The 110,208-nt window shown below is 71.9% G+C and carries 108 protein-coding genes and 5 pseudogenes (2 of these 113 running past the window's edge); 50 read left to right on the top strand and 63 right to left on the bottom strand.

Annotated features, from left to right (window positions below; genetic code table 11):
* Both FB563_RS39240 and FB563_RS39235 read right to left on the bottom strand, forming a co-directional pair.
* Window positions 1-274, bottom strand: partial view of a sugar ABC transporter substrate-binding protein gene (locus FB563_RS39240; protein WP_055710175.1) — the 5' end (the start) only. Its footprint begins 971 nt before the window's first position; only the first 274 of its 1,245 coding nucleotides appear in the window; the start codon lies at window positions 272-274; its stop codon lies beyond the left edge, outside the window.
* 45 nt (window positions 275-319) lie between these two features.
* Window positions 320-2,236: a glycoside hydrolase family 127 protein gene (locus FB563_RS39235; RefSeq protein WP_055710174.1), complete on the bottom strand. Its 1,917-nt coding sequence runs from the start codon at window positions 2,234-2,236 to the stop codon at window positions 320-322.
* Between the two features lie 244 nt (window positions 2,237-2,480).
* On the opposite strand from FB563_RS39235, the gene FB563_RS39230 reads away from it, so the two are divergent.
* Entirely contained in the window at window positions 2,481-3,509 is a 1,029-nt protein-coding gene (locus FB563_RS39230; protein WP_055710189.1) for a LacI family DNA-binding transcriptional regulator, read from the top strand.
* Window positions 3,510-3,564: 55 nt separating this feature from the next.
* Here FB563_RS39230 and FB563_RS39225 read toward each other — a convergent pair whose 3' ends face one another.
* The 4 genes from FB563_RS39225 to FB563_RS39215 all read right to left on the bottom strand — a co-directional run bounded on the left by FB563_RS39225 (window position 3,565) and on the right by FB563_RS39215 (window position 7,413).
* Window positions 3,565-5,682: a SpoIIE family protein phosphatase gene (locus tag FB563_RS39225; protein ID WP_142219228.1), complete on the bottom strand. Its 2,118-nt coding sequence runs from the start codon at window positions 5,680-5,682 to the stop codon at window positions 3,565-3,567.
* A 190-nt stretch (window positions 5,683-5,872) separates the two neighbouring features.
* Window positions 5,873-6,259: a hypothetical protein gene (locus FB563_RS43635; protein ID WP_199832997.1), complete on the bottom strand. Its 387-nt coding sequence runs from the start codon at window positions 6,257-6,259 to the stop codon at window positions 5,873-5,875.
* Between the two features lie 268 nt (window positions 6,260-6,527).
* On the bottom strand, window positions 6,528-6,782 hold the full coding sequence (locus FB563_RS43630) for a hypothetical protein (protein ID WP_055709632.1): 255 nt from the start codon (window positions 6,780-6,782) through the stop codon (window positions 6,528-6,530).
* A 40-nt stretch (window positions 6,783-6,822) separates the two neighbouring features.
* Window positions 6,823-7,413, bottom strand: coding sequence for a helix-turn-helix domain-containing protein (locus tag FB563_RS39215; RefSeq protein ID WP_055709633.1), 591 nt, complete (start codon window positions 7,411-7,413; stop codon window positions 6,823-6,825).
* Here FB563_RS39215 and FB563_RS39210 point away from each other — a divergent pair.
* The 5 genes from FB563_RS39210 (at window position 7,412) to FB563_RS39190 (ending at window position 10,550) form a co-directional block, all read left to right on the top strand.
* Window positions 7,412-7,942 carry a GNAT family N-acetyltransferase gene (locus FB563_RS39210; protein WP_055709634.1) on the top strand — a complete coding sequence of 177 codons (531 nt, stop codon included), beginning with the start codon at window positions 7,412-7,414 and terminating at the stop codon, window positions 7,940-7,942. The genes FB563_RS39215 and FB563_RS39210 overlap by 2 nt on opposite strands.
* Window positions 7,943-7,975: 33 nt before the next feature.
* Window positions 7,976-8,476 carry a winged helix-turn-helix transcriptional regulator gene (locus FB563_RS39205; protein ID WP_055709635.1) on the top strand — a complete coding sequence of 167 codons (501 nt, stop codon included), beginning with the start codon at window positions 7,976-7,978 and terminating at the stop codon, window positions 8,474-8,476.
* Between the two features lie 89 nt (window positions 8,477-8,565).
* Entirely contained in the window at window positions 8,566-9,072 is a 507-nt protein-coding gene (locus tag FB563_RS39200; protein WP_055709636.1) for an SRPBCC family protein, read from the top strand.
* Window positions 9,072-10,130 carry an LLM class flavin-dependent oxidoreductase gene (locus tag FB563_RS39195; RefSeq protein WP_055709637.1) on the top strand — a complete coding sequence of 353 codons (1,059 nt, stop codon included), beginning with the start codon at window positions 9,072-9,074 and terminating at the stop codon, window positions 10,128-10,130. The genes FB563_RS39200 and FB563_RS39195 overlap by 1 nt, the downstream gene beginning before the upstream one ends.
* 99 nt (window positions 10,131-10,229) lie before the next feature.
* The gene (locus FB563_RS39190; protein ID WP_055709638.1) at window positions 10,230-10,550 is read left to right on the top strand and encodes a GYD domain-containing protein; all 321 of its coding nucleotides are present in this window, start codon (window positions 10,230-10,232) and stop codon (window positions 10,548-10,550) included.
* 47 nt (window positions 10,551-10,597) lie between these two features.
* Here the strand turns inward: FB563_RS39190 and FB563_RS39185 are convergent, their stop codons facing one another.
* From FB563_RS39185 to FB563_RS39140, 10 genes and pseudogenes are all read right to left on the bottom strand, one after another.
* Window positions 10,598-10,894: a GYD domain-containing protein gene (locus tag FB563_RS39185; protein ID WP_055709639.1), complete on the bottom strand. Its 297-nt coding sequence runs from the start codon at window positions 10,892-10,894 to the stop codon at window positions 10,598-10,600.
* 145 nt (window positions 10,895-11,039) lie between these two features.
* Window positions 11,040-12,275 carry an RNA polymerase sigma factor gene (locus FB563_RS39180; protein WP_055709640.1) on the bottom strand — a complete coding sequence of 412 codons (1,236 nt, stop codon included), beginning with the start codon at window positions 12,273-12,275 and terminating at the stop codon, window positions 11,040-11,042.
* A complete protein-coding gene (locus FB563_RS39175) occupies window positions 12,262-12,603 on the bottom strand; it encodes a YciI family protein (protein WP_055709641.1) in 342 nt (113 codons plus the stop codon). Before FB563_RS39175 ends, FB563_RS39180 begins: the two co-directional genes overlap by 14 nt.
* Window positions 12,604-12,693: 90 nt before the next feature.
* Window positions 12,694-13,977, bottom strand: a complete 1,284-nt coding sequence (locus tag FB563_RS39170) for an FAD-dependent oxidoreductase (protein WP_055709642.1) — start codon at window positions 13,975-13,977, stop codon at window positions 12,694-12,696.
* 48 nt (window positions 13,978-14,025) lie between these two features.
* Window positions 14,026-14,706 carry a flavin reductase family protein gene (locus tag FB563_RS39165; protein ID WP_055709643.1) on the bottom strand — a complete coding sequence of 227 codons (681 nt, stop codon included), beginning with the start codon at window positions 14,704-14,706 and terminating at the stop codon, window positions 14,026-14,028.
* Between the two features lie 66 nt (window positions 14,707-14,772).
* On the bottom strand, window positions 14,773-15,774 hold the full coding sequence (locus tag FB563_RS39160; protein WP_142219232.1) for a cytochrome c oxidase assembly protein: 1,002 nt from the start codon (window positions 15,772-15,774) through the stop codon (window positions 14,773-14,775).
* 177 nt (window positions 15,775-15,951) lie between these two features.
* A pseudogene (locus FB563_RS45680) lies at window positions 15,952-16,605 on the bottom strand (flavodoxin domain-containing protein); the annotation flags it as partial.
* 236 nt (window positions 16,606-16,841) lie between these two features.
* Entirely contained in the window at window positions 16,842-17,441 is a 600-nt protein-coding gene (locus FB563_RS39150) for a lamin tail domain-containing protein (protein ID WP_055710341.1), read from the bottom strand.
* Between the two features lie 185 nt (window positions 17,442-17,626).
* A complete protein-coding gene (locus FB563_RS39145) occupies window positions 17,627-19,291 on the bottom strand; it encodes an alkaline phosphatase family protein (protein WP_055710339.1) in 1,665 nt (554 codons plus the stop codon).
* Between the two features lie 179 nt (window positions 19,292-19,470).
* On the bottom strand, window positions 19,471-20,019 hold the full coding sequence (locus FB563_RS39140) for a YciI family protein (protein WP_055710338.1): 549 nt from the start codon (window positions 20,017-20,019) through the stop codon (window positions 19,471-19,473).
* A gap of 24 nt (window positions 20,020-20,043) precedes the next feature.
* Between FB563_RS39140 and FB563_RS39135 the strand changes: the two genes are divergently transcribed.
* Window positions 20,044-20,838, top strand: coding sequence for a PIG-L deacetylase family protein (locus tag FB563_RS39135; protein ID WP_055710337.1), 795 nt, complete (start codon window positions 20,044-20,046; stop codon window positions 20,836-20,838).
* A gap of 14 nt (window positions 20,839-20,852) precedes the next feature.
* Here FB563_RS39135 and argS read toward each other — a convergent pair whose 3' ends face one another.
* From argS to htpG, 3 genes are all read right to left on the bottom strand, one after another.
* On the bottom strand, window positions 20,853-22,514 hold the full coding sequence (gene argS, locus FB563_RS39130) for an arginine--tRNA ligase (RefSeq protein ID WP_055710336.1): 1,662 nt from the start codon (window positions 22,512-22,514) through the stop codon (window positions 20,853-20,855).
* Between the two features lie 105 nt (window positions 22,515-22,619).
* A complete protein-coding gene (locus FB563_RS39125; RefSeq protein WP_199833040.1) occupies window positions 22,620-23,264 on the bottom strand; it encodes a helix-turn-helix transcriptional regulator in 645 nt (214 codons plus the stop codon).
* Between the two features lie 797 nt (window positions 23,265-24,061).
* Entirely contained in the window at window positions 24,062-25,960 is a 1,899-nt protein-coding gene (gene htpG / locus FB563_RS39115; RefSeq protein WP_055710334.1) for a molecular chaperone HtpG, read from the bottom strand.
* Between the two features lie 247 nt (window positions 25,961-26,207).
* On the opposite strand from htpG, the gene FB563_RS39110 reads away from it, so the two are divergent.
* Entirely contained in the window at window positions 26,208-26,558 is a 351-nt protein-coding gene (locus FB563_RS39110; protein ID WP_055710333.1) for a DUF1330 domain-containing protein, read from the top strand.
* 78 nt (window positions 26,559-26,636) lie between these two features.
* On the opposite strand, the gene FB563_RS39105 is transcribed toward FB563_RS39110, so the two are convergent.
* On the bottom strand, window positions 26,637-27,482 hold the full coding sequence (locus FB563_RS39105; RefSeq protein ID WP_142219227.1) for an SDR family oxidoreductase: 846 nt from the start codon (window positions 27,480-27,482) through the stop codon (window positions 26,637-26,639).
* Window positions 27,483-27,593: 111 nt separating this feature from the next.
* Here FB563_RS39105 and FB563_RS39100 point away from each other — a divergent pair, with 111 nt between their 5' ends.
* The gene (locus tag FB563_RS39100; RefSeq protein WP_055708190.1) at window positions 27,594-28,211 is read left to right on the top strand and encodes a TOPRIM nucleotidyl transferase/hydrolase domain-containing protein; all 618 of its coding nucleotides are present in this window, start codon (window positions 27,594-27,596) and stop codon (window positions 28,209-28,211) included.
* Between the two features lie 50 nt (window positions 28,212-28,261).
* Here FB563_RS39100 and FB563_RS39095 read toward each other — a convergent pair whose 3' ends face one another.
* Both FB563_RS39095 and FB563_RS39090 read right to left on the bottom strand, forming a co-directional pair.
* Window positions 28,262-28,822, bottom strand: a complete 561-nt coding sequence (locus FB563_RS39095; RefSeq protein ID WP_055708238.1) for a HEAT repeat domain-containing protein — start codon at window positions 28,820-28,822, stop codon at window positions 28,262-28,264.
* Between the two features lie 314 nt (window positions 28,823-29,136).
* Window positions 29,137-29,568 carry an ester cyclase gene (locus FB563_RS39090; protein WP_055708191.1) on the bottom strand — a complete coding sequence of 144 codons (432 nt, stop codon included), beginning with the start codon at window positions 29,566-29,568 and terminating at the stop codon, window positions 29,137-29,139.
* A gap of 161 nt (window positions 29,569-29,729) precedes the next feature.
* Between FB563_RS39090 and FB563_RS39085 the strand changes: the two genes are divergently transcribed.
* Window positions 29,730-30,035, top strand: coding sequence for a GatB/YqeY domain-containing protein (locus FB563_RS39085; protein ID WP_055708192.1), 306 nt, complete (start codon window positions 29,730-29,732; stop codon window positions 30,033-30,035).
* Between the two features lie 702 nt (window positions 30,036-30,737).
* Here the strand turns inward: FB563_RS39085 and FB563_RS39080 are convergent.
* The 6 genes from FB563_RS39080 to FB563_RS39055 form a co-directional block, all read right to left on the bottom strand.
* Window positions 30,738-31,475: a DUF1345 domain-containing protein gene (locus FB563_RS39080; protein WP_055708193.1), complete on the bottom strand. Its 738-nt coding sequence runs from the start codon at window positions 31,473-31,475 to the stop codon at window positions 30,738-30,740.
* Window positions 31,476-31,561: 86 nt separating this feature from the next.
* The gene (locus FB563_RS39075; RefSeq protein WP_055708194.1) at window positions 31,562-31,966 is read right to left on the bottom strand and encodes a GPR1/FUN34/YaaH family transporter; all 405 of its coding nucleotides are present in this window, start codon (window positions 31,964-31,966) and stop codon (window positions 31,562-31,564) included.
* 16 nt (window positions 31,967-31,982) lie between these two features.
* Window positions 31,983-33,434, bottom strand: a complete 1,452-nt coding sequence (locus tag FB563_RS39070) for a purine-cytosine permease family protein (protein ID WP_199832918.1) — start codon at window positions 33,432-33,434, stop codon at window positions 31,983-31,985.
* A gap of 203 nt (window positions 33,435-33,637) precedes the next feature.
* Window positions 33,638-34,540 carry a polysaccharide deacetylase family protein gene (locus FB563_RS39065; protein WP_055708196.1) on the bottom strand — a complete coding sequence of 301 codons (903 nt, stop codon included), beginning with the start codon at window positions 34,538-34,540 and terminating at the stop codon, window positions 33,638-33,640.
* Between the two features lie 122 nt (window positions 34,541-34,662).
* Window positions 34,663-35,484, bottom strand: a complete 822-nt coding sequence (locus tag FB563_RS39060) for an ABC transporter permease (protein ID WP_055708197.1) — start codon at window positions 35,482-35,484, stop codon at window positions 34,663-34,665.
* Window positions 35,481-36,401, bottom strand: coding sequence for an ABC transporter ATP-binding protein (locus FB563_RS39055; RefSeq protein WP_055708239.1), 921 nt, complete (start codon window positions 36,399-36,401; stop codon window positions 35,481-35,483). Before FB563_RS39055 ends, FB563_RS39060 begins: the two co-directional genes overlap by 4 nt.
* A gap of 133 nt (window positions 36,402-36,534) precedes the next feature.
* On the opposite strand from FB563_RS39055, the gene FB563_RS39050 reads away from it, so the two are divergent.
* The 3 genes from FB563_RS39050 to FB563_RS39040 are packed head-to-tail and all read left to right on the top strand — an operon-like array spanning window position 36,535 to window position 38,891.
* A complete protein-coding gene (locus FB563_RS39050) occupies window positions 36,535-37,785 on the top strand; it encodes a sensor histidine kinase (RefSeq protein ID WP_063797110.1) in 1,251 nt (416 codons plus the stop codon).
* Window positions 37,782-38,444, top strand: a complete 663-nt coding sequence (locus FB563_RS39045; protein WP_055708199.1) for a response regulator — start codon at window positions 37,782-37,784, stop codon at window positions 38,442-38,444. The genes FB563_RS39050 and FB563_RS39045 overlap by 4 nt, the downstream gene beginning before the upstream one ends.
* A 57-nt stretch (window positions 38,445-38,501) precedes the next feature.
* Window positions 38,502-38,891, top strand: coding sequence for an IclR family transcriptional regulator domain-containing protein (locus tag FB563_RS39040; RefSeq protein WP_055708200.1), 390 nt, complete (start codon window positions 38,502-38,504; stop codon window positions 38,889-38,891).
* 186 nt (window positions 38,892-39,077) lie between these two features.
* Here FB563_RS39040 and FB563_RS39035 read toward each other — a convergent pair whose 3' ends face one another.
* From FB563_RS39035 to FB563_RS39010, 6 genes are all read right to left on the bottom strand, one after another.
* Window positions 39,078-40,154, bottom strand: coding sequence for a fatty acid desaturase family protein (locus FB563_RS39035; RefSeq protein WP_055708201.1), 1,077 nt, complete (start codon window positions 40,152-40,154; stop codon window positions 39,078-39,080).
* A 113-nt stretch (window positions 40,155-40,267) separates the two neighbouring features.
* On the bottom strand, window positions 40,268-41,281 hold the full coding sequence (gap, locus tag FB563_RS39030) for a type I glyceraldehyde-3-phosphate dehydrogenase (RefSeq protein ID WP_055708202.1): 1,014 nt from the start codon (window positions 41,279-41,281) through the stop codon (window positions 40,268-40,270).
* Window positions 41,282-41,386: 105 nt separating this feature from the next.
* The gene (locus tag FB563_RS39025) at window positions 41,387-42,343 is read right to left on the bottom strand and encodes a GlxA family transcriptional regulator (RefSeq protein ID WP_055708240.1); all 957 of its coding nucleotides are present in this window, start codon (window positions 42,341-42,343) and stop codon (window positions 41,387-41,389) included.
* A 20-nt stretch (window positions 42,344-42,363) separates the two neighbouring features.
* Entirely contained in the window at window positions 42,364-42,777 is a 414-nt protein-coding gene (locus FB563_RS39020) for a GNAT family N-acetyltransferase (protein WP_055708203.1), read from the bottom strand.
* A gap of 223 nt (window positions 42,778-43,000) precedes the next feature.
* The gene (gene argG, locus FB563_RS39015) at window positions 43,001-44,449 is read right to left on the bottom strand and encodes an argininosuccinate synthase (protein ID WP_055708204.1); all 1,449 of its coding nucleotides are present in this window, start codon (window positions 44,447-44,449) and stop codon (window positions 43,001-43,003) included.
* A 67-nt stretch (window positions 44,450-44,516) separates the two neighbouring features.
* Complete coding sequence (locus tag FB563_RS39010) at window positions 44,517-45,401, bottom strand: winged helix-turn-helix transcriptional regulator (RefSeq protein ID WP_055708205.1); 885 nt, start codon at window positions 45,399-45,401, stop codon at window positions 44,517-44,519.
* 94 nt (window positions 45,402-45,495) lie between these two features.
* Here FB563_RS39010 and FB563_RS39005 point away from each other — a divergent pair, with 94 nt between their 5' ends.
* Window positions 45,496-46,164, top strand: a complete 669-nt coding sequence (locus FB563_RS39005; protein ID WP_055708206.1) for an O-methyltransferase — start codon at window positions 45,496-45,498, stop codon at window positions 46,162-46,164.
* Window positions 46,165-46,273: 109 nt separating this feature from the next.
* Here the strand turns inward: FB563_RS39005 and FB563_RS39000 are convergent, their stop codons facing one another.
* On the bottom strand, window positions 46,274-47,932 hold the full coding sequence (locus FB563_RS39000; RefSeq protein ID WP_055708207.1) for a penicillin-binding transpeptidase domain-containing protein: 1,659 nt from the start codon (window positions 47,930-47,932) through the stop codon (window positions 46,274-46,276).
* 126 nt (window positions 47,933-48,058) lie between these two features.
* Between FB563_RS39000 and FB563_RS38995 the strand changes: the two are divergent.
* Window positions 48,059-48,253, top strand: a pseudogene (locus tag FB563_RS38995) (MFS transporter); the annotation flags it as partial.
* Window positions 48,254-48,330: 77 nt separating this feature from the next.
* On the opposite strand, the gene FB563_RS38990 reads toward FB563_RS38995, so the two are convergent.
* Window positions 48,331-48,897 carry a TetR/AcrR family transcriptional regulator gene (locus tag FB563_RS38990; protein ID WP_055708209.1) on the bottom strand — a complete coding sequence of 189 codons (567 nt, stop codon included), beginning with the start codon at window positions 48,895-48,897 and terminating at the stop codon, window positions 48,331-48,333.
* Window positions 48,898-48,981: 84 nt separating this feature from the next.
* Here FB563_RS38990 and FB563_RS38985 point away from each other — a divergent pair, with 84 nt between their 5' ends.
* Window positions 48,982-49,905 (top strand): SDR family oxidoreductase, encoded by a 924-nt coding sequence (locus FB563_RS38985; RefSeq protein ID WP_055708210.1) that lies wholly within the window; start codon window positions 48,982-48,984, stop codon window positions 49,903-49,905.
* Window positions 49,906-50,003: 98 nt separating this feature from the next.
* Here the strand turns inward: FB563_RS38985 and FB563_RS38980 are convergent, their stop codons facing one another.
* The 3 genes from FB563_RS38980 to FB563_RS38970 all read right to left on the bottom strand — a co-directional run bounded on the left by FB563_RS38980 (window position 50,004) and on the right by FB563_RS38970 (window position 52,206).
* Window positions 50,004-50,549, bottom strand: coding sequence for a P-loop NTPase family protein (locus FB563_RS38980; RefSeq protein WP_055708241.1), 546 nt, complete (start codon window positions 50,547-50,549; stop codon window positions 50,004-50,006).
* Between the two features lie 79 nt (window positions 50,550-50,628).
* Window positions 50,629-51,300, bottom strand: coding sequence for a hypothetical protein (locus FB563_RS44680; protein WP_234357870.1), 672 nt, complete (start codon window positions 51,298-51,300; stop codon window positions 50,629-50,631).
* A 159-nt stretch (window positions 51,301-51,459) separates the two neighbouring features.
* A complete protein-coding gene (locus tag FB563_RS38970) occupies window positions 51,460-52,206 on the bottom strand; it encodes a MerR family transcriptional regulator (RefSeq protein ID WP_055708211.1) in 747 nt (248 codons plus the stop codon).
* Between the two features lie 104 nt (window positions 52,207-52,310).
* On the opposite strand from FB563_RS38970, the gene FB563_RS38965 reads away from it, so the two are divergent.
* From FB563_RS38965 to FB563_RS38950, 4 genes are all read left to right on the top strand, one after another.
* Window positions 52,311-53,468 (top strand): erythromycin esterase family protein, encoded by a 1,158-nt coding sequence (locus tag FB563_RS38965; RefSeq protein WP_055708212.1) that lies wholly within the window; start codon window positions 52,311-52,313, stop codon window positions 53,466-53,468.
* A gap of 84 nt (window positions 53,469-53,552) precedes the next feature.
* Window positions 53,553-53,951, top strand: a complete 399-nt coding sequence (locus FB563_RS38960; protein WP_055708213.1) for an ACT domain-containing protein — start codon at window positions 53,553-53,555, stop codon at window positions 53,949-53,951.
* 43 nt (window positions 53,952-53,994) lie between these two features.
* Complete coding sequence (locus tag FB563_RS38955) at window positions 53,995-54,471, top strand: hypothetical protein (RefSeq protein ID WP_055708214.1); 477 nt, start codon at window positions 53,995-53,997, stop codon at window positions 54,469-54,471.
* Window positions 54,472-54,591: 120 nt separating this feature from the next.
* Window positions 54,592-55,548 carry a MerR family transcriptional regulator gene (locus FB563_RS38950; RefSeq protein WP_055708215.1) on the top strand — a complete coding sequence of 319 codons (957 nt, stop codon included), beginning with the start codon at window positions 54,592-54,594 and terminating at the stop codon, window positions 55,546-55,548.
* Between the two features lie 83 nt (window positions 55,549-55,631).
* On the opposite strand, the gene FB563_RS38945 is transcribed toward FB563_RS38950, so the two are convergent.
* Window positions 55,632-55,988 (bottom strand): GNAT family N-acetyltransferase, encoded by a 357-nt coding sequence (locus FB563_RS38945; RefSeq protein WP_079048948.1) that lies wholly within the window; start codon window positions 55,986-55,988, stop codon window positions 55,632-55,634.
* A 272-nt stretch (window positions 55,989-56,260) separates the two neighbouring features.
* Here FB563_RS38945 and FB563_RS38935 point away from each other — a divergent pair, with 272 nt between their 5' ends.
* Window positions 56,261-56,917: a hypothetical protein gene (locus tag FB563_RS38935; RefSeq protein ID WP_055708216.1), complete on the top strand. Its 657-nt coding sequence runs from the start codon at window positions 56,261-56,263 to the stop codon at window positions 56,915-56,917.
* Window positions 56,918-57,059: 142 nt separating this feature from the next.
* Here FB563_RS38935 and FB563_RS38930 read toward each other — a convergent pair whose 3' ends face one another.
* Window positions 57,060-58,016, bottom strand: a complete 957-nt coding sequence (locus tag FB563_RS38930) for a hypothetical protein (protein ID WP_055708217.1) — start codon at window positions 58,014-58,016, stop codon at window positions 57,060-57,062.
* Window positions 58,017-58,118: 102 nt separating this feature from the next.
* On the opposite strand from FB563_RS38930, the gene FB563_RS38925 reads away from it, so the two are divergent.
* The gene (locus FB563_RS38925) at window positions 58,119-58,673 is read left to right on the top strand and encodes a GNAT family N-acetyltransferase (RefSeq protein WP_055708243.1); all 555 of its coding nucleotides are present in this window, start codon (window positions 58,119-58,121) and stop codon (window positions 58,671-58,673) included.
* A 59-nt stretch (window positions 58,674-58,732) separates the two neighbouring features.
* Here the strand turns inward: FB563_RS38925 and FB563_RS38920 are convergent, their stop codons facing one another.
* Complete coding sequence (locus FB563_RS38920; RefSeq protein ID WP_055708218.1) at window positions 58,733-59,935, bottom strand: MFS transporter; 1,203 nt, start codon at window positions 59,933-59,935, stop codon at window positions 58,733-58,735.
* A 38-nt stretch (window positions 59,936-59,973) separates the two neighbouring features.
* Between FB563_RS38920 and FB563_RS38915 the strand changes: the two genes are divergently transcribed.
* Both FB563_RS38915 and FB563_RS38910 read left to right on the top strand, forming a co-directional pair.
* Window positions 59,974-60,570 carry a CGNR zinc finger domain-containing protein gene (locus tag FB563_RS38915; protein ID WP_055708219.1) on the top strand — a complete coding sequence of 199 codons (597 nt, stop codon included), beginning with the start codon at window positions 59,974-59,976 and terminating at the stop codon, window positions 60,568-60,570.
* 116 nt (window positions 60,571-60,686) lie between these two features.
* Window positions 60,687-61,436 (top strand): SDR family oxidoreductase, encoded by a 750-nt coding sequence (locus FB563_RS38910; RefSeq protein WP_055708220.1) that lies wholly within the window; start codon window positions 60,687-60,689, stop codon window positions 61,434-61,436.
* Window positions 61,437-61,500: 64 nt separating this feature from the next.
* Here the strand turns inward: FB563_RS38910 and FB563_RS38905 are convergent, their stop codons facing one another.
* Window positions 61,501-62,556, bottom strand: a complete 1,056-nt coding sequence (locus FB563_RS38905) for a YihY/virulence factor BrkB family protein (protein ID WP_055708221.1) — start codon at window positions 62,554-62,556, stop codon at window positions 61,501-61,503.
* A 178-nt stretch (window positions 62,557-62,734) separates the two neighbouring features.
* Here FB563_RS38905 and FB563_RS38895 point away from each other — a divergent pair, with 178 nt between their 5' ends.
* The 4 genes and pseudogenes from FB563_RS38895 to FB563_RS43365 all read left to right on the top strand — a co-directional run bounded on the left by FB563_RS38895 (window position 62,735) and on the right by FB563_RS43365 (window position 64,753).
* A complete protein-coding gene (locus tag FB563_RS38895) occupies window positions 62,735-63,127 on the top strand; it encodes a DUF2267 domain-containing protein (RefSeq protein WP_055708222.1) in 393 nt (130 codons plus the stop codon).
* A gap of 104 nt (window positions 63,128-63,231) precedes the next feature.
* Window positions 63,232-63,837, top strand: a complete 606-nt coding sequence (locus tag FB563_RS38890) for a YdeI/OmpD-associated family protein (RefSeq protein WP_055708223.1) — start codon at window positions 63,232-63,234, stop codon at window positions 63,835-63,837.
* 95 nt (window positions 63,838-63,932) lie between these two features.
* A complete protein-coding gene (locus FB563_RS38885) occupies window positions 63,933-64,358 on the top strand; it encodes a MerR family transcriptional regulator (protein WP_055708224.1) in 426 nt (141 codons plus the stop codon).
* A gap of 299 nt (window positions 64,359-64,657) precedes the next feature.
* Window positions 64,658-64,753: pseudogene (locus FB563_RS43365) on the top strand.
* Window positions 64,754-64,767: 14 nt separating this feature from the next.
* Here the strand turns inward: FB563_RS43365 and FB563_RS38875 are convergent.
* The 3 genes from FB563_RS38875 to FB563_RS45675 form a co-directional block, all read right to left on the bottom strand.
* Complete coding sequence (locus tag FB563_RS38875) at window positions 64,768-65,139, bottom strand: peptidoglycan-binding domain-containing protein (protein WP_055708225.1); 372 nt, start codon at window positions 65,137-65,139, stop codon at window positions 64,768-64,770.
* Window positions 65,140-65,375: 236 nt separating this feature from the next.
* Entirely contained in the window at window positions 65,376-66,926 is a 1,551-nt protein-coding gene (locus FB563_RS38870) for a phytoene desaturase family protein (RefSeq protein ID WP_324615860.1), read from the bottom strand.
* A 60-nt stretch (window positions 66,927-66,986) separates the two neighbouring features.
* Window positions 66,987-67,064, bottom strand: coding sequence for a 50S ribosomal protein bL37 (locus tag FB563_RS45675; RefSeq protein WP_373305753.1), 78 nt, complete (start codon window positions 67,062-67,064; stop codon window positions 66,987-66,989).
* A 194-nt stretch (window positions 67,065-67,258) separates the two neighbouring features.
* On the opposite strand from FB563_RS45675, the gene FB563_RS38865 reads away from it, so the two are divergent.
* Window positions 67,259-67,735, top strand: a complete 477-nt coding sequence (locus FB563_RS38865; RefSeq protein ID WP_055708227.1) for a GreA/GreB family elongation factor — start codon at window positions 67,259-67,261, stop codon at window positions 67,733-67,735.
* A gap of 27 nt (window positions 67,736-67,762) precedes the next feature.
* On the opposite strand, the gene FB563_RS38860 is transcribed toward FB563_RS38865, so the two are convergent.
* Window positions 67,763-70,294: an ATP-dependent Clp protease ATP-binding subunit gene (locus tag FB563_RS38860; protein ID WP_055708228.1), complete on the bottom strand. Its 2,532-nt coding sequence runs from the start codon at window positions 70,292-70,294 to the stop codon at window positions 67,763-67,765.
* Window positions 70,295-70,467: 173 nt separating this feature from the next.
* Between FB563_RS38860 and FB563_RS38855 the strand changes: the two genes are divergently transcribed.
* Window positions 70,468-71,394, top strand: coding sequence for a LysR family transcriptional regulator (locus FB563_RS38855; protein ID WP_055708229.1), 927 nt, complete (start codon window positions 70,468-70,470; stop codon window positions 71,392-71,394).
* Between the two features lie 503 nt (window positions 71,395-71,897).
* Here FB563_RS38855 and fdhD read toward each other — a convergent pair.
* Entirely contained in the window at window positions 71,898-72,734 is an 837-nt protein-coding gene (fdhD, locus tag FB563_RS38850) for a formate dehydrogenase accessory sulfurtransferase FdhD (protein ID WP_055708230.1), read from the bottom strand.
* Window positions 72,722-75,025: an FdhF/YdeP family oxidoreductase gene (locus tag FB563_RS38845; RefSeq protein ID WP_055708231.1), complete on the bottom strand. Its 2,304-nt coding sequence runs from the start codon at window positions 75,023-75,025 to the stop codon at window positions 72,722-72,724. The genes fdhD and FB563_RS38845 overlap by 13 nt, the downstream gene beginning before the upstream one ends.
* Window positions 75,026-75,225: 200 nt before the next feature.
* Here FB563_RS38845 and FB563_RS44675 point away from each other — a divergent pair, with 200 nt between their 5' ends.
* The 3 genes from FB563_RS44675 to FB563_RS43360 all read left to right on the top strand — a co-directional run bounded on the left by FB563_RS44675 (window position 75,226) and on the right by FB563_RS43360 (window position 76,119).
* The gene (locus tag FB563_RS44675; protein ID WP_055708232.1) at window positions 75,226-75,480 is read left to right on the top strand and encodes a hypothetical protein; all 255 of its coding nucleotides are present in this window, start codon (window positions 75,226-75,228) and stop codon (window positions 75,478-75,480) included.
* A gap of 175 nt (window positions 75,481-75,655) precedes the next feature.
* Window positions 75,656-75,778, top strand: a complete 123-nt coding sequence (locus FB563_RS45045) for a hypothetical protein (RefSeq protein WP_267888660.1) — start codon at window positions 75,656-75,658, stop codon at window positions 75,776-75,778.
* 146 nt (window positions 75,779-75,924) lie between these two features.
* The gene (locus tag FB563_RS43360) at window positions 75,925-76,119 is read left to right on the top strand and encodes a hypothetical protein (protein ID WP_167528554.1); all 195 of its coding nucleotides are present in this window, start codon (window positions 75,925-75,927) and stop codon (window positions 76,117-76,119) included.
* A 12-nt stretch (window positions 76,120-76,131) separates the two neighbouring features.
* On the opposite strand, the gene FB563_RS38835 is transcribed toward FB563_RS43360, so the two are convergent.
* The 3 genes from FB563_RS38835 to FB563_RS38825 all read right to left on the bottom strand — a co-directional run bounded on the left by FB563_RS38835 (window position 76,132) and on the right by FB563_RS38825 (window position 79,179).
* A complete protein-coding gene (locus FB563_RS38835) occupies window positions 76,132-76,509 on the bottom strand; it encodes an NUDIX domain-containing protein (protein ID WP_055708233.1) in 378 nt (125 codons plus the stop codon).
* A 117-nt stretch (window positions 76,510-76,626) separates the two neighbouring features.
* A complete protein-coding gene (locus tag FB563_RS38830; RefSeq protein WP_055708234.1) occupies window positions 76,627-77,508 on the bottom strand; it encodes a YegS/Rv2252/BmrU family lipid kinase in 882 nt (293 codons plus the stop codon).
* 78 nt (window positions 77,509-77,586) lie between these two features.
* Window positions 77,587-79,179 (bottom strand): FAD-binding oxidoreductase, encoded by a 1,593-nt coding sequence (locus tag FB563_RS38825; RefSeq protein WP_055708235.1) that lies wholly within the window; start codon window positions 79,177-79,179, stop codon window positions 77,587-77,589.
* A gap of 129 nt (window positions 79,180-79,308) precedes the next feature.
* Between FB563_RS38825 and FB563_RS38820 the strand changes: the two genes are divergently transcribed.
* Both FB563_RS38820 and FB563_RS38815 read left to right on the top strand, forming a co-directional pair.
* Window positions 79,309-79,908 carry a TetR/AcrR family transcriptional regulator gene (locus FB563_RS38820; protein WP_055708236.1) on the top strand — a complete coding sequence of 200 codons (600 nt, stop codon included), beginning with the start codon at window positions 79,309-79,311 and terminating at the stop codon, window positions 79,906-79,908.
* Window positions 79,905-81,488 (top strand): glycerol-3-phosphate dehydrogenase/oxidase, encoded by a 1,584-nt coding sequence (locus FB563_RS38815; protein ID WP_142219225.1) that lies wholly within the window; start codon window positions 79,905-79,907, stop codon window positions 81,486-81,488. The genes FB563_RS38820 and FB563_RS38815 overlap by 4 nt, the downstream gene beginning before the upstream one ends.
* A 131-nt stretch (window positions 81,489-81,619) precedes the next feature.
* Here FB563_RS38815 and FB563_RS38810 read toward each other — a convergent pair.
* From FB563_RS38810 to FB563_RS38790, 5 genes and pseudogenes are all read right to left on the bottom strand, one after another.
* Window positions 81,620-83,071 (bottom strand): annotated as a pseudogene (locus tag FB563_RS38810) (WGR domain-containing protein).
* A 156-nt stretch (window positions 83,072-83,227) separates the two neighbouring features.
* Complete coding sequence (locus FB563_RS38805; RefSeq protein WP_055709678.1) at window positions 83,228-84,196, bottom strand: threo-3-hydroxy-L-aspartate ammonia-lyase; 969 nt, start codon at window positions 84,194-84,196, stop codon at window positions 83,228-83,230.
* Window positions 84,197-84,315: 119 nt separating this feature from the next.
* Entirely contained in the window at window positions 84,316-85,302 is a 987-nt protein-coding gene (locus FB563_RS38800) for an aldo/keto reductase (RefSeq protein WP_055709679.1), read from the bottom strand.
* Between the two features lie 124 nt (window positions 85,303-85,426).
* Window positions 85,427-87,307 (bottom strand): ATP-binding cassette domain-containing protein, encoded by a 1,881-nt coding sequence (locus FB563_RS38795; protein WP_055709690.1) that lies wholly within the window; start codon window positions 87,305-87,307, stop codon window positions 85,427-85,429.
* Window positions 87,308-87,552: 245 nt separating this feature from the next.
* Window positions 87,553-88,257, bottom strand: coding sequence for an SDR family oxidoreductase (locus FB563_RS38790; protein ID WP_055709680.1), 705 nt, complete (start codon window positions 88,255-88,257; stop codon window positions 87,553-87,555).
* 878 nt (window positions 88,258-89,135) lie between these two features.
* Between FB563_RS38790 and FB563_RS38780 the strand changes: the two are divergent.
* The 5 genes and pseudogenes from FB563_RS38780 (at window position 89,136) to FB563_RS38760 (ending at window position 94,392) form a co-directional block, all read left to right on the top strand.
* Window positions 89,136-89,795: pseudogene (locus FB563_RS38780) on the top strand (fumarylacetoacetate hydrolase family protein).
* Between the two features lie 99 nt (window positions 89,796-89,894).
* On the top strand, window positions 89,895-90,695 hold the full coding sequence (locus FB563_RS38775; protein ID WP_055709681.1) for an SAM-dependent methyltransferase: 801 nt from the start codon (window positions 89,895-89,897) through the stop codon (window positions 90,693-90,695).
* A 149-nt stretch (window positions 90,696-90,844) separates the two neighbouring features.
* The gene (locus FB563_RS38770; RefSeq protein ID WP_055709682.1) at window positions 90,845-92,200 is read left to right on the top strand and encodes a uracil-xanthine permease family protein; all 1,356 of its coding nucleotides are present in this window, start codon (window positions 90,845-90,847) and stop codon (window positions 92,198-92,200) included.
* A 36-nt stretch (window positions 92,201-92,236) separates the two neighbouring features.
* Window positions 92,237-93,685, top strand: a complete 1,449-nt coding sequence (locus FB563_RS38765; protein ID WP_055709683.1) for an amidohydrolase family protein — start codon at window positions 92,237-92,239, stop codon at window positions 93,683-93,685.
* Window positions 93,682-94,392 carry a sulfite exporter TauE/SafE family protein gene (locus FB563_RS38760; RefSeq protein WP_055709684.1) on the top strand — a complete coding sequence of 237 codons (711 nt, stop codon included), beginning with the start codon at window positions 93,682-93,684 and terminating at the stop codon, window positions 94,390-94,392. Before FB563_RS38765 ends, FB563_RS38760 begins: the two co-directional genes overlap by 4 nt.
* Window positions 94,393-94,404: 12 nt before the next feature.
* Here FB563_RS38760 and FB563_RS38755 read toward each other — a convergent pair whose 3' ends face one another.
* Window positions 94,405-95,508 carry a substrate-binding domain-containing protein gene (locus FB563_RS38755; RefSeq protein WP_055709685.1) on the bottom strand — a complete coding sequence of 368 codons (1,104 nt, stop codon included), beginning with the start codon at window positions 95,506-95,508 and terminating at the stop codon, window positions 94,405-94,407.
* A gap of 243 nt (window positions 95,509-95,751) precedes the next feature.
* Here FB563_RS38755 and FB563_RS38750 point away from each other — a divergent pair, with 243 nt between their 5' ends.
* Window positions 95,752-97,230 (top strand): glutamate-cysteine ligase family protein, encoded by a 1,479-nt coding sequence (locus FB563_RS38750; protein ID WP_055709686.1) that lies wholly within the window; start codon window positions 95,752-95,754, stop codon window positions 97,228-97,230.
* 523 nt (window positions 97,231-97,753) lie between these two features.
* Here the strand turns inward: FB563_RS38750 and FB563_RS38745 are convergent.
* Together FB563_RS38745 and FB563_RS38740 are read right to left on the bottom strand one after the other, a co-directional pair.
* Entirely contained in the window at window positions 97,754-98,227 is a 474-nt protein-coding gene (locus tag FB563_RS38745) for a hypothetical protein (RefSeq protein WP_055709687.1), read from the bottom strand.
* A 9-nt stretch (window positions 98,228-98,236) separates the two neighbouring features.
* Window positions 98,237-98,629 carry a winged helix-turn-helix transcriptional regulator gene (locus FB563_RS38740; RefSeq protein WP_055709688.1) on the bottom strand — a complete coding sequence of 131 codons (393 nt, stop codon included), beginning with the start codon at window positions 98,627-98,629 and terminating at the stop codon, window positions 98,237-98,239.
* Between the two features lie 136 nt (window positions 98,630-98,765).
* Between FB563_RS38740 and FB563_RS38735 the strand changes: the two genes are divergently transcribed.
* Window positions 98,766-99,416 carry an FMN-dependent NADH-azoreductase gene (locus FB563_RS38735; RefSeq protein WP_142219224.1) on the top strand — a complete coding sequence of 217 codons (651 nt, stop codon included), beginning with the start codon at window positions 98,766-98,768 and terminating at the stop codon, window positions 99,414-99,416.
* A 378-nt stretch (window positions 99,417-99,794) separates the two neighbouring features.
* Here the strand turns inward: FB563_RS38735 and FB563_RS38730 are convergent, their stop codons facing one another.
* Window positions 99,795-100,670 (bottom strand): EamA family transporter, encoded by an 876-nt coding sequence (locus FB563_RS38730; RefSeq protein WP_244329072.1) that lies wholly within the window; start codon window positions 100,668-100,670, stop codon window positions 99,795-99,797.
* 174 nt (window positions 100,671-100,844) lie between these two features.
* Here FB563_RS38730 and FB563_RS38725 point away from each other — a divergent pair, with 174 nt between their 5' ends.
* A complete protein-coding gene (locus FB563_RS38725) occupies window positions 100,845-101,453 on the top strand; it encodes a flavin reductase family protein (protein ID WP_055709707.1) in 609 nt (202 codons plus the stop codon).
* Between the two features lie 20 nt (window positions 101,454-101,473).
* Here FB563_RS38725 and FB563_RS38720 read toward each other — a convergent pair whose 3' ends face one another.
* Both FB563_RS38720 and FB563_RS38715 read right to left on the bottom strand, forming a co-directional pair.
* Window positions 101,474-102,235, bottom strand: coding sequence for a cache domain-containing protein (locus FB563_RS38720; protein ID WP_142219222.1), 762 nt, complete (start codon window positions 102,233-102,235; stop codon window positions 101,474-101,476).
* A gap of 37 nt (window positions 102,236-102,272) precedes the next feature.
* Window positions 102,273-103,031 carry a FadR/GntR family transcriptional regulator gene (locus tag FB563_RS38715; protein ID WP_199832888.1) on the bottom strand — a complete coding sequence of 253 codons (759 nt, stop codon included), beginning with the start codon at window positions 103,029-103,031 and terminating at the stop codon, window positions 102,273-102,275.
* Window positions 103,032-103,132: 101 nt separating this feature from the next.
* Between FB563_RS38715 and FB563_RS38710 the strand changes: the two genes are divergently transcribed.
* From FB563_RS38710 to FB563_RS38680, 7 genes are all read left to right on the top strand, one after another.
* Window positions 103,133-104,164, top strand: coding sequence for an ABC transporter ATP-binding protein (locus FB563_RS38710; protein WP_055707535.1), 1,032 nt, complete (start codon window positions 103,133-103,135; stop codon window positions 104,162-104,164).
* Between the two features lie 36 nt (window positions 104,165-104,200).
* Window positions 104,201-105,397 carry an ABC transporter substrate-binding protein gene (locus tag FB563_RS38705; RefSeq protein ID WP_055707538.1) on the top strand — a complete coding sequence of 399 codons (1,197 nt, stop codon included), beginning with the start codon at window positions 104,201-104,203 and terminating at the stop codon, window positions 105,395-105,397.
* Between the two features lie 3 nt (window positions 105,398-105,400).
* Window positions 105,401-106,294 carry an ABC transporter permease gene (locus FB563_RS38700; RefSeq protein WP_055707534.1) on the top strand — a complete coding sequence of 298 codons (894 nt, stop codon included), beginning with the start codon at window positions 105,401-105,403 and terminating at the stop codon, window positions 106,292-106,294.
* Between the two features lie 12 nt (window positions 106,295-106,306).
* Complete coding sequence (locus tag FB563_RS38695) at window positions 106,307-107,122, top strand: ABC transporter permease (protein ID WP_055707533.1); 816 nt, start codon at window positions 106,307-106,309, stop codon at window positions 107,120-107,122.
* A 31-nt stretch (window positions 107,123-107,153) separates the two neighbouring features.
* The gene (locus tag FB563_RS38690; RefSeq protein ID WP_055707532.1) at window positions 107,154-107,843 is read left to right on the top strand and encodes a maleylpyruvate isomerase N-terminal domain-containing protein; all 690 of its coding nucleotides are present in this window, start codon (window positions 107,154-107,156) and stop codon (window positions 107,841-107,843) included.
* Between the two features lie 111 nt (window positions 107,844-107,954).
* On the top strand, window positions 107,955-108,236 hold the full coding sequence (locus tag FB563_RS38685) for a hypothetical protein (protein ID WP_055707531.1): 282 nt from the start codon (window positions 107,955-107,957) through the stop codon (window positions 108,234-108,236).
* Between the two features lie 229 nt (window positions 108,237-108,465).
* Window positions 108,466-110,208: the 5' portion of a glycosyl hydrolase family 18 protein gene (locus FB563_RS38680; protein ID WP_055707530.1), read on the top strand. It continues 6 nt past the right edge of the window; only the first 1,743 of its 1,749 coding nucleotides appear in the window; its start codon is at window positions 108,466-108,468; the stop codon falls past the right edge of the window.

The following is a 110,208-nucleotide window of genomic DNA, read 5'->3' as shown; positions in this document are numbered from 1 at the left end:
CCTGCTGGGCGGCCAGCAGGGCCTTGTTGCCCAGGTCCGTGGTGTCGTACGCGGTGCGCCTGACCTTCACCCCGGCCTGGGTGCCGCACGCACTGACGCGCCTGCCCCACGCGGAGGAGGCGTCGAACTGGGGGTAGGGGTCCCAGAAGGTGTACGTCCCGCCGGCCCGGCCGGAGGAGGACGAGGAACCGGAGCCGCCTCCGCAGGCGGTGAGCGAGGCGAGGGTGCCGACGGCGGCCAGCGCGGCGACGAGAGTGCGGCGGGTGGGTATCACGGGAGGACCTCGTTGTCGTAGGGCGTCGTGGAGAGGGAGCGGTGTTCAGCAGGTGGGCAGCCAGACGCGCATGCTGCCGTCCACGCGGTTGGCCCAGGCGTAGTAGGGGACGGCCATGAGTTCGACGGGCTCGCCGCCCTGCGGGGCGGGGGCGGAGGTGTACGGCCACCAGCCCGCGTCGGGGATGTGCCGCCGCCGGCCGGCGGCCACGACCGTGGTGACACCGCCGAGGAGATCCGGGCGGTGCTTCACGGCGAGCGGACGGCTGGGGTCGAGGACGATGTCGTCCAGTCCGCCGCCGGGGTGGTCGGCCTGCTCCACGCAGTACACGAGCGGTCCGCGCTCGATCGCCAGAGAGGCGCGTACGGCGTCCACGCGGGGGTCCGCCGCGGTGAGCCGGGGTTCGAGGCCGAGTTCCAGCAGGACCCGGTCGCCGGGCTCCCAGGCGCGCGTCAGCCGCAGCCAGCCGTCGGTGACCGGGGCGTCGCCCTGGTCGTACGTCCGCTCCCCGCACCGGACCCGGAACTCCTGGCACCACTGCGGGATGCGCAGGGAGAGCGTCCAGGGACGGCCGGCCGGGCTCTCCTCGACGGTCAGGGCGATCGAGCCGTGCCACGGATAGCCGGTCTCGGCCCGGACGGTGTACGATCCGCCGGCGTACCGGCCGCTGACGTACTGGTGGATCTGCAGGCCGCCCTCGTCGCTCGTGGCGAGGTAGTGCTCCAAGCTGGCCAGCAGGCGCATGGCGTTCGGCGGACAGCAGGCGCAGCGGAACCAGCGGGTGCGACGGGCCGACTGGTCGCCCCCGGGGTCGGTGTGGCCGTCGCGGACCTGCAGCGGGTTCACGTACAGCCAGCGCTCCCCATCCAGTGACACCCCGGCCAGGAAGCCGTTGTAGAGGGTGCGTTCGACGAGGTCGGAGTAGCGGGCCTCGCCGGTGAGCAGGGCCATGCGCCAGCTCCACTGGACGGAGGCGATCGCGGCGCAGGTCTCGCAGTAGGCACGCTCGTTGGGCAGCTCGTAGGGGTCGCCGAAGTCCTCCCGGTCGTGGTGGGCGCCGAGTCCGCCGGTGATGTGCGTCTTGGTGGTGGTCATCGCGTGCCACAACCGCTCGGCGGCGGCGCCCAGTTCGGTGTCCCCGGTCTCGGTGGCCAGGTCGGCGGCGGCCGCGAGCAGATAGAGCTGGCGTACGGCGTGACCCTCGACGGTGGTGGCTTCGCGCAGCGGCACGCGGTCCTGGCAGTAGGCCTCGCCACCGAGCAGGCCGTGCCCGTGCCGGTCGACGAAGTAGCCGGCGAGATCCAGGTAGCGGCGCTCACCGGTCTCCCGGTACAGCTCGACCAGGGCGGTCTCGATCTCGGGGTGGCCGTCGATGCCGTCGATGGGCCTGCCGCTGCCGGGCGGGCCGAAGACGGAGTCGATGTGGTCGGCGAACTTCACCGCCACGTTGAGGAGTTCGGTGCGGCCGGTGGTCCGGTGGTGGGCGACGGCGGCCTGGATGAGATGCCCCGCGCAGTACAGCTCGTGCCCCCAGCGCAGGTCCTCGTAGCGCTTGCCGTTCTCCCGGAGCTGGAACCAGGTGTTGAGGTAGCCGTCGGGCTGCTGGGCCGCGGCGACGAGGCCGGCGATGCGGTCGACGTGCGCCGCGAGAGTCTCTTCCCGGCCGCGGGCGAGCTGCCAGGAGGCGGCCTCCAGCCACTTGTACACGTCGGTGTCGACGAACGGGTACGCCCCGCGGAACTCACCCTCGGCCGTCCCGGCCGCGAGCCGCAGGTTGTGCAGGTTCCCCGCGGACTCCAGCAGGCCGGGTCCCTGCGGAAGGGAGGTGCGGGCGTTGACCTCACGGCGGGTGTGCCAGAAGCCCGCGTCGATGCCGGCGACGGCGGGGCGCAGCGCGGCACGGGCGTCCGGTCCCAGACGGACGGGGCCCGGGGACGGCAGGGCGGAGTGTGAGCTGGGCATGGCTCTCCGGGGATGGGTGGCGTACGGCGGCGGCGTCCGACGTCCGGATCGCAGATTTGAGAAACCGTTTTCTCACCGTGAGAGTAGAGGGCGGCGGCGTGCGACGGTCAAGAGGCGCGGCACGACTTTTTCCTTGTGCCTGCAGACCGGTACCGCACGCCCGCCTTTCTCCCGCAGGCTGGCACCGCGCGCCGTCGGCTGCCAGGATGTTGACTGACGACATCGTCTAGGAAAAGGTTTGCTCGTGACCTCTGCTCCTGGCACCCCGCCCACCGGCCGCGCCCGGCTCACCGATGTCGCCGCGCTGGCGGGCGTCAGTGTGGGCACGGCGTCCAAGGCGCTCAACGGCGGGGGGCGGATGCGTCCGGAGACCCGGCAGCGGGTGCTGGACGCGGTGGCGGCTCTCGGCTTCCGTCCCAACCAGCAGGCGCAGAGCCTGCACACCGGCCGCAGCTGGACGGTCGGCCTGGTGACGACCGACGGCATCGGCCGGTTCAGCACCCCCGTGCTGCTCGGCGCCGAGGACGCGCTCGGCGCCGGCAAGATCTCCGTGCTCCTGTGCGACACCCGGGGCGACGCGATCCGCGAACAGCACCATCTGCGCAACCTGCTGGACCGCCGGGTGGACGGCATCATCGTCACCGGCCGCCGCACCGACGCGCGTGCACCCCTGGCCGGCGTGACCGGCCTGGAGTCGATCCCGGTGGTCTACGCCCTCTCCCCCTCCACCGACCCCGCGGACACCTCCGTGGTCTCCGACGACCAGGGCGGAGCCCGGCTGGCGACGGAACACCTGCTGGCAACCGGCCGTACCCGCATCGCCCATGTCACCGGCCCCGAGCACCACGCCGCCGCCCGCGACCGCGCCCGTCACGCGGTGGCACACCTTCAGGCCGCGTCGCTCGGCCTGTCGACGGGCCGCGTCCACTTCGGCGAGTGGAGCGAGGCGTGGGGCCGCCGTGCCGCCGACGCGGTGCTGCGTACGGCCCCGGACACGGACGCGTTCTTCTGCGGCAACGACCAGATCGCCCGGGGTGTGGCCGACACCCTGCGGGAACGCGGGGTGGCCGTCCCCGGTGACATCGCCGTCGTCGGCTACGACAACTGGGACACCATGGCGCTGGCGAGCCGTCCTCCGCTCACCACGATCGACATGAACCTCACCGAGATCGGGCGGATCGCGGCGCTGCGCCTGCTCGAGGCGATCGACTCGGACGCGATGCCCGGGGTGCACACGGTGCCGTGCCGGCTGGTGGTGCGGGAGTCGACCTGAGACGCCTCGGCCGATGCGTGGCGGGGCCCAGCACCCTGGGCGCGCCGAACGGACGTCACGGGCGCCCGAGGAAGTGCAGGACCAGCAGGGCGATGTCGTCGGTGCGCTGCCGGTGGCTGCCCGTCGCCCCGACCAGGGTGTCGATGAGCGCGTCCAGGTCGAGGCCGTCCTCCTGGGCGAGTTGGCGGGTGAGGGCGGCGATGGAGTCGTCGAGGTCGACTCCCGGTGTTTCGACGAGGCCGTCGGTGTAGCAGGCGAGCATGAGCCCGGGGGCGAGGGGGACCTCGGTCACGGGGAAGACGGCGTCCGCGTCGATGCCGAGGAGGGGCCCGGGAGGCATGTCCAGCGGCCGTGTGCCGCTGTCGGGCAGGCGCACGATCGGTGGCGGGTGACCGGCGCTGGCCAGCGTCACGCTACCTGCGGCGAAGTCCAGGTGGGCGTACAGGCAACTGGTGAACAGGTCGGCGCCGAGATCCGTGAGGAGCCGGTTGGTCGCGGACAGCACCCGGTCCGGGGCGCCGAGCGTCGAGTGGGCGTGCACGGCGGTGCGGACCTGGCCCATGAGAGCGGCCGCGGCCGCGTCGTGGCCCTGGACGTCGCCGATGACGGCCGCCACGGCGGTGTCACCGAGCCTGATCAGGTCGTAGAAGTCTCCGCCGATGTCCATGCCCCGGGTGGCGGGCAGATAGCGGGCGGCGGTCCGCAGGCCGGGGACGGCGGGAAGGGCCGGCGGGAGCAGCGCCTGCTGGAGGCTGTGGGCGAGGTCGTGTTTGGTGTCGTAGAGGCGGGCGCGGTCCAGGGCCTGGCCGACGAGGCCCGCGAGCGAGGTCAGGACGGCGCGGTCCTCGGCCGTGAACTCGTGGGGCCGGTCGTAGGACAGGATGCAGCAGCCGACGGGCCTGCCCGAGACGATCAGCGGCAGGAAGGCCCAGGCCTCTTTGCCGCTGATCAGCGAGGCCTCGGGATAGATGCGCCGCATCTCCTCGCAGTGGGAGAAGAAGGCGGGGATGCCGCTGCTGAGGACCTGCCCGGCCGGGGTGAAGGCGGTGTCCAGAGGCAGGCCGTCGAGGCGTGCCATGGTGGAGGCGTCGTAACCGCGGTATCCGGTGATCCGCAGCCGCCCGGCGTCGGCGGCCGACAGGACGAGTCCCTGCGCGCCGAAGGCGGTCAAGATCTGGTCGGCGACGAGGTTGATGACGTCCTGGACGCCGACAACCTCGGTCAGCCCGGCGGCCAGGTGCATCAACTGGTAGAGCCGGCCCGCGCGGGCCGGTGCGGCGGTGTGCGTCGAGTGGGGGTGCGTCGGGGCGGGCGGGGGCTGCGTACCGCAGGGCATGATGCGGACGCTGATGCCGCTGGCGTCCGGATACAGATGGAAGTCCAGCCAGCGGTCCGGCGGGCGGCACGCCGTGAAGACGACGGGCTCCCGGCTGATGACCGCGGCGCGGTAGCGGTCCTCGTACGTCGGGTCGTCCAGCCAGCGCAGGGACTGCCACGGCAGCGTGCCCAGCAGTTCGCCGGCGTCGCGGCCCAGCAGTTCGCAGGCGCCCGCGCTCAGGTAGGTGAAGTGTCCCTCCAGGTCCAGCGCGCAACTGCCGCCCGGCAGGCGCTCGATGAAGTCGGCGGCGGCCAGCGGCGGACCCGCGGCCTGGCGGCCCCCTTCCGCGGGGAGGGTGCGCGGGAGGTCACGAGGGGCCGGGAACCGTCCGTGTGCGACGGCCTCCTCGATCAGCCGGGCCAGGCGTCCGCAGCCGGACATGATGTGCCCGCGCTCCCGCTCGGTCATGTACGGCGGCCGGCTGGCCGGCCACATCAGCAGCAGGGCTCCCCACCGGCGGACGCCGCTGACCGGTGCGGCGGCGAGCGCGAGCGGGTACGGCAGCGCCAGGGCGGTGCGCGGATAGCGGCGGGCCGCCTCCTCCTGGGTGGCCACCCACACCATGCGATCCTCACGCACCGCGTCGGCCACCGGCGCCGGAGAGGTCACCGGAATCCTCACCCACGGCGCCGCGAACTCGGCGGGTGCCCCGTACAGCACGTCCAGGAAGAGCTGCTCCTCGTCGAGGGTGAGAAGGTACAGACCGCCGATGGCCGCGCCCGTCCGGCGTACGGCGTCGGCGAACGCGGCATCCAGTGCCTCCGCCTCCGCCGCCCCGGCATCCGCACTGGTCACATGGCGCCTCCAGCCTGGCAGCCGCGCCTCCTGCAACGTCACGCGGAGGGGCCTCGGACCGGGCAGCGCGGGTCGGCGCGCCGGTTCCCACCGGCCCACTCCTATGGGCACGCTACGCCCCCGCGCGGCGATCGGCACGCCGTCGCCCGCCCCGCGATCGTCACGGGCGCCGGAAGGTCCTCGGCTCCGTTCATGGGCTGGGCAGGTCGCGTCCGGAGCGGAGCGGGGTAAGGGCGGTGAGACAGCCGGCGTCGACGAGGGCGAGTCCGAGGGCGGTGGCCGGCGGGGTGCCCAGGCCGGTGGCCGACAGCGCGGTTCGGCTGCCGCGGCCGGCATGACGGCGGTGATCACCGTGGCCGGGCTGTACCGGTCGGTGAGCCGTCCGGTGAGCGGGAGCGCGGCGAAGCCCGAGGAGTCCGGCCAGGCTGTAGCGGCCGATGCCGGTCGGGTCGAGGGAGTAGGGCGGCTGGGGCAGACCGAGCGCGAGGGCGAGGGCGACGCAGATGATGTTGATGGCGAAGCACCACAGGCCGCCGACGGCCACCGCGCGGCGCAGTTCCGGAAACCGGCGCGGCAACGGAGGCAGAGTCAGCAGAGCGGCCCCGTAACCCCGTTCGGCGGTCGGCCGTTCCCGGGGCGGGCGGGCGGCCGCGGTGATCGCGCCGAGCAGGGCGAGGGCTGCGACGGCGGGAGCATGCGGCGCCGGCCCACGATGCCGGTGTGTGCTCCTCCCGCCAGGCGGCTGAGCAGGATGCCGGCCGACATACCGGCGGACAGCGTGGCGACGCCGGTTCCGCGGCGTCCGGCCCCGACACTCGCGGCCGCCCCGATGAGCAGGTACGCGGTCAGGAGAACGACGGGGCCGCAGGCCGACGCGACGAGGGCGAGGGCGGCGCCAGGGCGGTGAGCTGGACGGCGACCGGGCGGTTGGGGGCGAAGTGATCGGTGAGGGGAAGCAGCAGCGCGAAGCCGGTCATGCAGCCGGCGAGCGCGGCGGTGGGTACGAGGCGGGTCACGGAGAGCGCGACGTCCAGTTCGGCGGCGCGGGCCGTGAGCGCGGGCTGGACGGCGTAGTTGTTCGCGATCGCCGTTCCGGCCATGGAGGCGAGGAGCCGCGTGCCGGTCCGGGGAAGGCACGGGTCATGGCTGCGTGCCGCGGGTGAGGATCACCGCGTAGCGGCACTCCGTGTCGGTGGTGTTGGCGAAGACGCGCTCGGTGGGCTCGCCGAGTTCGACGGTGTCGCCGGGGCCGAGTTCGTGGACCGTGTCGCCGTCGTGGAAGGTCAGATGCCCGTCCAGGACCCAGACGACCTGCCGGACGAAGGCGAAGGCGGCTGCCGGATACGGCACCTCGGCCCCGGCGGGCAGGCGGATCTCGGCGACCTCGGCCGGAAAGTGCGGGCCGGTGATCTGGCGGCGCCGGTAACCGGTGCCGGGGTCCTGCCATTCGGCCGTGTCGGTCCGACGACGCACGCCGGTCACGCCCTGCGCGTCGTCCGGCGTCCCCTCGGCCAGGGCGAGCAGCGAGGCGATGCTGAGCTGGAAGGCGGCCGACAGCTTGCCGAGGACGACGGCGGTGGGGCTGCTCTCGCCCCGCTCGATGCGGCTGATCATGGCCGGCGACACACCGGAGACGTCCGCGAGCTGGGCCAGGGTCCAGCGCCGCCTCTCCCGCTCGGTCCGGACGCGGGCGGCGATCCGCCCCACCAGGGGATCTACTATGTTGGGCATGAATCCAATATACGAGAGAAGCTCCGCGACCGTCACCGTCCGCCCGGCGCGTCCCGGCGACGTGGACGCCGTCCGAGCCATCCGCAATCACGCGGTCGAGCACTCCACGGCCCTGTGGACCCGGACCCCGCAGTCCGCTGCCGAGAGCGTCGCCTGGCTCGCGGTCCACCTGGAGAGGGGGTCTGCGTTGGTGGCCGAAACGGGGGGTGAGGTGGCCGGGTTCGCCGTCTACGGCCCCTGGCGCGAACTGGACGGATACCGCCACACGGTCGAGGACTCCGTCTACGTCCGCGAGGACCGGCACGGGCTCGGCATCGGCTCCGCACTGCTGGCAGCCCTCATCGACTCGGCACGTGCTGCCGGCCACCACATGATGATCGCCGGCATCGAGGCCGGGAACACCGCGTCGATCCGGCTGCACGAACGATTCGGATTCCGCCTCGTCGGCACCGTCCCGGAGGTGGGCACCAAGTTCGGCCGGTGGCTCGACCTGACGCTCATGGGACTGCCCCTCGACCCCATCTGCTGAGTCTCATTGTGAGACTGACTATCATCGTGGAGCATGAAGCGGACCTCCTTCGCCAACTGGCCGTGCTCCATCGCGCGCACTCTCGACCTGCTGGGCGACCCCTGGACACCTCTCGTCGTGCGGGAGGCCTTCTACGGCATCCGCCGCTTCGACGAGTTCCAGCAGGAGCTGGGCATCGCGCGCAACACCCTGACCGACCGGCTGCGCCGCCTCGTGGACGAAGGGGTGCTGGAGAAGCGGCTCTACGAGGCCGAACCGCCACGCTACGACTACGTCCTCACGGAGAAGGGCCGCGACCTGTTCACCGTGCTGGCCACGATGTCCCGATGGGGCGACCGATGGCTGGCCGGTGACGAGGGCGTGCCGGTGGTGTTCCACCACGATGCGTGCGACCACGACACCACGGCCGAGGTGGTGTGCTCCGTGTGCCGACGGCCGCTGGCAGCCCAGGAGACGTCGATGCTCATGGGACCCGGCTACCCCGAGCGGCTCAAACGCCGGCCGGATGTGCGACGCCGGTTCGGTACGGCCTGATCCAGCCGCTCACTTCACGGTCTTGACAAGGTAAGTCTTGTGAAGCAACTCTGATCACGCACATCCTGACGGCGAGGAGGCCGGTTGACGTGGAGTGGACGGGCGCGCGCTACGCGGACAAACCCACGGTCGAGGTGCGTACCTGGATCGACGCGCCACCGGACCGGGTGTGGACACTGGTCAGCGACATCGCCTCGATGCCGGCCATGAGCGAGGAACTCCAGTCCGTCGAGTGGCTCGACGGGGCGGACGGACCGGGCGTGGGCGCCAGGTTCGTCGGACACAGCAGGCACGAGGCGTTCGGCGAGTGGTCCACGACCTCTCATGTCATCGAGTGCGAACCCGGACGAGTCCTCGCCTGGGCGGTCCAGGACCCCGCCGCCCCCGCCGCGATCTGGCGCTTCCGCCTCCGGCCCGAGAACGGCGGAACGGAACTGTCGCAGTGGATGCAGCTGGGCCCGGGACGCTCAGGGCTGTCGGTCGCTATCGACCGGATGCCGGACAAGGAGCAGAAGATCGTGTTCGTACGGCTGCGCGAGTTCGAGCGGAGCATGACCAAGACCCTCGAGCACATCAAGAAGCGGTCGGAGGCGTGATGCGTACGGCCACCACCATCGAGGCCTCGGGCGGCGAGAACTGGGCCGAGCAGGCCGACTTCGTCGTCGAGGCGGAGAAGCTGGGACTGGACATCTGCTGGGTCGCCGAGGCCTGGGGCTCCGACGCCCCCTCCGCGCTCGGCCACTACGCCGCGCTCACCGACCGGATGCTGCTGGGGTCCGGCGTCATGCAGCTGGGCACCCGCACCCCGGCCGCCGTCGCACAGACCGCCATCACGCTGTCCAATCTCTCCGGCGGACGCTTCCTGCTGGGCCTGGGAGCGTCCGGTCCGCAGGTCATGGAGGGACTGCACGGGGTGCCGTTCGCACGGCCGCTGCGCCGCATGCGGGAAACCGTGGAGATCGTCCAGCGGCTGCTGGACGGCGGCAAACTCTCCTACTCGGGATCGGAGTTCACCATCCCCCTGCCCGGCGGCGAAGCGGTCCCCATGCGGCTGTCGATGCGGGCCGAGCACCCGGTCCCCCTGTACCTGGCCGCCCTGTCACCGGCCATGCTGCGGCTCACCGGGGAAGTCGCCGACGGCTGGCTGGGCACCAGCTTCGTACCCGAGGGGGCGGACGACGCCTACTTCACGCACCTCGACGACGGCCTCGCCCGCAGCGGCCGCACCCGCGGCGACCTGGACGTCTGCCAGGGCGCCGAGGTCGCCTTCGCGCCCGACGAGGAGGCCCTCGCGGCGATGACCGACCGGCGCAAGAGGGAACTGGCCTTCAGCCTGGGCGGTATGGGATCGGCGTCCACCAACTTCTACAACAACGCCTACAGCCGTCAGGGCTGGGCCGAGGTCGCCGCCGAGGTACGCGAGCGGTGGCAGGCCGGCGACCGGGACGGCGCGGCGGCGCTGGTGACGGACGAGATGGTCCTCGCCACGACGCTGATCGGCACCGAAGCCATGGTGCGCGACCGACTCCGGGTATGGCGCGCCGCCGGGGTGGACACCGTGCGCCTGTACCCGGCCGGGCAGACGCTGCAGGCCCGGCTCGACACCTTGGGCAGGGCCGTGGAGCTGGTGCGAGAGACAGACGCCACCTCGTGAACCCTTACGAGTGAATCCGGCCGTTCGTTGATCGGCGGCCGAGGTGACAGCGGGAAGGCCGTTCTGCGTACCGGACACGTCATGTGCAGGAGCGCCCCCATGCCGAAGTTCCTCATCCAGGCCACCTACACGCCCGAGGGGACGAAGGGCTTGCTCAAGGAAGGCGCGAGCGGCCGCCGGGCCGCCGTCGACCACGTCGTCGCCGGCCTCGGCGGGACGGTCGAGGCCATGTACTTCGCCTTCGGAGAGGACGACCTCGTGTGCATCCTCGACTTCCCCGACCCGGTCTCCATGGCCGCCGTCAGCCTCAGCGTCAAGGCCAGCGGCGCGCTCCACACCCGGGCCACTCCGCTCCTCACCGTCGACGAGATCGACGAGGCTGCCCGCCGACAGGTCTCCTTCCGCGCTCCCGGCGCGTAGGCCGGCACGGACCGGCGGGGGCTTTCCAGACCCGTGCCGGCACGCCATCAGCCGGCCGCCTTGGCGACGATGCGCTCCATCTCCTCACGGCCGAAGGCCCGCAGAGTCGTGGAACGGACGTTGCCCACCCCACCGAGCTGCAGAAGTGCTGCAGCGGCCGTTTCGTCGTCGGGCGCCTCGACGATGGCCACGAGGTCGTAGGAACCGACGGTCCAGTAGATACTCAGGAGCTTTCCCCCGAGCTTCTGTACCGCTGAGTCGAAGGTCTCGGCTCGCTTCGCGGTGTCCTTGAAGTTTCGGACACCTTGATCAGTCCAGCTGAGCAAGGCGACGTACGTCGGCATGTTCTTCCACCTTCCCGAGGAGACACATCGCGAGGTCAAGCCTGGTCACCGGGGCCGGATTCCGCACGAGACACACACCCGAACGAGCAACGGGGCGCCCACCCGCAGCGGCGGCCGACGTCGCTCGCCGCGGCCCGCGTGGCGTCTACGGCGAAAGGCGGGTGGTCAGCAGCGAGCGTTCGGCGGGGTTGGCGGTGAGGCGGAGGGCCCGGCGGTCGGCCTCGGTGGCCTCCGCGTCACGGCCGAGCTCCCGCAGGAGTGCGGCGCGGGTGGCGTGGAACAAGTGGTAGCAGCCCAACTGCCCGGCCAGCGCCTCGACTTCGGCCAGTGCGGTGGCCGGTCCGGCGGTGTGACTGAGCACGACGGCCCGGTTCAGGCGTACCACCGGTGAGGGGTCGACGGCCAGCAGCATGTCGTAGAGGCGCAGCAGTTGGGGCCAGTCGGTCTCTTTCCAGCCAGGTGACTCGCAGTGCACGGCGGTGATGGCGGCCTCGATCTGGTACGGGCCCGGCCTGCCGAACCTGGCTGCCCGCTCGATGAGAGCGGTGGCACTGCGGATGCGCCGGGTGTCCCATCGCGTACGGTCCTGTTCGGCGAGCGGGATCAGCCGCCCCTCGGCGTCCAGGCGGGTGGGCCAGCGGGCCGCGTGCAGGCGGATGAGGGCGAGCAGGGCCAGGGGTTCCGGCTCCTGGGGCAGCGCGCCGGCGAGGAGGGCGGCGAGCCATTCGGCGTCGTCGACCAGTTCCCGCCGTACTCCCAGGTCTCCCCCGGTGGTGAAGCAGCCCTCGTTGAACACGAGGTAGACCACGCGCATGACCTGGGGAAGTCGCGCGGCGCGCTCCTCGGGCTCGGGCGCGCGGTAGGGGATGCCGACGGCGGCGATCTTCTGTTTGGCCCGGGTCACCCGCTTGGCGAGGGTGGCCTCGGGGACCATGAAGGCCCGGGCGATCTCGGCGGTGGTCAGGCCGACGACGGCGCGCAGGGTGAGCGCGACCTGTGCGTCCGGGTCCAGCGCCGGGTGGCAGCAGGTGAAGATGAGCCGGAGGCGGTCGTCGGGCTCGCGCTCGGCGGTCTCCGGCAGGGCCTCGATGCGGGCCGCGAGCTGCGGGAGCCGGTCCCGGAAGCGGGCCTCGCGGCGGATGCGGTCGAGGCCCTTGTTGCGCGCGCAGGTCAGCAGCCAGGCTCCGGGCCGGCGGGGCGGTCCGGTGTCCGGCCAGCGCCGCAGCGCCTCGACGACCGCCTCGCCGACCATTTCCTCGGCCAGGTCGAAGTCGCCCAGGAGACGGACCAGGCTGGCGGTCAGCCGGCCCGCCTCCTCGCGGAAGACCCGCTCGATCAGCGACCGGGTGTCCCGGGCGCCTGCCGGGTCAGCGCTCGACAATCGGTCGCACCTCCACCTTGCCGTCGGGCACCGGGAAGCTCGCCGCCAGTTTCAGGGCGGCGTCCAGGTCGGGCACCTCGACGATCGCGTACCCGCCGATCGCCTCCTTGGCCTCCAGCAGCGGGCGGTCGATCATGGTGGAGCGGCCCTGCTCGACCACGACCGTCGTGGCGGTCTCGGGTTCACGCAGCTGGTTCGCCTCGACGATCGTCCCGTCGGCGCGGTACTTCGTGAACCACTCCACGATCCCGCCGAAGACCTCTGCCCGCTCCTGGTCGGAGCCCTCCTCCTGCCAGGCGCCGCGGGTCAGCAGCAGTACGTACTTCATGGTGGCCTCCTCGGTGGTCCTGCCTGTGCGGCGTGTCTACCTTCACGACGAACGGGCCGACGCCGACAGGACAGGGACGTCCCGGCACTTTCAGTCCCGGCGTTTTCCAGGGGTGACCCCGGCCGCGGTGCCCGTCCGTGGCCGGCGGACGGCCGAGTCGGGCGGCCGTTCCCTGAGTGCGCCGTAGCCGATGAAGTACGCGGGCAGCCGGCGCATCCACCGCTTCTCGGCGAGCAGCCGTGCCACGCGCCGGGCCCTCTTCTCGCGCCCGAGGGGCGGCCGGCCCTCCAGGATCGGCGCGATGATGCGGGCGTGAGCCATCCGCTGGAGGGTCTGTGTGGCGACCGTGGCGGGACGGCGGCGGCGCTGCAGCCGGCGTACGTCGCGCGGGTCGACCCTGCCCCGGCGCAGTGGCTCGGTGAGGTAGCGGGCGGCGGCCACGGCGTCCTGGACCGCGAGGTTGATGCCGATGCCGAAGATCGGGGACATCGCGTGCGCGGCGTCGCCGATGCACAGCAGGCCGGGGCGGTGCCAGCGGCGCAGTCGGTCCAGGCGTACGTCGAGGAGCTTGACCTCGTCCCATGAGCGCAGGGCGTGCGCGCGGTCGCCGATCCAGGGGACGGCCGCCGTGAAGTCGGCCAGGAAGCGGTCGAGGCCGGCGGCGCGGCGCTGGGTGTCGGTGCCCTTGGGGATGAGGCCGGCGCACTGCCAGTAGTCGCCGCGGTCGATCATCGCGGTCAGGAAGCGGTCACCGGCGCTGCCGTAGAGCCCTTGCGGGTCGCTCTCCCGGCGCGGCAGCCGGAACCACCAGGCGTCCATAGGGCAGGGGAAGCGGCGCAGGCGCAGCTCCGGGCGGGTACGGGCCAGGGATCCGCGGCCGTCGCAGGCGACGGTGAGCAGGGCGCGCAGTTCGCCGGTGCGGCCGTCGGTGGTGCGGTAGCGCACCCCGTTGACCCGTCCGGACTCGATCAGGAAGCCGGTCGCCTCCGTGTTCGTCCGCAGTTCGAAGGACGGCTCACGCCGGGCCTCGTCCGCGAGCAGGTCCAGCAGGTCCCACTGGGGCACCATGGCCACGTAGTTGTAGGGACCCGGCAGGACCGAGAGGTCTCCGACCGTGACCGCCGCGCCGTCGGTTCCGACCGGCAGCCGGACGGTGCGGACCCGGCGTTGTGGCAGCTCGGCGAAGCGCCCGGCCAGGCCGAGCTCGTCCAGCAGCGCCAGGGTGGAGGGGTGGACGGTGTCGCCGCGGAAGTCGCGCAGGAAGTCGCCGTGCTTCTCCAGGACGGTCACCGGTACACCGGACCGGGCCAGCAGCAGGGCGAGCACCATGCCCGCGGGGCCGCCTCCCACGACGCAGCAGGTGGTCTGTTCCATGGCGGTCCTGCCCTTCACGAGACCATTGGTTCACCTGGTCCAACAAATTCACCGGTCGATGAATACTCTACTCCCGCCGACGGTTTCCGGCTTCCTGACGGGCGTTTCGGAGATGCCGCTGTGGCCGAGCTCGGGGCCGAGGCCGAAGTAGTGCCGGAAGTTGTAGATCAGCGGGCTCCAGGCGGCGGGCTCGATGTGCTGGGTTCCGGGGACCACCAGGCGCGGGTCGGCGTGCACCTTCAGCACCCGGGCCTCGACGATCAGGAAGTCCCCGGCGCTGTCGGTGCCCACCCGGGCGGCCCGCGCCTCCAGCTGGATCGGGCATTCGGCCACCCGCGGCGGCCGGACCGCGTGCGAGGGCTGGGCCCGGAAGCCGGCTGCCGTGAACTTGTCCGGTTCGTAACGGGCGTGGCGGGGTCCGTGCCCGGCCGCCGCGGGCCGGCCGGTGAGCTCGCCCAGGCACTCGACGGCCGCCCACTGCCGTGGTTCGGGCAGGCTGATGACCAGTTCCGGCCGGGCCGCCACGTTCGCGCCGGTCTGCCCCTGTCTGCCGAGCCCCAGCACCACCACCTGGCCGAGCGCCCAGGCCGACGAGACCGGCGCCAGGTTGAAGGTGCCGTCGGCGTTCTCGGTGGTCAGCAGCACCACGGGGGTGCCGAAGTAGAGAATGCTCGGTGTGATGGTCAGGTGGCCGCCGTCCTGCCCGGCCCGGTGCGGTGCGTTCTCCATGCGGCCGACCGTAGAACGCCGACGGTTCGGCGGGAGCCGAACCGTGCGGCCGCGATCATGGAAGGCTCACTTCTCCCGGTGCTGGCTCCTGATCCTCGCGGCCACCTCGTTCTGTTCGGTCTCCCACCAGGGGCGTACCCGTTCGGGGGCGGCCGCCTGAGCCTGGTCCGGGGAAGGCACCGCGACGCGGGCCAGTTCCGCGTCGAGGCGGCGGTCGAGGGCCGCGGTCTGCACCCGCTCCGCGCGCGCCCACTGGTACAGCAGCGCCAGCAGGAACGGCAGCGCGACCAGCTCGGCGATGCTGAGCATCGCGCCACCGCCGATCTGCTGGTCGTGCTGGACGTCCGGGGACCAGGCCGGCGCGTGGTGCAGGTACCAGGCGCCCGCGATCAGCGTGCTGTGCGTCATCACCACGATCCCCGGGACGGCGTCGACGATCCCGTCCAGGAACACCAGCGCCGCGCGCACCGGGTGGGTGCACCAGGCGGGCAGCGCCTCTTCATGGGTCAGCACCGGTACGACGAACAGACTGCCGGCCGCGAGCAGGTGCAGATACATCAGCTCGTGCAGCCAGCCCACGCGCAGGGCGGTCTCGAAGTACGGCGTGAAGTACACCGTCAGCTCGGTGCCGAGCACCAGAGCCGTACTGACCAGCGGAAACGTCAGCACCCGTACCAGGCGGCCGGTCATGGCCCGGCGCACTCGTCCCGCGGCGCCCTCCGGCAGGGCCTCGACGGCGAGCCGCAGCGGGTCACCGAGGGCGAGGCCCAGGGGTGCGACGAGGTCGAGCAGGATGTTCTGCACGGCGGCCGGCCAGAACAGCACATGGTCGTAGACGGCCAGGGCGGACATGGTGGCCACCACCAGAGCGCCCAGGCCGAGCAGCGCGAACGCGACGGCACGGGCGGGCGGCCAGGGCTCGCCGCGCCCGCGCAGCCGCGCGACGCCCCAGCCGTACAGGACGCCCAGGGCGATGACCAGCAGCAGCGCGGGGACGTCCAGGTGCCATGCGGACAGCAGACGTCCCGTGGTCAGCTCGGGGAGCTGGCCCGCCGACAGTTCGGTCATCGCGTGACCTTCCATGCAGATCGTCCTCCTTCGGCCCGACAGGGAAGAACCGGCTCGGATCCATGACGGGACGACGCTAGTCCCCCACGGCGCGAAGGCGGGCATCGGGGTGCTGCACGGCCGGGTGAAATCCGGGGCCCGGGCGGGACGCACGCTCGTACCGCCCGGCTCAGTACGCGTCACGGCGAGCCACTCCTTGACGAGGTCCGGCCGGTTGACGGGGTGGACGGCCAGGGCGTCCCCGGCCTCGTAGACCAGCGGGGTGTCGCTGTCGCGGGTGTCGAAGGTGAAGCGGCGGACTTCCTTGCCCGCGCCGGGCAGCTCAGCAGCCGGTTCCCGGCGAGGCGGGCGGTGACGGGCGTGGGACGGCGGCTCGGGCGGACAGCCGCGGGGGCTGCGGAGAGAGGGGGGGGCCGGGGCGAGCGCGGGCCCGTCGGCGCTCTGCAGCGCGGCGAGCACCCGGTCGAGCCAGGCTCCGGCCGCCGTCTCGTAGTCCGGTGCGCAGTCGGTGCGCGGGGCGAGCCGTATGGCGTCGAGTTCTGCCATGCGCCGGTCGAGGCGGCGGCCGTGCCCGCAGAAGTCGTCGTAGGAGGAGTCGCCGAAGGCGAGGACCGCGTAGCGCCCGCCCTTCAGGCGCGGGGCGGCGGCAGCCGCGAGGGTGTCCCAGAACCCGGCGCCGTTGTCCGGGGCGTCGCCGTCGCCGAAGGTGCTCGTGATGAGCAGCAGGTCGGCGTCGGACGGCAGCGCGGCGGGGTCCGCCTCCGCCATGGGCAGGAGGGAGGCGGGATGGCCGTCCGCGGTGAGCCGCTGAGCCGCCGCGCTCGCGAAGTCGGCGAACACGTCCCGGGTGACGACGAACTGCCGGGCCTGATCAGCGGGAGTTACGCCCGGCGCGCAGGGCTCGGGAGCGGGGTGTGAGCACGGAGCCGGCAGGATGCCGCCTCTCCCCGATGTCCGGTGCCGATGCCGGGCCGGGGACAGCCCCGGCCGGCGGGAAGCCGGCCGGGGCTGGATCCGTGCGGGTGGGCCGGCAGGAGCGCCCGGGGTGTGGGCCGCCGGCCGGCGGGTCAGTGGCGGTGGCCGCCGACGTGGTCGCCGTGGTTCTGGCCCGCGGTGTGGTGCAGGTGCTGGACGGCACCGTGGTGGCGGAGGCCGGCGTGGTGCCGTCCGGCCGCGTCACGGCGACCCGTGTCCACGGCACGGTGACTGCTGCCCCAGGCGAAGACACTGACGAGGCGGCCGCGCGCGTCGCGCAGGGTGGCGGTGTCGGTGTTGACGTCCCACACGCGCGTACGGCGGTCCTGGTACAGGTCGGTCCTGGTGTCCCGGCCGATCCCGGTGTGCACGCGGACGGTGGCCCGGCCCGCGAGCAGCACGTGGTGGAAGGTGTAGGTGTGGCCGTCCCGGTCGGACAGGGTCCAGTTGTCCAGGTTCATCGCCCGGCGGGTGCTGTTCGTGATGTCCACCCACTGCTTGTTCAGCGAACGGTTGGACCGGGCGTCCCGGCCCTGCCAGGCGTGCTGTACGCCGCTGATGTACACCTCCGCCTGGTGCGTACGGCCCGGCTGGTGTCCGGCGGCCGCGGCGGGGAGCGCCGCGGCGCCGACCAGGGCGGCGGCCACTGCAGCGACTGCGGTGATACGGCGGACGGGAGAAGAAGCGGACACAGGGTCCCCCTTCACGAGGTTGCGCGGGTCGGCGGCCGGTCGGCCGCACAGCCACACCCTGCAACCTTCGCCCGATTTTGCGGCGTTAACGCGCATGGCATTACGGATCCGGGAGGAATCCATAACTTTTACCGTAGTGGCCGTTTACATCCCGAATAGAGGGATTGACGCAGTATCAGCTGAGGTCAGCTCACGGGCAGGGCGCGGGTGTGTTCGATACGGACGGCCTCCAGGTCCCGCGGGTCGAAGCCCAGCAACCGCAGGATGGTCGGGGCGATCTGCGTGGTGTGCACCGGTCCGTTGACGCGTACGCCGCGCGGGGTGGCGGCGCCGGAGACGACGAGCGGGACGTCGAGGTCGTCGGCGTGGGCGCCCCCGTGCTCGGCTATCTTGCCCTTGCCGCCGGTGTAGACGACGCCGTACTGGGTGACGCCCACCAGGTCAGGGACGCGGGAGTCGCCCCGCCGGGCGTGGAAGTACCGGGCGGCGTCGGCACCCGCGTACAGGGTCTGCAGGCCGCTCGCGGTGAAGGGCCTGGCCTTGCCGTCGATGTCGTTGCCCGTGCCGGACCGGGCGAGCAGGTAGGCCTTGGCGAAGTCGGTGGCGGCCGGGGAACGGTCGGTGAGCCAGATCAGCATGGCGTCGTCGTCCACCGCGTGGGCGACCAGGTCGCCGGAGCCCGGGTGGGCCGCCTTCCAGGCGGAGTTGAGGCCGTCGAGCAGGGGGCCGTCGTCGATGCGGGTCAGCGCCGTGGGGTCGGTGGGCGACTGTCCGTGCTTGGCGGACAGGATGACGGTGGTGCTGTCGGCGAGGTGCCGCTTGCGGAGTTCGGCGAGGAAGGCGCCGACCTGCTGGTCCACGAAGTCCAGGTTCTTCACCACAAGCGGGCCGGGCACGCCCTTCGCCTGGTAACCGCCCGGCATTCCGTCGGAGTTGGGCAGCTTCTGGGCGGTCGAGACGGACTGGAAGTTCATGCCGAAGACCGCGGGGGTGCCGACCTCGTGGGTACGACTGTGGTCGTAGCCGTCGATCTCGTTGAGCACGGCTTGGGCCTTGTACCCGTCGTACTGCTCGGTCGCGGCGTTGTCCTTCGTCCAGTCACCCGCGGTGTAGCCGATGGCCTTGCTGTTGATCTCGGGCGTGAACAGGTCCTGGATGCCCTTGCCGGACGGGCCGTTCAGGATGTCGTAGGCGGCGTGCTTGTCGGACCACGCGGTGCGCAGTCCGGCCGTGCGGGCCACGTCGAAGACGGTGTTCACGCGCAGGTAGGAGTGCGGGTAGAGCGGTCTGCACGTCTTCGGGTCGACCGGGAGCTTCGCCGGGTCGATGAGGGTGGTGGGGTCACCGGTCATCTGCAGGATGCTGCCGGGCAGGCCGGTCAGGCCCTGGCCTGCGTCGAGGGAGTCCTGGTTCTTGTCGAGGTCCTCGGTGAGGTCGACCTCGGCACCGGGCTTGGCGCCGGTGCACTTGGTCGTGCCGGCCGGCAGGAGGGCGGAGCTGTAGGTGTCGTCGTAGTAGACGCCGGTGGTGCCCGGGTCACCGCCCGTGAGCTGGCCGACCATACCGGGGAAGGAGTCGGAGGGGTTGGTGGTCGCCGCGTGGGTGTACTGCACGCCGGCGGCCGTGAGCCGGGCCAGCGCCGAACGGGGGTGGCGGGCGATGTACCAGGCGAGGTCGGACTGGTGCAGCCCGTCGACGGACAGCAGCAGCACATGCCGGGCCGCCGGGTGCGGGTGGGCGGACGCGTGCGCCGGGCCGGGCGCGGCCGCGGCGGTGAGCGCGCCGACCGCGGCCAGGGCGGCCGCGGCCGCCGTGACGGAGCGTGCTGGGTGGGCCGGGCGTCGGGACATGGCTTCTCCTCGGAATGTGTCGAGCCGGCGAGTGGGTGCGGGTCGTGCACCGACATCCGAGAGCCGGAACATGTACGCAAGCGGACCGTCACACCGCGTTCAGCCAAAGAAACGCATCGAGACGGGCAAAGACTTCCGCCTCCAGACAGCCGGTCAGGCCGCAGTGGACGCGCGAGAGATCACTGGCGTCCGCCGAACCGCCAGTCGTGGACCTCGATGTCGGCATACCGGTCCACGGTCAGCACGGCCCGTGCCGCGTCCGGGTCCGGTGCCCGGACCAGTGCTGCCGTACCCAGCCAGGTGGTGGCGTCGTCGGACAGCAGCGGCCCGTATGCGATCAGCTCGTTCCGGTCCGGGGGCACGGCGAGGTCGGCGGCCTGTCCCTGGCCGAGGCCGAGCACGAGGTACCGTCGGCCGCCGGTGCGCCCTCCGGGGAAGTCCCACATGGTGCGCCCCAGCATGTTGCGCCATCGACGCAGCAGCACGTCTCGGTACACACCGGCCTGGTAGCCGGGCTCGTCGAAGGCGAACGCGCGGGCGGCGGCGGGATCCGGCAGGTCGACGATGTGCACGCTGCCGGTGGGTACTTCGCCGTCAGCGGTGAGGGTCGGACCGCGGGCGATCATCTCTTCGCCGAAGCGGTCCATGTAGGACCAGTGCGCTTCCAGCAGCTCCATGCGCCGCGCCAGGGAGTCTCGCCGATCGCGGTGGTAGCAGAAGAATTCCATGCGTGCAGTCTCCAGAATGGGTCCATGGCAACCATGCTGGCCTTTCACGCCCATCCCGACGACGAGGTGTTCCTGACGGGAGGCACGCTCGCGCGAGCCGCCGCCGAGGGACATCGTGTGGTGATCGTGGTCGCCACGGACGGGCTCATGGACGCGGTGCCGGAGGGCGGGGCGCCACGGCTGGACGAGCTCCGGGCGAGTGCGGCCGTGCTGGGCGTGCAGCGTGTGGCGCATCTGGGGTATGCGGACAGCGGCCACGGGGCGGTGCTGTATCCGGATCCGCCGGACCGGGCACGTTTCGTGCGGGTGGATCCGGAGGAGGCGGCCGAGCGGCTGGCCGCCGTCCTCCGCGAGGAAGAGGTGAACCTGCTGCTCAGCTACGACGCACGGGGCGGTTACGGCCACCGCGACCACGTCAGGGTGCACGAGGTCGGCAGGCGTGCCGCCGAACTCGCCGGGGTGCCGCGCGTTCTGGAGGCGACCATCCCGCGCGATGTGGTGGCGCGCCTGGTGACACTGGTGCGCATGCTGAGGATCCCATGGCGGTACGACACGGATGTGTGGCGCACGGCCTACAGCTCGCGCGCGGCCATCACCCACACCGTGGACGTACGCCGGTTCGCGGCCCGGAAACAGGCGGCGCTCGCCGCTCATCGTTCGCAGGTGTCGGGCCCGGGCCGCCTTGCTCCCGTGATGAGGGTGCTGACCCGGATCCCGGCCCCTGTCTTCGGGTGGCTGCTCGGCCGGGAGTGGTTCGTCGAGGCACATGCGACGGCACCGGCCGACGTCGTCACCGACATCTTCCAACCGGTCTCCTAGCGTCTGCCGGGCGCTCACATCCGTTCCGGTGCGGAGACGCCGAGCAGGTGCAGCCCGTTGCGCAGCACCAGTCTGCCGGCTTCCGTCAGCCACAGCCGTGCCCGGGTACGGTCGTCCGGGGTCTCGCCGGCCCGCGGCAGGACCCGGCAGGCGTCGTAGAAGCGGTGGTACGTGCCGGCGAGTGCCTCCAGGTAGTGCGCCACCCGGTGTGGCTCGCGCAGCGTGGCCGCGGTGGTCACGACCTGCGGGAACTCGGCCAGCGTGGCCAGCAGGTCCACCTCCCGTCCGTGGGTGAGCAGCGCGGGGTCGAAGTCCTCCGGCGCGCCCTTGTCGATCCCGGCTTGCCTCGCCTTGCGCAGGACGGAGCAGGGCCGGGTGTGCGCGTACTGGACGTAGTAGACCGGGTTGTCGTTCGACTGCCGGGTCAGCAGGTCGATGTCGAGGTCGATCATCGAGTCCACGCCGGCCCGCGCCAGCGCGTACCGCGCGGCGTCGACGCCGACCGCCTCGGTCAGGTCGTCCAGGGTGAGGACCGTACCCGCCCGCTTGCTCATCCGCACCGGCCTGCCGTCCTTGACCAGGTTGACCAGTTGGCCGATCAGGATCTCCAGATGCCGGTCCGGGTCGTCGCCGAAACACGCCGCCATGGCCCGCATCCGGCCGACGTAGCCGACGTGGTCGGCGCCGAGCATGATGACGACCCGTTCGAAGCCGCGGGAGCGTTTGTTCAGGTAGTAGGCGCAGTCCGCGGTGAAGTACGTCCAGGAGCCGTCGCTCTTCACCAGGACCCGGTCCTTGTCGTCGCCGAAGTCCGTGGTGCGCAGCCAGAGCGCGCCGTCGGCTTCGTAGACATGGCCGCCGCCCCGCAGCCGGGTGACGGCGGCGTCCAGGTCTCCCCGGTCGTGCAGGTCCTTCTCGTTGAAGTAGGTGTCGAAGCGGGTGCCGAACGCGGCGAGCGAGGTCTTGATCTCCTCGAACATCAGCTCCGTGCCCACCGCCCGGAACACAGCGGCGGACTCGCTCTCCGGCAGGTCGAGGGCGCCGGGGTGGTGCCGCAGCACGGCGTTCGCGATCTCCTCGATGTACGCGCCGCTGTAGCCGTCCTCGGGAACCGGCAAGCCCCGTGCGGCGGCGAGCAGGGAGCGGACGAAGCGGTCGATCTGTACGCCGGCGTCGTTGAAGTAGTACTCCCGCGACACCTCGGCGCCCGCGGCCTCGAGCAGCCGGGCGAGGACGTCGCCCACGACCGCCCAGCGGGCTCCGCCGATGTGCACCGGGCCGGTGGGGTTGGCGGAGACGAACTCCAGGTTGAGCCGCAGGCCGGCCAGCCTGTCGGTGCGGCCGTAGGCGTCCTCGGCCAGGACGATGTCCCGTGCCAGGGCGCCGATCGCCGCGGTCTCCAGCGTGATGTTGAGGAAACCGGGGCCCGCGACCTCGGTCTTCGCGACTCCGGCGGCCGCGCTCACCAGCGGTGCCAGTGCCTCGGCGACGGCGCGGGCGGGCAGGCCCGCGGAACGGGCGAGCTGCAGGGCGACATTGGTCGAGTAGTCGCCGTGGGCGCGGTGCCGGGGGCGCTCCACGCGGATCTCCTCGGGCACCTCCGCCGAGATGTGTCCGGACTGGATGGCCGTGCGGATGCCGTCGGAGATGACGGCCGCGAGATCTGCTGGAGTCATGCGGCCGACGCTAGCGGAGCCGACGATGCCGCCGACATCCGTTTTTCCGGCTGCTGGTGGTCACCGGCCGAACGAAGCCCGCTCGGCACCGTCCAGGAGAATTCCTCAACCACCGTGCTGCTTCGCGTAGTTGTAGACGGTCGCCCGGGACACACCCAGCAGGTCCGCGATGGTCTGTGCGGCATCGCGCGAGTCGAAGTAGCCGTCCCGCTGCAACTGCCGTACGAGCGCCTTCTTGTCCTCCCGGCTCAGCGAGCGGGGAGTCGCGGCGCGCTCCGCGGCACGCGCCTCGACCGCCTGACGCAGTTCGCGGGCGGTGCGGTCCCGCAGGGTCTCCAGGGGCTGTTCGCGGTGCTCGGTGTCCGTGGCCACCAGGTTGGACAGAGTGAGGGTCACCGGTGACAGCACGGACACGTCCAGGTTCAGGCAGAGAGCCGCGATGTACTCCCCCGCGGTGTTCCTGATACCGATGGACGTGCTCTTCGCGGGGCGGCCGTCGGGGAACTGATTGGGGTAGTTCTGGATGACGCTGGGGTAGTCCGGGTCCTCGATGCGCGCCAGGCCCAGCTCCGTCGCCGAGTCGCCGACGCGACGGCCGGAGAGGTTGTTCTCGATCGCCCGGATCGCATGCTCGGGATCCCGCAGGTCGTGCAGCACCACCTCGCACAGCCCCGGGAACATGCGTCCCAACGCCACGGCGATCTTCTCGGCCTCACGGATGAGGTGCTCGTCAGCCTCCGCCGCTTGCATGGGAAGCCTCTCCATGAGCTCTTGGACCGATTTTCCATCTCTGGATGCTCAGTCTAGGCGAGGCTTCCTGTTTGTCCAGCGGGTGGCGGCAGGTGTCGGCCGGCACGTTGATCGTCCGTGCCATCAGCACCCGCAATGGGGCCGGCGCCAGGACTTCCGCCTCCGCGCCGGGACCCGGTTCACGGCGGCGCTGCTGCTGGTCCTCGTGGTGGTGACCAACGGATGCGGTCTGCGGTCTCCGGCCGGCTCCACCTCGTGCTGGGCGTGCTGCTCGTGACGCTGTTGCGGACCGCGCTGCCGCACGCGCCCGGGCCGGCCGTGGCCGCCGCTCCGCAGCTCGCCCTCGGCACCATGAACGCCCACTTCACCGGAGCGGCCGAACTGGGCGCCGCACTCGCACGCGAGCGGCGCGCTGCCTGCCTCGCTCGACCAGGGCGGCGGCGTCGGCGAGGTGCCACGCCGCAGCCTGGCGGTCGTGACGGGGCTCTCGGGCCTCGTCACCCTGGCCGCCACCGCGGTCGCCGGCGTGGGCCCACAGCCGCTCGTGCTGCTCACCACGGGGTCCTTCGTGGCCGTGTACGCCCTCGGTACGGCTCCTGCCCCGGGGCAGCCCGTCGTACCGCTGCGCGCTCCTCGGCCTCGTCACTTCGTCGGTACCAGGCTCACGTTGGGCCGCCGACGCCACCCGCAGTGCCTGCTCGACGGAGTCACAGGGGGGCTGACGGCCCGGCGCAAAGGCAGCCGGCGGTCTGGCCCGCGCCGTACGGGACAGGCCGCCGGTGTCTGGCGGTGCTGGGTTACAGCGCGCGTTCCAGGCGGTCCGCCATCAGCTTCACGAAGCGGGCGGGGTCCTTGGGCTGGCCGCCCTCGGCGAGCACCGCGAGCCCGTGCAGGAGTTCCGCGGTCTCGGTGAGTCCGGTGCGGTCCTCGCGCTCCTGGTACGCCTGATTGAGGCCCTTCACCAGCGGGTGGCCCGGGTTGAGCTCAAGGATCCGCTTGGCGCGCGGCACCTCCTGGCCCATCGCGCGGTACATGTTCTCCAGCGCCGGGGTCAGGTCGTTCGCGTCGGAGACGACACAGGCCGGAGAGACGGTGAGACGGGAGGACAGGCGCACCTCCTTGATGTCCTCGTCCAGCTGTTCCTTCATCCAGCCCAGCAGTCCGGCGTAGTCCTCGTTCCGCTTCTCCCGCTCGCCCTCGGAGGTGTCCTCGTCCTTGGCGTCGAGGTCGATCTGCCCCTTGGCGACGGACCGCAGCTTCTTGCCCTCGTACTCGCCGACGGCGTCCGCCCACACCTCGTCGACGGGGTCGGTGAGCAGCAGCACCTCGATGCCCCGGTCCCGGAAGGCCTCCATGTGCGGGGAGTTCTCGATGCTCTGCCGGGACTCGCCGGTGAGGTAGTAGATGTCCTCCTGGCCGTCCTTCATCCGCTCCACGTAGCTCTTGAGCGTGGTCGGCTCGGTGTCGTCGTGCGTGCTGGCGAACGAGGCAAGGGCGAGGATGGCGTCGCGGTTCTCCGGATCGGTGACCAGCCCCTCCTTCAGGACGGTGCCGAACTCCCGCCAGAACGTGGTGTATCGGTCCCGGTCCTTCGCCATCATGTCCTTGACCGTGGACAGGACCTTCTTCGTCAGCCGGCGCCGCATCATCTCGATGTGGCGGTCCTGCTGGAGGATCTCGCGGGACACGTTGAGCGAGAGGTCGGCCGCGTCGACGACACCCTTGACGAAGCGGAGGTACGGCGGCAGCAACGCCTCGCAGTCGTCCATGATGAAGACGCGCCTGACGTACAACTGCACTCCGCGCCGGAAGTCCCGCGTGAACAGGTCGTGCGGGGCATGCGCGGGGAGGAACAGCAGGGCCTGGAACTCGAAGGTGCCCTCCGCCTGCAGCCGGATCGTCTCCAGCGGGTCGCGCCAGTCGTGCGCGATGTGCTTGTACAGCTCGTGGTACTCGTCGTCGGACACCTCGTCCCGCGACCGCGCCCACAGCGCCTTCATCGAGTTCAGCGTCTCGGGTTCGCGCGGCTCGTCACCCTCGCCCTGCTCCGGGACCATCCGGATGGGCCAGGTGATGAAGTCCGAGTAGCGCTTGACGATCTCCCTGATCTTCCACGGGGAGGTGTAGTCGTGGAGCTGGTTCTCCGGGTCGGCCGGCTTGAGGTGGAGGGTGACCGAGGTGCCCTGCGGCGCGTCCTCGACCGGCTCCAGCGTGTACGTGTCCTCGCCGCGCGACGTCCAGCGGGTGCCGTGGGTCTCGCCGGCGCGCCGGGTGACCAGGGTGACCTCGTCCGCCACCATGAAGCCGGAGTAGAACCCGACGCCGAACTGGCCGATGAGCCCCTCCGCGCCCGCCGCGTCCTTGGCCTCCCGCAGCTCCTGGAGGAACTTCGCGGTGCCGGAGTTGGCGATGGTGCCGATGAGCTGCCCGACCTCGTCGTACGACATCCCGATGCCGTTGTCCCGCACGGTGAGGGTGCGGGCGTCCTTGTCGATGTCGATCTCGATGTGCAGATCGGACACGTCGGCGTCCAGCGAGTCGTCCCGCAGCTTCTCCAGACGCAGCTTGTCCAGCGCGTCGGAGGCGTTGGAGACGAGCTCACGCAGGAAGACATCCTTGTTGGAGTAGACCGAGTGGATCATCAGCTGCAGCAGCTGACGGGCCTCCACCTGAAACTCGAGCGTTTCAGTCGGCATGTTCGCGCATTCCTCCCAGATGTGGTCGCCGAAACTGCTGTCAGCCACTGTAAAACACCATGTCAGGGCGATGGCCGGATACGGCGGCGGTGGCTGGGGACGCCTGCGGTGGCCGGATTCAGCCCCGGCCGGCCCGGATCGGTTCCGCGCCTTGATCACCCGGCGATTACCCGGCAGGTCATCGACCGCGGCGCGCGCCGACGGCAGGATCGTGCACAGCACAGCAGCCGACCGAACGGAGGACACCATGACCGCCTACGCGATCGCGCACCTGCGGGAAGCCGCTCCGCACCCGGAGATCGCCGAGTACATCGCCCGCATCACCGCCACCTTCGAACCGTACGGCGGCCGGTTCCTCGTACACGGCGATCCGCACGAGGTGAAGGAGGGCGCATGGCCCGGGCACGTCGTCGTGATCGGCTTCCCGTCGATCTCCCAGGCACGCGCCTGGTGGGACTCGGAGGCGTACCAGGCCATCGCGCCGCTGCGCGCCCGGCACATCGAGGGGGACATCATCCTGGTTCCGGGCGTGCGCGAGGACTACGACGCGACCGTCACGGCACGGAAGATGCTGGAGGCCCTTCCCGCCTCCCGCTGATCCGGCGGGGCCCGCCCGGCCCTCGGCCTCACCGCGCCCGTCCGCCTTCCCTTCGGGAGTCATCCTTCCCTGCAGGAGTCAGCAGAAGTGGTCGCGGTTACCGCGTACGAATTCGGCGAACCCGAGTGCCGCACGGCCGGTGAGGTCGGGCACGGTCGAACTGACCGCCTCGGCACCGCCGTCACGGTACGCGCGGGCCACCCCGATCAGAGCGTCGGCGTGGAACTCCGCAATGCCGCGACGCAGCATGACCGCGCGCGTTTCGTCGTCGGGCAGGCCGACATGGCGCACCGGCCTGCCGAGGACGCGGGAGAACTCCTGTGCGGCTTCGGCATAGGTCAGCGCCTCGGGCCCGGTGAGATCGTGGACGCGACCGTCGTGGCCCTCGGTGGTGAGCACGCGCGCGGCGACCCGGGCGATGTCGCCGACGTCGATGAAGCTGATGGGTGCGTTGATCAGCGGCAGGCTGAACTCCCCCGCGGCGCGGATCGAGGGCAGGCGCAGAAAGTTCTGCAGGTAGAAGTTGGGCCGCAGGATCGTCCAGGGCAGCCCCGAGGCCACCAGTGCCTGTTCCACGGGCCGATGGAGCCGGGCAATCGGCGTCAGTCCCTCGTCGGCCCGCCAGACCGACAGCTTGACCACGCGGGCACCCACCGCACGGGCCGCCTGCACCATGTTGAGTTCCTGCGTCGTCTGGTCGGGGCCCGTGGCGCCGACGAGAAACACGGTGTCGATGCCGTCGAGTGCCGGTGCGAGCGTCTCCGGGACCGCCAGGTCAAGCGTCACCGCGTGACGGCCCGACTCGATCACCCGGGCCGTCGTCCGTGGATCACGGTAGGCCGCCCGGGCGGGCACGCCGTCGGTGGCGAGGTGGGCGAGCAGAGCGCTGCCGACGTTCCCGCTCGCACCGGTCACCAGAATCATCGTCACGTCCTCAGGTCGGTCGTTCGGGTCCGCGGCGACGTCCTCGCCGCCGGAAAAGCTCCCACTGGAAATTCCCTACCACGGTGGCTGGAAAGGGCAGAGACTCAACTCATGGCTGACATGGGGTCGTTCCGGGAAGCGGTCGTCGCATGGGCGGGCGGTGGCCCCGGCGACCCCGCGCGCGAGCTCGCCGCGCGACTGGACGTACGGGCCGCCGTCCTGCTCGAAGGGCTGAGCGACGTCGCGGCGGTCGACGCGCTGGCCGCACGCCGCGACCGGAATCTGGCGGCCGAAGGCGTCTGCGTCCTGCCGATCGGCGGTGCGATGAGCGTAGGGCGCTTCGCCCGGCTCCTCGGGGCGCCCGGCCTGGGCCTGCGCCTCACAGGGCTGTGCGACGAGGCGGAGCGTGGCTACTACGCCCGCGCCTTGGTCGGGGCCGGAGCAGCACAGCACGGATTCTTCGTCTGTGCGGCGGATCTGGAGGACGAGCTCATCCGCGCGCTGGGCGTGACACGGGTGCAGGAGCTCGTCCGGGCGGAGGGCGAACTGCGGGCTTTGCAGACCTTCTTGCGCCAGCCCGCGCAGCAGGGCCGCACCGCGCACCAGCAGTTGCGGCGCTTCCTCGGCACGAAGAAGGGGCGCAAGATCCGGTACGGCCGCGTCCTCGTCGAGGCACTGGCCCCCGATCGCGTGCCCGCTCCACTCGACGGCCTGCTGACCAGTCTCTGACCGCGGGGAAACGCCGATGGCGGCGGAAGAAGCCCGGCCGAGCACGTGGGTCACTCGGGGTGATGGGCCGACGTCGCCGGGCCGCGTCGCCGCCGTTCGTGGATCGGTCCTCCCGGTGCGTACCAGCCCGCCTTCTTCCGTACGGCAGGACTCGGGTCGTTGGCCCGGGACTCCTGCAAGGCAGCGGCGGCGCGTGCGTCGGCGCGCGCGAACTTGCCGACCAGCTCGGCGGCCATGGCCCGGACGTGGGGGTCGGGATCCGCGGCCAGGTGGTGCAGCGCGGGTTCGAGGACCCGGTCCGGACCCGGCGCACAGGCGTCACCCCTGCACCGGTCGCAGGCCAGGGCATGGAACGCGGCGATCCTGACGCGGGCGTCGGGGTCGTCGGCCATGGCGACGAGTTCGCCCATCGAGTCGGTGTCGACCAGGTGGTCGAGAAGCCTGCAGCAGCCCTCCCTGACGGCGGGACTCGCGTCGCGCAGGCCGGCCCGGATGGCGCTCACCGCCCGGTCCCCGCGTCTGAGCAGCTCGCGGTATGCGGCGGTGGTGCGTTGCGGGTCGCCCAGGCATGAGACGAGGGCTTCGCTGTCGGTCCTGACGAATCCGAGCATGGTCTCAGTGTCGGTGTGCGCGGCGAATCCCGGCAAAGGGATTTCCGCTCCCGTCAGGGAGGCCATGCCCCGCACCATGCTCGCGTGATCGAAGGCATCCGCACCGACCACCCCCCTTTGTCCGCTTTCCCGATGGCAGCGAGCCGCCGCTGTCCCAGGCCGTCGAGGTCAGCGACCTGTGTTCACGTCCGGTCAGGGCCCGCTCGACCCCGTCACGCACGAGATCCCGGACGACCGTCGTCTCCCGTCTCGTGCGCGAGGCGTGCGTGTCGAGTTCGACGGTGTGGCTGCCCTGGTGCGGTAGCGCAGCGGCCTTATGAGACGGCCCCGAGCTGGCGCAGTTGTGAGAAGACGTCGACCACGCCCCAGATCTCGGCGATCCGGCCGCCCTCGAAACGGAAGACGAAGATCTCGCCGTAGGTGACGGACCTGCCGGTCGGCGGCATCCCCCGATACTCGCCCCGGTGGGTCCCGGTCACCGTGTTCCTGGCCACGACCTTGTCCCCCTCGGCGATCACATCCTCTACCGTGACGTGAACGTCCGGAAACGCCTGAAGCAGCACCGCCCACACCTGCTTGAGGGCCCGCGCTCCCGTCATCCCCATCGGGACCGGTGCGTGGAACAGCACGTCGGGCGCCACGAGCTCATCGATCGTCTCCGAGATGATCTCCAGGTCTCTGGTGCTCAGAGCCTCGTGAAAACGTGTGGCGGTCGCCTTGTTACGAGTTGCCTCATCGGTTGGCATACGACTTCTCCTCCGCTCTCGCTGCTGACTGCACCTATGACCGAGCAACCCACCAGGATGTGACACGTCCGCCGGATATTCCGTTGAGACCCCCGGGGGCGGACCATAGGGTCGCCGGTATGTCTCTGCGCCTTCATATGCGTCAGGCCCTGCGAGAAGCGATGCGTGCGCGCGACAAGGTCGCGGTGAGCGCCTTGCGTTCCACGCTCGCCGCGGTGGACAACGCCGAGGCGGTACCGGTCGGCGCGGCCGAGCTGCGCGGCTCGGCCGTCGAAGAGGTGCCGCTCGGCGTCGGCGCCACCGAGGCTCCCCGGCGTGAGCTGAGCGAACAGCACATCACCGACATCGTGCGAGCCGAAGCCGATGAACGGCTCGCGCTCGCGGAGCAGTTCACGGCGCCCGCTCAGGCCGACCGGGCTTCTCAGCTCCGCGCGGAGGCCGCCGTCCTGCTCCGGCTCCTCGACTGATCCGGCGGCGGATCGCCTCGTCGAGGAGGTGACGGCTCCAGCGGCATTCGTCTCGGCCCGCGTCTCAAGTCGGTCGTCAAACCCTCGCACAGCCCGGCGGCAGGCTGACGCCCCGCTCGCCGACCGGTACGACCGGACTGCCGGCGACAGCCGGGCCAGGACCCCGGCCCGGCGGGAGGTCGCGCGGCGTGGTCAGGACAGGCCGCGGTGGGCCCCACGTCGACCTCGAGGGTCTCGTACTTGTGGTTGATCAGCTGAGATCCCGGCCAGGAGTTCCAGGGCCCGGAGAGCCGGAAGCGGGCCGTCGCGGCCCACCCGGCCGGCGGGACTGCCGCCGTCGCACGACTCCGAGACTGGGCCGCGCGGTTCCGTGTGGGGGCGGGGCGCCGCCCTCGCGGCCGACGCGCTCCACACCTGCCAGGCGGACCACGCGTGGGGGACTCAGCTCCATGCAGACCCGCACCTCATAGGAGATGTGGGCGACCCCTCCTCGACCCCAGCAGGCGCGGGGACGACCTCGGAAGCACGGCGCTCCCCGCTCTCCCGGTGAACGGCCGCGTGGACGAGACCCAGCCCGCCGCGTCCCGGCTTCCCCTGAACGACCCACGCCCCGAGCCGCGCCCGGCATCACTCCCCCGCACGTCCGGCTCATCGACCGCTTCGCTCCGATTCAGGCGAAGCACCGGTGGTGTCCGAGGCCGGTCACTTCAGGATGTTGACCGCTCGGGCGACCACGAGGGCCACGGTCACCAGGGACACCGATGACTGGAGCATCATCAGCATCTTGGACCAGCGGGACAGCGGCATGACGTCGGTCGGGCTGAAGGCGGTGGCGTTGGTGAAGGAGAGGTAGAAGTAGTCCAGGAACGCCGGTTCCCAGTCCGGCGGGGCCAGTTCCGGGCTCTGCATCTGCACGAAGAGGAAATCGGGGAACTGGTGCTGCCCCTGGACCCGGGCCATGGGGCCGCCGCGGTCCCACTCCCAGTACCACAGGGCGAACACGATGACGTTGGTCACCCAGATGACCCCACCGGTCAGCAGGAGCGGGACCGCACTGTCTCCCCCTTTGCCGCTCACCAGGTCCCCCACGAGCCGCAGCGCCGCCCAGCCGTTGGCCAGGCTGATGACGCAGGTCAGGGCCAGACCCAGGTACCGCAGCAGGCGGGTACGGGGCTCCACGCGCCGGGGGTTGGCCGCGATCAGTCCGGCCAGCAGCACCAGTTCCAGGGCGGGCAGGGCCCAGACCGTCCGGAGGAGGATGAGGCGGTGCGGCAGGATCAGCTGCAGGGCGACGGCGGCCAGGATCACCGCCGTCACCGTCCAGCGCGGCTCACCGCGGGTCGCCCGGCGCCAGGCGGGGATCAGTTCGCGTTCGCCGCTCTCCAGCAGCCACTCGATCCTGGCCAGTCGGCTCCGGGCGTCAGCCATGTCGTCGTTCATGACGAGGATTGTCCCGGCCGCGTGTGCGTCGGCGGGAGCCGGGACTCCGGTGAGTCGCTCGGGCTCGTCGCCGTCCCGTGGAGTCCTCAGGCCGGCCGCTCCTCCCGTGCCGGTCGGACCGCGCCAGTCCGGCGCGGGCCCACGCGCAGCAGGGTGCGGCCGTGTGTGTCGTTGATGACGGTCGCCGCCGCTGCGTACCAGGCGGCGGGTCCCGCGAGGGTGCCGAACCACCCGCCGACCTGGGTGATGGCATGCGGCTGCGCGCCGGTAAGGAAGGCGCCGATGGCCAGGAGCAGGTAGGTGAGCGTGAGCAGGAACAGACCGAGCGCGTTGTGCGTGTTCCCGGCGAGTAGCAGGCGCGGCGCGATCCATGAGGAGGACAGCCAGAAGGCGGCGTACGAGCGGAACGCGGCGAGACCCAGCACCGGCACGACGGCGCCGGCCTCCTTCAGCAGGTTGGTGTTGATGTCCGAGAGCAGCAAAACGGTCACGGCGAAGCCGGCCCGGTCAGGGTTCGCGGTGCTCGTGGGCCGCCTGCTCCAGCGCCTCCGCCTCGGCCTGGGCGATGCGTGTCTCGGCGGCCACGTCGATCGAGCGGGTCAGCCACCAGTACAGCAGCGCGGCGACCGGAAGGCCGATGAACAACGAGATGTCGGCTCCGCCGAGCGCCTTGGCGGCGGGCCCCACGTACAGGGTGCCGACGGAGAAGAACGGGATCATGACGGCGAAGCCGACCAGGTAGGAGATGATGCCGTGCCAGCCCCAACGGCCGTAGATGCCATGGGGGTTGAAGATCTCCGCGATCGCGTAGTGGCCGCGGCGCACGACGTAGTAGTCCATGAGGTTCACCGCGGTCCACGGGATGAACAGGTAGAGCACCAGCAGCAGGAAGTTGTTGAAGTTCTCGAGGAAGTTGGAGGTCGCGGCCAGTGCGCCGACCAGGGAGAGGGCCGCGGTCAGTCCGATGGTCAGCAGGCGTACGCCCAGTGTCGGCCGCACCCGCTTGAACGAGTCGATGCCGCTGATCAGGGTCAGCGAACCGCCGTACATGTTCAGCGCGGTGACGGACACCAGGCCCAGGGCGGCGAAGAGCAGCACGATCGCGCCGAAGCCGTCGAACACCTTGTCACCGGCCGCGTTGATCGACTTGATCGTCTCGAAGTCCTTGCCGGCCCAGGCGGCGAGCAGCGTGCCGAGGACCATCAGCCAGATGCCGCCGAGCGCGGAGCCGAAGTACGTCCAGTAGAAGGTCTTGCGGACCGTCACGTCCGGCGGGAGGTAGCGCGAGTAGTCGGAGACGTAGATGGCCCAGCTGATCTGGTAGCCGGCGACCACACCGAACTGGGCGAGGAACGGCGTCCACTTGAAGGCGCCGAGGTCGAAGGAGCCCGCAGGATAGTGCAGGGTGACGAGGACACCGACGGTGAAGATCCCGAAGACGACCAGGAAGGTGTACGTCAGGACCCGCTCGGCCTTGTGGATGATGTCGTAGCCCACCAGCGCGATGACGAGCGCCACGACGGTGACCACGACCACCCACAGTTTGACGCTGCCGTGCAGGGTGGTGTGCAGTGAGTCGGCGGCGAGGATGCTGTTGAAGACGTTGAAGCCCGCGTACTGCACATAGGCGAAGAGCCACACCAGGAGGGCGCCGACATAGCCGAACTGGGGCCGCGACTGGATCATCTGCGGCAGACCCAGCTGGGGTCCCTGAGCCGAGTGGAAGGCCATGAAGAAGGTGCCGAGGACGGTGCCGGCGACGATGGCCAGCAGGGACCAGATGAGGTTGCCGCCCTCGGTGATGCTGATGAGTCCCACGGCCAGGGTCGCGATCTGGGCGTTGGACATGAACCACAGCGGGCCCAGGTGCCAGAGCTTGCCGTGCCGCTCGTCCAGGGGGACGTAGTCGATGGACCGGACCTCGAGGCCGGACACCCTTGGCTCTGCTGATGTGCTCATGACGTCTCCCGGCGGCCGGTCTGTCTGTGGGACACATTGTGATCCGTTGCGGACCCGGTGACGAGTGGTGGGACATGGACAGCAGAGGTTGTGTACGGCAGCAGGGCCGATGTGGTCCGCCGGTCACTGCGCTCGCCCTCTTCACGATGACGGTGCGCTACGCCAGGTCACGTTCGGTACGGCGGCCCGCTCCCGGGTGGACGTCAAGTCCGGTGCAGGGCGTCCGAGAGGCGGACGAAGCGGTGGCCGGTGGCCAGCAGGTGCGGGACGGCGCTCGCGATGCCCCGTGCGGTGCCGCCCTCGGGGTGGTTCATGTGGCACAGGACCACGGCACCGGCCCGCGCCGAGGCGACGGTGGCGTGGACCTGCTCGGCGGTGAAGGTGGCGCCGCCGTCACCGTTGACGGAGAAGCTGACGAAACGTTCCCCGAGGTCGGTGACGATGCGCGCCGCGACATCGTCGCAGTACGCGGTGCCGGACCGGAAGAAGCGCGGCGGCGCGCCGAGCAGGCGGGTCAGCTTGTCCCGGTTCCCCGCGATCTCGTCGTACACCTCACCGGCGCCACGGGTACCGGGGATGCCGTACGCGGAGCGGCCGGTGACGGACAGCGGGCGGTGCCGGGTGCCGTGGTTGGCGATCTCGAACAGCGGGTCGGCGGCCAGCCGGTGGAACTCCGCCGGGTTGGCGTCGATCCAGCGGGAATTGAGGAACAGGGTCGCCGGAACGTGCCGTGCGCGGAGGAAATCGACCAGCGCCCGGTCGTAACCGCTGCCGCCCGGGCCGCCGCACGCGTCGAAGGTCAGCGCGATGTCGCGTGTCGTGTGCGGCAGGGAGTGGACCACACCCGGGGCGTCGAAACCCCAGGTGTGCGGCACGCTGCGCCCGTAGCGGGTCACGATCTCCGCGCGGGTCACGGGAGGCTGTGCGGTGGAGGCCGTGGCCGAGGGGAGGGCCGTCGGGGCCGGCGTGGCCGACTCGCCCGTGCCCGTCCCCGCCGGGCCGGACGAGGAGGCGGCCGAGGCGCCGCCGCCGTTCTTCGTGCCCGTGCAGCCGACGAGCAGTCCGCCCGCCATGACGGCCAGCACGGCACGGCGACCAGCCGTCATCCGTTCCTCCGCACCTGATCGAGGGCCGCCACCGTCGGCAGCCACCCACCGACGGCAACGGTATGCAGCGGACCGCGCGTGACCGTGAAGACACCGGTAAGAGATCATCGAGAATCCGGCGTTCACACGTCCCGCTTCCCGATGACGAGTACGGCGGCGGCGACGGCGATCAGCGGCCACAGCGCGTACACGGCCCAGGAACCGGGGACCGTGGCGCTGAACATGGGGGCGTCGGGGTCCGGTGCCCAGTTCTGGACCAGGCGGTGCCAGGCGCTGACGACCATGAGGTGGTTGACGTCGGCGGACCACCGCTTGGTCTGTGAGAAGACCGTGGGCAGCATCAGCAGCGTGAAGGCGGTGGTGGCCATCGTCGCCGCGCCGTGCCTGATCAGCACGCCCAGGCCCAGCCCGGTCAGTGCGCAGACGGGGCCCAGCAGGGCGGACACCACCAGGGCCCGCGACACACCGGGGTGCGTGATCGGGACTCCCGCGTGCCGGCCGTCCAGGATGGCCTGGGAGACGAGGAAGGAGCCGGTGGCGACGGCCGTGCCCACGACGGTCCACAGGGCGGCGGTGACGGTCGCCTTGGCCAGGACCACCTGGCCTCGGGCCGGTACGGCCACGGTGGTGGTGCGGATCAGGCCGCTGCTGTACTCGCTGACGACCGTGATGGCGCCGACGCTGCCGGCGACGAGCATCAGCGTCATGTAGCCGGGCGGCGGAAACGCGTCGAAGGGAAGGAAGTCGGCGGGCCGGTGCGCAGGCGGGCCGGCGGCAGCCAGGTTGCGGTAGTCCGCGAGTGCCGCCACGGCGGCGGAGCCGATCACGAACAGGCCGGCGAGTGCGATCGTCCACCAAGTGGAGCGCAGGGACCGCGTTTTGATCCACTCGGCGGCGACCAGGTCACCGAAGCGGACGGGCGAGGGCGTGCTGAGTGTGGTCATCGGGGCTGTCCTGCCAGGTATTCGACGCTGTCGGCGGTGAGTTCCATGAACGCCTCCTCCAGCGAGGGCGTTTTCGTGGTCAGCTCGTCGAGCGGGATCCGGTGTTGCAGGGCGAGTGCTCCGATCCGGTCGGCCGGCACCCCGGTCACGGAGAGCCTCCCGGCGCCCGCCGGGCCCTGTGGTTGCACCGATGCGCCGGCGGCGGTCAGTACGGCCGCCAACTCCGCGGCCAGCGTGCTGCCCACCACGACACTGCGGCGCGTACCGCGGGCGGCGAAGTCCTCCAGCGACTCGGCGGCGATGAGCCGGCCCCGTCCGATGACGACCAGTTCGTCGGCGGTGTTCTCCATCTCCGCCATCAGATGGCTGGAGAGGAGGACCGTACGTCCCTCGGCGGCCAGTCGGCGGAACAGGTGCCGTGCCCAGAGAACGCCTTCCGGGTCCATGCCGTTGATCGGCTCGTCGAACAGCAGCACCGGCGGATCGCCGAGCAGGGCGGCGGCGATGCCGAGGCGTTGCTTCATCCCCAGCGAGAAGCCGCCGATGCGCCGCCTCGCGACCTCCGCCAGCCCGACCTCCTGCAGCACCTCCTCGACCCGCCGCAGCGGGATGCCGTTGCTGCGGGCCAGGGCGGACAGGTGGGCCGTCGCGCTGCGTCCGCCGTGCACCTGGCCGGCGTCCAGGAGTGCCCCGGCGTGCCGCAGGCCACGCGGGTGGCCGCGGAAGTCGGCCCTGCCGACCGTGGCGGAGCCGCCGGTGGGTGTGTCGAGGCCGAGGATCAGCCTCAGCGTGGTGGTCTTGCCGGCTCCGTTGGGGCCGAGGAAGCCGGTGACCTGTCCCGGCCGCACGGTGAAGGTCAGTCGGTCGACGGCCGTCCTGTCGCCGTAGCGCTTGGTGAGTTCGTTGACTTCGATCACGGTGACCACGATGACGGGCGAGGCCCGGTCCGGGCATGAGGCCGGGGGTGACAACCGCGCACGGCCGACTGGTCCAGGGGTGTACGTCCCCAGGACGATGCCGTGCGCCCCGGCACCTGGTTAGTCTCCCGGCATGACCAGCACCGACGAACCGACTGCCCTCGGTTCCTTCGCAGCACGGCGCGACCGCCCGAAAGGACCCCCGGCGGTGACGAGGGCGGCGTTCACGGCCTGGTCGGGGGGCGTGCTGTACGTGTTCCTGCTGCTGCTCCTGGCGTCGTGCGCACCCCGGAACTCCAGCCCCCTCGTCGCCGTCGGGTCACTGCCGGCGGTGAGCCTGCTCGTCGGGGTGGTGCGCCGGACGCCGCTGACGGCCCTGGTCCTGGCACTGCTCGGTGCCACTGCTGTGGTGGTCGTCCCCAAGCGCACCGCCCAGGCGAGCCTGACCTTGTCGTATCAGGGCCAGTTCCTGTCGTATCTGGCGGCCGACCTCGTCCTGGGGTACATCGTGGCCACCTGCCGGCGCCGGGTCTGCGTCATCGCCGTGTCTCTCGCCTTCAGCCTGCAGTTGGTGGCGATCGGCCTCTTCGCGCGCGGCCCGGACTTCCTGATCGTCGACGGTGTGATCGGTCTTCTGACGATGGCCGCGTCCTGCATGCTGGGGCTGCTCAGCCGGGAGCGCCGCGAACACACGGTGGCGCTCCGCGCGCAGGATGTGACCGAGGCCGTGACCGCCGAACGGCTGCGGATCGCACGGGAGTTGCACGACATGATCGCGCACAGTGTCGGCATCATCGCCATCCAGGCGGGGATGGGCAGCCGGGTCATCCGCACACAGCCCGACGCGGCCGGCGAGGCACTGCGGGCCATCGAGACCACCAGCAGACAGACCCTGTCGGGCCTGCGCCGCACCTTGGTGGCGCTCCGTCAGGCCGAGCCCGAGGCGACGGGTGAGCCGGCTCGGCTCGCGCCCTCGCCGGGTCTCGCGGACATCGAACGGCTCGCGGCGGCCACGGCGGACGCAGGAGTACGGGCCGAGGTGCGCATCAGCGGGGAGCGGCGGCCCCTGCCGGCCGATGTCGACCTGTCGGCCTACCGTATCGTGCAGGAGGCGCTGACCAACGTGGTCCGGCATGCGGGCACCGGGCACTGCACGGTGACCCTTGAGTACGGGGAAGAGGAGCTGTCCGTGGAGGTCGTCGACGACGGGCGCGGTGTCTCCAAGGACGGCTCGGGCCACGGCTTCGGCATCGTCGGCATGCGGGAGCGGGCAGCCCTCCTGCACGGCCGGTTCAGCGCCGGACCGCGTCCCGAGGGCGGCTTCCGGGTGGTGGCCCGGCTGCCCCTGCCCGAAGCCGCCGGCGTCGCGGTGGGGATCCGATGAGCGTCCGGATCGTCCTCGCCGACGACCAGCAGCTCGTACGGTCCGGGCTGCGGGTCCTCATGGCCGACCACCCCGACCTGGAGGTCGTCGGCGAGGCCGCCACCGGCGAGGAGGCCGTCCAGCGGGTCCGGGAGACCGGCCCCGATGTCGTGGTCATGGACATCCGCATGCCCGGCATGGACGGCATCGAGGCCACGCGCCGGATCACGGCCGGCCACGCGTCGAGCCGGGTGCTGATCCTCACCACCTTCGACGAGGACGACCATGTGTACGGCGCGCTGCGGGCCGGGGCCAGTGGCTTCGCCGTCAAGGACATGGCGCTGGACGACATCCTCGCCGCGATCCGTGTGGTCGCCGCCGGTGACGCGCTCATCGCGCCGGGTGTGACACGCCGTCTGATCGCGGACTTCGCCGAACGCCGGCCGCCCGCTCCGGACCACTGCACCCGACTGCTGGAGGGCATCACCGAGCGCGAGCGGGAAGTGCTGACCCTGGTCGGACGCGGCCGGTCCAACGCCGAGATCGCGCAGGACCTGTTCATCACGGTGGCCACGGCCAAGTCGCATGTCTCCCGGTTGCTCGGCAAACTCGGTGCCCGGGACCGGGTCCAGCTCGTGATCACCGCCTACGAGACGGGCCTGGTCACCCCGTCGGGCTGAGCGCCGTAGGAGGACGCGCCCCGTCCCGGTGCCGTCTCCGCACACTCCCCGTCGCTGGTGTCCCGGCTGCGCGCCGCCGTGCTCCCCCATCTGCGCCGGCTGGTCGACACCCTGGACGAGACGGCGCATCTCACCCTCCGCACCGGGGGCACGGCCCGGTTCATCGCCGGCGCCGAGTGCGAGCAGGCACTGCGGGTCAGCTCCCGCGAGGGCCTGGTGTTCCCGGCGCACCGGACGACGGCTGGGCTGCTGCTAGCCGAGCTGGACGAGGGGGAACTCGCGGCGGTGTACGCCGCCGAGCGCTACCGCGACCGGCCGGGCCCGACGGGGGCGCGCCGGCGGGGGTGTCGGTGTCCATGCCCGGTGTCCGGTACGACTCCGGTCGGCTGCAGGAGCAGGTGGCGCTGCTTCGCGCTGCCGCGCGGGGGATCGAGGAGGACCTGGTGAGCTGAGGACCCACGCTCTGCGACACCATCGACCAGGCCGGTCGGGGTGGCGAGCCCTGCCTGGTCACCGGCTGGTGACTCCGGCGCAGGAGGCTGCCAGGTATGCACGGCAGACCGCCGCGAGCTCGGGCGCGGAGGGAATCGCCACCTGGACCCGGACCGCACCCACGCGTTTCGGGCGCTGTGCTCACTTCGCCCCGCGCTGCCGCCTGATCGGTTCTCCCACCCGGTGCATATGGGTGAGGGCCTCGCGGTAGGACCGGATCAGTCCGGTCTCGTGGTACGGCACGCCGATCTCCGTGCAGTACTCCCGGACGATGATCTGAGCCCGGCGCAGATGAGGTGTGGGCATGCTCGGGAACAGGTGGTGCTCGATCTGGTAGTTGAGCCCGCCGAGCATCACATCGGTGAGCCGGCCGCCGCGGACGTTGCGGGAGGTGAGGACCTGGCGGCGCAGGAAGTCCGGCCGTCCGTCGCCGCTGAGCGTGGGCATGCCCTTGTGGTTCGGTGCGAAGGTGCAGCCGAGGTAGACACCGAAGAGGCACTGGTGCACGAAGAGGAACGCGACCGCCTTGCCGGCCGGGAGCACCAGGAACAGCGCGGACACATACGCCGCGAGGTGGAGGAAGAGCAGGCCGCCCTCAAGGACCCGGTGCTTCATGGCGGGCGAGCGCAGCGCCCGTACGCTCGCGACGTGCAGGTTGAAGCCCTCCAGGGTCAGCAGGGGGAAGAACAGCCATGCCTGGTGTCCCCCGATGAGACGGGCGAGGCCGCGGCTGTCACGGGCCTGGGCGGTGGACCACACCAGGATGTCCGGGGCGACATCCGGGTCGAGTTCCTCGTGGTTGGGGTTGGCGTGGTGACGGGTGTGCTTGTTCATCCACCAGCCGTAGCTCATGCCGATGCCGAGATTGCCGAAGAGCCTGCCCCATGTCTCGCTCGGCCGGCCGCGCCGGAAGACCTGACGGTGCGCCAGATCGTGGGCCACGAGGGCGACCTGGCCGAACGCGAAGGCCAGGAAGGCCGCCACCGCCAGCTGCCACCAGGTGTCGCCGAGCACCAGGAAGGCGCCCCAGCCCGCCGCGAGCAGCGCGGTCACCAGAGTGAGCCGTGCCGTGTAGTAGCCGGGGCGCCGCTGCATCAGACCCGCCTCGGCGATACGCCGGGACAACCGGGCGAAGTCGCTGCCGGTTCCGGAACCGGACGTACGGGCACGCGCGGGGGACGCCTCGGCGGCGGCCGAGGCATGAGTGGAGATCGTCATGCCGTCGAGTCTCGGCCCGCCCGTCCGGCCGGAACAGCCGGTCAGACCCCCGACCGGACGGGGGGCTTTCCCTACGACGCCCAGGGTGTTGCCCCCCTGCCGAACCGCTGACCTCAGCCTTCTCGGGAGGCCGACCCGGCGAGCAGTTCCAGCGTGTCGATGACACGGTGGGAGAAGCCCCACTCGTTGTCGTACCAGGCGACCACCTTGATGTGCCGGCCGTCGACGCGGGTCAGGTCCGAGTCGAAGATCGAGGAGGCCGGGTTGCCGGTGATGTCGGAGGACACGAGCGGGTCTTCCGAGTACTCCAGGATGCCGGCGAGCGGGCCCTCGGCCGCGGCGCGGTACGCGGCCAGGACGTCGTCGCGGGTCACGTCACGGGCGACGGTCGTGTTGAGTTCGACGATCGAGCCCACCGGTACGGGCACGCGGATCGAGTCGCCCGACAGCTTGCCGTCGAGGTTCGGCAGCACGAGGCCGATCGCCTTGGCCGCGCCCGTCGTGGTCGGCACGATGTTGACGGCGGCGGCGCGGGCCCGGCGGGCGTCGCGGTGCGGGCCGTCCTGCAGGTTCTGCTCCTGCGTGTAGGCGTGCACGGTCGTCATGAAGCCGTGCTCGATCCCGGCGAGTTCGTCCAGCACGGCGGCCAGCGGCGCGAGCGCGTTGGTGGTGCAGGAGGCGTTGGAGACGATCGTGTGCACGTCCGGGTCGTACGCGCCGGTGTTGACCCCGTACGCGAGCGTGACGTCGGCTCCGTCGGACGGCGCGCTCACGAGCACCTTCCTCACGCCCGCGTCGAGGTGTGCCCGGGCGGCCTTCGCCGAGGTGAAGCGGCCGGTCGCCTCCAGGACGATGTCCACCCCGAGGCCGGCCCAGGGCAGCTGGGACGGCTCGCGCTCGGCGAGGACGGTGATGCGACGACCGTCGACGACGAGGGCGTCCCCGTCGACGGTCACGGGACGGCCCAGCCGGCCGGCCGTGGTGTCGTAGGCGAGCAGCCGGGCAAGGGTGGCGGGCTCGGTCAGGTCGTTCACCGCGACGACCTCGAGGGCGCTGACGCGTTCCAGCAGGGCGCGCAGCACATTGCGTCCGATACGGCCGAATCCATTGATGGCAATGCGAGTCATGAGTGGTGTCCCTTCGGTTGCCCTCGGTTCCCCACCAGCGTCGCGTCCCGCGTTCGCGCATGACCGTGTCGCGAGCGCCACGGTTCGCAAGGATCGCGCCAGGGGCTATTCACCCTGGGTGAAGGTGCGCCGGTATTCGCTCGGGGTGGTGCCGAGGATCCGCTGGAAGTGGGTCCGCAGGTTCGTGCCGGTGCCGAGGCCGACGTCGGCGGCGATCTGCTCGATGCTGCGCTCGGACCGTTCGAGCAGTTCCCGGGCCAGGTCGATGCGGACCCGCATCACCCACTGCATGGGCGTGTATCCGGTGTCCTCGACGAAGCGCCGGGAGAGCGTGCGCGGGGAGACCGCGGCGTGCCGGGCGAGCACCGTCAGGGTGAGGGGCTCGCCGAGGCGGTGCAGCGCCCACTCCCGGGTCGCGGCGAACCGCTCGCCGAGCGGCTCGGGCACACTGCGGGGCACGTACTGGGCCTGGCCTCCGCTGCGGTACGGGGCGGCGACCAGGCGCCGCGCCGCGTGGTTGGACACGGCGACCCCGAGGTCCTTGCGCAGGATGTGCAGGCACAGATCGATACCGGAGGCGGCTCCGGCCGAGGTCAGCACGGTGCCCTCGTCGACGAAGAGGACGTTCTCGTCGACCCGGACCAGCGGGTGCTTCGCGGCGAGGGCCCGCGCGTAGTGCCAGTGCGTGGTCGCCCGCTTGCCGTCGAGCAGTCCCGTGGCCGCGAGTGCGAAGGCCCCTGTCGAGATGGCGGCGAGCCGCGTGCCCCGGGCGTGGGCGGCGAGCAGCGCGTCGACGACGGACCGTGGCGGATCCTCGCGGTCGGGAAACCGGTAGCCGGGGATGAAGACGATGTCCGCCCACGCGAGCGCGTCAAGGCCGTGGGCGACGTGGTACGACAGCCCGTCACCGCCCGCCACGAGTCCGGGCTCGGCCCCGCAGACCCGCACCTCGTACGGCATGCTCGCCCGTGTCGTGAACACCTGCGCGGGGATCCCGACATCGAGCGGTTTGGCACCTTCGAGCACCAGGACGGCGACGCGTCGCAGACGGGGGGACGGCACGGACACAGGGTACGAGAGGCTCAGCGGCCGCCCTCGGGACCGCCTGAGGAGAGGCGGAGTTCGAGTTCGAGTTCGAGCTCGTGCCGGACCGGAATGCCATCCATGCCGAGCCGCGGGATGGCCGGTTTCAGCGCCCGGGACCGGGCGACGGCGTCCCGGTGGAGGGCGACGAGGTCGAAGCCGTAACGCTGATAGAACCGCAGGGCCCGTACATTGTCGTTCGTCGTCACCCACCAGAGGCGCCCGGCACCCGCGGCACGCGCCGCGCGCACCACGGCGTCGACGAGCGCGGTTCCCACCCCTGCTCGCTGCCGCGCGGAGTCGAGCGTGACGAGTTCGCACTCGTCCCCGTCCGGGCGGTAGGTCACCGCTCCGACCCGTTCCCCGTGCAGCTTCGCCACGAACGCGGGCAGGGCGGTCGTGTCATGGGCCACCCCCCCCGGCTCACCGAGACTGTCCCGCCCCATCGGGCGGTGAACAGCTCACGCAGCCAGGCCGGTCCCCCTCCGTGACCGGTGCCACGACCGGCTCCGCCCCCACTCGCTCGTCGACACCCATGCGACCAGGTTCTCAGACGACGGGCGTACGGCGGCGGGCCCCGTCGGGGGTGAACCGACGGGGCCCGTTGCCCAAGGGTGTACGGCCGGTGAGACGGGGTCAGTCGGTGCCGGACTCCATCGCGGCGCGGTCCAGGGCCTGGTCCTCCTCCGAGACCTCCCCGCGGGAGGCGATCGCCTCGGCGCCGCCCTGCGGCATGGCGCCGATCAGGCCGGTCGAGGCCGCCTGGGCCGCGCCGATCAGGGCCGGGTGCTCGGTGCCGACCATGCCCAGGCCCGCGTACTGCTCCAGGCGCGCACGGGAGTCGGCGATGTCGAGGTTGCGCATGGTGAGCTGGCCGATCCGGTCGGACGGGCCGAACGCGGAGTCCTCGGTGCGCTCCATGGACAGCTTGTCCGGGTGGTAGCTGAACGCCGGGCCCGTGGTGTCCAGGATCGAGTAGTCCTCACCGCGCCGCAGCCGCAGCGTCACCTCGCCGGTGACGGCGGCGCCGACCCAGCGCTGCAGGGACTCGCGGATCATCAGCGCCTGCGGGTCCAGCCAGCGGCCCTCGTACATGAGGCGGCCGAGCTTGCGGCCCTCGGTGTGGTACTGGGCGAGGGTGTCCTCGTTGTGGATGGCGTTGACGAGGCGCTCGTACGCAGCGTGCAGCAGGGCCATGCCGGGGGCCTCGTAGATACCGCGGCTCTTGGCCTCGATGATCCGGTTCTCGATCTGGTCCGACATGCCGAGGCCGTGCCGGCCGCCGATGGCGTTGGCCTCCATGACCAGTTCGACCGGCGAGCCGAACTCCTTGCCGTTGATCGTCACCGGGCGGCCCTGGTCGAAGCCGATCGTCACGTCCTCGGCGGCGATCTCGACCGACGGGTCCCAGAACCGTACGCCCATGATCGGCTCGACGGTCTCGATGCCGGTGTCCAGGTGCTCCAGGGTCTTGGCCTCGTGCGTGGCGCCCCAGATGTTGGCGTCGGTGGAGTACGCCTTCTCCGTGCTGTCGCGGTACGGCAGGCCGTGCGCGAGCAGCCACTCGGACATCTCCTTGCGGCCGCCGAGCTCGGTCACGAAGTCGGAGTCCAGCCAGGGCTTGTAGATCCGCAGGTGCGGGTTGGCGAGCAGGCCGTAGCGGTAGAACCGCTCGATGTCGTTGCCCTTGAAGGTGGAGCCGTCGCCCCAGATCTGCACGTCGTCCTCGAGCATCGCCCGGACCAGCAGGGTGCCGGTGACGGCGCGGCCGAGGGGCGTGGTGTTGAAGTAGGCACGCCCGCCCGAGCGGATGTGGAACGCGCCGCAGGCGAGCGCGGCCAGTCCCTCCTCGACCAGGGCCGCACGGCAGTCGACCAGGCGCGCGATCTCGGCACCGTAGGCCGTCGCACGGCTGGGTACCGAGGCGATGTCGGGCTCGTCGTACTGGCCGATGTCGGCGGTGTAGGTGCACGGGACGGCGCCCTTGTCGCGCATCCACGCGACGGCGACCGAGGTGTCGAGACCGCCGGAGAAGGCGATTCCGACGCGCTCGCCGACCGGAAGGGAAGTGAGGACCTTGGACATAGGAAGAGTATGCATCATCCCGCATGCCCATGCATAGCCCGGGCGCACAACCGGGTGAGCGGCCTCCTCACGCGAGCGTGTCCGCGGCGGCGAGCGCGAAGGCCTGCTCCACCGCGGAGGGAATGTCGGTGACCGGGAAGAGCGTGTGCCGTACGGTCCGGTCGGGCCCGACGACGAGGACGAGCCGCTTGATGCGCAGATCCTGCCCGGCCCGGAAGGTCGGCAGGCGCAGGCCGGCGGTGAGCTGGAGCTGGGCGTCGGACAGCAGGGGGAAGGGCAGGTCCTCGGCCCGCGCGAAGGCGGCCTGCTCCTCGGGCGTCTGCGTGCTCACGCCGTGGACGGCGATGCCCGCGGCCTCGAACCGCGGCCAGGCGGCGCGGAACAGGCGGTTCTCCAGGGTGCAGCCCGCACTGCCGGGGACCGGCGGCCCGGCGAGGTCGGCCGGAACGCCGGGGATGCCGGCCGCCGGGTAGGCGAACAGCACCGTCGGGCGGGGGGCGGCGGCCACCGGGTCGTGCGAGCGGCCGTCGGTTCCCGGCAGCCGGAGACCGGCGGGTACGGCCTGGCCGACGAGCGAGGCGACCCGCTGGGCCTCGGCGCCGTGGCCGGCGGTCTCGCCGGTGAGCGTGCCGTCGCCGAGCAGCCACCGGTCGGCCCAGTCCTGCAGCGCCACCAGGACCGGAACCAGACCGCGGCCCTGTTCGGTCAGCACGTACTCGTAGCGTGGCGGCCGGTCCTGATAGAGGCGGCGCTCCAGCACATGGTGGTCGGTCAGGGCGCGCAGCCGCTCGGTGAGGATCTTGCGGGAGACGCCCAGTTCGCCGGCGAGCCGATCGAAGCGGACATGGCCGCGCGCGATCTCCCGCAGGACGAGCAGGCTCCACCAGTCCCCCACCACCGCCGCGGCCTGCGCGATGCCGCAGGCGTCGTCGGTCACCCGCCGTGAACTCATCGTCGCCCTCCCGGGACAAGGCCATTGACACGCCGCCGGATCCCGATAGTAGGTTCCCATTCGGAACTTAGTAAGTATCGAAAGGGAACTCACTATGCCCCAGCAGACGTGGACCGCTGTCGACGACTACTTCAACGCGCTGCTCGTGCCGGAGGACGACGCCCTGCTCTCGGCCGCCGGGGACAGCGACGCCGCGGGGCTCCCGGCGATACAGGTGGCCCCCAACCAGGGCAAGCTGCTCCACCTACTGGCCCGGATCCGGGGCGCCCGCCGCATCCTGGAGATCGGCACCCTGGGCGGCTACAGCACCATCTGGCTCGCCCGGGCCCTGCCGGACGACGGCCGCCTGGTCAGCCTGGAGAGCGACCCGCACTACGCCGCCGTCGCCACCGCCAACATCGCCCGTGCCGGGCTGGACCACATCGTCGACATCCGCGTCGGCAGGGCCCAGGACACGCTTCCCGTCCTCGCGGCCGAGGAAGCCGGGCCCTTCGACCTGGTCTTCATCGACGCCGACAAGCCCTCCAACCCGGAGTACCTCGAGTGGGCCCTGAGGCTCAGCCGGCCCGGGAGCGTCATCGTCGGCGACAACGTGGTCCGCGAGGGGGCGGTCACCGACGCGGACAGTGACGACCCGCGTGTCCAGGGCGTACGCCGCTTCACCGAACTCATCGCCGGGCACCCGCGGTTGACCGCCACCACCCTCCAGACGGTCGGCTCGAAGGGCTACGACGGCTTCACCCTCGCCCTGGTCACCGAGTGAGCGCGTGACCGGCGGGACGACACCGCCCGCCGGCCGGTGGCGGCATGTCGGCTGCCGCCGACGAGACCCTCTGGCAGGAGGAGTGACCACCCTGCCGAGGGGCCGGGGGTCAGCTGCCGGTCAGCAGCCGTCGTACGACATACCCCGCTGAGTCCACGCCCGAGCTGCCGCCCTCGACGAGCGCCGCGACCGAGATGCGGGAGTTGTAGGCGGTCAGCCAGCCGTTGGTGTGGTCGCCTTCCTCCGCGGTGCCGGTCTTGGCGCCGACACCCGTCAGTCCGCCGAGGCGCGGTGCCGCCGTGCCGCTGGTGGCCACGTCGCGCATCATCGACTGCAGATAGCCGGCCGTACGGGCGGAGATGGGCCGGGCCACCGTCTCCTGGTGCTGTTCCGGCAGGATGACCGGCTGCTGGAAACCGCCGCCCCGGACGGTGGCCGCCACCGACGCCATGAACAGTGGGGTGGCGGTGGCCTTGCCCTGGCCGATGAACTGGGCCGCCTGGTCGCCGCCCTGTACGTCCGGCGGGATGCTCGGGTCGGTGGTGGCGACTCCCCCGCCGATGGACCAGCTGCCCATGCCGAAGACGTTCACGGCCTCGTCGTGCAGCGCGGAGGCGTCGCCGCCCTGCACGAGGTAGTGGAAGCCGTCCTTGATGAAGGAGGTGTTGCAGGACACCGTGAAGGCCTGGGCGAGCGAGGCGCCCGGGTTGGCCCGCACGCCGGAGTCGTTGTGGAACAACTGGCTGTTGGCCGTCAGCGAGTCCGTGCACGGCGCCGGGCTGCTCGGTGTGAGACCCGCCTTGTCGAAGAGGGCCGCCGAGGTGATGATCTTCATCGTGGAGCCGGGGGACTTGATGCCGTTGATGGCGATGTCGCCGTCGTCGCCGGAGTGAGCGATCGCGAGGATGTGACCGTTGCGCCAGTCCAGTGCCACGGTACCGGCGGGCTTCTGCTGGAGGTGGGCATCCTGCACGGCGCGCTCAGCCACCGCCTGGAGGCCGGCGTCGATGGTTGTCCGGACGACGGCCGGGCGGCCCTTGACGAAGACCTTCAGCGTCTTCACGCCCGCTCCGCCGGCGTCGACGACGGCCACGCCCGTGCCCGGGGTGCCGCCCGTGGGCTTGGCGTTCTTGCCGATCGTGGCCGCGATGTCCCGCAGTGACGCGAAGCCGGACAGATCGGTCTTGCCGTCGCTCGCCACGACCTTGGTGCCGCCCGCGCCGGCCGGCAGCGTGCCCGCGGTCAGCGACTGGCCGTCGGTCAGGCCGGGATAGAGCACCGAGTTGTTCCAGTGGACCGCCGAGTGGCCGTTCGTGCTCTTCAGCACGGCCACCGCGCTGGGGTAGCTCCAGGTGCCGCCCGCGACCTGAGCGGTCACGTCGAAGGTGACCTTGGTGGCGCCCGCGGTGACCGACGAGGGGCCCACCGACACGAGGTGACCGAACGACAGCTTCTTCAGGTGCAGGCCGTCCGCGTAGTCCCGCAGCGCCTGCGCGGCCGTGCCCGGTACGTCGGTCTCGCCCGCCGCGCCGTCCACCTGCTGCTGGGACCAGCTGTCCAGGAACGCGCGGGCCCGCTTCACCGCCTCGGCGTCCGACGGGGGCGTGCTCGACAGCGCCGAAGGGTCGAATGCGCGCGCGTCCTGGGAGCCCGTGTCACCCGCGGAGCCCGAGGCCAGGCTGTGCGCGATGTTGTAGATACCGATCCCCCCGAGGGCGAGCAGCGCGGTGCAGGTACCGGCGAGGCCGATCTTCACAGCTCTGTTCATAGGCAGGATCGTATGTATGTTCCATGGAAAAGTGTGCCGAGTTCCAAGAAACAGTGTGCGGATCGCCGGTGGATCGTTATCGGAACGTCAAGCCGAGTCCCGGCCCGGGCACGCGAGTTCCGGCCGTGGCTGGACTCGCTGGGGGCGATCACCGCCGTACGCGCCCTGGTCGGCGTCACCGAGGCCGCCATCATGACCTGCCGCACGACGCCGGTCGGCGACTACGACACCGGGCGGCGGCGGGTGAACTACCTGGCCCTGCGGCCCCTGTGCGCGTCGGCTTCGGCCACCGCCTTCTTCGTGCCGGGCGGATCCGACGGCCCTTCGGCGAGCGGTCTGGTGATCACTGACCGGACGGACACATCCGATCAACTGACCGGCCCCCAAAGGAACATGTCCTAGGCGCCCGAGGCCACAGCCTTCAGTTCGGTCAGTGACTCCCGGATCAGCTGCCGCATCGGACGTTCCTCGCCCGGTGCGATCCAGCGTTCGAAGGCGACCTTGAAGACGGCGACCCCCGCCTCGGCGGCGAGGCTCGCGGTCGGCTCCGCGACACCACGGCCGCGCAGGGTACCGGCGAGGGCGGCCGCCATCGAGGCCAGTTTGATCAGCTCGCGCTCCCGGAGCTCGGCGTTCGCGGTGATCACGGCATGGCGCCGGCGCGCGAACTCCCGCCGGTCGGCGAACAGCTCGGCGACCGCCTCCAGCCCGGCGGACAGTGCGTCGAGCGGCACCGCTGCCTCCGGGGCACCGGCGACCGCCCGCACGATCAGGTCCTCCAGTTCACCCGCGCCCGCGAAGAGGACCTCGCGCTTGTCGGCGTAGTGCCGGAAGAAGGTCCGCTCCGTGAGCCCGGCCCGCTTGGCGATCTGGGCCACGGTGGTCTGCTCGTAGCCGTGCTCGGCATAGAGCTCCAGTGCGGCTTGCGCCAGGCGTCCTCGCGCGTCCGGCTCCCATCTACCCATGCCGGGATCCTACGTGATGACAGGGACTGACATCAGGGTGTAGCGTCTATGACAGTCACTGACATCAATCGTCTGGGGTCTCCCATGCGCATCTTCGTCACCGGCGCCTCCGGCTGGATCGGATCCGCCGTCGTACCCGAGCTCATCGACGCGGGACACCAGGTCCTCGGGCTCGCCCGCTCCGAAGCGTCCGCCGCCGCGCTCACCGCGTTGGGCGCGGAGGTCGTTCGCGGCACCGTCGACGACCTCGACCTGCTGCGGGACGCGGCCGCCGCGTCGGACGGGGTGATCCATCTCGCCTTCAAGCACGACATCGCCTTCGGCGGCGACTTCAAGGGCGCCGCCGAGGCCGACCGCCGCGCCGTCGACGTCTTCGGCGAGGCGCTCGCGGGCACCGACCGGCCCTTCGTCCTCGCCTCCGGCCTGGCCGGCCTCGCACTCGGGCGGGCGGCGACCGAGCGGGACACGCCCACGCCCGACGGCTCACCGGTCCACCTCCGCGCCGTCACCGCACAGGAGGCGCTCGCGTTCGCCCCGCGCGGCATCCGCTCCTCCGTGGTGCGGCTCTCGCCGACCTGTCACGGCGAGGGAGACAACGGATTCATGGCGATGCTGGTCGCCCTCGCCCGCGAGAAGGGCGTCTCCGCCTACCTCGGCGACGGCGCCAACCGCTGGCCGGCCGTCCACCGCCTCGACGCCGCGCGCCTTTTCCGCCTGGCGGTCGAACACGCCCCGGCCGGATCGGTGTTGCACGGGGTCGCGGAGGAGGGCATCGCGCTCCGTGATGTCGCCGAGGTGATCGGCCGGCACCTCGACGTACCGGTGGTCTCCCTGCCACCCGAGGCGGCGGCCGGGCACTTCGGCTGGCTGGCCGGTTTCTACGGCCTCGACGTCCCCGCGTCGAGCGCGCTGACCCGTGAACTGCTGGACTGGAAGCCGACCCGACCGGGTCTCCTGGAAGACCTGGACAAGGGCCACTACTTCCACGCCCCTGCCGCCGACGCCTGACGGATTCCGTCGACCGGGGGGCACGCCGGGTGCCCTGCGGCAGGAGACGGTGCGCGCCGCGGTGGTGCCGCGGCCCGGCGGCGGGCGCAGGGGCGCGGTCAGAAGGCGCGGGGTGGAAGGCCGGCCAGTCCGGTGTCGCTCATGATGCGCTCGACCGTCTCCAGCAGGGTGCTGTCGGCGCCGATGACGGTCTCCACTCCCCCGGGCAGCAGGTCGCGCTGCCGGTACCAGTCCCGCAGGTCGGCCTCGCCCACGTGGCCGGCGATCGGCTTGGTGGCGTGCCGGGCGAGGCTTTCCTCGAACGGCACGTCGAGGTAGTAGCCGTGGGTCGGCCCCCGGTGGTCGGCGCGCAGCCGGGCGAGCATGTCGCCGTAGCGGTCGGCGTACAGGATGCCCTCGACGATCACGTGATAGCAGGCGTCCAGGGCATAGCGGGCCACGGTGTCGATCAGGCCGATGTTCGCCGCTCCCGGGCGGTCCCGCTCTCGCAGGACGACCCGGCGGAGGTTGTCCTGTGCCACCAGGGCGAGCCCACGGCCGAACCGGTCGCGGACGCCCGCCGCGACGGACGACTTGCCCGAGGCGCTGTTGCCGCGCAGCACCACCAGCCGGGTCTGTTCGGTACCGACTCCCACCTGCGGCAGGGTACCGGCGGAGGAGCTCGGCGTGATGGTGAACGGGTCCTGGCCGGCGGCCCGTTCGGCGCGCTCCGGGAGCCGGAGGTCACCAGTCGACGTGTGCGGTGATCCATTCGGCCAAGCCGTCCTCGTCGCCCGGCGGGGGCAGGTCCGGACCACAGGTGAGTGGCGTGCAGGACAGTTGGAGATGGGTGAGGTAGCCGTACGGACCGTTGTCGGCCGACGGCCCGAGCACGAGGGCGTGTGTGGGTGTGCGCCAGATGCGCTGGGTCAGCGCCGGCCCGGTGACGACAGTGGCGGATGACACGATCGTCCGCTGTGCCGCCGCGCCCAGGCACTCGGTCACCGCCTGCGCCGCCCGGGTGAGGACGGCCTCGCAGTCCTGGTCCGTGCAGGGTCGTCGGGTGGTCCAGCCGGGCAACTGCTGCCAGCCGTCCATATAACCGGACAGCCACGGACCGTTGGTCAGGGACTCGTCGTCCGGGTCGACGGGGTGCATCTCGCCGAAGACGAGGAAGTACCGCGCCTTGGGACTTCCGAACGGGCTGACGCCGTCACAGCACACCACGTGCTCATGGGCGGTGCGGAAGGAGTCGCAGACCAGTTCGTTCTGCCAGTGCCAGCCGCGACGCCGTATCTCCTCGTCAACGGCGTCGACGTCGTCGGAGACGTGCGGCTCATGGGGCAGAGCGACGAACTCGGCAACTGCCTCGACGGTCAGGGGACGGTGGGCGAGGGCATGTACGGGTACCGGCATGCGGATCACTCTAGGAGCCCGGTCTCGGCGTCCTGCCGACAAGGCGTTTCCCGAGCACCTCGCTCGCGCGTCCGGCGGACCTGGGCCGCACGCCGTGCGTCGAGCACGGCTGCCCACGAGGTGCCCTTCGGCGATGTCTTGAAGGCGAAGAGCATCGCGTCAACCCGGCCCAGGCGCAAGGCGTTTGCCGGCATCAGGATCGAGGTGGGTCAGGTAGGCGTCGAGACGTGTGGCCGCGCGCAGCATGGCCAGGCCCTGTGCGGTGAGTTGGTTCTGCCAGGCCTCCAGTGAGGACACGAGTGCGTCCGTGCCGCCCGCCGTGCGGATCTGGTGGACCACGGCGGCGATGTGGTCCAGGAGATGACCTCCGCGTCGCAGGAGGTGGGCGAGCTCGGCGTCACGGATGTCGTCGGCACCGAAGACGCGGTATCCGGTGGCCGGGTCCCGGGCGGGGGTGAGGATGCCGGCGTCCTCCCAGTTGCGCAGGGTCGCGGGTGTGACCCCGAGGTGGTGCGCGAGTTCGCCGACCGTGCGGGTACCGGGATCCCGGACGGGAGCCGGGGCGGCCTCGGACTCCGCCGTCAGGTGGGACACCGCGGTACGTACCGCGGCGAGGGTGTCCCGGTCGCGGAGCAGCTGCCCGTGGCCGCGGTCGACGATCGTCAGGGCCTCGTCGAGTGCGTCTTGGTGAAGGGCGTTCATGATCTGGCCGGCGGCCGCGTACCCGTGGGCCGGGACGAGCGAGAGGTAGGCGCGGAGCGCTGCCGCGTGCACCTCGGTGTAGATGCGGTAGCCGCTGGGGGTGCGCTCGGCGGGCGGGATGAATCCGTGCCGCTCGTAGTTGCGCACGGCCTGGGTCGAGATGCCGTGCTCGCGCGCGAGGTCGGCCGGTCGCAAGGTGCTCACCGGTTGAGACTTTACCGCAGGTCCTGACCATGTGATACGGGCCGGATGAGGGAGGGAGCCTCCGCAAAGTCTCAACCGTCCTTTCAAGGATACGATTGAGGCCCATGAGTCAGGACATCCGAGACTTCGTCACCCCGTCATGCCAGGTCCTGGGACTGGGTGAGCCGACGCACCAGGAACCGGCCTTCGGGCGGATCCGGAACGAACTCTTCGCCCAGCTGGCCGAGCGCGGTTTCCGGTCGATCGCCCTCGAGAGCGACCGCGTGGCGGCGCTCGCCGTGAACGACTACGTCCAGGGAGGAGCCGGAAGCCTCGACGCGCTCATGCGCGAGGGCTTCTCCCACGGCTTCGGGGACCAGGACGCCAACAGGCGGCTGGTCAGCTGGATGCGCGACCACAACCAGCACCGGCCGCCGGCCGAACGCCTGGCCTTCCACGGCTTCGACGCGCCGCTGGAGAACACCTGCGCGCCCAGCCCCCGCCCCTATCTGGAGCACGCGCGTGACTACCTGGGGCTCGACCTCGACCTCGCGGCACTCACCGGCGACGACACACGGTGGAGCCGGCCGGAGGCGATCCTCGACCACGCCATGTCCCCCGGCGCCACCGCCGAGGCCGAGCGACTCCGGTCGATCGCGGACGACATGCACGTCGCGCTCTACGGACGCGCCCCCGAACTGATCGCGGCGACCTCCCGCGAGGACTGGTTCAGGGCCAGGACACATCTCACCGCAGGCATCGGCCTGCTGCGCTACCACAAGCAGTCGGCGCAGCCCCTGGAACCGAGTCCGCGGATAGCCGGCCTGCTCGCCGCCCGCGACGCGCTGATGGCCCAGAACCTCCTGGACATCCGGGCCATCGAGGAGCAGCGGGGCGCGACCCTGGTCTTCGCGCACAACTTCCACCTGCAGCGCAATGCGAGTGCCTGGCGCCTCGAGGACCTCAGTGCGCAGTGGTCGGGTGCCGGCGCCATCGTGGCTTCTCTGCTCGGCGAGCGGTACGTCTGCGTCGCCGGCAGCCTGGGCCGCAGTGCGGCTCTGGGGCTCCGGGACCCCGCCCCGGACACCCACGAGGGCCGCCTCCAGAGCCGTATCACCACCTGGGGCCTGGAACCGGCCGTCGCGGACCCGGCCGCCCGCCCCCGGACCGACACGCACCCGAGGCAGGGCTACTTCCCGCTCGACCGGGCGACACTCGGCGCGGTGGACGCGGTCCTGCACATCAGCGACGGCACGACCGCCGGCGCACCGGCACCCGGCTGAGCTCGACGGGGCGAAGGTGGCGACGCCATGACCGGCACCGCTCGCCTCCGCGGCGGGCGGCCGGGCGGCCCGTAGGGTGGGTCCGTGACCGGCGAGACTGATCTGCAGACACTGCTCAGCGGCATGCGTCCGGAACTGAATCCGGGTCGCTATGTCTTCACCATGGCGGAGGGCGGCGTGCCGTCCGGTGTCACCCCCGTGGTGACGGTGGCCGAACAGGAGGGGCTGACGCTGGTCGTGCCCCAGGCGGAGGCGGACGCGGCGGGGATGGCGTACGACTATGTGGCCGGCTGGATCACCCTGCGGGTCCACTCCGCACTGGCCGCGATCGGGCTGACCGCCGCCGTCTCCCGTGCCCTCGCCGACGCGGAGCTGAGCTGCAACGTCGTCGCCGGCTTCCACCACGACCACCTCTTCGTGCCCTACGAGCGGGCCGAGGAGGCCGTGGAAGTCCTGCGGCAGCTGGCCCGGCCTTCTTCCTGATACCCCGGCGAGTTCCCTCGGGGACGGCTTCAAGGTCACGGTCGTGGAGGGCGCGCTCCAGGGTGTCGAGCGCGCTGTCGCCGCCGAACTGCGCGGAACCGTACGGGTGCTTGGCCTCTGGGCGTCGCTGCGGCGGGTGCACGGGGAGGCCCGTGTCGATCTGCGGGCGTGGTGGGAGGCTGCTGCGGGGCGGCACGTTTCGGGCACACCGTTCGAGGCGCGCCTGGAGCACCGACTCGCCGAGGCCACCGTGTGGGCGGTGCCCCGGCCGCACGGCGACGGCCGCTGGAAGGTACGGATCGAGCTGTCGCTCCGTGGCCGCTCGCTCCTCCGCCCCGTCGCCACGGCCGGCCTCCCGCTGTTCCGGAGCCGGCTGCGCGAGGCTGTCACCGACAGGGTCGACCGGCTGGCCCAGATGTGGAACGAGACCGTCCCGGACACCGTGTCCCGGGACAGGAGCCGACTACGCGAACGCATTCTGGACGCAGCCGCCTCACGGCCCGAGGAGCCCCTCGGGTGACGGCGCACCCGGCAGACGAACAGGCCTGGACCGTCCACGGGAGCAAGGACGGGCAGCGCCTTCGGGCGCCTTGACCTTGCCACCGAGGGCAGGGTTTAGCGTGGGGGCGAGGTGAACGGCATGAGGATCAGTGAGCTGGCGCGTCGGGCCGGTACGACGACGAAAGCGGTGCGGTACTACGAGTCGCTCGGGCTGATCACACCCGAGCGCCTGCCCAATGGCTACCGGGACTACGGCGAGGACGACGTACGCCTCGTGCGGGAGATCAGGGCGCTCCACCGGCTCGGTATACCCGTCGAGCGCACCCGGCCGTTCCTCGAGTGCCTGGCGGCGGGACGCGCACACGCGGACGACTGCCCCGCCTCGCTCGCCGGCTACCGCGAGGCCATCGACGAACTCACCGAGCGCATCGAGTCCCTGACCGCCCGCCGCGCGACGCTGATCGCCAACCTGAACGCCGCCGCCCACCGGGGCAGCGGCGTCGTACCGCCCGGCGAGAGGGCCACCGCGGGCATGGACTATCTGACACTGCCCGCGGACCTGCCCGTCCCCGAGGACGACGGCGCGGCGGACCATCTGCCGGGCATGAAGGTGCCGGGCCTCGCGCTGCTCGACACGGCGGGCCGAACGGTCCACCTGGACGCGTTCGGCCCCCGGCGCACGGTCGTCTACGTCTACCCGCTCACCGGCCGACCCGGCACCGACCTGCCGGAAGGCTGGAACTCCATCCCCGGAGCCCGTGGCTGCACGCCCGAATCATGCGGCTTCCGCGACCACTTCCACGACCTGCTCGAAGCCGGCGCGGGCCGCGTCTACGGGCTGTCCAGCCAGGACACCGACTACCAACGCGAGGTCGTGGAGCGGCTGGGCCTCCCCTTCGACATGCTCTCCGACCCCGACCTGGGCCTGGCCCGCACGCTCGGTCTGCCCACCTTCGAGGTCCAGGGGATGCGGCTGTTCAGGCGCCTGACACTGGTCCTCCGAGCCGGTGTGATCGAACATGTCTTCCACCCGGTCTTCCCGCCGAACGAGCATGCCCAGCAGGTGCTGACCTGGCTGCGCCAGAACCCTCTGTAGGCGCCGGACCGAACCCCGGCCCGAGGATCGAGGAGGTCGTCGGTCACGAACACCCTGGCGGCGTCGTGGAGTTGCGGCATCCGCTACCTCGACGGATCGCGACCGGGTGCGGACCACATGGCGGCGCTGGTGACGGCGCATGTGGGCACATCGGCGGACATCGGCTCGCGGACCATGAACACATCGACCGGGTCCTCGGTCTCGACGCGGAAGCCGTGGCGCTCGTACAGCCGTATGGCCCGGAGCGCGTTCAGCCGGACCCGGGTGCCGTCGTCGTCGCAGCGCTCCAGCAACAGCCGCAGTACGGCCGTTCCGATGCCCCTGCCCTGCAGGCGCGAGTCCAGGTAGAAGTGCTCCAGCCAGTGGGCGTCGTCCGCGAGCCGCAGCGCCACGCATCCGGCCAGGGCGCCGCCGGCCTCGGTCAGCCAGGTGTCCGCCATGATCGCGATGCCGGCGCGGCGGGACTGCCCGGCTCCGCGGACCAATGGCCTCACGGACGGTGCGTGGCCGCGGTGGCCGCCTCTCGGATGACACGGAGGGATGACAGCGGGAGGATCGGCACACAGCCGGGCAATGCACAGTGTTCACTCGGTGGAAACCCGCGGGGCCATCCGTATCATCCATGTGTCGGGGGACCCGCAGGACAACTCCCGTTCCCCGCCTGCCGAGCCGCAGGCGACGGAGCGCACCAGAGTCACGATAGGAGCCACAGATGCCTGAGCCCACCGCCCCCGTCACCGAGTTGACCTCGCAGTACGTCAGCCAGGTGACCAACGACCTCGAGCACAACGTCAAGGAACAGGAACGCATCACCGCCGAAATCGCCGCGCTTCAGGAGCAGTTGGCGGCTCTGCAGCACGACCAGACGATTCTGGTGAACATGCGGCAGGCGCTCGGTGTCGCGGCCTCGGTCAGCACACGCACCCCGGCCGAGGGTGCCGTGGTACCCGCCCCGCGCAAGAAGACCACCACGGTGTCCGACAAGCGCCGGGCACCGAAGAAGGCGGCGGCCCCGGAGGCGTCCGGCCGCAGGAAGCAGGCCGCCAAGAAGCCCGCGGCGGAGAAGGCTTTGGCGCCGAAGAAGACGACCGGCCAGTCCGCTCAGCCCACCCTCATCGAGCTGGTCCGGCGTCATCTGGCCGAACAGCAGGAGCCCCGCTCCGCGGCGGAGGTCGCCGAGGCGCTCGGCAAGGCACATCCGGGCCGGGAGATCCAGACCAAGGTCATCCGCACCACTCTGGAGAACCTCGTGGCCCGCAACTCCGCCCAGCGCAGCAAGCAGGGCTCGTCCGTCTTCTACACCCTCGCCACCGGGTCGGATTCGGCGGCGGCGCACACGAAGGAGTCCGGGACCGACGCTGCCGAATGAGCCGTGGTCACATCGCCCCGTCCCGCACTACAAGCGTGGACGAGTTCCGGACGGGGCGTTCCGGCGCAGGTGACCTCGCTGCCGTCCGCGCCGGAAGGCCACTGAACACTGACTGACGATCCGTCAGAAGTCCTGCCGCGGCTCACACACCGGCCGTGGCCTTCTGCCGCGTCTGGTCGAACTCGGTCACCGGGTCGCCGCCGGTCCGCCAGGGCCACGCGGTGACGACACCGCCGATCTGCTCGAAGACGGCACGCGCCTCGGCGCGCCGGTCCGCGGCGACGAGTGTGTAGGCGAGCAGGTTGAGGTCGGCAAGTGCCTTGGCGTGGCGGAGAAACCCCGGCTGGATCCAGGTGTGCGCCGCGCGGTCGAGGGCCTGCGATGCCATGGCGTGGGACCAGTGGTTCCGTGCGACCAGTGCCTCGAGCCCGCCGCGGCCCAGGATGGCGTGGTACTGGTGGACCTGAGCGGTGAGTTCGGTCGCCACACATGGCGCGTTGGCGGGCATGCGGGCGCGCAGGGTGTCCACGAACTCCAGCACCTGGATGCGCGACCCCGCCTCGTCGGGACTGAGGTAGGCCAGCATGTTCAGATAGGCCTCGCGGTTCCAGCGATCCCGTGCGAGCACCTCGTTCCACACCCCGAAGACCTGCGACTGCGCACGGCGTTCCAGTCGGACCACGGCGAGGAGGGCCACCCAGGGCGTGGGGTCTTCCGGGGCGATTTCGGCGGCGCGCAGACAGGTCTCGACGGTGCCGGCGGAGTCTTCCAGGTGTCCCTGGGCGCGGGCCTGCGCGACCTGGGTCCAGGCGTGCAGGACGAGCGCGTCCGCGCTGCGGGGCTCGCGCGTGACCCAGGCCCGCGACAGGTGCGATCCGACGAGGTACTCCGCCAGGACGTCCATGCGATGCGTCCGGCGGTCCCAGTCACCGGGGTCCTGCTCAAGGAGGCGGGACATCTGAGCCACACACAGGTCACTGGTCGCGATGGTGCCGGTCCTGGTGGTCGCCACGAGTGACTTCAGCAGCTTGCCCAGGTCCTGGTCGTCGAGCTCCGGAGCCAGCCGGACCCTTCTGCGGCGACTGGAGAGAAATGCCATGTCCGGAGGCTAGGGCGGATCGGCGCACATGCAAGGGCTGGGCCGAGATCGTTATGGTTTACACGTACAAGTTGCTTATACAAGTTGCCTATATTGCCGTCCATGCCCGAGATACAGCTGCTCCGTCCGGCTCATGCTTCCGCGCTGTTCGCCTTCGAGCAGGAGAACCGGGCCTACTTCGCCGCGTCCGTCCCCGACCGGGGCGACGACTATTTCGCCCGGTTCGACGAGCGGCACCGTGCGCTGCTCGCCGAGCAGGAGGCCGGGGTCTGCTACTTCCATGTGCTGGTGGGCGCCGACGGCGAGGTGCTGGGCCGGATCAACCTGGTGGATGTCGCGGACGGCGGCGCCGACCTCGGGTATCGCATCGCTGAGCGTGCCGCGGGCCGGGGGCTCGCCACCTGGGCGGTGCGGGAGATCTGCGGCCTGGCCGCCCAGCGCTACGGGCTGACGGTGCTGCGTGCCGCGGCCAGGCTCGACAATGCGGCGTCGCGGGCCGTGCTGGCCCGTTCGGGGTTCACCGTGGTCGGCGAGACCCGGCTCTCCGGTCGCCCCGGACTGACGTGTCTCCGCAGTCTTGCGGACGTCACCGCTCCGCGGGGCACGACGGCTACCCAGGTCCCGCGCGGGAACCGGAATCCACCGGGAACCGGGTGAAGCGGCAAGCGGATCGAGCGACAGCGGGTGAGCGGTAACCGGATCAAGCGGGAGCAGGGTCATTCCGGCCGCGAAGACACCTCGGCGGCTTCGCCGGTGCGCAGTGGTACGGCGAAGAAGGCCGGCGCCGCGCAGGCCGCCACGCCCGCTGCCGTGGCCAGGGTTGCCTCAAGGGACCAGGTCGCCAGTGGGCCGGCGATCGCCGCGCCCGCCGCGAAGGCGGTGATCTTCAGACTGGCGCCGGTGGTGAAGATCTGGCCGCGCAGGCGGTCGGGGGCCTCCCGGTGGCGTACCGCGAACAGGGCGGTCAGCTGCGGTCCCTCAGCGGCCCCGGCCAGCAGCAGGGCCAGGACGAGCACGGCCGGGCGGCCCGCCGCCGCCAGCGCGAACGCGCCGGCCTGGATCAGGGCGCCGGCCCAGATGACCGGGTCGGGGGCGATGCGCCGCGGGAACCGTGCCAGTACGGCGTTGGCCACCAGGGCCGAGACGGCCGTACAGGACAGCAGCAGCGCGCCGCGTCCCGCACCGCCGAGGACACGTTCCCCCAGCAGCGGAGCGCAGGCCGTCAGCATGCCCTGCGCCGCACAGCACACGACCGAGGCCAGGGTCGCCCGGGCCAGCCGGGGATTTCCCACGATGACCCGCACGCCGGCCGCGAGGTCGCCGATCAGGGCACCGGGCCGCGCCCGCGGCACCCGCGCGCCGCTCCCCGGAAGCGTCCACGCCGCGGGTGCCGCCGAGCCGATGAGCGCCGCCGACACCGCGACGGCCGTCGACGTCCCCAGCGCCTCGGCCAGGCCACCGGCCAGGACCGGACCGGACAGGCTCGCGATGCCGAAGCTCATGGCGTCGAGCGCGTTGGCCCGTGGCAGCCGGTCCCCCGCCGCCACCCTCGGCAGTTGGCCCGTCCAGCCACCGGACAGCGCCGGCCCCAGCAGGCCGGTCAGGACGGCGATCAGCATCGTGACGCCGAACGGCAGCCGGCCGAGCCCAGTGAGGATCACCGCGAGGCCGGTCGCGTACAGGACGAGCGCCACGGCCAGCAGCCGTCCCGGCCGCTGTCGCCTGTCGAGCACCGCCCCGAGCGCGGGGCCGCCTGCCGCCGCCGCGACCGTGATGCCGGCGAGCAGCGCCGAGGCCTCGGAGGCCGAGCCCTCGACCGCGTATCCCGCCAGCATCAGCGCCGGTCCCGACATCTCGTCCCCGACGCGGGCCACCATCGCTCCCGCGAAATACCGGACCATCGCGTAACGCCTCAGCACTCGAGTGACGTTACGTACGTAACTCAAAACTGCGCAATATGCGTTACAGTGCGCTCGTGTCCCCCAGCAACGGCGCCGACGGCGACTGGTCCACCCGGCACTCCGTCCTGACCATGGCCCGCCGCACCGCCGCTCTCGTCAACGCGCTCGCAGAGGACCGCCCCGAGCCGGGCCATGTGGCGGAGGTGCTCCACGCCTACGGCGAGACGGGAGCCGCGGAACTCACCGCCAGGGATGTCGCGCAGATGCGCGAGGCCGCGGGCCGGCTCCGGGAGGTCTTCGCCGCCGAGAACGCCGACCAGGCCGCCGCCGTCCTCAACCGCCTCCTGGGCGAGCACACCGGGTCGCTTCGCCTCACCTCGCACGGCGGCGGCACGCCCTGGCATCCCCATCTCGACCACGACGACGACGCTCCCTGGGATGAGTGGCTCCTCGCCTCGTCCTGCCTGGCCCTGACCGTTCTCGTCTGGGACCGCCAGCTGCCGCCCGGCAGGATCTGTGCGTCGGCCGCCTGCCGGAACGTCTTCATCACCCAGGGCCCCGGCCCCGAACGCCGCTACTGCTCCCGGCGCTGCGCGACCCGGGAGCGCGTCGCGGCCCACCGGCGCACCCGCTCCACGAGACCGGCCGGGTGACCGAACTGCCCGGGCGCGCGGTCCCGGGACCCGCGGCAGTCAGTACGGCCGCCGCCCGCCAGGTGGAGGTCCGTTCGCCGCCAGCGCCCGTCGCGCCGCGCCGGTGAGATGGAGGCATGACTTCACAGACACCCCTTGACGGTAAGAAGGCGCTGGTCACCGGCGGTAGCCGGGGTATCGGTGCGGCGACGGCGCTGCGCCTGGCGCGGCAGGGCGCGGACGTGGCCGTGACCTATGTGAACGGGAAGGAGGCGGCGGAGGACGTGGTGCGGGCCGTGGAGGCCCTGGGACGGCGGGCCGTGGCCCTGCGCGCGAACGCCGCGGACGCGGAGGAGGCGGCGGGTGCGGTAGGACGTGCGGCCGAGGCGCTCGCAGGGCTGGACATCCTGGTGAACAACGCGGCAGTCGGGCTGATGCAGCCGCTGGAGAGCCTGTCGCTCGCAGATGTGGACCGCCTGATCGCCGTGAACATCCGCGGGATGTTCCTGGCCGCCCAGGCCGCTGCCGCACTCATGGCACCCGGTGGCCGGATCATCAGCGTCGGCAGCTGTGTCACCCACCACACGCCGGGCCCCGGCGCCACCCTGTACGCGATGAGCAAGTCCGCGGTCGTCGGGCTGACGAAGGCGCTGGCCCGCGAGCTGGGCGGGCGCGGGATCGCGGCGAACGTCGTGCATCCGGGTCCGACCGACACCGACATGAACCCCGCGGACGGTCCCTTCGCGTCCGGTCAGGCGGCGATGACCGCGCTCGGCCGCTTCGGCACGGCCGAGGAGGTGGCGTCCGCGGTGGCCTACCTGGCGGGGCCGGAGGCGGTGTACGTGACGGGAGCGGAGCTCTCCGTGGACGGCGGGTACGCGGCGTGAGCGAGCGGGGCGCACCGGCCGCTGCGGCCTCGGGTGCGCCCCGCCCCGCCCCGCCTGGCCCGGGTCATGTCTCGTTCAGCCGGCGTACGTCGTCCTCGTCCCACTTCCTGGTGTCGCGCGGCTGGGTGTAGGGCTCGGCCCCGGGCGGATGTCCGCCGGCGATGGCCCGCTGGCGCACGGTCTCCGCGTCGAACTCCAGGCCGAGCAGGATCGCCAGATTGCTGATCCAGAGCCACACCAGGAAGACGATCACGCCGGCCATGGTGCCGTAGGTCTTGTTGTAGGAACCGAAGTTGGCGACGTAGAAGGCGAACCCGGCGGAGGCGGCCATCCAGATCGCCAGGGCGAGGACGCTGCCCGGAGTGATCCACCTGAAGCCCTTGACCCTGGCGTTCGGTGTCGCCCAGTACAGGATCGCGATCATCACCGTGACCAGCAGGACCAGCACCGGCCACTTGGCGATCGACCACACCGTCAGGGCCGTGCCGCCGACACCCAGCGCCTGACCCGCGTGCCGGGCCAGGCTGCCGGTGAAGACGACGATCAGCGCGCCGGCCACGGCGAGCAGCATCAGTACGACGGTGACGCCGATCCGCACCGGAAGGATCTTCCACACCGGGCGGCCCTCCGGCATGTCGTAGACGGCGTTGGCGGCCCGGACGAAGGCGGCCACGTACCCGGAGGCCGACCAGACAGCCAGTACGATCCCGGCGACGGCTATGACCGAGCCGGTGCCGGCGTGGTTCTGCAGTTGCTCCACGGCCCTGGTGAGGATGTCCCGGGCGGAGCCCGGCGCGAAGTGCCTGAGGTTGGCCAGCACCTTGTCGGTGACCGACCGGCCGGCGATGCCGAGCAGCGACACCAGGACCAGCAGCGCCGGGAACAGGGCGAGGATCCCGTAGTAGGTCAGCGCGGCGGCCCGGTCGGTCAGCTCGTCGTCCTTGAACTCGCGCAGAGAGCCCTTCAGTACGGCGCCCCAGGCCCGCCTGGGCAGGTGCGCCGGTGTGTCGGGTGCGGCCCGCTCGACCTGCGGACCCGGCCCGGCCTCCTCCGGCGCCGGCACTCGCGGACCGTCGGCGCCGCCGTGGTGGTGGCGCCCGGGAAGATGCAGTTTCGGCATACCGTCCGGGTATCCGCGGCCCGCGGTCTCACGCAGCGAAACCGTCTGCTTCTGCCGTGCAGCCCCTGGCGCGCGGGGTACTGGGAGCGAGAGGTACGGCGTACGGGCCGGACGCCTCCGGACGGCTCGGGTGCCGTGGACACGCACAGCGGTGGGACAGCACCGAAGTGAGGTGACGATGAGGTACGACGAGTTCCTCGCCCGTGTACGCGAGCGCGGCGAGTACGACAGCCCGCACGAAGCGGCGGAGGTCACGGAGGCCGTGCTGAGTGTGCTGGCACAGCGCATCGGCCCGGGAGAGATCGACGACCTCGCCTCCCAGCTGCCCGGCCCCCTGGGCCCCTGCCTGGCCGACGCGAAGCAGCCGCAGCCGGAGCGCTTCGGGATCGAGGAGTTCCACCGCCGGGTCGCAGAGCGGGTCGGGGGCAGGCCGCGCACGGCCCAGTGGGACGCCGGCGCCGTGCTGACCACGGTCGCCGACAGTGTCAGCGGAGGAGAGCTGAACCAGGTCCTCAGCCAGCTCCCGTCGAGCTACGCCGCCCTGTTCGGCAAGCCGGAACTGACGGACTGAGAGCGGCACCCTGCGGCACTGGCGGACCGCCGGCGACCCGCGCGTCGGTGCCCCGGCGTGCCTGCCGATTGACCGTGTCGCCGGGGTGGGTTTTGATGTGGGCCATGCCGGATGCAGCACAGACGGGTGGAGCACGCAACGGGGCCGATCCGGTCCTGGCCTTCGCCACGCAGGAGGCGTGGGAGCAGTGGCTGGAGGAGCATCACGCCGACGTGCCCGGCATCTGGCTGATGATCCCGAAGAAGGACTCGGGGCTCGCCGGCGTCGACTACGCGGGAGCGCTGGAGTCGGCGCTCTGCTTCGGCTGGATCGACGGGCAGAAGAAGAAGCTGGACGAGCGGTACTGGCTGCAGCGCTTCACCCCGCGCCGGCCGGGCGGCAAGTGGTCGAAGGTGAACCGGGAGAAGGCCACCGAGCTCATGGAGCAGGGCCGGATGCGGCCGGCCGGCCTGCGGGAGGTGGAGCGGGCCCAGGCGGACGGCCGCTGGGAGGCGGCGTACGAGGGTCAGCGCACGGCGACCGTGCCCGATGACCTGCGGGCGGCCCTGGAGGCGGCTCCGGAGGCGCGGGACTTCTTCGCGACGCTGGACAGCCGCAACCGGTACGCGATCCTCTACCGGGTCCAGGACGCCAAGAAGCCGCAGACCCGGGCGGCCCGCATCGAGAAGTTCGTCGCCATGCTCGCCGGGCGGCGCAAGCTCCATCCCTGAGTCACCGCGCGGAACGCACTTGCTTCAAGCGCACTTGAACGTTCTGGCGTGTCCCGCATGACGGTGATCGACAGCACCCCCTGACATCCTCGTCCATGGACCCCTGTGCGCCCGTGGTGCCACAGCTGCCCCGGCCCGATGGCCGGGACAGCCACACCATCAGGGAGGTCGCGGCGCTCACCGGACTCCGCCCGCACACCCTGCGCGGGTACGAGCAGATCGGCCTGCTGCCCCAGGTGGACCGGTCGCACGCCGGCCAACGCCGGTTCGACGACCGGGACTTGGAGTGGCTCACCTGTGTGACCATGCTGCGGCTGACCGGAATGCCGGTCGCCGACATGGTGCGCTACGCCGAGCTGGTCCGCCAGGGGGCGCAGACCTACGAGGAACGGCACCGGATGCTGGAGCGGACGCGGCGCGAAGTCCTCGCGCGCAGCGCCGAGTTGCACGACACGCTCACCGTGCTCGACGCCGAGATCGACTTTTACGCGGACGCCCGCCGGGTGCCGGAAGGGGCCTGAGCGTCATCATGGGCAACACCATCGAACAGATCCGCAAGGTCGAACTGAGCACCGGCGGCCCCCTCGTCGGCGTCCAGGGATTCGGCGCCATGGGTTCGACGACGGGGCCTGGGCGAGGCTTCGCCCTGCCCGTGTGCCTCTCCTCGCCTCTGCCGCGCGGCCGTTGCCCGGTCGCACGCCTCGCACCGGCGGCCGGGCTCCGCGCCGGGCGGTCAGTGGCGCGTCAGTGCCGGATCAGGCGGATCCGGCACTGTTGTCCATGGGAACGGCGCAGCGGGAGACCGTGGAGCCGGGAGCGAGGAGAGGTGCCCGGAGTGGTTGATCGGGGACCGGTGAGCGTTGGCTCGAGGTCGGGCTCGTAGGGGCCCACGCAGGTTCGAATCCTGCCCTCTCCGCAGCGCCGAGACCCTCAGTGGCCGTCGGCGAACCGCTTGAAGGCGGCCTTGGTGCCGGAGCCGGCGATGCCGTCGATCGGGCCGGTGTAGCCCCAGTACTGCTTCAGGCAGCGCTGGAAGGCCTTCCAGCTGTTGGGGCCGAGCTGTCCGTCGATGGCCCCGGTGTAGTGCCAGTACGTCCTCCGCCAGGGCTGCACCTTCTTGGCCTGGGTGGCGTTCAGGCCGAGGTTGTTCACCGCCTGCGGGGTGACGGCCCCGGTGGTCACCGCCGGGTGGGCGGAGACGGGAGCGGCGACGCTGGTGCCCGCGGCGGCGAGGCCGCCGGCGGCCAGGGCTGCAGCGGTCGTGACGGTGACCAGCGCCCTGGTCAGGATGTTCGTTCGCATGGTGTTCCCCCTGATGGTCGAGTGCCTCTCGGCACGGCACACAAGGTAGGCGCCGGCGCTTTCCGCCGTCGCCAGCCCGGGAGTTGACTCCCGGCTCCACCGGCCGCGGTAGGACGGAGCGCCGTACAACCCGCGCGGTATCCGGGTGGGGCACCTCACCCGCCGCGGGGGTCCACCGAGTCCCGCGGCGGTGCCTCCCCGCGGCCGTCAGGCCGTTCGCCCGGGCCGGCGGCGGGTCAGTGGCGGCGTGCGGCCCGTAACCCCAGGTGCCGCAGTGCGGCCGCCGCGGCTCCGGCGCCGCACATGCCGTGCGCGCCGGGACCGGGAGGGGTCGCCGCCGAGCACAGGAAGACCCCCGGCAGGCCGGTCGAGTACGGCTCGGCGGTCGGGCGAGGACCCAGGAGGAGCTGCGGGGTCGTCCGCGCCCCGGTGATGATGTCGCCGCCGGAGAAATTGGGATTGGCGGCGGCGAACCGGGCGGGCGGGGTGGCCCGGCGGCCCACAACGCGGTCGCGGACACCCGGGGCGAACCGCTCCAGCTGACGGAGTATCGCCTCGGTGGCGTCGCCGTCGTAGCCGTACGGCACATGGGCGTAGGTGTAGACGGGGTGGACGTCACCCACCGAACGGGAGGGGTCCGCCAGGTACTGCTGGCCGACGAGCACGAAGGGGCGCTCGGGCATGCGGCCGGCCACCACGGCCCCCTCCGCGCCGGCCACCTCGGCGAGCGGGCCGCCGAGGTGCACGGTGCCGGCCCGGCGTGCGTGCTCGTTCCGCCAGGGCACGCCGCCCTCGACGGCCAGGTCGAGCTTGAAGACGGCGGGGGCGCGCCGGAACCGCCGGTAGGCACCGCGTACCCGGGCCGGGAGCCGGTCGCCGTAGAGGGCGGCGACCTGGCCGGGGTCGAGGTCGAGGAGGGTGACGTCGGCGGGCGGCAGCTGCCGGTGGTGGGTGACGCGCACGCCGGTGTGGACGGTGCCTCCGTGCATCCGCAGTACGCGTTCCATGCTGCGGGCGATGGACTGTGAGCCGCCCTCGGCCACGGCCCAGCCGGCGGCGTGGCCCGCGGTGAGGATGCCGAGCCCGATCGCGGAGGTGAACGGGCGCGACAGCGGACGGAAGGCGTGTGCCGCCACACCCGCCCACAGGGACTGCGCCTGCGGGGTGGTGAAGAGGCGGGCCAGGAGGGAGGCGGGAAGCGCGGTCGGCAGGCCGAAGCGGGCGAGCGCCAGTGGGTGCGCGGGGACGCGCAGCAGGGGGCCCATCACATCGTGCACCAGGGCGTCCCAGTGACGTACCGGGCCGGCGAGGAGCGTGCGATACCGGTCACCGTCCGGGCCCAGCATGCGGGCGGTGTCCGTCACGGAACGCAGCAGCACCCCGGCGCTGCCGTCGTCCAACGGGTGCACGCAGTCGATGTCCGGCAACAACCAGCGCAGCCCTTGCCGTTCGAGTTCCAGCGCGCGCAGGGCCGGGGAGCCGACGGCCATGGGATGAACGGCCGAGCAGCAGTCGTGTACGAGTCCCGGCACGATCGCCTCGTCGCTGCGGGTCCCTCCGCCGACCTCGTCCGCCGCTTCCAGGAGCGTGACGTCCAGACCCGCCTTCGCGAGGAGAGCGGCGGCGGCCAGGCCGTTGGGCCCGCCGCCCACCACCACTGCGGAGGTCATGTGGCGCACCTCGGCGTGAGAGCGGCCGAGGGTGCGGGAGGGGACGTCGGCGTTGTCATGTGCCCGAGTCTGGCGTTCCTCCGGCCCGATGTCCCACGCATCCGGCGGCGCACGCAAGGAGGGCGCCGGTCCGCGAGGGTGCCGGCGCCCATGGTCCTGTCCGTGTCCGTCAGGTCTTCAGCACTGCGGCCGTTTGCCGTGGTTGGCGGCATGGCCGCGGCGCGACTTCTTCTTCCGGCGTCGCTTCGAGGACATGGGAACCTCCTGGAGGGGAGCGGGAAACCTGCAAAACAGAACACGTGAAAACACCGTATATCGGGACACCTGACGCCTCCACCGCAGCCGCCGCCACGACCGCGGACAGGCGACGGCACGACCTCGCACTCCCGTTGATACGATGCGAAAAATGCCCGAATAATCAAAATTCTCCCCTGGACAGAGGAGCCGGAATGACCGGTGACCCGGAGCCGATCAGTGCCGCTGCCCGCCGCGCCCTGGAGCAGGAGCTGGCCGACCTGCGCGACGAGCGCCGGCTCGTCGCCGGAACCCTGCAGGACACCACGGAGGTGGGCGACCAGGCCGACCAGGCCGACCAGTTGCAGCGCGCCGATCAGCTGGACCGCCTGGACCGTCGTATCGAGACCATCACCGAGCGGCTGCGCCAAGCCGACGTCGCCGGGCCCGCCCCGACAGACGTGGTCGGCGTGGGCAGCACAGTCACCGTCCGCTTCCGGGACGGCTCGGTGGAGACGCTGCGGATCGGCGAGCTCGCCGAGGCCCTGGACCAGAACCTGGTCACCTCCGACAGCCCGCTCGGCCGCGCACTGACCGGCCACCGCCCCGGTGACTCCGTCCACTTCGACACGCCCGACGGACCGTCGAGCGTGGTCGTGGTGTCGATCGGGGAGCAGAGCGAGCACGGCTGACCGGTGCGCAGTCGGCGGGGACCCCGGTCACCCCTCCGCCGGCGCGGCCCCCGCCCCGGCGGGTTCACCGGAGCCGCTGTCCTTGCGGACCCGGCAGTGGAGGGAGTCGTGTTCGACGTCCGCGACGATGGTGTCCCCGGGCTCCGCATCGCCGCTCAGCAGGAGGGTGGCGATCCGGTTGTCGAGTTCCGCCTGGATCGTGCGGCGCAGCGGCCGGGCACCGAACTCCGGCTGGTGGCCGTGCGCGATGAGCAGCCTCTTCGCCTCCTCGGTCACCTCCAGCGCCATCCCCTGGGCGTGGACGCGGCGTTTGCTCCGGTCCAGCAGATGGTCCACGATCTTCCCGAGATCGTCCTCGGTCAGCCCGTGGAAGATGATGATGTCGTCGATCCGGTTGAGGAACTCCGGCAGGAACCTGGTCCGCAGGTCCTCCATCAACTCGTCCTTCAGCTCGGACACATCACCCTTGTGGTCCAGGATCCGGTGCGCGCCGATGTTGGACGTCATGATGACCACGCAGTGCCGGAAGTCGACGGTGCGCCCCTGGGCGTCGGTGAGCCGGCCGTCGTCCAGGATCTGCAGCAGGGTGTTGAAGACGTCCGGGTGCGCCTTCTCCACCTCGTCGAACAGCACCACGCTGTACGGCCGGCGGCGCACCTTCTCGGTCAGCTGGCCCGCTTCCTCATAGCCCACGTATCCGGGAGGGGCACCCACGAGCCGGGCGACGGTGTGCTTCTCCTGGAACTCGCTCATGTCGAACCGGATCATCCGGTCCTCGTCCCCGAACAGCAACGCCGCGAGGGTCTTGGCGAGTTCGGTCTTGCCGACACCCGTCGGACCGAGGAAGAGGAAGGATCCCACCGGCCGGTCCGGATCCCCCATCCCCGCCCGGTTGCGCCGTACCGCCTGGGAGACGGCGGTGACGGCCTCGTCCTGGCCGACGATCCGGGCGTGCATCTCCTCCTCCAGCCTCAGCAGCTTCTCCTTCTCGCTCGCCGTCAGCTGCGAGACCGGGATCCCCGTACGGCGGGAGACGACGTCGGCGATGTCGCCGGCCGTCACCGACACCACACCCTCGCGGCGTTCCTCGATGCCGGCGAGTTCACCCTCCACCTCGGCGATCTGCCGCTTCAGCTCCGAGGCCTTCTCGAAGTCCTCCACGGACACGGCCTGGTCGAGTTCGCGGCGGAGCTGGGCGATGCGGTCCTCGCGGCTGACCACCTCCGTGGACCTGCCCACGCTGCGCAGCCGCACCCGCGCACCGGCCTGGTCCATCACGTCGATCGCCTTGTCGGGCAGGAAACGGTCGGTGACGTAGCGGTCGGAGAGTTCCGCGGCGGCCACCAACGCACCGTCGCCGAACCGGACTTGATGGTGCGCCTCGTAGGAGTCCCGCAGACCCTCCAGGATCTGCACCGTCTCCTCCACCGTCGGCTCCGGCACCATCACCGGCTGGAACCGCCGCTCCAACGCCGCGTCCTTCTCCACGTACTTGCGGTACTCGTCGATCGTCGTGGCACCCACGACATGGAGTTCACCGCGGGCGAGGGCGGGCTTGAGCATGTTGCCCGCGTCCATCGACCCCTCCCCCGTCGCCCCCGCGCCCACGACGGTGTGGAGTTCGTCGATGAACAGGATGATCCGGCCCTTCGCGGCCTGGACGTCCTCGATGACCTTCTTCAACCGCTCCTCGAACTGGCCCCGATATTGCGCCCCGGCCACCATCCCCGACAGGTCCAGCGCCACGACCCTCTTGTCCTTGAGGCTGTCGGGCACCTCACCGGCCACGATCCGCTGCGCCAGCCCCTCCACGATCGCCGTCTTGCCCACACCGGGCTCACCGATCAGCACGGGGTTGTTCTTCGACCGCCTGGAGAGGATCTCTACGGTCTGCTCGATCTCCTCGGCGCGTCCCACCACCGGATCCAGCTTCCCCGCCTTCGCCTCCTCCGTCAGATCCCGGCCGAACTCGTCCAGCGTCGTCGCCGGCGTCTTCTTCCGTTCGGCGGGAGCTCCCTCTCCGCGCGCGGCCTGTTCGGTCAGATCCGCCAGCTTTCCCGTGTCCATGCCCTCGGCGCGCAGCAGCCTCGCGGCGCCCGTGTCGCTGTCGCCCAGCAGGGCGCCGAGGACGTGCTCGGGACCGATGTACGAGACACCGGCCGCCTGGGACCGGGCGTAGGCTGCGCCCAGCGTGCGCTTGGCCGCCGGGGTGAGGCCGGGCTGCGCGGACGGCTCGCCGGACTCCCGGGGAAGGATCTTGGCGATCTCGGCCGCAAGCGTGTCGGGGTCGACGTCCAGCTGGGAGAGCAGTCTCCGGGACGGTTCCACCTTGGTGGCGGCCCACAGCAGATGTTCGGTGTCCAGGTCGGACGTGCCGTCCTCGACCGCCCGCCGCGCGGCGAGGTTGAGCAGTTCCTGCGACGACTCCGTCAGCAGCCGGCCGATGGGCACCCGCTGCACCGCGGGGGGCGACGACGCGGGCGACATCCCGAAGAAGCGGTTGAACAACTCGCTGAAGGGATCCGACGAACCGAACGGTGCACCGAACGACATCGACATGGCAGCTCCTGGGCGCGGAGGCCGGCATCCGCGGGGTGGTTGTTCCGGGGTCCGTAATCACTCAACCCCGGTGGGCACGGCGCCGCAAACGGAGGACACGGAACGGGGGTCGGCCCAGTCCGGGGTCCGGGCCCCGACTGGCGTCGCGGGGTGCGGTCGGGTACACCCGTGCCGTGCTCTTTCGCCAGCTGGAATACCTCGTCGCCCTCTCCCGGGAGCGGCACTTCGCCCGTGCCGCCCAGGCCTGCTACGTCTCCCAGCCCGCCCTGTCGGAGGCGCTGCGCAAGCTGGAGGAGGAACTCGACGTACCGCTGGTGCGACGCGGCCGCAAGTACGAGGGCCTCACCCCGGAGGGAGAGCGCATCGTCGTATGGGCGCAGCGGATCCTCGCCGACCGTGACGCCCTCAAGGACGAGGTCGACGTCCTGCGCAGCGGCTTGAGCGGGCGGATGCGGATCGGTACGGTGCCGACCGCCTCCGGTGCCGTCGCCCAGCTGACCGGACCGTTCTGCGCGGCGCACCCGCTGGTCACGGTCGAGGTCATCGCCGACATGCAGTCGGTGGACATCCTGCGGCAGCTGCAGAACTTCGAGCTCGACGCCGGGGTCACCTATCTGCGCGAGGACGTGTCGGAGGGCTTCCACACGGTTCCGCTGTACCGGGAGCGGTACGTCCTGCTGCTCACGGCCGCCGACGGTCTGGCCCGGCGTACGAGCGCCACCTGGGCGGAGGCCTCACGGCTGCCGCTGTGCATGCTGACCCCGGCGATGCAGGGCCGCCGGGTGCTGGACGAGCTGTTCGCGCGGGCGGGGACGCAGCCCTCGCCCCGGCTGGAGACCGACTCCGTGGCGGCGCTGTTCGCCCATGTGCGGACCGGCCGGTGGGCCGCCATCGTGCCGCACGCCTGGCTCCATGTGTTCGGCGTGCCGCACGGCATGCGCACGGTGCCGCTGGTCGAACCCGCCGCGGCGGTGCCGGTGGGGCTGGTGATCGCCGCCCGCGAACCGGGTTCGGTGATGGCGAGGGCGCTGACGGACATCGCCCGCTCCACGGACGTGGCCTCGGCCCTGGAGCGCGTACCGGGGGATCCCGGGCGGTAGCCGACGGCTCCGGGCGGGGGGCACGGCATGCCACGGTGCGCCGACAGTGCCGGGCGGGGGCACGGCCGGCCACGGTACGCCGGACAGTACCGGGCACGGATCCGGCTCGCCGCTGCGCGCCGGCGGTGCCGGACGCGAATCCAGCCCGCCGCTGCACACCGACAACGCCGGACGCGGATCCGGGCCGCCGGTGTGCGCCCATGGCACCGGTCAGGATCCGGCCCGTGTGCACCGCCGTCGCCCTGGTGCGGCCGGTCGCCGTCCGCGAGGGATGCTGACGGCCTGCCGAGCGCGTCCCGCCCGTCCGCGGAGCCGTCGGCCGATTCCCCCGGTGGTCCCGGGGCCGCCGGGCTCCCCCGGGCGCTGGACCAGCCGGTCGCCGTCCGCTGCTCGGCACACCGAGCCCTCGGCCGTCCTGCCGGGCGCGGGAGCGGCCGCGGCAGCGGCTTCGGGGGCTCCCCGGTTCCCCACCCCGCCGGCCCCGGCGCCGCCACCAGACCGCGTCAGCCCGCCGGCTGCGGCCGGAACCGCTCCGCACCGGCGTACACGTTCATCGACGTACCGCGCAGAAAGCCGACCAGGGTCAGCCCGCTCTCGGCCGCCAGGTCCACGGCCAGCGAGGAGGGGGCCGAGACGGCCGCCAGCAGGGGAATGCCGGCGAGTACGGCCTTCTGCACCAGCTCGAAGGAGGCACGGCCGCTGACCATCAGCATGGTGCCGCGCAACGGCAGCAGGCCCGAGCGCAGGGCGTGTCCGACGACCTTGTCCACCGCGTTGTGCCGGCCCACGTCCTCGCGCAGGCACAGCAGCTCGCCGTCGGCCGTGAACAGTCCGGCCGCGTGCAGGCCCCCGGTGCTGTCGAACACCTTCTGGGCCGCGCGGAGCCTTTCGGGCAGGGTGGCCAGCAGCTCCGGGCCCACGCTCAGCGGATCCTCGGCCACGGACCACCTCCTGGCCATGCGCACCGCGTCCAGGCTCGCCTTGCCGCACAGGCCGCACGCGGAGGTGGTGTAGAAGTTCCGCTCCAGCGACGCGTCGGGCAGGGCGACGCCCGGGGCGAGGGCGACGTCCACCACGTTGTAGGTGTTGCCGCCGTCCGCCGTGGCGCCGGCGCAGTAGCGGATTGCCGTCACGTCGGCGGCGGCGTGGACGACGCCCTCGCCGGCGAGGAAGCCGGCCGCGAGGTCGAAGTCGTCGCCCGGGGTACGCATGGTCACGGTGAGGGGACGCCCACCGACCCGTATCTCCATCGGTTCCTCGGCGGCCAGGGTGTCCGGCCGGGCGGAGGGCACTCCGTCGCGGATCCGGAGCACCGGCCGCCGTACCGTCACTCGTCCCATGGTCCTGCCCCTCGCGCGGGTTCCAGGCGGATCAACACGCCCTTGGACGTGGGGGTGTTGCTGATGTCGGCGACGCTGTCCAGCGGCACCAGGACATTGGTCTCGGGGTAGTAGGAGGCGGCGGAGCCGCGGCTGGTGGGGTAGGCGACGACGCGGAAGTCCTCCGCCCGGCGCTCCAGCCCGTCGTGCCAGACGGCGACGAGGTCCACCCGGTCGCGGTCGGCGAGCCCGAGGGCGGCCAGGTCGGCGGGGTTGACGAGCACGACGCGGCGGGCGTTGTGGATGCCGCGGTAGCGGTCGTCCATCGCGTACGGAACGGTGTTCCACTGGTCGTGGGAGCGCAGTGTCTGCAACAGCAGATGGCCCTCGGGGATGTGCGGCATCGTGAACTCGTTGACGGTGAGGACCGCCTTGCCGCTCGGGGTGCGGAAGACGCGCCGGTTGACCGGGTTGGGCAGCCGGAAGCCGCCGGGCCTGGCCACCCGGGCGTTGAAGTCCTCGAAGCCCGGGACGACCCGGGAGATGCGGTCGCGGATGGTGGCGTAGTCCGCCTCGAACTCCTCCCAGGGGATGTTGGGTGCGTCACCGAGGGTCCGGCGGGCCAGCCGGCTGATGATCGCGACCTCGCTGAGCAGGTGCGGGGAGGCCGGGGCCAGGCGTCCGCGGGAGGCGTGCACCTCGCTCATGGAGTCCTCGACGGTGACGACCTGCTCACCGGACGCCTGGATGTCGCGGTCGCTGCGGCCGAGGGTGGGCAGGATGAGGGCGGTGTCACCGCAGACCGTGTGGGAGCGGTTGAGTTTGGTGGAGATGTGCGCGGTGAGCCGGCACCGGCGCATCGCCTCCTCGGTGACATGGCTGTCGGGGGTGGCCCGGACGAAGTTGCCGGCGACGCCGAGGAAGAGTTTCGCCGTCCCGTCGCGCATGGCCCGGATGCCGTCGACCGAGTCCAGGCCGTGCTTCGCGGGCGGGGTGAAGCCGAACTCGCTTCCCAGGGCGTCGAGGAACGCCTGGGGCATGCGCTCCCAGATGCCCATCGTGCGGTCTCCCTGGACGTTGCTGTGGCCGCGCACCGGGCACACGCCGGCGCCCGGCCTGCCGACGTTGCCGCGCAGCAGCAGGAAGTTGACGACCTCACGGATGGTGGGAACGCCGTGCTTGTGCTGGGTGAGGCCCATGGCCCAGCAGACGATGATCTTTCCGCTGTCCAGCACCTGGTCGTGGACGCGCTCGATCTCCTCGCGGGTGAGCCCGGTCGCGTTGAGGACGTCCTCCCAGGCGATCTTCCGGGCGTGGTCGGCGAAGTCGGCGAAGCCGGTGGTGTGGGCACTGAGGAAGGCGTGGTCGAGTACGGTGCCGGGGCGCTCGTCCTCGGCCTCCAGCAGCAGCCGGTTGAGTGCCCGGAAGAGGGCGAGGTCGCCGCCGGGGCGGATCTGCAGGAACTGGTCGGCGATGGCGGTGCCCCGGCCGATCACTCCGCGTGCCTTCTGCGGGTGCTTGAAGCGGATGAGTCCGGCCTCCGGCAGCGGGTTCACGGCGATGACCTTGCCGCCGTTGCGTTTGGTCTCCTCCAGCGCGGTCAGCATCCGCGGATGGTTGGTGCCCGGGTTCTGTCCGACGACGAAGACGAGGTCCGCGGTGTGGATGTCGTCCAGGGAGACACTGCCCTTGCCGATGCCCAGGGTCTCCATCAGCGCGGAACCGCTGGACTCGTGGCACATGTTGGAGCAGTCGGGGAGGTTGTTGGTGCCGTAGGCGCGGGCGAAGAGCTGCAGCAGGAATGCGGCCTCGTTGTTCAGCCGGCCGGAGGTGTAGAAGAGGGCCTCGTCCGGGGAGTCCAGCCGGCGGAGCTCTCCGGCGAGCACGTCGAGCGCCTCGTCCCAGCCGACCGGTTCGTAGTGCCGCGCACCGGGCCGCTTGATCATGGGCTCGGTCAGCCGGCCCTGCTGGTTGAGCCAGTAGTCCGACTTCGCGTCCAGTTCGGCGATCGAGTGCCGGCGGAAGAACTCGGCGGTGACGCGGCGCGAGGTGGCTTCGTCGCTGATGTGCTTGGCGCCGTTCTCGCAGTACTCGTTGCGGTGCCGCTTGCCCGGTGCCGGCTCGGGCCAGGCGCATCCCGGGCAGTCGAATCCCTTGACCTGGTTGATGTTCAGCAGGGTCAGCGCGGTGCGCCGTACGGTCGTCTGCCCCAGCGAGTACTCCAGCGCGTGCGTCACCGCCGGGACACCGGTCGCCCAGCGCTTGGGCGGGGTGACCGACAGATCGTCGACGGGGTCCTCGATGCCGCTCATGGTCCGGTCCGCCTCTTTCTCCGATGGGCACTGCGAGGCAGCATCCGCCTCTTTTCGGAGACACGTCAAAGAGGTGTTCTCGATGGCGTGATAGGCGCCGGTTATCAGACAGGCGGCGCCTGCAGGCAGACGAACGAGGCCTCTTCGACTTCCTCGGACCGCGCACCGACGATGACCCGTACGACGGCATCCCGGACGCCTTGCCCGCGCGCCCCGGCACCCTGACCGGCGCACTCGGGCACGCGCCGGCCGAACCGCTCGTCGCGCTCACCGACCTGCCGCCGTTCGCGACCACCGCGATGGATGGCTGGGCCGTGGCCGGACCCGGCCCCTGGCGGCTCGGCGAGCCCGGGCCGCTCGCGCCGGACTCGGCCGTGCCCATCGCCACCGGTGCCCCGGTGCCGCCCGGCGCGACACCCGGCTGCTGCCGGGGTTCACCGCGGGCCAGCAGGTGACACCGCTGCCGCTCGACGGTACGGCGATGGTGCGCGGCCTGGTCCTGGCGGACGGCCTCGCGGTCGACGTGCTGCGGCTGCCCGGCCGTTGAAACCAGGCATCCCGCCGCACAGCTCCCCGAGCCGCACGGCGCGCCGGACCGGGCGGGGCCGGCGTGATGGGATGGAACACGAGGTGACCGAGGACGACACCGCGGCTGACCGCCTGGACGGAGGCGGCCACCGTGGGGGCCGCACCGAGTCCGGCCGGGCCGCCGTCGACACCGCGGTGGACATGCTGCGACTGCTCGGCCGTTGAAACCAGGCATCCCGCCGTACAGCCCCCTGCGCCGTACGGCGCGCCGGACCGGGCGGAGCCGGCGTGATGGGCGGTCACCGTGGGGGCCGCCACCGTCTTCGCCGGGTCCGGCCGGACCGCTGTCGGCACCGTGGTGCGGGTTCGGCATGTGCGGGACACGCCGGTCGGTGGCCGGGGGAGGTGAGCGCCGAACCGTCCGCCTCCGTCATCGCGGGCGGATCACGTTCGTGGTGCGGGCCGTCGACCGCGAGAGAGGGTTGGTGGCCACGGGCCGGATCGACCGGGCGGTCGTCGACCGGCAGCGGTTCCTCGCGCGCAGGCCGGACGCGGCGGACCGCTGACCGGCAGGCACGTCACACGGGCGTGTGCCCCCGGAGGTACTCGCGCACGGCCGGTGGAAGGGCGGCGCCGGCGGTCTCGGGGATCGGCACCCAGCGCACCTGCTCCGGCGCGAGACCGGCCCCGTCCGACGGGGACTCGCTCAGCAGTTGGCACACCACCGCCGACGCCCCGTCGGCTGCCGCCGAGTGGGGCGGGGTCAGGGGCTCGGTGCCGTCGACGAGGTAACCGGTGAGTTCGTAGACGACGCGGGCCGCGGTGGCCTCGGCCGGCTCGGCCGGTTCGGGGGTACCGGACGGCAGTGCCCAGCCGTGGCCGTCCGCCACGAGCAGCAACCGTCCGTCGTACAGGACGACCGCCTGCACCACGCCCTCGGCGGGCTCCAGTGTCATGACCGACCAACCCCTCCCCGGCGCGCTCGGCCGGTTCTCCTCCCCCTACCCAGGGCAGGCTGGTCATGCACCGACGCCGTACCGCTTCCCGATGTTCCCGGTCGACGGTGACCGGGGTCAGTACAGCACCGGCAGGTCCCCGGGCCGTACCCGCACGGTCACCGGGAGGGTGGCGTCGACCTCGCCGTCCGCGCCATAGGGGACGGGCCGGTTCGCCTCGATGCGCAGTTCCCTGCCGCGCAGCACACGTACCTCCGGACGGTGCACATGTCCGCCCGACTTCAGCTCGTTCATGAGGGCGAAGAACAGCCGGCGCGGTGCCTCCCGGATCATGACCACGTCCAGCAGGCCGTCGTCGACGCGCGCGTCGGGGGCGATGAGCCGACCGGAGCCGTAGTAGGGGGAGTTGGCGGCGACGACGGTGTATCCGCGGTGCGTGTGTTCCTCACCGTCGACGGTGACCCGGTAGTCGGCCGGCCGCCAGGTGGTGACGGCGCGCAGGCCGCCCGCGTAGTAGGAGGCGGAACCGCGCAGCAGCCGGGAGTGGTTGGCGTGCCGGTTGGCCACCGCGTCCACGCCGGCGTAGACACTGCCGAGGACCACGGTGCGCGGGTGGACGGCCGACTCCACCTCGATGGTGTCGACCGGCCGGGGCTCGGCGTGCAGCAGGATCGCGGCGAGTGCGGCAGGGTCGGCGGGCAGGTCCAGGGCGCGGGCGAAGTCGTTGCCGCGTCCCGCGGGCACCAGGCCGAGGACGGTCCCGGTACCGCTCAGCGCGCCGCCGATGCCGCCCGCGATGCCGTCGCCGCCGACCGCCAGGACGATCCGGCCGCGCTCGCCGGCGTGGCGGGCGATGTCCTGGGCGTGGGCGAGGCTGTGGCTGTACTCCGTTTCCAGCTCGGCTCCGGCCTCGCGCAGCAGCCGGGCCAGGTGCAGCAGTGTCGCCGCCCCGGTGGAGCCGCCCGCGGTGGGGTTGACGACGGCGGTGAACTGTCGCATCGGTGTGCCTCCGAAGCAGGCGGATCGGGTGGGACCGGTCCGTGGATCAGTGGGGCGGTGGGTGAGTGGGGCGGTGGGTCAGTCGATGGGGAGCAGGACGCCGGGGTTGAGGACGCCCTCGGGGTCCAGGCGGCGTTTGACGGCGCGCAGGGCGGAGATGCCGAGCGGTCCGGCCTCGCGCTCGTACCAGTCGCGGTGGTCGGTGCCGACGCCGTGGTGGTGGGAGATGGTGCCGCCGGCCGCCAGTACGGCCTCGTTGGCCGCGCGCTTGGCGGGCGTCCAGTGTGCCACCGGGTCCTCGCCCTGGGCGCTGACGACCGTGAAGTACAGCGAGGCGCCGTTCTCGTACACATGGGAGATGTGGCACATCACCAGGGGCGGGGTGCCGGCCTCGGTGAGGGTGTCGGTGAGGGCGGTGCGCACGGCCGTGTACAGGTCGGGGACACGGGACCAGAAGGCGGCGGTCTCCAGGGTCTCGGCGAAGGCGCCGACGTCGAGCAGGGCGTCGCGCAGGTACGGCGCGGAGAAGCGGCCGTGGGCCCAGCGTTCGCCCGGTTCCGCACCGAGGAGGGTGCCGCCGCAGGCGGTGAGGACGGCCGCCGCCTGTTCCCGGCGCTGCGCGGTGTCCTCGGCCGTGCCCTCGTAGCCGGTGATGGCCAGGCAGCCGGCCGCGCTCTGCGACAGGTCGCCGCCGATGGCGTCGGGCTGGGCCAGGCCGATGAGGGTCTCCGTCTCGTCGGACAGCCGGAGCACGGTCGGCCGGGGACCGTCCTGGGCGAGCCTGCGCAGCGCGGCGGAGCCCTCCTCGAAGGAGGCGAACCGCCAGCCCTCGTAGATCCGAACCTGCGGCAGCGGGCGGATCCGCACGGTGACGGAGGTGATGACGCCGAAGGCGCCCTCCGAGCCGAGGACCAGCTGGCGCAGGTCGGGTCCGGCGGCGGAGCGCGGGGCGCGGCCGGTCTCGATGGTGCCCTCGGGGGTGGCGAGGGTCAGGCCGAGGACCATCTCGTCGAAGCGGCCGTATCCGGCGGACGCCTGGCCGCTGGAGCGGGCGGCCGCGAAGCCGCCGATGGTGGCCCACTCGAAGGACTGGGGGAAGTGGCCGAGGGTGAATCCCTGTTCGGCGAGCAGGGCCTCGGCCTCGGGGGCACGCAGACCGGGCTGGAGCACGGCGGTACGCGAGACCGGGTCCAGGTCGAGCAGGCCGTTCATGCGGCGCAGGTCCAGCGCGATGAACGCACTGCGCTGGGGGGCGAGTCCGCCGACGACCGAGGTGCCGCCGCCGAAGGGGACGACGGCCAGGCCGTGCGCGGCGCAGGCGCGCAGGACGGCGAGGACCTCGTCGTGGGAGCCGGGCAGCACCACGGCCTGCGGGACGTCCGAGAAGTCCCCGGCGCGGACGCGCAGCAGGTCGGGGGTGGACTTGCCGCGGGTGTGCCGGATGCGGCTCTCGCTGTCGGTGCGGACGTGCTCCGCGGCGCCGACGGCCTCGGTGAGCGACTTGAGCGCGGCGCGGGCGGCTGTGGTGGCGGGCAGGTCGATGTCCTCGAGGGCGAGCGCGGGCGCGGTGCGGGGCTTGACCCCGAGCAGGTCGCGCAGCAGTCCGGTCACCGACTCGGGCAGCGGGGCCGCCTTGGCCGGGTCGCCCCAGCCGTTCCACAGCATGTCCATTGAACGGTCGTCCTCACGGGTCGGTGTGCTCGATGTGCTCGGTGTACTCGGTTGGCGCGACGGCCGACGGGCCGTCTCCGGGGGACGGTGTCTGCTGCGCCCGGCCCCCGGGGCGTTACACTGTGACACATGACGCCTATTCGTCACAACGGTTCGGACAACGATCAGGTGCTCGACGCGGTGCGCGACTGTGTGCTGGCCGTCGGGGTCCGCCGCACCACCCTCGCCGACGTGGCCCGCCGCGCCGGTGTCTCGCGGATGACGCTGTACCGGCGCTGGCCGGATCTGCGGACCCTCGTGGGCGACCTGATGACGCGCGAGTGGATCGACGTGGCCACCCGGGCGATCCCCGAACCCGGCTCCGGTACGGACACCCGCACCCGGATCGTGGACGGACTGGTGGCGGGCGTCGAGGCCTTCCGGGCGCACCCGCTCTTCCGCAAGATCGTCGACGTCGATCCGGAACTGCTGCTCCCCTATGTGCTCGACCGCCGTGGAGCGAGCCAGGAGGCGTTGCTGGCGCTGCTGGCCGACGGGCTGCGCGAGGGCCACGCGGACGGCTCCGTGCGCCCCGGGCATGTCGAACGGCAGGCCCGCGCGCTGCTGTTGACCGTGCAGTCGTTCACCCTGTCCCTGCGCACGATGACCGACGAGGACGATCCGGAGCTCGACTCCGCGGCCTTCCTCGGCGAGTTGCGCACCCTCCTGGAGAGGACCCTCACGCCATGAGCCACACCCGGACCGGCGCCGGCTCGTCCCTGAGCGCCCACCGCCGCAGGCGCGAACTGGCCGAGGCCACCGACGGCAGGGTCGTCGACGTCCTGGTCGTCGGGCTCGGCGCCACCGGGGCCGGAGCCGCCCTGGACGCGGCGGCCCGCGGTCTTGACGTCGCCGCGGTGGACGCCCACGACCTGGCCTTCGGCACCTCCCGCTGGAGCTCGAAGCTCATCCACGGCGGCCTGCGCTATCTGGCCTCCGCGCAGTTCGACGTCGCGCACGAGAGCGCGGTCGAGCGCGGAGTGCTGATGACACGGACCGCCCCGCACCTGGTGGCCGCCCAGCCGTTCGTCCTGCCGCTGACCCCGCTGGTGTCCCGGGCCCAGGCCTCGCTGGCGTGGGCCGGGTTCCGCGCCGGGGACATGCTGCGGCTGGCCGCCCGGACCCCGCGCCAGGTCCTGCCCGGCCCGCGCCGGCTGACGGCGACGGAGTCCCGGCACCTGGCGCCGGCGGTCCGCCCGGCCGGACTGCGCGGCGGACTGCTGTCCTGGGACGGCAAGGTGACCGACGACGCCCGGCTGGTGACCGCCCTGGCCAGAACGGCCGCCGCGCAGGGCGCCCGGGTGCTGACCCGGGTCAGGGTGCTGGAGCTGACCGGCACCGGTGCCCGGATCCGCGACGAACTCACCGGCGAGGAGGGCGAGATCAGGGCCCGCGCGGTCATCAACGCGACCGGGGTGTGGGCGGGCGACCTCGTCGAGGGCATCCGGATCCGGCCCTCCCGCGGCACCCATCTGGTACTGCGCTCGGAACGGCTCGGCACCCTGCCGGCCGGCCTGCACATCCCGATACCCGGTGAGACCAACCGCTTCGTCCTGGTCCTGCCCCAGGGCGACGGCCGGGTGTACGTCGGTCTCACCGACGAGCCGGTCGAGGGCGGGATCCCGGACGTCCCGGACGTGCCCGAGACCGACATCGGTTTCCTGCTGGACGTGCTGGGCTCGGTCCTGGACGCACCGGTGGCCCGGGAGGAGGTCGTCGGCGCCTTCGCCGGTCTGCGCCCCCTGCTGGACACCTCCGGACACGACGGCCGTGACGGCGAACCCGCCCGCACCTCCGACATCTCCCGCCGGCACGCGGTGCTGACGTCCCCCGACGGCATCACGACGATCGTCGGCGGCAAGCTCACCACCTACCGGCGGATGGCCCAGGACGCCGTGGACGCCGCGACCGCCGCGCGGGGACTGACGGCCGCGCCCTCCCCCACCGCCGCGCTGCCCCTGGTCGGCGCCGCCGCCCCCGCCCGGCTGCGCGCCCTGTCCGCGCCCCCGCGCCTGGTCCGCCGCTACGGCACCGAGGCCGAGGCCGTCCACGCCCTCGCGGCCGAGGACCCCGCCCTGGCCGAGCCGGTCCTGCCCGGCCATCCGGTGACCCGCGCGGAACTGCTGTGGGCGGTCCGGCACGAGGGCGCGCTCGACGAGTCGGACCTCCTGGACCGCCGTACCCGCATCGGCCTGGTCCCTCAGGACCGCGCCGAGGTGCTCCCGGTGGCGCGGGAGGTGCTGGCGGAGGCCGAGAGCGTACGCCCCTGACGGCTCGCGTCCTGCTGTGCCGGAGCGCGCGCGTACACCCGTCAACGTCCCGGTAGGGCACGGTAGTTGCCGACGTAGGCGACGGCGTGCGGACCTGAGGCACGGGTGGCCGCCCGGAGGCAGTGACGGCGTCACAGCAGGCGGCGGATGTCGCCGCGGATGCGGTAGAAACCGCCGGCCGCCGGGTGCAGGGCGTCCACCACATAGCGGGCGCCCGGCTCACGTATCGCGCGCGGGAACTGGACGTTCCAGGAGGCGTCGTAGCCCTCGGACACCACGTGCACCCGCAGCCGGCCGCCGTCCCGCACGCATTCGACCACCACGGCTCCGGCAGGAGCCTGCGCGACGGTGGACACCGCGGCCGCGGCGGTGGCGGGCTGGTAGGTCGGCAGGGCCGCGGCGAGCTTGACGTCCCGCGCCACCGGCACCGTGCCCTGCTCGGCCGCGGCGATGGCCGTCTCGCTCGCGTCGACGCACACCAGCGAGCCGTCGGTGGTCACCAGGTACAGCCGCTCGCCGCGGTACTGCATCGACAGCGCCGAGCCGCCGCCCGTGCCCAGCTTCCACAGGCGCGTGCCCTGCTGGTCGAAGCAGTAGACGGAGGACGCGGCGTCCCCGGCGAAGACGAACCGACCGCCCGGGGAGGTGGCACATGAGTAGACCGCGCTGTCACAGGCGTACGTCGCCTCGATGGCGCCGGTCGCCTTCGACAGCCGCTGGACCACGCGGTGGCCCGTGCCCGCGTAGACGGCGTCGTCCTCCTGCCAGCCGAACAGCACGCTGCCCTTGGTGGCCGTGTGCCACAACTCGCCGCTGCCGTCGGGCGCGTAGGCGGTGACGCCACGGTGGTGGCCGTGGTAGACGGCGCGGTCGTCGGCGCGCACCATCCAGGCGTGTCCGCCCTGGCTGCGGCGGGCCCACTGGTGTTCGTCCTCGTGGTCGATGACGGTCAGCCGGCCGTCGCGGTCGGACACGTTCAGGATGCCCTCGTGGATGTCCAGCCAGAAGATGTCGACGTCGGCGGCGATGTCGTACGCGGCGAAGGGCAGCTTGGAGGAGAGGTCGTAGACCTTGCCGTCGTCGCAGCCCGCGTAGATCCAGAAGTCGTCGGCGACCAGGCACTTCACCCCGTCCGGCAGACCGAACCGGGCGAGGACGGCGCCGTCGTGGCCGAGGGTGTAGACGTCACCCGCCTGGTTGCCGACCCAGCAGTGTGTGTCGTCGACATGGATGCCGAAGGCGGCGGAACCGGTGCGGAACCGCCACAGCACCGGAGCCACCGCCCGCGCGGTGGACGGGGCCGAGCTGACCTGACGCCGGGTCACCGGGCGCGGGGCGCGCTGCCCCTGGACCGCCGGGGCGTATCCCTTGCGGACCTTCTCCCCCACCTTCCTGGCGGCGGCCGCCCTTGCCTACTCCGCGGTCGGGAAGGTCGTCGTCTGGATCTGACCGGTGGCGCCGATCCTGCCGTACCGCACCGTCACCACCGAGCCGTCGACGGTCACTTCGTAGAACTTGTGGGCGCCGCCGCTCTCCTGCGACAGCTCCAGATACGTCGTCGTAGCCGCGGACGCCGTGGTCATGGCACACCCCTCCCCCAGGACGGACCCGCGGCCGTTCCCGCGGGTCCTCACTGATCAAACCGTAAGGGCGACCACTGACAACGGCCCGAGCCCGCGGTGCGGCGCCGGTTCACCGCCCGCGCAGAATCCGAGGAGCACCATGCGCCGCAACTCCGGTCATCCGGCGATGAGTTCGGCGAACCTCCCGGCGTCGATGTTGCCGCCGGAGGCGATGACACCGATGCGGGGCGGGAGCTTGTCGACGCGGCCGGCCAGGAGTGCGGCGAGGCCGGTGGCTCCGCTGGGTTCGAGGACGATCTTCAGGCGTTCGAAGGCGAAGCGCATGGCGGTGACGATCTCCGCGTCGCTGACCAGGGCGATGTCGTCGACCAGGCGGCGGTTGATCTCGAAGGTGATCTCGCCGGGCGTGGGCAGCGCCTGTCCGTCGGCGATGGTCCGGGGCACGGGCAGGGTGACGCGGGCGCCGCTCTCCAGGGACCGCTTGGTGTCGTCGCCCTCCTCAGGCTCCACGCCGACGACCCGGATGCCGGGGTGCAGGGCCTTGGCGGCGGTGGCGCTGCCGGCGATCAGGCCGCCGCCGCCGACCGGCACGAGCAGGGCGTCGAGCGGGCCCGTCTCGTCGAGGAGTTCCAGGGTGGCGGTGCCCTGTCCGGCGATGACGTGGGGATGGTCGTAGGGCGGGATGAGGGCCAGGCCGCGGTCCTCGGCCAGCGCCGTACCGAGCGCGGTGCGGTCCTCGGTGTAGCGGTCGTACGTGATGATCTCGGCGCCGTATCCGGCGGTCGCCTGGCGCTTGACGTGTGGGGCGTCCTCGGGCATCAGGATGACCGCGCTGGTGCCGAGTTCGCGCGCGGCCAGGGCGGTGGCCTGGGCGTGGTTGCCGGAGGAGTAGGCGGCGATGCCCTTGGCCAGCTGGTCCGGGGAGAGCTGGGCGGCCGCGTTGTAGGCGCCGCGGAACTTGAAGGCGCCGACGCGCTGGAAGTTCTCGCACTTGATGAACACCTCGGCGCCGACGAGGGCGTTCAGGGTGCGCGAGGTGAGAACCGGGGTGCGGTGGGCGATGCCTTCGAGGCGTGCGGCGGCCGCACGGACGTCGTCGAACGTTACGGGGGACGCTGCGGCCATGACCGTCTCCTCATTGGACTGATTTTCCAACCTTGGACAAGGACTCTAGATACGGTGACGCCCGTCTGTCCAGGAAAGGACAGACGGGCGTACGGCGAGAGCCCGGCGCGCGGTGGGGCTCAGTGACCGGCGATCCCCCTGGGCGTGTACGGCTCTTCGAGTTCCCGGATCTCGTCGTCGGTGAGCCGGAGGTCGAGCGCGGCGAGCGCGTCCGGGACGTGGTGGGGCTTGGTGGCACCGACGATGGGGGCGGTGACACCCGGGCGGGAGGCGACCCAGGCCAGGGCCACCTGGGCCCGCGGGACGCCACGCCGTTCGGCGATCGCGGCGACGGCGTCGACGATCCGCTTGTCGTCCGGCTGGTACAGGGTGCGGCCGTAGGCATCCGTCTCGCCGCGGACACTGGTGGCGTCCCAGTCCCGGGTGAGCCGGCCACGGGCCAGCGGGCTCCACGGGATCACGCCGACGCCCTGGTCGGCGCAGAGCGGCAGCATCTCGCGCTCCTCCTCCCGGTACAGGAGGTTGTAGTGGTTCTGCATGCTGATGAACTTCGTCCAGCCGTGCCGCTCGGCGGTGTGCTGCAGCGTGGCGAACTGCCAGGCATACATCGAACTCGCCCCGATGTACCGGGCCTTGCCCGCCCTGACCACGTCGTGCAGCGCCTCCATCGTCTCCTCGACCGGGGTGTGCGGGTCGAAGCGGTGGATCTGGTAGAGGTCCACGTAGTCGGTGCCGAGCCGGCGCAGGCTCTGGTCGATCTCGGTCATGATCGCCTTGCGGGACAGGCCGGACCGGTTGGGACGGTCGCTGCGCGCCGCGCCGTTCTCGACCGCGAAGTAGACCTTGGTGGCGATCACGACGTCCTCGCGCCGGGTCAGCTCGCCGAGCGCCCGGCCGACGATCTCCTCGCTGGTGCCGGCGGAGTAGCTGTTGGCGGTGTCGAAGAACGTGATCCCCGCGTCCAGGGCCTGGCGGACGAGCGGGCGGGCGGCCTCCTCGTCCAGGGTCCAGGGATGCGGCCCCCGGTCGGGAACGCCGTAGCTCATGCAGCCCAGCGCCAGCCGGGAGACCTCCAGGCCGCTCGTGCCGAGCTTGACGTACTCCATCGTTCGGTTCCCCTCGTCGGTGGGGTCCCGCCGGGGTGCCACACGGCGCGGGTCCGGGTACCGGGCGGGACTTCTCCGTCAGCGTGATCATGATCGTATAGGGCGCGGTCCGGCCCTGCACGCGCTACCGGTCCTTGGCCAGGGCGACGAGTTCGGCGAAGAGGCCGTCGGCGTGCACGAGGTCGTCGTAGCCGCCCTGCTCCACGACGCGGCCGTCACGCAGGACGACGATCCGGTCCGCGAGGCGGGTGTTCTCCAGCTGGTGGGTGACCACGATGGTGATACGGCGCGCAGCGATGCGTTTGATCTCCAGGAAGATCTGGTGCTCGCCGCGCGGATCCATCTGTGACGTCGGCTCGTCCAGGATGAGCAGCGGGGTACGGCGGTACAGCGCGCGCCCGCAGGCCAGGCGCTGCCACTGCCCCCCGGACAGTTCGGCGCCGCCGAAGATCTCGCGTGCGAGCAGGGTGTCGAGACCGTGCGGGAGCCGCTCGACCGCCTCGCGCATGCCGACCGCGTCGACGGCCTCCCACACCGGACCGTCGTCATGGGTGCGCGGCTGACCGAGTGTGATGTTCTCCCTGGCGCGCAGCGGCCAGCAGGCGAAGTTCTGCGGGACGAGTGCGGTCCGGCGCCAGACGGAGTCGGGCCGGGCGCGCGCGAGGTCGACACCGTCCCACAGGACCCGGCCCTTGTCCGGCAGCAGGATGCCGGTGATGAGCTTGGTCAGCGTGGACTTGCCGGAGCCGTTCTCGCCCACGATCGCGAGGATCTCGCCGCGCCGCAGGGTGAGGGAGACACCGTCCACGGCGGGCTCGTCCTTGCCGGGGTAGTGGTGGACGACCTCCTCGAGCCGGATCTCCTCGACCTCGTCCGGGATCGTCGACTCACCCCGCCTCGGGGCCCGTTCGGCCGCCATGTCGAGGAACGAGCGCATGTCGGCGAGGTAGAGGGAAGTGTGGAACATCGCGGCGCCGTAGGTCACGAACTGGGACAGCGCGGCGAGCGTGGTCTGCACGGCCACCACCGCCGTCGCGGCGACGGGCAGGGCGACCCGCCCGGTCATGGCGAGCCAGGCGAGGGCGGCCCAGGTGAGGAGCAGGAAGGCACCGCCGAGGGCGGAGGTCGCCAGCACGATGCGGAGCATGCGGGGCGCGGCGGTCAGGGTGCGCCGGTCGATGCGCTCGGACAGCGCGCGGTACCAGTGGACGAGGTAGTCGGTCATGCCGTTGGCGCGGACCTCGTCGCCGTGCCGCGAGTAGGTGGCCCACCAGCGCATCATGCCGCGTACGTTGCGGTCGCCGACGTTGGCGTAGTGGGTCTCGTAGTCGACGCGGGCGGAGAGCACGGCGCCCACGCCCGCGGGCAGGACGGCCAGCAGCAACAGCGGGAGCATCAGCCAGTGCAGTGCCGTGATGACCCCGCCGGCGGCGATCATGCGGATGAGTGAGGCCAGGAACTGCTGCGCGTCCTTGACCATCGTGGTGGTGCGGGTGACGCCGACCTCGGCGGCCTCCTGGCGGTCGGCGAAGCCGTCCTCGTCGCAGGCGGAGGCCTCCACCCGGCAGACGGCGGAGACGAGCGCGACGTCGGCCTCGGTCACCAGGCGCGGGGTGATCCGCCCGTCGGCGTAGGAGGCCAGGGCCCGGCTGATGCGGCCGACCGCCGCCGCCGCGGTGACGACCGCGAGCGCGGGCAGGGCTCCGTGCAGACGTGCTGACACGGGGCCCGTGCCGAGGATGTGGCGCATGGCCTGTGCGGTGCAGCCGAGGACCACGGCGGCCGCCACGCCGGTGAGGAACTGGCAGACGAGGAGCAGCACGACCCCGGAGCGGTCGACGGACCAGGCCATGCCGGCGGTGCTGCGCAGCACCGCCGGCAGCCGCCCGCACATGGCGCGGAAACTGGCTTCTTCCAGCGGGTTCTTCCCGAACTTGCCGCCGTAGGTGATGGTGGCCGGTGGCGGAGGGGGCGGCGGGAAGTCTTCTGTCGAGGCGTCGGTCACGGTCACCTGCGTCCCTCCTTCGGGTCGGCACCGCACCTGGACGGTCCGGTGGTGCCCGACTCAACGAGGGCGCGGGCGATTCGAACGCACGTGTTTCCGGACGAAGCGCGGCCCCGGGATTCCGGGGCGTCGAACGCGCGGTCGCAGTGCCGCAAGGCCTTCGCGGCGGCGGTGCGTGGCCGAAACGCCGGTGCTCGCGACGGCTGTGACCAGTGGGATTCCACTGGCCGGCCGCCGGCGGACGCCTACGCGGTCAGCTGCGGATACAGCGCCGCCAGGTCCCCCGACAGCCCCGCCTTCACACCCCGGGTGATGTCGTCCGCCAGCACCTCGTACGCCCCGGCCTCGATGCCGTCCAACGCCAGGGCGGCGATGTCGCCCGGGGCGGACTTGGGCGCGTCGACGTTCGTGGTCATGTCGGTGTCGATGTAACCGACGTGCAGTCCGGTGACCCCGATGCCACGTGAGCGCAGTTCGAGGCGCAGGGAGTTGGTCTGGGACCACAGAGCGGCCTTGGTGGCGCTGTAGGAGCCCGCGACGCCGAGCCAGGAGAGCACGGAGTGGACGTTGAGGAGGTGTCCGCCGCCGTTGCGCTCGATGACGGGGACGAAGGCCCGGGTGACCAGCAGCGGCCCATAGAAGTTGATCTCGAATTCGCGGCGTACGTCGTCGACGGGCGCCTCGAGGAAGGAGGTCGCCCCGACCGAGACACCCGCGTTGTTGATCAGGATCGTGACGTCGTCGGCCCGTGCCGCGGCGGCCTCGACGGATGCGGGGTCGGTGACCTCCAGCGCGAGGGGCACGGCGTCGGGATGGGTCACGGTGCGCGGGTCGCGGGCCGTGGCGTACACCTTGGCGGCGCCGCGCGTGTACAGCTCCTCCACCAGCGCCCTGCCCAGGCCACGGCTGCCGCCGGTGACCAGTACGGCAGCGTCCTTGATCGAAGTCATAGTGATCTCCTCGACTGGGAAACCGATCGGTTTCCATCACAGTAAACCGATCGGTTTCCCACTTCAACCGCACCGACCGAGCCCGAGGCGCCCAGCACGGAACGAGTTGGAAATTCCAACCTAGCTGGAAGGGGCAGCATGGCCGAGCGCCCCGGTCAGCGGGCGAGGCCTGCCAGGTGGGCGCGGCCTGCCCGGTGGGCGCGTCGGCAAGGACGGCTCGTTCGACGCCCTGGCCTGCACGACTCACAACTACCGGGATTTCATGAGCGGGTTCACCGACGGAGCGCGGACTCCTCCGGCACGCAGTGAGCCCCAGCGGCAAGCCCCAGCCTCGCTGGGCCGGAACGGCATTGAGGGGCCGGAGGAGCGGGAGGAGCGGGAGGAGCGGGGAACGACCCGAGCGCATGGATTCACCGTTCCCCGCCCCCGGCGCGTCGGCCCGCCTCGTCACGGACACGGAGGGACGACCCGCGACCGGTCCGACGAAGCTTCGACTCACCGATCTTGTTCCGACCATCCGCCACCGACGACCCGCAGGCCAGCCGAACGAGCCGCCCGGGTGACGTCCGCCCGGTGCGCGGGGGTGGGACGGCACGGGAGAAACGCTCGGCGCAGGGGGTGAACCGGCCGAGAGACGCGTGCGCAGGGCTACGGGCAGGCCCGGCCGAATCCGACACGCCCCAGGGACGGAGCAGGCCTGGCTGAGCGGGACGCCCGGTCCACACGGGCGATCCCGGGCGGTGAAGCGCCCCGCTCATGACGCTAAGTCAGCTAAGTCCAGCCGGGCGATGCCTACCCGTTGCGAGGTGCCCGGCCCACGACCACCGAAGGGTGGGAGGCCCTGGCACGCGTGTCCGAGGGGACCCTGACTGCCCGCCGTGCCCCGGGGTCACCCCCTCACCTCTCGCAACCGACGCGATGTGGCCGTCGTCGGCGAGGGGCACTCTGCGTCCGCTGCCCGGTGCCGGCTCATTGACCGGGCTGCTCGCCGAGAGCGGCGGCCCGCCCGATCTGCTCGCGGCGCTCGGGGTCGCGCCCGGTCCGCATGTCTCCGAGATACGGCTGCTGCCGCCGCTGCAGCCGCCCATGCGGGACTTCACCAACCCCTACGCGGCGTACGGCCCCACGACGACATCCCGGTGCCGCCCGGCTCGAAGGTGCTGGACTTCGAGCTGGAGGTCGTCGCGATGATCGGACGGGCGGGCCGCCCGCGATCTGCCGTCCGACGAGATGACGGTGGTTCTCGGCCCGTGCAAGGGCAAGGACACCGCCACCACGCTCGGCCCCTTTCTGGTCACCGCCGACGAACTGGAGCCGTACCGCGACCGGGACGGCTTCCCGCGGCTGGCCCTGACCGCCGACGTCAACGGCGAGGTCGTCGGCCGGGAGACCTGCTCTCTCCCATGAGCTGGACCTTCGAGGAGATGCTCGCCTACGCCGCGCGCGGCACGGGCAACGGCCAGGTGTCCAACACGGTGGTGGCCGGCCCCGATCCGGTGCCGCTGCCTTCCACCGAGCACCGCGCCACACGATCCTGAACTCCGGGAACTCCCCGCGCGCACCCGGTAGTTGATATGGGAAGCTTTGGCCAACCGTTTGCGGGACCGAGGCCGTGACGGCCGGGAGAGGAGCACAGCGTGACTCAGGACGGCGGCCGGGCCGTGCACATCGACACCAGCAAGCCGCATCCCGCACGGATCTACGACTACCTCCTGGGCGGCAAGGACAACTACGAGGTGGACCAGCTCGCGGGCGAGCAGCTGGCCGCGGCGGCGCCGGAGGTGTGGATCTCCGTGCGGGCCAACCGCGCCTTCCTGCACCGGGCGGTCCGGCATGTCATCGGCAGCGGCGTCCGGCAGATCCTCGACATCGGCACCGGGCTGCCCACCTCGCCGAACGTGCACGAGGTCGCCCAGGAGGTGGCCGCGGACACGCGCGTCGCCTATGTCGACAACGACCCGATCGTGAAGGCGCACGGCGACGCGCTGCTCAGCCGGGCCGGCACGACCAGCATCGTGCTCGCCGACCTGCGCGATCCGCAGTCCGTCGTCGATCACCCCGAGATCCGCCGGGTCATCGACTTCAACCGGCCGGTAGCCCTGTGCCTCGTCGCCGTTCTCCATTTCCTCCGCGACGCGGAAGAGCCCGAGCGGATCGTGGCCACCCTGCGTGACGCGCTCCCGGCCGGGAGTTTCCTGGTGCTCTCGCACGCGACGGGTGACTTCGCCGACGACCGCAGCGAGGCCGAGGCCGTGTACAACAGCGCGACCGCGACCATGAATCTGCGCTCCCGCGACCGGGTCGAGCGATTCTTCGACGGCTTCGAACTGGTCGAGCCCGGCCTGACCCAGGTTCCGTTCTGGCGCCCGGACACCACACCGCCGCCCGGCTCCGAAGCGATCGGCTTCTACGGAGGCGTGGCCCGCAAGAGCGCCTGAAGTCGGGAACTGCCGGTTCCACCCCCTTGACCGACCCCCCGTCGGCGGCTCCATACTGGCGGCCAAATCGATTTGGCCGCATCGATTTGGTCGCCGTCCACGACCGGATCGTCGAGGCCTGAACCGAGCGAGCCGAACGGAGCCCGCACGTGTCCAGACCCGTACATCCCGTCGACGAGTCCCGCCCCCTCGGGCGGATCCTGCTCTTCGGCGTCCAGCACGTCCTCGTCATGGCGGCGACCCCGATCTCCGCGATCTTCCTGATGAGCGCCACCCTCCGGCTGAGCCCCGACATCACCGCCGACCTGCTCTCGGCGGCCCTGCTGCTGTCGGGGATCGGCTCACTCGTCCAGTCCCTCGGCCCCTGGAAGTTCGGGCCGCGGCTGCCGTTCGTGATGCTCCCGGGCGGTGCGCCGCTGATCCTTTTCCTGTCGATCGCGCAGGCGCACGGGCTGCGCACGGCGACCGGTGCGGTGCTGCTCACCGCTGCCTTCACCTTCCTGGTGCTGCCGCTGTTCGCACGGTTGCTGCGGTTCTTCCCGCCGCTGGTCATCGGCACGATGATCGTGATCGTCGGGGTCAACCTGGTGAAGGTCGGCGCACTCCTGGTCACCGGGCAGCCCGGCACGCCCGGCTTCGCGGATCCGCCCCGGCTGGGGCTCGCCTCCGCCACCATCGCCCTGATCGTCGGCTTCACCCGGCTGCTGCGCGGTGTCCTGCGGCAACTCGCCGTCCTGCTCGGCCTCGCGGCCGGCACCGCCCTCGCCGTAGCCCTCGGCCAGGTCCACCCGGGTTCCGCGCTCTCCGGTCACCTGGTCGGCATGCCCAGGCCGTTGCCGTTCGGAGCACCCGTGTTCGACCTGCTGGCCGCGCTGCCGCTGATGCTGTACAGCCTGGCGTCCATGGCGGAGGCGACCGGGCAGACCGTCATCAACGCCGAGGCGGTCGGCAAGGACATCGACGTCCGCACCGACGTGCCGCGCACGGTGCGCGGGGACGCTCTGACCTCGCTGCTCGGCGGCTGCTTCGGGCTGCCGCTGATGGTGACCAGCGGGGAGAACATCGGCATCGTGCGGGTCACCGGAGTGCGCAGCCGGTACGTCACGGCCGCCGCGGGCGTCGTCCTCGTCGTCCTCGGTTTTGTGACCCCCGTCGCGCGGGCGATCAGTGCGATGCCGCCGGCCGTGGTCGGGAGCGCCGCAATGGTCGTCTTCGCCGTGATCACCGTCCTCGGTGTGCAGATGCTCGGCCGCGCCCGGCTGGAGGACCACACGGCCACGATGACCTGCGCGGTCGCGCTCGCGCTGGGGCTGCTGCCGATCCTGGTCCCCGGTGTGTACGCCGGGTTCCCGTCCGACGTGCGGATCCTGCTGGAGAGCGGGGTCGCCGTGGGCGCCCTCGTCGCCGCCGTCCTCAACGTCGTCTTCCACCACCTGGGGCGGCGTGCGGCGGACACCGGTGCCGCCGCGCCGGCCGAGGCGCCGGACCCGGCGGCCCGTGCCTGAACTCCCGCACCGCCACCCCTCGAACAACGGAGAAGCATGACCGACCTGACCCCCGACCGGCTCCGCGACGACGCCCTGCTGCTGGTCCCCGACGTGACGCTGACCCCCGACGGCCCGCTGGAGCTGCACGCGGTGGTGGTGCGGGACGGCGTGTTCGACGACGTCGGCCCGGTCGAGCGGCTCGTCCGGACCCACCCCTCGCTGAGCCCGCTCCGGCTGCCCGGGCACGCGCTGACGCCGGGCTTCGTGGACGCCCACCACCATCTGACGCAGAGCTTCGGCGGCGCCCTGGCCTTCGGGGAGCCGTCGGAGATCTTCCGCCGGGTGTGGGTGCCGCTGGAGCGGGCCCTGGACGAGGAGTCGGCCTACGTCGCCGCGAAACTGGCCGCGCTGGAGTCCCTGCGGGGCGGCTTCACGACGGTCGCCGAGTCGGGGACCCGGGCCCCGGTGGACGTGGACGTGGTGGCCTCGGCCGCGCGGGACGCGGGGATCCGCTGTGTGCTGGGGCTCGTCTGCAACGACGTCCCGGACGGCACCGCGGCGGACTCGGACCCGCAGGCCGTGCTCGCCGCCGCCGAGAAGCACCTGGCGCGCTACGACGGTGACGACCTGGTCCGTCCCGCGCTCGCCGTGTCCGTGCCGGAGGCCGCGACCGCGCAGACGCTGGCCGCGACGGCGCGGCTCGCCGCCGACGCGGGCGCCGTCGTACAGATCCATGTGAACGAACACCTCGTCGCCGTCGAACGCTCGCTGGTCCGGCACGGGCTGCGGCCCCTGGAGTATCTGCACCATGTGGGCGCCGTGGGCCCGCAGCTGCTGGCCGCGCACGCGACGCTGCTCACCCCGGCCGAGGTCACGCTGCTCGCCGACAGCGGCGCCGCGGTGAGCTACAACCCGGTCGCCAGCGCGTGGAAGGGCAACGCCGTCGCCCCGGCGACCGTCTTCGCCGAGCGCGGCATCCGGTTCGGTCTCGGCACCGACGGAACCCGCGGGGACGGCTTCCGGCTCACCGGCGCGGCGGAGTTCGCCCAGCGGCTCACCTACGGCCTGGCCAGCGGGGACTCCTCCTGCGGCGCCGGCTGGACGTGGTGGGAGCGGGCCACCGCGGGCGGCGCGGACGCGGTCGGACTCGGCCGGCGCACGGGACGGGTGGTGCCCGGCGCCGCCGCGGACTTCCTCCTGGTCGACCTCGACCGGCCGGAGATGCAACCGTCCTGGGACCTGCCGTGGGAGCTGGTCCGGCGTGGCAACCGGGACCAGCTCACCGCCGTGTTCGTCGCCGGCCGCCTGCGCCTGTGGCGCGGCTGGCCGCCGGACTGGGACGGACCGGCCCTGGTCCGCCGGGCCGCCGAACTGGCCCCCGACGTGGTACGGCGCGCCGGGGTGACACGGGCCCATCCGACGTCGGTGACGGCACGGCGCCGGACGGCGGCGCACCCCGAGGTACCGGCCGGCGACATGTCCTGTCCCGGGGAGCGGCGATGAGCGGCGGCACGCTCGCGGTGCTGGCGTTGACCGTCGCGGCGGCCGCGTTCGTCCAGGGGGCCAGCGGGCTCGGCTTCGCGCTGATCGTGGCGCCGGTCGCGGGGCTGCTCGATCCGGGGCTGCTGCCGGTGTTCGTGCTGACCGCGATGATCCCGCTCAACCTGTACGTGGCCTGGCGCGAACGGCGCAGCCTCGATCTGCGCGGCGCCGGGTGGATCACGGCGGCGCGGCTCACGGCGACACCGGCGGGGCTGGCGCTGCTGTGGGCGATCCCCGAGGGCGCTCTCGGAGCCGTCGTCGGCGCGGCGACGGTGCTGGCGGCCGTGGTGAGCCTCGTCGTGCCGTCGTTCGTGCCCGGGCGCGGTGCCTACCTGGGCGCCGGCGTCGTCACCGGCCTGACCGAGACCGCGACCGGCGTGGGCGGCCCGCCCCTCGCGCTCGTCTACCAGCACCGGCCGCCCGGCGAGCTGCGGGCCACGGTCGCCGCCTGCTTTCTGGTGGGCGAAGTCGCCTCGCTGGCCCTGCTGTTCGTCACCGGGCGCGGTCGTCCGGCGGACATGGGCTGGGCGCTCCTGCTGCTGCCCGCGCTCGCGGCGGGAGCCTGGCTCAGCCGCCTCGTGCACCGGCGCCTGGATGCGCGGAAGATGCGGGCCTTCGTCCTTGTCTTCGCCCTGGTGTCGGGCGTGGTTCTGATGGCCGGGACGTGATCCCGCGGGCCGCTAGGTTGCCGGGGCCCCGTCGCCCGGGCCCGGTGCACGGCGCAGGGAGGAGGCTCGCGGGACGAGCCGGGGCGCGGCGGCCGGTACCTCGCGCCCGGTGTCCGCCGGCCCGGTGTCCGCCGACCCGGCCGCCCCGCCTGTTTCCGGGCGCGCGCCCAGCCGGGCGAGGAGCAGCTCCACCGCGTCCGCGGCGGCCCGGTCCAGGCCCAAGTCGACCGCGGTGAGCGGGGGTTCGCAGGTGCGGGCGCGCAGCCCGTCGTACCGGGTGACGACCATGACGTCCTCGGGGACACGGCGGCCCGCGTCCCGCAGCGCCCGTACGGCGCCGACCGCGAAGGCGTCGACGAGCACGCACAGCGCGTCGATGCCGGGGTGCTCCGCGAGCAGCGCGGCACACCGGTCGTACCCCGCCTGCTCGCCGCCGTCCTCCGGGGCGGTGGCGACGATGGGCGGCCGGCCGTGGGCGGCGGCGATCCGTTCGTAGGCGGCGCGGGCGTCGACCGCCGAGTGCCGGGTGCCCGCGCCGACGATGAGCGCCGGGCTGCGGGCGCCCTGGTCGCGCAGGTGGTCCAGGAGCAGTTCGACCACCCTGCCGCCGTGCAGGTCCACGTAGGGAGCGTCGTCGTCCGGTGCGGTGGGCCGGCCCAGCGCGACGTACGGCAGGCCGCGCTCGCGCAGTTGGGCCACGGCGGCGTCGTCCGCCTCGGGTTCGACCACGATGGCGCCGTCGATGTCGACGGAGTAGAGCGCGGATCCCGACTGCACCGGGGGGATCAGCACGAGGGCGTAGCCGTGGACGAGGGCCCGCTCGGCCGCGGCGGCGGCCACCTCCATGTAGAAGCCGAGCCGCGAGGGACCGCCGGCCACCGCGAACGGCATCGAGGACGCCAGCGCGATGGCCTTCGCCTGGCCCCGGCGCAACCGCTGGGCGCGCAGGTTGGGCCGGTACCCCAGTTCGGCGGCGATCTTCTTGATGCGTTCGCGGGTGCGCGGGTCGACCTTGCCGATGCCGTTGAGGGCGTGGGACACCGTGGTCCGCGACACCGACGCCGCCGCGGCGACGTCGGCGATCGTGGGCCGGCGAGCGCCGGGCGAGGTGGTCATGGGCCCATCTTCGCAACCTGCGCCTGCCCGGGGCCACCGCCCCCTGCCCGTGCGGTGCGGCACTCCGGCCGGACGGCGCCACCACGCGCTGTGCACACCCCGGTACGGACGCACCGGCCGGGGCCCTGAGCGCGGCTCACCCCGGGTGGCGCCGGCCAGGGCTGCCGGCCGCGCCTGGTGTGGCTCGTGCGTTGGTGCGACGCTGGTGGGGAGGGCTGCGACGAGGGGCATCCTGGAGGGCCGATGGGACGTGACGTCCCGGCGCTCGTCTTCACCCGCGAGGACCGCCGCCGGTACCGGATCAAGATGCACGCGTGCCTGGACGCGCTGGCGCAGATGCTTCGCGAGTCGCGGTTCGAGTCCGAGCGGCCGCAGGTCGGTCTGGAGATCGAGCTGAACCTGGTCGGCGACGACGCCGAGCCGGCGATGCGCAACACCGATGTGCTGAAGGCGATCTCCGACCCCGCCTGGTCCACCGAGCTGGGCCGCTTCAACCTGGAGATCAACGTCCCGCCCCGGCGGCTGACGGCGGGCGGTCCCGACGCGTGGGAGTCGGAGATCCGCGCAGCGCTGAACCACGCGGACGAGCGGGCCAGGTCGACCGGCACGCGGCTGATCATGATCGGAATCCTGCCCACCCTGCGCCAGGAGGACATCGGCGAGGAGACCCTGTCGGAGAACCCGCGCTACCAGCTGCTCAACGACCAGATCTTCGCCGCCCGCGGCGAGGACCTGCGCATCGAGGTGGACGGTGTGGACCGGCTGCGCACCTACGCGGACACCATCACCCCGGAGGCGGCGTGCACGAGCACGCAGTTCCATCTCCAGGTCTCCCCCGAGGAGTTCGCACCCTACTGGAACGCGGCGCAGTCCATCGCCGGGGTCCAGGTCGCACTGGCGGCGAACTCGCCGTTCCTGTTCGGCAAGGAGCTGTGGCACGAGACCCGTATCCCACTGTTCGAACAGGCCACGGACACCCGCCCGGAGGAGATCAAGGTGCAGGGCGTACGGCCCCGGGTGTGGTTCGGGGAACGGTGGATCAACAGCGTCTTCGACCTCTTCGAGGAGAACCTGCGCTACTTCCCCGCACTCCTCCCGCTGTGCGAGGAGCAGGACCCGGCGGAGACCCTGGACCGCGGTGACATCCCGGAACTCGGCGAACTGACCCTGCACAACGGCACGATCTACCGCTGGAACCGCCCGGTGTACGCCGTCTCCCACGACGTCCCGCACATCCGGGTGGAGAACCGTGTGCTGCCCGCCGGACCGACCGTCGCCGACACCCTCGCCAACGGCGCCTTCTACTACGGCCTCACCCGGGCCCTGGTGGAGGAGGACCGGCCGGTGTGGTCACGGATGTCGTTCGCGGCCGCCGAGGACAATCTGCACACCGCCGCCCGGCGCGGCATCGACGCCCTGCTGTACTGGCCCGGGATGGGCGAGGTGCCGGTGCCGGAACTGGTCCTGCGCCGGCTGCTGCCGCTCGCGCACCGTGGCCTCGAGCACTCCGGCATGGACGACGCGTGGCGCGAGCCGTTGCTCGGCATCATCGAGCAGCGTTGTGTGACGGCACGCAACGGCGCCGTGTGGCAGAAGGAGATGTTCCACCACCTCGACGCCACCACGCGCGCCGGCCGCCATGAGGCCCTGCGGCAGATGACCCAGCTGTACATCGACTACATGCACCTCAACGCCCCCGCCCACACCTGGCCGGTGGACTGAGGCCGGATCGGCAGCGCCCGCCGAGCAGGGTGCGCTCCGGGTGGGGTCGGCCGGGTCGTTGCGGGCGTTTCGCGTACGCGGTGTGCGGCGTGTCGGTCAGCCGCTCGGCGATCGGGACACCGAGGCTGTCGGAACCGCAGCCGTGACTCGCCAGTCAATGACGGGCCCCTTGAGCCGCTCGGTACGGCTCGGCGCGAGCACGGTGTTCAACGCCCGGTCGCGTTCGGCCAGTTCGGCGGTGTGCGCCGCGTCCTCGCGCGATGAACTTCTGGCCGACGGCGTCCAGTTCGGGGCTCGGGGCTTCCGTGCGCGCGGCGGGCAGGGCGTTCAGGCGGCGCTGCTTGCTGTGCCCCACCGAGCTGTCCGCGGCGAGCAGCGCGTGATCCCGGTCGTGCACGGTCCGTACGGTGAGCACCGAGCCGTCCGGCGCCGCACAGGTGCCCGGACCGGTCTGCCGAGAGGTGTCACCCTCCGGTGTCGCGTGATGGACCGGGGCCCTGACCCTCTCGCGGTCGCCGGCGGGCTAGCGCACCGGCCCGCACTCGTCGACGAGCACGGTCGGTTCCCCGAGGAACACCTCATGACCGACCGGGCCGTAGGCGACGTTGAAGGTGTCGAGCCAGTACGACCAGTCGGCCGTCCCGGCAGCGCTGCTGTAGCGGTGGTTGAGCTGCCAGCGGACCCACTGGCCCGGCCGCAGCCGCACCGCCGGAGGCCGGCGGGGCCGGGGCGGCAGACCGGACAGCGGCCCGCAGTGGGCGAACACCCGGAGGGTGCCGTCGCGTTCCCGCAGGCTCATGGGGATGCCATTGAGGTCCATCCGGCTCTCCTCCGGCGTGAAGTCCTTCCGCTCGGTCACTCGCACGAGGTGCGCGCGGTCCAACGGCACCTCGGGCAACGGGAATCCCACGGGCACCCCGTTCCGCCGGGCAGCGGCGGTACCGCCGCGTGACCGCTTGGTCCAGAAGGTCCGCACCCACTGCACGGTGATGTCCATGGGCCGGGTCTACGCCGGCGATCCGGCCGCCCGCTCGCGCTCCGCACCGGGGCACGGCGGCGCGTCCGGCAGATGGGCCTTGGCCCATTCGGCCAGCTCCCGGAGCGCCGGCTCCAGGGCGGCCCCCGCCTCGGTCAGCCGATAGGACACGCGCAGCGGCGGACCCTCGTCGACCTCGCGGAGCACCAGTCCGGCCGCGCCGAGTTCCGCGAGCCGGTCGGACAGCATGCGCTCGCTGATGCCGGGGACGGCCCGGCGCAGGTCCGCGAAGTGTGCGGGCTGTTCCACCAGCACCGCCACGATCGGGCCGCTCCAGCGCTTTCCGAGCAGCTGGAAGACACGCGTGATGCCGTCGTCCACCCGCTTGCACGCCGCGCTGTCATGGGTCACGTCCGCTGCCATGCGATCAGGATACTGCCCCGAGGTAGGGGACTAACAAAAATAAGCCCCTATGTTAAACATAGTTCTGTACGAAAACTCAGCCAGCGCTGAGTTTCAGGGACACCCATGTCCCTTTTGCCTTCCTTCTGGAGTCATCATGGCCACCTTGCTGCACATCGACTCGTCCGTGTTCCCGTCCGAGGCCTCGGCCTCGCGCGCCGTGACGGAGGCGTTCCGCGCGCACTGGCAGGAGCAGCACCCCGACGGCACGGTCGTCCACCGCGACCTCGCGGCGCAGCCCGTCCCGCACATCACCGCCGCCGCGCACACCGCCGGCTTCGCCGACCCGTCCTCGCACACGCGGGAGCAGGCCGCCGCCTTCGCCGAGCGGGTCCGGCTGATCGAGGAGCTGGAGCAGGCCGACGCGGTGCTGATCGGCGCCCCGATGTACAACTTCTCGATTCCCTCGACCCTCAAGGCCTGGCTGGACAACGTGATCCTCATCGGCCGCACGGCCGGCGAGACCCAGTCCGCGAAGGGCACCCCGGTGACGGTCGTCGCCAGCCGGGGCGGCGCGTACGGGCCGGGCACCCCGCGCGAGGGATACGAGTACGTGCAGAACTACCTCAGGGCCGTGCTCGCCGACGCCCTCGGCCTGGACGTCGATTTCATCGTCCCGGAGCTCACGCTGGCCCCGCAGAACCCGGCGATGGCCGAGCTGATCCCGCTGTACGAGGCCTCCCGCGAGCGCGCCCTGGAGGAGGCCGCCACGAAGGCCAAGCAACTCGCGGAGCGCCTCGCGGCCTGACCGGCGCCGGCCCGCTCCGGTCGCCCCGGCCCGGCGCCGCCCCGTGCGCGGCGCCGGCCGAGCCGGTTCAGCGGGCGAAGACCGTACTGGCCGCCGGGGCGAGCACGGTGGTGTGGCTGAGCGGCAGGGCGCGCAGCGCCAGGTGACGGCGGCGGCGACGAGGTGACCGGGCGGGCGGCACGCACCCCCCGTCCGTGGGCAGTGGCCTGTGGGTTGTCAGGGCCAACGGCACCACCCCGCGGCCCGTCGAGGCCGATCCACCCCGGAACTTGGCAGGCAGACCGCGGCCAACACCGCCGCGCGACGCGCTCGTGCGCAGCACGGTACGCACGCGGAGTGGCCGCGCGGCCTTCCCGGTCCGCACGGGAGCCTCGCCCCTCAGTCCCCAGCGGCCCGGGTGGGACCATCGACGGCCGGCGCCCCGCCCACCCCGCCCGGCGACTCCTCCGTACGCGTCGCCCCCACCGAAGCCAGCGCCACTGCCGCGACCCCCGCCCACTGGGCCACCGCGAGGTGCTGTCCCAGGAACAGCAGCCCGATCAGCGCGCCGATCGCCGGTTCCAGGCTGGTCAGTACCCCGAAGACGCGCGGAGTCAGGCGGCGCAGCGCCTCCAGCTGGAGGGTGTAGGGCAGGACGCTGGAGAGCACGGCGACCGCGGCGGCCACGGCGAGGGTGCTCGGGTCCAGGAGGCGGCTGCCCGCCTGCGCGATGCCGTACGGAAGGCTGAGCAGCGCTCCCCAGGTCACGGCCAGCGCGAGGCCGCGGCCGTCGGGGGCGCTTCCGGCCAGCCGCTTGCCGACCAGGATGTATCCGGCCCAGCAGCATCCGGCGACGGTGGCGCAGGTGATGCCGGTCGCGTCCAGGGTGGTACCGGCGCGGCTCAGCAGGAGGACGCCGGTGGCGGCGAGGCCCGCCCACAGCAGGTCGGGGGCGCGGCGGGAGCCGCACAGGGCGATGGCGAAGGGGCCGAGGAACTCCAGGGTGGTGGCGGCGCCCAGGGGCAGCCGGGCGACCGCCTCGTAGTAGGCGAGGTGGTGCGCGGCGAGCAGGGTTCCGGCGGCGGCCGCGGTGCCGAGGCCGGCCCGGCCGCCGCGGATCCGGGGCCGCCACAGCGTGGTGAGGGCGACCGCGGCAAGGGCCAGCCGCAGGGTCACCACGCCGGCCGGTCCCACGGCGGGGTAGAGACGGGTCGTCAGCGCGGCCCCGCCCTGCAGGCCGAGGATGCCGCCGAGGACGAGCCCCGGCGCCGGCACGGTGCCGAGCCCCCGGCCGACGGCGAGCGCGGCGCGTGCACGAGGGGTCAGGTACTGGCTGATGGTTATCGGCTCCCGGTACGGCTGTGCCCGCAGCGTAGGGCGACGGACCGTCGATGATCAACGGGTGGGGCGGGTGGCGCGGCCCTCGGCGGTACCGCCTAGCGTGCTGTCATGCGCATCGACTACTCACCCGCGTCCATGCCGGCCAGGGCGTTCTACCGTCTGCTCACCGCCGTGGTCGTACCCCGGCCGATCGCCTGGGTCTCGACCCTCGCACCCGACGGCGGGGCGGCGAACCTGGCCCCGCACTCGTTCTTCACCGTGGCCTGCACGGATCCGCCGGTCGTGCAGTTCACCTCGGTGGGCCGCAAGGACTCGCTGCGCAATGTCGAGGACACCGGCGAGTTCGTCGTCAACTTCGCCCCCGAGCCGCTGTTCGCCCAGATCAACGCGACCGCGACCGACTTTCCGCCTGACCGTGGGGAGTTCGACGCCGTGGGCATCGAGCGGGAGCCGTCGCTGCGCGTGCGGCCGCCGCGGGTGGCCGCGTCTCCGGTCGCGCTCGAATGCACGCTGCACTCGACGCTGCGCCTCGGCGATTCGACGGTGGTGTTCGGCCGGGTCGTGCACGCCGCCGTCCACGAGGACGTACTGGTGGACGGCCGGCCCGACATCGGGCGGCTGCGGCCGCTGTCCAGGCTGGGCGGGAACGAGTGGGGCACGGTCGGCGAAGTCCACGAACTGGCCCGGGTGCCGTACCGGAAGGACACCCAGGGCTGAGCCGCACCGCCTCCTCGGGTTCAGGCGAGCACCAGCACCAGGGGCACGCCCCGGCACGGCACCAGGCGCATGCCGTCGTACGCGCCGGGCCGCGCCGCGCTGAGCAGTTCGCCGAAGTCCGGGCCCTTGGTGAGGGAGCCGGCCAGGTGGGCGGGGTCGGCGGAGGCGGCGACCCGGCCCCGGGCGTTCACCAGACGGGCGGGGCGGGGCAGGCGCCGCAGCAGGGGGAGGACGGCCGTCTCGAAGTGGCGCAGATAGACGTCGGCGGCGGCCACCCCGGCGAAGCGGCCCTCGATCCGGACGGGTTCGGAGAGGGTGAGGCTGTACTCGTCGGAGCAGAGGTAGTCGACGTACGGTCCGGCCACCGCCCGTCGCCCGGTGTCGCGGGGCAGCGCGAACCAGTCCCAGTGCGTGTAGTCGGAGTACGCCGACTGGCCGGGGTCGAGGTCGAGGAGGAGCGGGCGTACGTCGCCGTCGGCGCCGGACTGCCACCACTCCAGCCAGGCGGGAACGTCGGTCAGCAGACCGGGGGCCGCGACGAAGCCGACGCCGGAGACGAGTTCCTCGCGGGTCAGGTGCACATGCAGTCCGGGGCGCAGGGCGGCGAGGTCGGCGCTGGCGGGGCGACGGCCCTCGGCGACCACCCGGCCGAGCAGGGCCTCGGTTTCCGCGCGCGTGGCGGCGACCGTCTCGAAGACGGCCTCCAGCGCGCCGCCGACCTGTGCGGCCACCCACGCCTCCGCTTCCACCTCGAGGGTGGCGAGCCCGGGGCTCCGGCCCATGGTGTCCTCCAGCGGACGGGAACCTGACGCGGTGCGGTCAGAGGGTGAGGCGTACGGCGACGAGCCGCGCCGTCGACTCCCTGACGCACCGCTCGGCCAGCGTGCCGGCCGTTTCGTGGGCCCCATCCTGCACGGCGGAGATCACGGCGCGATGACGGTACGCAACTTCTTCACGACACGCGTCGTCGGCCAGGACCAGGCACAGCAGAGCGCCGATCTCGCCCTGCAGGGCGACCTGTTCGCGGGTGAGGCGGGCGGACTGGGCGGCCGCCGCGAGTTCGACATGGAAGCGGCCGTACAGTCTGCTGCGTGCCGCCGCGTCCTCGGCCCGGGGCAACTCCTCGGCGGTCCGGCGGAGTTGGTGCAGATCCTCGGGCTCCGTGCGCTGGGCGGCGAGCCGGGCGGCGGCGCCGGACAGGGCAGCCCAGTGGTCGCCGAGGTCGCGCAGTTCCTCGGTGCTCCAGCCGCGCAGCCGGGCCTTGAGCCGGTCGTCGGCGGGGACGTCGGGGAGGGAGACGAAGCTGCCGCCGCCGCGGCCCCGGCGGGTGGTGACCAGGCCCTGTTGCCGCAGGGCCATGAGCGCCTCCCGCAAGGTCACCGTGGAGACACCGAGCTGTCCGGCGAGCTCGGTCTCGCCGGGCAGCTGCTCCCCTTCGGCCAGGAGACCCAGCTCGATGGCGTCGCCGATGCGGCGGACGACCGCGTCCACGCGGGCCCGGTTGTCCACCGGGCTGAAGACGGCCCTGCGGGCGCCGCCCTCGAGCTCGTACTGCCTCACGGCCACCACCTCGTGCATTGACTCAAGCTTTACCCCAAGGGGATCTTGAGGTTAGAACTATGACTTCATATGTTTGCGGTCAAGCGGCTCAACGTACAGCGCGGCAGAAAGGTTCCCGTATGGAGGGAATTGCGATCCGGCTGCAGAACCTGCGGAAGTCGTTCGGCGAGACGACCGCCGTGGCCGGGGTCGACCTGGAGATCCGGGACGGGGAGTTCTTCTCGATGCTCGGCCCGTCCGGGTCCGGCAAGACCACGGTCCTCCGGCTCCTCGCCGGGTTCGAGACACCGGACCAGGGCCGGATCGAGCTGGCCGGGCAGGAGGTCACCGGCCTCGCCCCGTTCGAGCGGGACGTGCACACGGTCTTCCAGGACTACGCCCTCTTCCCGCACATGACGGTCGAGCAGAACGTCGCCTACGGCCTGAAGGTCCGCAGGGTGCCGAAGGCAGAACGGCTCGTCCGCGCCCGCAAGGCCCTCGCCGAGGTCCGCCTGGAGGGCTACGGCCAGCGGCGGCCCGCCCAGCTCTCCGGCGGGCAGCGCCAGCGCGTCGCCCTCGCCCGCGCCCTGGTCGGCCGGCCCCGGGTGCTGCTGCTGGACGAGCCGCTCGGCGCCCTCGACCTGAAGCTGCGCGAGCAGATGCAGGTCGAGCTGAAGGCGATCCAGCGGGAGGTCGGCATCACCTTCGTCTTCGTCACCCACGACCAGGAGGAGGCGCTGACGATGAGCGACCGCATCGCCGTCTTCGACCAGGGCCGCATCGCCCAGGTCGGCACTCCGGCGGAGATCTACGAGCGCCCGGTGACCCCCTTCGTCGCCTCCTTCGTCGGCACCTCGAACCTGCTCGACGGTGAGGCGGCCCACCGGATCGTCGGCACCCCGGGCACCTACAACATCCGCCCGGAGAAGATCCGCGTCCTGAAGGAGTCGGCCGAGGCGGACGAGCCCGAGCACGCCACCGCGACCGGAACCGTCGCCGAGGTCGTCTATCTCGGCGACGCCACCCGCTTCCTGGTCGACCTCGACGGCGGCGGCCGGCTCACCGCGCTGCAGCAGAACCTTGAGACCTCCTCCGAGGACGTCGCCGACTACCGCGGCACCCGGGTCCGCCTGACCTGGCACCGCCGGCACGCCGTCCGGCTGCCCTCCTGACCTCTCCCCCGTCTCTACGTCCCCATGGAGAACGCCGTGCGCCTCACCCGTACCCTGCGCACCGCGGCCTGCGCCGCCGCGCTGCTGCTCGCCGCCGCCTGTGACTCCTCCGGCTCGGGCAGCTCGTCCGCTGCCGGCCTCAACCCGCCCGACCTCAAGGCCCCGACGAAGCTCGGCAAGACGGAGGGCCAGGTCAATCTGGTCGCCTGGGCCGGCTACGTCGAGGACGGCTCCAACGACCCCAAGGTCAACTGGGTCGGCGACTTCGAGAAGCAGACGGGCTGCCAGGTCCACTCCAAGGTCGCCGCCAGCTCGGACGAGATGGTCAAGCTGATGAAGACCGGCGAGTACGACGCCGTCTCCGCCTCCGGCGACGCCTCCCTGCGCCTGATCGCCGCCGGCGACGCCGCCCCGGTCAACACCGCCCTGGTCCCCAACTACAAGGACGTCTTCAGCGGATTGAAGGACGGCGCCTGGAACTCGGTGAAGGGGCAGATGTACGGCATCCCGCACGGCCGGGGCGCCAACCTGCTGATGTACAACACCGAGAAGGTCAGGCCCGCGCCCACCTCCTGGTCCGCCGTCTTCGACGACGCCTCCCGGTACAAGGGTCACGTCACCGCCTACGACTCGCCGATCTACATCGCCGACGCCGCCCTCTACCTCAAGGCCACCAAGCCCGAGTTGCAGATCAAGGACCCCTACGCCCTCGACCAGAAGCAGTTCGACGCGGCAGTGGCCCTGCTCAAGGAGCAGAACAAGAACGTCGGCGAGTACTGGAGCGACTACCTCAAGGAGGTCTCCGCCTTCAAGAGCGGCGACTCGGTCGTCGGCACCACCTGGCAGGTCATCGCGAACCTCGCCGCCTCCGAGGGCGCCAAGGTCAAGGCACTGGTGCCCAAGGAGGGTTCCACCGGCTGGTCCGACACCTGGATGGTCTACAGCAAGGCCAAGCACCCCAACTGCGCCTACAGGTGGCTGAACTGGATCGTCTCCCCCAAGGTCAACGCCCAGGTGGCCGAGTACTTCGGCGAGGCACCCGCCAACTCCAAGGCCTGCGCCGAGACCAGCGACAAGAACTTCTGCACCGTCTACCACGCGGCCGACGAGAGCTACTGGAAGAAGATCGCCTTCTGGAACACGCCCATCGAGCAGTGTCTGGACGGCCGCAAGGACGTCAAGTGCGTGCCGTACGCCAAGTGGGTGCAGGCCTGGACCGAGATCAAGGGCTGAGCCGTGACGACCGACGCGACGACCGCCGCCGGCCGGGGAACCGTCCGGCGGCTCGCCGGAACCCTGCACCGCAGACCCCGGCTGCGGCTGACCCTGCTGCTCACCGCGCCGCTGCTGTGGCTCGCCGTCCTCTACCTCGGCTCGCTCGCGGTCCTGTTCGTCTCCGCGTTCTGGACCACGGACTCCTTCACCTCGCAGGTGGTGAAGGTCTGGTCGACGGACAACTTCCACGAGCTGCTGACCACGCCCGTCTTCCGTCAGGTGATCCTGCGCAGCGTGGGCGTGGCGCTCGCGGTGACCGTGCTGTGCGCGGTGATCGCCTTCCCCGTCGCCTTCTACACCGCTCGCGTGGCCACGCCGCGCCGGCGCCCGCTCCTGGTAGTGGCGATCCTCACGCCGCTGTGGGCGAGTTACCTGGTCAAGGTGTACGCCTGGCGGCTCATCCTGTCCCAGGGCGGGCTCGCCGACTGGATGCTCGCGCCGTTCGGGCTGAGCGGCCCCGGCTTCGGCCTGCCCGCCACGGTCCTCACCCTGACCTACCTGTGGCTGCCGTACATGATCCTGCCGATCCACACAGCCCTCGAACAGCTCCCGGCAGCCCTTCTCGACGCCTCGGCGGACCTCGGGGCGCGGGCCGGGCGGACCTTCCGCTCGGTGGTCCTGCCGATGGTGCTGCCCTCGGTCGCGGCCGGCTCGGTGTTCACCTTCTCGCTCAGCCTCGGCGACTACATCACCGTGCAGATCGTCGGCGGCAAGACCCAGCTGATCGGCAACCTGGTGTACTCCAACATCGAGCTCAACCTGCCCATGGCCGCCGCGCTCGGCACCGTACCGGTCCTCGTGATCGTCCTGTACCTGCTGGCGATCCGCCGCACCGGTGCACTCGACAGCCTGTAGGAGAAGAGCGCCATGCATCTCAGCCGCACCGCGCGCATCGCCCTGCGCACCGGCGCCGGGCTCGGCTTCGCGGTGATCTACGTCCCGCTGCTGCTCGTCCTCGTCAACTCGCTCAATCCCGACCGCAGTGCGAGCTGGCCACCGCCCGGGCTGGCGTGGCACTGGTGGTCGGTGGCGGTGCACAACGCCGGTGCCCGGCAGGCGCTGTGGGTCTCGGTGAAGGCGGGGCTGGGCGCGACCGCGATCGCGCTGGTCCTCGGCACGCTCAGCGCGTTCGCCGTGGCCCGGCACCGCTTCTTCGGCCGTGACACGGTGTCGTTCATCGTGGTGCTGCCGATCGCGCTGCCCGGCATCGTCACCGGCATCGCCCTCAACTCGGCCTTCGGCACGGTGCTGGAGCCGCTCGGCGTGGGTCTCGGCCTGTTCACTGTGATCGTCGGCCATGCGACGTTCTGCATCGTGGTGGTCTTCAACAACGTGGTGGCGCGGTTGCGCCGGACGTCCGCCTCGTACGAGGAAGCGGCCATGGATCTCGGCGCGACCACCTTCCGCGCCTTCGCGGACGTCACCTTCCCGCTGGTCCGCTCCGCGCTGCTGGCGGGAGCCCTGCTGGCCTTCGCCCTCTCCTTCGACGAGATCGTGGTCACCACGTTCACCGCGGGACCCGGGATCGAGACCCTCCCGATCTGGATCTTCGACAACATGACCCGGCCGCAGCAGGCGCCGGTGGTGAACGTCGTGGCCGCCGTCCTCGTCCTGCTGTCGGTGATCCCGATCTACATCGCCCAGCGGCTGTCCGCCGACACGGCGACGTCGAGCCGGGTGTGACACCCTGTACGGCGGACGAACAGGGGGACACATGAGCACTGGGGAGTCGACGAACGGCGCGGGCCCGGCACGGGCGCTGCGCGCGGCGTACGAGGCGGCCTCGGCGGTCGTCGCGGGACTGGGTGACGAGGAGTCGTGGCTGCCGACCGGCTGTACCGGCTGGGCGGTCCGCGACCTCGTCTTCCACTGCCTGGGCGACGCCCAGCGTGCCCTGGTGGCCCTGCACACGCCGACGCCGAAGCCGGTGGACCGGGACGCGGTGACGTACTGGCAGGACTGGGAGCCGAACACCACCGGGGCGGCGAACGGCCGCCGCTGGGTGCGGGTGAACGCGAGCATGTTCCTCGACTTCGGTCAGCTCCAGGGGCTTTACCTGGAGACGCTGGCGGCGGTCGTGCACGCGGCGGAGGCGGCCGACCCCGCGCGGCACGTGGGCACGCAGGGGCATGTGCTGACGGCCGGGGACCTGCTGACCACCCTCGCGGTGGAGGCGACCGTCCACCACCTGGACCTGACCGTCCGGCTGCCCGGGGCGCCGGAACCGGCGCCCGAGGGGCTGGCCGCGGTGCGTACCACCCTGGACGGTCTGCTCGGCCGGCCCGCGCTCCCGCAGTGGAGCGACGCGCACTACGCGCGCGTGGGCACCGGCCGGGCCCCGCTCACCGAGGCCGAGCGCACGGCGCTGGGCACGGCGGCGGACCGGTTCCCGCTGTTCGGCTGAGCCCGCCTCGGTGCCGGTCGGCGCCGATCACACGCCCAACACGGGGACACGAGCGGGCGACACCTGCGCGGTGCGGGCCGCGCCGCCCGGGTTGATGGAAGCCTGCGCCCCATGCACACCCCACCGAGCATCAACAGTTACGTCGACCGGGTCACCGCCGGCCCCGGCGGGGCGATGACCGACGAGGTCGGCGTCATCACCGGCGACCTGACCGTGGCCACCATCCTGCTGTCCGACGGCCACAGCGCGCGCGTCGCCATCCAGCACTCCGGCAGCGACACCTGGTACACCCTCGCCGGCAGCCCCGCACCCGTGCCCGCCGGGCAACTCGCCGCCTATCACCGGGATCTGTTGGGGCGCATCCGCCGGGGAGGCGGCACCCGCGCCACCTGAGCCGGCCGCGGACAGCCACCGAGGGCATGCCTTCCGGCGTGCCCTCAACTCTCGTGTCCACCGCTTGGGTTGACTCCCATGAACCGGCAAAAGGCCACTCCCGCACCTTGACCCGACAGTTGGTCCAGACCAACCATGGACTAGACCAATAGCCTCGTCGGGCCACAGCGCAGCGCCGCCTCCGCTCCACCCCCGTTCGCCTGCCTGCCGTCGTCATCCGGGAGTACCCATGCCACGTCCGAGACCGGTACGCGCCCTGCTCGCGGGCCTGGCCACCCTGGCCGCCTCCGCGGGACTCGCCGTCGGAGCAGGGGGCACCGCCCACGCGGCGACCCCGCTGCCCACACACCTCTTCGCGCCCTACTTCGAGGCCTACAACGGCGACAGCCCCGCCGCGCTCGCCCAGGCCTCCGGCGCCAAGTACCTGACCATGGCCTTCCTCCAGACCGACAAGAAGGGCTCCTGCACCCCGTACTGGAACGGCGACACCGGAACACCCGTCGACTCCTCCGTCTTCGGCGCCGACTTCGCCACCATCCGCTCGCGCGGCGGCGACGTGATCCCGTCCCTCGGCGGCTACGCGGCCGACAACGGCGGCACGGAAATCGCCGACAGCTGTACGAACGTGGACTCCGTCGCCGCCGCCTACGAGAAGATCATCACCACCTACGACGTCTCCCGGCTCGACATGGACGTCGAGGACAACTCGCTCACCGACACCGCCGGCATCGACCGCCGCAACCAGGCCATCAAGAAGGTCCAGGACTGGGCCGCCGCGAACGGCCGCTCGGTGCAGTTCTCCTACACCCTGCCCACCACGACCACCGGCCTCGCCGACAGCGGCCTCGCCGTGCTGCGCAGCGCGAAGAACGCCGACGCCAAGGTCGATGTCGTCAACATCATGACGTTCGACTACTACGACGGCGCCACCCACCACATGGCCACCGACACCGAAACGGCGGCAGGCGGACTGCACGACCAACTCGCCTCGCTCTACCCAAGTCTGTCGGACCGTCAACTGTGGAACATGGTCGGCGTCACCGAGATGCCCGGCGTGGACGACTACGGCCCGGCGGAGACCTTCACCACCGCCGACGCCCCCACGGTGTACGACTGGGCGGTCGCCAAGGGCATCAACACCCTGTCCTTCTGGGCCCTCCAGCGCGACAACGGCGGCTGCCCCGGCTCCGGCGCCTCCGACACCTGCTCCGGCATCGCCCAGGACACCTGGTACTTCACCCACACCTTCGCACCCTTCACCGGCGGTACGACGACCCCGCCGACGAACGGCTTCTCCGTGTCCCTCTCGCCCGCCTCCGCCTCGGTCGACCCCGGCGGCACCGCGACCGCGACGGTGAAGACCTCGGTCACCTCCGGCAGCGCACAGCCGGTCGCTCTGACGGTGAGCGGCGCGCCGAACGGGGTGACGGCCTCCCTCAGCCCGTCCTCGGTCACCGCGGGCGGCACCTCCACCCTCACAGTGAAGACCGCCGCCGGGACGACTCCCGGCACCTATCCCCTGACCGTCACCGGCACGGCGGGCTCGACCCGGCACAGCTCCACACTCACCCTGACGGTGAAGGGGTCCGCCGGCACCGCCGCCCTGGGCAACGGCGACTTCGAGACCGGCTCGCTCGCGCCGTGGACCTGTGACAGCGGGGCCGCCATCGTCCCGTCCCCCGTGCACGGCGGCTCCCACGCGCTGAAGACCGCGCCTTCCTCCGCGCAGACCGGCCAGTGCGCCCAGACCCTGACGCTGAAGCCGAACACCGCTTACACACTGAGCGGCTGGGTGCAGGGCCCGTACGCCTACCTCGGTGTCGGCGGAGGCGCGACGGCCAGTACCTGGACCTCGTCCTCCTCGTGGTCGAAGCTCACGGTCCCCTTCACGACCGGCGCCTCCGGCACGGTCACGGTGTACGTCCACGGCTGGTACGGCCAGGGCGCGGTCTACGCCGACGACCTCACCCTG

Source organism: Streptomyces puniciscabiei (genome assembly GCF_006715785.1).
In the GTDB taxonomy this organism is placed as follows: Bacteria; Actinomycetota; Actinomycetes; order Streptomycetales; family Streptomycetaceae; genus Streptomyces; species Streptomyces puniciscabiei.
Note: the sequence above shows the minus strand (reverse complement) of the source record. Positions and strands in the feature narration are given on the sequence as shown.

Bases quoted from the DNA above. Each gene is read 5' to 3' on its own strand.
- FB563_RS39235 (WP_055710174.1), bottom strand. From the start codon at position 2,236: ATGCCCAGCTCACACTCCGCCCTGCCGTCCCCGGGCCCCGTCCGTCTG.
- FB563_RS43630 (WP_055709632.1), bottom strand. From the start codon at position 6,782: ATGGCCGGAACGGCGATCGCGAACAACTACGCCGTCCAGCCCGCGCTC.
- FB563_RS39210 (WP_055709634.1), top strand. From the start codon at position 7,412: ATGAATCCAATATACGAGAGAAGCTCCGCGACCGTCACCGTCCGCCCG.
- FB563_RS39215 (WP_055709633.1), bottom strand. From the start codon at position 7,413: ATGCCCAACATAGTAGATCCCCTGGTGGGGCGGATCGCCGCCCGCGTC.
- FB563_RS39205 (WP_055709635.1), top strand. From the start codon at position 7,976: ATGAAGCGGACCTCCTTCGCCAACTGGCCGTGCTCCATCGCGCGCACT.
- FB563_RS39195 (WP_055709637.1), top strand. From the start codon at position 9,072: ATGCGTACGGCCACCACCATCGAGGCCTCGGGCGGCGAGAACTGGGCC.
- FB563_RS39190 (WP_055709638.1), top strand. From the start codon at position 10,230: ATGCCGAAGTTCCTCATCCAGGCCACCTACACGCCCGAGGGGACGAAG.
- FB563_RS39185 (WP_055709639.1), bottom strand. From the start codon at position 10,894: ATGCCGACGTACGTCGCCTTGCTCAGCTGGACTGATCAAGGTGTCCGA.
- FB563_RS39175 (WP_055709641.1), bottom strand. From the start codon at position 12,603: ATGAAGTACGTACTGCTGCTGACCCGCGGCGCCTGGCAGGAGGAGGGC.
- FB563_RS39170 (WP_055709642.1), bottom strand. From the start codon at position 13,977: ATGGAACAGACCACCTGCTGCGTCGTGGGAGGCGGCCCCGCGGGCATG.
- FB563_RS39165 (WP_055709643.1), bottom strand. From the start codon at position 14,706: ATGGAGAACGCACCGCACCGGGCCGGGCAGGACGGCGGCCACCTGACC.
- FB563_RS39160 (WP_142219232.1), bottom strand. From the start codon at position 15,774: ATGACCGAACTGTCGGCGGGCCAGCTCCCCGAGCTGACCACGGGACGT.
- FB563_RS39145 (WP_055710339.1), bottom strand. From the start codon at position 19,291: ATGTCCCGACGCCCGGCCCACCCAGCACGCTCCGTCACGGCGGCCGCG.
- FB563_RS39140 (WP_055710338.1), bottom strand. From the start codon at position 20,019: ATGGAATTCTTCTGCTACCACCGCGATCGGCGAGACTCCCTGGCGCGG.
- FB563_RS39135 (WP_055710337.1), top strand. From the start codon at position 20,044: ATGGCAACCATGCTGGCCTTTCACGCCCATCCCGACGACGAGGTGTTC.
- argS (WP_055710336.1), bottom strand. From the start codon at position 22,514: ATGACTCCAGCAGATCTCGCGGCCGTCATCTCCGACGGCATCCGCACG.
- FB563_RS39125 (WP_199833040.1), bottom strand. From the start codon at position 23,264: ATGCAAGCGGCGGAGGCTGACGAGCACCTCATCCGTGAGGCCGAGAAG.
- htpG (WP_055710334.1), bottom strand. From the start codon at position 25,960: ATGCCGACTGAAACGCTCGAGTTTCAGGTGGAGGCCCGTCAGCTGCTG.
- FB563_RS39110 (WP_055710333.1), top strand. From the start codon at position 26,208: ATGACCGCCTACGCGATCGCGCACCTGCGGGAAGCCGCTCCGCACCCG.
- FB563_RS39105 (WP_142219227.1), bottom strand. From the start codon at position 27,482: ATGATTCTGGTGACCGGTGCGAGCGGGAACGTCGGCAGCGCTCTGCTC.
- FB563_RS39100 (WP_055708190.1), top strand. From the start codon at position 27,594: ATGGCTGACATGGGGTCGTTCCGGGAAGCGGTCGTCGCATGGGCGGGC.
- FB563_RS39095 (WP_055708238.1), bottom strand. From the start codon at position 28,822: ATGCTCGGATTCGTCAGGACCGACAGCGAAGCCCTCGTCTCATGCCTG.
- FB563_RS39090 (WP_055708191.1), bottom strand. From the start codon at position 29,568: ATGCCAACCGATGAGGCAACTCGTAACAAGGCGACCGCCACACGTTTT.
- FB563_RS39085 (WP_055708192.1), top strand. From the start codon at position 29,730: ATGCGTGCGCGCGACAAGGTCGCGGTGAGCGCCTTGCGTTCCACGCTC.
- FB563_RS39080 (WP_055708193.1), bottom strand. From the start codon at position 31,475: ATGAACGACGACATGGCTGACGCCCGGAGCCGACTGGCCAGGATCGAG.
- FB563_RS39070 (WP_199832918.1), bottom strand. From the start codon at position 33,434: ATGAGCACATCAGCAGAGCCAAGGGTGTCCGGCCTCGAGGTCCGGTCC.
- FB563_RS39065 (WP_055708196.1), bottom strand. From the start codon at position 34,540: ATGACGGCTGGTCGCCGTGCCGTGCTGGCCGTCATGGCGGGCGGACTG.
- FB563_RS39060 (WP_055708197.1), bottom strand. From the start codon at position 35,484: ATGACCACACTCAGCACGCCCTCGCCCGTCCGCTTCGGTGACCTGGTC.
- FB563_RS39050 (WP_063797110.1), top strand. From the start codon at position 36,535: ATGACCAGCACCGACGAACCGACTGCCCTCGGTTCCTTCGCAGCACGG.
- FB563_RS39045 (WP_055708199.1), top strand. From the start codon at position 37,782: ATGAGCGTCCGGATCGTCCTCGCCGACGACCAGCAGCTCGTACGGTCC.
- FB563_RS39035 (WP_055708201.1), bottom strand. From the start codon at position 40,154: ATGACGATCTCCACTCATGCCTCGGCCGCCGCCGAGGCGTCCCCCGCG.
- gap (WP_055708202.1), bottom strand. From the start codon at position 41,281: ATGACTCGCATTGCCATCAATGGATTCGGCCGTATCGGACGCAATGTG.
- argG (WP_055708204.1), bottom strand. From the start codon at position 44,449: ATGTCCAAGGTCCTCACTTCCCTTCCGGTCGGCGAGCGCGTCGGAATC.
- FB563_RS39010 (WP_055708205.1), bottom strand. From the start codon at position 45,401: ATGAGTTCACGGCGGGTGACCGACGACGCCTGCGGCATCGCGCAGGCC.
- FB563_RS39005 (WP_055708206.1), top strand. From the start codon at position 45,496: ATGCCCCAGCAGACGTGGACCGCTGTCGACGACTACTTCAACGCGCTG.
- FB563_RS39000 (WP_055708207.1), bottom strand. From the start codon at position 47,932: ATGAACAGAGCTGTGAAGATCGGCCTCGCCGGTACCTGCACCGCGCTG.
- FB563_RS38990 (WP_055708209.1), bottom strand. From the start codon at position 48,897: ATGGGTAGATGGGAGCCGGACGCGCGAGGACGCCTGGCGCAAGCCGCA.
- FB563_RS38985 (WP_055708210.1), top strand. From the start codon at position 48,982: ATGCGCATCTTCGTCACCGGCGCCTCCGGCTGGATCGGATCCGCCGTC.
- FB563_RS44680 (WP_234357870.1), bottom strand. From the start codon at position 51,300: ATGCCGGTACCCGTACATGCCCTCGCCCACCGTCCCCTGACCGTCGAG.
- FB563_RS38965 (WP_055708212.1), top strand. From the start codon at position 52,311: ATGAGTCAGGACATCCGAGACTTCGTCACCCCGTCATGCCAGGTCCTG.
- FB563_RS38950 (WP_055708215.1), top strand. From the start codon at position 54,592: ATGAGGATCAGTGAGCTGGCGCGTCGGGCCGGTACGACGACGAAAGCG.
- FB563_RS38945 (WP_079048948.1), bottom strand. From the start codon at position 55,988: ATGGCGGACACCTGGCTGACCGAGGCCGGCGGCGCCCTGGCCGGATGC.
- FB563_RS38935 (WP_055708216.1), top strand. From the start codon at position 56,261: ATGCCTGAGCCCACCGCCCCCGTCACCGAGTTGACCTCGCAGTACGTC.
- FB563_RS38930 (WP_055708217.1), bottom strand. From the start codon at position 58,016: ATGGCATTTCTCTCCAGTCGCCGCAGAAGGGTCCGGCTGGCTCCGGAG.
- FB563_RS38925 (WP_055708243.1), top strand. From the start codon at position 58,119: ATGCCCGAGATACAGCTGCTCCGTCCGGCTCATGCTTCCGCGCTGTTC.
- FB563_RS38915 (WP_055708219.1), top strand. From the start codon at position 59,974: ATGCGTTACAGTGCGCTCGTGTCCCCCAGCAACGGCGCCGACGGCGAC.
- FB563_RS38910 (WP_055708220.1), top strand. From the start codon at position 60,687: ATGACTTCACAGACACCCCTTGACGGTAAGAAGGCGCTGGTCACCGGC.
- FB563_RS38905 (WP_055708221.1), bottom strand. From the start codon at position 62,556: ATGCCGAAACTGCATCTTCCCGGGCGCCACCACCACGGCGGCGCCGAC.
- FB563_RS38895 (WP_055708222.1), top strand. From the start codon at position 62,735: ATGAGGTACGACGAGTTCCTCGCCCGTGTACGCGAGCGCGGCGAGTAC.
- FB563_RS38890 (WP_055708223.1), top strand. From the start codon at position 63,232: ATGCCGGATGCAGCACAGACGGGTGGAGCACGCAACGGGGCCGATCCG.
- FB563_RS38885 (WP_055708224.1), top strand. From the start codon at position 63,933: ATGGACCCCTGTGCGCCCGTGGTGCCACAGCTGCCCCGGCCCGATGGC.
- FB563_RS38875 (WP_055708225.1), bottom strand. From the start codon at position 65,139: ATGCGAACGAACATCCTGACCAGGGCGCTGGTCACCGTCACGACCGCT.
- FB563_RS45675 (WP_373305753.1), bottom strand. From the start codon at position 67,064: ATGTCCTCGAAGCGACGCCGGAAGAAGAAGTCGCGCCGCGGCCATGCC.
- FB563_RS38865 (WP_055708227.1), top strand. From the start codon at position 67,259: ATGACCGGTGACCCGGAGCCGATCAGTGCCGCTGCCCGCCGCGCCCTG.
- FB563_RS38860 (WP_055708228.1), bottom strand. From the start codon at position 70,294: ATGTCGATGTCGTTCGGTGCACCGTTCGGTTCGTCGGATCCCTTCAGC.
- fdhD (WP_055708230.1), bottom strand. From the start codon at position 72,734: ATGGGACGAGTGACGGTACGGCGGCCGGTGCTCCGGATCCGCGACGGA.
- FB563_RS38845 (WP_055708231.1), bottom strand. From the start codon at position 75,025: ATGAGCGGCATCGAGGACCCCGTCGACGATCTGTCGGTCACCCCGCCC.
- FB563_RS43360 (WP_167528554.1), top strand. From the start codon at position 75,925: ATGTGCGGGACACGCCGGTCGGTGGCCGGGGGAGGTGAGCGCCGAACC.
- FB563_RS38835 (WP_055708233.1), bottom strand. From the start codon at position 76,509: ATGACACTGGAGCCCGCCGAGGGCGTGGTGCAGGCGGTCGTCCTGTAC.
- FB563_RS38830 (WP_055708234.1), bottom strand. From the start codon at position 77,508: ATGCGACAGTTCACCGCCGTCGTCAACCCCACCGCGGGCGGCTCCACC.
- FB563_RS38825 (WP_055708235.1), bottom strand. From the start codon at position 79,179: ATGGACATGCTGTGGAACGGCTGGGGCGACCCGGCCAAGGCGGCCCCG.
- FB563_RS38820 (WP_055708236.1), top strand. From the start codon at position 79,309: ATGACGCCTATTCGTCACAACGGTTCGGACAACGATCAGGTGCTCGAC.
- FB563_RS38815 (WP_142219225.1), top strand. From the start codon at position 79,905: ATGAGCCACACCCGGACCGGCGCCGGCTCGTCCCTGAGCGCCCACCGC.
- FB563_RS38805 (WP_055709678.1), bottom strand. From the start codon at position 84,196: ATGGCCGCAGCGTCCCCCGTAACGTTCGACGACGTCCGTGCGGCCGCC.
- FB563_RS38800 (WP_055709679.1), bottom strand. From the start codon at position 85,302: ATGGAGTACGTCAAGCTCGGCACGAGCGGCCTGGAGGTCTCCCGGCTG.
- FB563_RS38790 (WP_055709680.1), bottom strand. From the start codon at position 88,257: ATGACTTCGATCAAGGACGCTGCCGTACTGGTCACCGGCGGCAGCCGT.
- FB563_RS38765 (WP_055709683.1), top strand. From the start codon at position 92,237: ATGACCGACCTGACCCCCGACCGGCTCCGCGACGACGCCCTGCTGCTG.
- FB563_RS38760 (WP_055709684.1), top strand. From the start codon at position 93,682: ATGAGCGGCGGCACGCTCGCGGTGCTGGCGTTGACCGTCGCGGCGGCC.
- FB563_RS38755 (WP_055709685.1), bottom strand. From the start codon at position 95,508: ATGACCACCTCGCCCGGCGCTCGCCGGCCCACGATCGCCGACGTCGCC.
- FB563_RS38750 (WP_055709686.1), top strand. From the start codon at position 95,752: ATGGGACGTGACGTCCCGGCGCTCGTCTTCACCCGCGAGGACCGCCGC.
- FB563_RS38745 (WP_055709687.1), bottom strand. From the start codon at position 98,227: ATGGACATCACCGTGCAGTGGGTGCGGACCTTCTGGACCAAGCGGTCA.
- FB563_RS38740 (WP_055709688.1), bottom strand. From the start codon at position 98,629: ATGGCAGCGGACGTGACCCATGACAGCGCGGCGTGCAAGCGGGTGGAC.
- FB563_RS38735 (WP_142219224.1), top strand. From the start codon at position 98,766: ATGGCCACCTTGCTGCACATCGACTCGTCCGTGTTCCCGTCCGAGGCC.
- FB563_RS38725 (WP_055709707.1), top strand. From the start codon at position 100,845: ATGCGCATCGACTACTCACCCGCGTCCATGCCGGCCAGGGCGTTCTAC.
- FB563_RS38720 (WP_142219222.1), bottom strand. From the start codon at position 102,235: ATGGGCCGGAGCCCCGGGCTCGCCACCCTCGAGGTGGAAGCGGAGGCG.
- FB563_RS38715 (WP_199832888.1), bottom strand. From the start codon at position 103,031: ATGCACGAGGTGGTGGCCGTGAGGCAGTACGAGCTCGAGGGCGGCGCC.
- FB563_RS38710 (WP_055707535.1), top strand. From the start codon at position 103,133: ATGGAGGGAATTGCGATCCGGCTGCAGAACCTGCGGAAGTCGTTCGGC.
- FB563_RS38695 (WP_055707533.1), top strand. From the start codon at position 106,307: ATGCATCTCAGCCGCACCGCGCGCATCGCCCTGCGCACCGGCGCCGGG.
- FB563_RS38690 (WP_055707532.1), top strand. From the start codon at position 107,154: ATGAGCACTGGGGAGTCGACGAACGGCGCGGGCCCGGCACGGGCGCTG.
- FB563_RS38685 (WP_055707531.1), top strand. From the start codon at position 107,955: ATGCACACCCCACCGAGCATCAACAGTTACGTCGACCGGGTCACCGCC.